Source organism: Streptomyces sp. NPDC096176, assembly GCF_044763255.1.
Lineage (GTDB): Bacteria > Actinomycetota > Actinomycetes > Streptomycetales > Streptomycetaceae > Streptomyces.
Genome location: NZ_JBIWFV010000009.1, coordinates 1 through 115343 on the forward strand (window position 1 = coordinate 1; position 115343 = coordinate 115343).

General features: G+C 67.6%; 89 protein-coding genes and 12 pseudogenes. 46 read left to right on the forward strand and 55 right to left on the reverse strand.

Going from position 1 to position 115343, the window contains the following annotated elements:
* Positions 1 to 101: 101 nt before the first annotated feature.
* Together ACIQ7Q_RS24290 and ACIQ7Q_RS24295 are read left to right on the forward strand one after the other, a co-directional pair.
* Positions 102 to 389 (forward strand): annotated as a pseudogene (locus ACIQ7Q_RS24290) (transposase); the annotation flags it as partial.
* A 273-nt stretch (positions 390 to 662) separates the two neighbouring features.
* Entirely contained in the window at positions 663 to 2309 is a 1647-nt protein-coding gene (locus ACIQ7Q_RS24295; protein WP_403865864.1) for a hypothetical protein, read from the forward strand.
* A gap of 87 nt (positions 2310 to 2396) precedes the next feature.
* Here the strand turns inward: ACIQ7Q_RS24295 and ACIQ7Q_RS24300 are convergent, their stop codons facing one another.
* From ACIQ7Q_RS24300 to ACIQ7Q_RS24360, 13 genes and pseudogenes are all read right to left on the reverse strand, one after another.
* The gene (locus ACIQ7Q_RS24300; RefSeq protein WP_403865867.1) at positions 2397 to 2798 is read right to left on the reverse strand and encodes a DUF6527 family protein; all 402 of its coding nucleotides are present in this window, start codon (positions 2796 to 2798) and stop codon (positions 2397 to 2399) included.
* Positions 2795 to 3958, reverse strand: a complete 1164-nt coding sequence (locus tag ACIQ7Q_RS24305; RefSeq protein ID WP_403865870.1) for a ThiF family adenylyltransferase — start codon at positions 3956 to 3958, stop codon at positions 2795 to 2797. Before ACIQ7Q_RS24305 ends, ACIQ7Q_RS24300 begins: the two co-directional genes overlap by 4 nt.
* The gene (locus ACIQ7Q_RS24310; RefSeq protein ID WP_403865873.1) at positions 3933 to 4193 is read right to left on the reverse strand and encodes a multiubiquitin domain-containing protein; all 261 of its coding nucleotides are present in this window, start codon (positions 4191 to 4193) and stop codon (positions 3933 to 3935) included. Before ACIQ7Q_RS24310 ends, ACIQ7Q_RS24305 begins: the two co-directional genes overlap by 26 nt.
* Before the next feature lie 109 nt (positions 4194 to 4302).
* Complete coding sequence (locus ACIQ7Q_RS24315) at positions 4303 to 4587, reverse strand: DUF3892 domain-containing protein (protein WP_403865876.1); 285 nt, start codon at positions 4585 to 4587, stop codon at positions 4303 to 4305.
* A 155-nt stretch (positions 4588 to 4742) separates the two neighbouring features.
* Entirely contained in the window at positions 4743 to 5768 is a 1026-nt protein-coding gene (locus tag ACIQ7Q_RS24320) for an ImmA/IrrE family metallo-endopeptidase (RefSeq protein WP_403865879.1), read from the reverse strand.
* A 27-nt stretch (positions 5769 to 5795) separates the two neighbouring features.
* Complete coding sequence (locus ACIQ7Q_RS24325) at positions 5796 to 6704, reverse strand: hypothetical protein (protein ID WP_403865882.1); 909 nt, start codon at positions 6702 to 6704, stop codon at positions 5796 to 5798.
* A 79-nt stretch (positions 6705 to 6783) separates the two neighbouring features.
* Positions 6784 to 7737, reverse strand: coding sequence for a hypothetical protein (locus ACIQ7Q_RS24330; RefSeq protein WP_403865885.1), 954 nt, complete (start codon positions 7735 to 7737; stop codon positions 6784 to 6786).
* Positions 7738 to 8286: 549 nt separating this feature from the next.
* A complete protein-coding gene (locus ACIQ7Q_RS24335; RefSeq protein WP_403865888.1) occupies positions 8287 to 9444 on the reverse strand; it encodes an HNH endonuclease in 1158 nt (385 codons plus the stop codon).
* A gap of 374 nt (positions 9445 to 9818) precedes the next feature.
* A pseudogene (locus tag ACIQ7Q_RS24340) lies at positions 9819 to 10195 on the reverse strand (transposase); the annotation flags it as partial.
* Between the two features lie 136 nt (positions 10196 to 10331).
* Positions 10332 to 10469: a hypothetical protein gene (locus tag ACIQ7Q_RS24345; RefSeq protein ID WP_403865891.1), complete on the reverse strand. Its 138-nt coding sequence runs from the start codon at positions 10467 to 10469 to the stop codon at positions 10332 to 10334.
* 452 nt (positions 10470 to 10921) lie between these two features.
* Complete coding sequence (locus ACIQ7Q_RS24350) at positions 10922 to 11179, reverse strand: hypothetical protein (protein WP_403865894.1); 258 nt, start codon at positions 11177 to 11179, stop codon at positions 10922 to 10924.
* The gene (locus tag ACIQ7Q_RS24355) at positions 11169 to 11393 is read right to left on the reverse strand and encodes a hypothetical protein (protein ID WP_403865897.1); all 225 of its coding nucleotides are present in this window, start codon (positions 11391 to 11393) and stop codon (positions 11169 to 11171) included. The genes ACIQ7Q_RS24350 and ACIQ7Q_RS24355 overlap by 11 nt, the downstream gene beginning before the upstream one ends.
* A gap of 277 nt (positions 11394 to 11670) precedes the next feature.
* Positions 11671 to 12456, reverse strand: a complete 786-nt coding sequence (locus ACIQ7Q_RS24360; RefSeq protein WP_403865900.1) for a hypothetical protein — start codon at positions 12454 to 12456, stop codon at positions 11671 to 11673.
* Positions 12457 to 13246: 790 nt separating this feature from the next.
* On the opposite strand from ACIQ7Q_RS24360, the gene ACIQ7Q_RS24365 reads away from it, so the two are divergent.
* The 4 genes and pseudogenes from ACIQ7Q_RS24365 to ACIQ7Q_RS24380 form a co-directional block, all read left to right on the forward strand.
* Entirely contained in the window at positions 13247 to 13534 is a 288-nt protein-coding gene (locus tag ACIQ7Q_RS24365) for a hypothetical protein (protein ID WP_403865903.1), read from the forward strand.
* Entirely contained in the window at positions 13462 to 13704 is a 243-nt protein-coding gene (locus ACIQ7Q_RS24370) for a hypothetical protein (RefSeq protein WP_403866496.1), read from the forward strand. The genes ACIQ7Q_RS24365 and ACIQ7Q_RS24370 overlap by 73 nt, the downstream gene beginning before the upstream one ends.
* Positions 13705 to 13877: 173 nt before the next feature.
* Positions 13878 to 14162: pseudogene (locus ACIQ7Q_RS24375) on the forward strand (ATP-binding protein); the annotation flags it as partial.
* Positions 14163 to 14885, forward strand: a pseudogene (locus ACIQ7Q_RS24380) (IS701 family transposase); the annotation flags it as partial.
* Positions 14886 to 15108: 223 nt separating this feature from the next.
* Here the strand turns inward: ACIQ7Q_RS24380 and ACIQ7Q_RS24385 are convergent.
* The 3 genes from ACIQ7Q_RS24385 to ACIQ7Q_RS24395 all read right to left on the reverse strand — a co-directional run bounded on the left by ACIQ7Q_RS24385 (position 15109) and on the right by ACIQ7Q_RS24395 (position 26524).
* Positions 15109 to 15882 carry a hypothetical protein gene (locus ACIQ7Q_RS24385; RefSeq protein ID WP_403865906.1) on the reverse strand — a complete coding sequence of 258 codons (774 nt, stop codon included), beginning with the start codon at positions 15880 to 15882 and terminating at the stop codon, positions 15109 to 15111.
* A 169-nt stretch (positions 15883 to 16051) separates the two neighbouring features.
* Complete coding sequence (locus tag ACIQ7Q_RS24390; protein ID WP_403865909.1) at positions 16052 to 22579, reverse strand: RHS repeat domain-containing protein; 6528 nt, start codon at positions 22577 to 22579, stop codon at positions 16052 to 16054.
* 150 nt (positions 22580 to 22729) lie between these two features.
* Complete coding sequence (locus ACIQ7Q_RS24395; RefSeq protein WP_403865912.1) at positions 22730 to 26524, reverse strand: LamG domain-containing protein; 3795 nt, start codon at positions 26522 to 26524, stop codon at positions 22730 to 22732.
* A gap of 897 nt (positions 26525 to 27421) precedes the next feature.
* On the opposite strand from ACIQ7Q_RS24395, the gene ACIQ7Q_RS24400 reads away from it, so the two are divergent.
* The 4 genes from ACIQ7Q_RS24400 to ACIQ7Q_RS24415 all read left to right on the forward strand — a co-directional run bounded on the left by ACIQ7Q_RS24400 (position 27422) and on the right by ACIQ7Q_RS24415 (position 29691).
* Positions 27422 to 27628 carry a hypothetical protein gene (locus tag ACIQ7Q_RS24400; RefSeq protein WP_403865915.1) on the forward strand — a complete coding sequence of 69 codons (207 nt, stop codon included), beginning with the start codon at positions 27422 to 27424 and terminating at the stop codon, positions 27626 to 27628.
* 637 nt (positions 27629 to 28265) lie between these two features.
* Positions 28266 to 28805, forward strand: coding sequence for an RNA polymerase sigma factor (locus ACIQ7Q_RS24405; RefSeq protein ID WP_403865918.1), 540 nt, complete (start codon positions 28266 to 28268; stop codon positions 28803 to 28805).
* A gap of 134 nt (positions 28806 to 28939) precedes the next feature.
* Positions 28940 to 29320, forward strand: coding sequence for a WhiB family transcriptional regulator (locus tag ACIQ7Q_RS24410; RefSeq protein WP_403866499.1), 381 nt, complete (start codon positions 28940 to 28942; stop codon positions 29318 to 29320).
* Positions 29321 to 29484: 164 nt separating this feature from the next.
* Entirely contained in the window at positions 29485 to 29691 is a 207-nt protein-coding gene (locus tag ACIQ7Q_RS24415) for a hypothetical protein (RefSeq protein ID WP_403865921.1), read from the forward strand.
* Between the two features lie 775 nt (positions 29692 to 30466).
* Here the strand turns inward: ACIQ7Q_RS24415 and ACIQ7Q_RS24420 are convergent.
* Positions 30467 to 31045: a Type-2Aa cytolytic delta-endotoxin gene (locus ACIQ7Q_RS24420; protein WP_403865924.1), complete on the reverse strand. Its 579-nt coding sequence runs from the start codon at positions 31043 to 31045 to the stop codon at positions 30467 to 30469.
* Here ACIQ7Q_RS24420 and ACIQ7Q_RS24425 point away from each other — a divergent pair.
* A complete protein-coding gene (locus ACIQ7Q_RS24425; protein ID WP_403865927.1) occupies positions 31044 to 31400 on the forward strand; it encodes a hypothetical protein in 357 nt (118 codons plus the stop codon). The genes ACIQ7Q_RS24420 and ACIQ7Q_RS24425 overlap by 2 nt on opposite strands.
* Positions 31401 to 31532: 132 nt before the next feature.
* Here the strand turns inward: ACIQ7Q_RS24425 and ACIQ7Q_RS24430 are convergent, their stop codons facing one another.
* Complete coding sequence (locus tag ACIQ7Q_RS24430; protein ID WP_403865930.1) at positions 31533 to 32531, reverse strand: endonuclease/exonuclease/phosphatase family protein; 999 nt, start codon at positions 32529 to 32531, stop codon at positions 31533 to 31535.
* Positions 32532 to 32913: 382 nt separating this feature from the next.
* Here ACIQ7Q_RS24430 and ACIQ7Q_RS24435 point away from each other — a divergent pair, with 382 nt between their 5' ends.
* On the forward strand, positions 32914 to 33081 hold the full coding sequence (locus ACIQ7Q_RS24435) for a hypothetical protein (protein ID WP_403865933.1): 168 nt from the start codon (positions 32914 to 32916) through the stop codon (positions 33079 to 33081).
* A gap of 562 nt (positions 33082 to 33643) precedes the next feature.
* Here the strand turns inward: ACIQ7Q_RS24435 and ACIQ7Q_RS24440 are convergent.
* A pseudogene (locus ACIQ7Q_RS24440) lies at positions 33644 to 33816 on the reverse strand (hypothetical protein); the annotation flags it as partial.
* Positions 33817 to 34182: 366 nt separating this feature from the next.
* Between ACIQ7Q_RS24440 and ACIQ7Q_RS24445 the strand changes: the two are divergent.
* Both ACIQ7Q_RS24445 and ACIQ7Q_RS24450 read left to right on the forward strand, forming a co-directional pair.
* The gene (locus ACIQ7Q_RS24445; RefSeq protein WP_403865936.1) at positions 34183 to 34758 is read left to right on the forward strand and encodes an RNA polymerase sigma factor; all 576 of its coding nucleotides are present in this window, start codon (positions 34183 to 34185) and stop codon (positions 34756 to 34758) included.
* Positions 34755 to 35705, forward strand: a complete 951-nt coding sequence (locus tag ACIQ7Q_RS24450; RefSeq protein ID WP_403865938.1) for a hypothetical protein — start codon at positions 34755 to 34757, stop codon at positions 35703 to 35705. Before ACIQ7Q_RS24445 ends, ACIQ7Q_RS24450 begins: the two co-directional genes overlap by 4 nt.
* A 185-nt stretch (positions 35706 to 35890) precedes the next feature.
* Here the strand turns inward: ACIQ7Q_RS24450 and ACIQ7Q_RS24455 are convergent.
* The 3 genes from ACIQ7Q_RS24455 to ACIQ7Q_RS24465 all read right to left on the reverse strand — a co-directional run bounded on the left by ACIQ7Q_RS24455 (position 35891) and on the right by ACIQ7Q_RS24465 (position 38336).
* Positions 35891 to 36699 (reverse strand): IS5 family transposase gene (locus ACIQ7Q_RS24455; protein WP_403865941.1). Its coding sequence is split into 2 segments (ribosomal slippage): positions 35891 to 36349 and positions 36352 to 36699, totalling 807 coding nucleotides; the frame shifts between segments, so codons are not numbered across the junction.
* 378 nt (positions 36700 to 37077) lie between these two features.
* Positions 37078 to 37755: a class I SAM-dependent methyltransferase gene (locus ACIQ7Q_RS24460; protein WP_403865944.1), complete on the reverse strand. Its 678-nt coding sequence runs from the start codon at positions 37753 to 37755 to the stop codon at positions 37078 to 37080.
* 140 nt (positions 37756 to 37895) lie between these two features.
* Positions 37896 to 38336, reverse strand: coding sequence for a hypothetical protein (locus tag ACIQ7Q_RS24465; RefSeq protein WP_403865947.1), 441 nt, complete (start codon positions 38334 to 38336; stop codon positions 37896 to 37898).
* A 191-nt stretch (positions 38337 to 38527) separates the two neighbouring features.
* On the opposite strand from ACIQ7Q_RS24465, the gene ACIQ7Q_RS24470 reads away from it, so the two are divergent.
* On the forward strand, positions 38528 to 39814 hold the full coding sequence (locus ACIQ7Q_RS24470; protein ID WP_403865950.1) for a multiprotein-bridging factor 1 family protein: 1287 nt from the start codon (positions 38528 to 38530) through the stop codon (positions 39812 to 39814).
* Between the two features lie 57 nt (positions 39815 to 39871).
* Positions 39872 to 40423 carry a hypothetical protein gene (locus ACIQ7Q_RS24475; RefSeq protein ID WP_403865952.1) on the forward strand — a complete coding sequence of 184 codons (552 nt, stop codon included), beginning with the start codon at positions 39872 to 39874 and terminating at the stop codon, positions 40421 to 40423.
* 1003 nt (positions 40424 to 41426) lie between these two features.
* On the opposite strand, the gene ACIQ7Q_RS24480 is transcribed toward ACIQ7Q_RS24475, so the two are convergent.
* From ACIQ7Q_RS24480 to ACIQ7Q_RS24490, 3 genes are all read right to left on the reverse strand, one after another.
* Complete coding sequence (locus tag ACIQ7Q_RS24480) at positions 41427 to 41618, reverse strand: hypothetical protein (RefSeq protein WP_403865955.1); 192 nt, start codon at positions 41616 to 41618, stop codon at positions 41427 to 41429.
* Positions 41619 to 41682: 64 nt separating this feature from the next.
* On the reverse strand, positions 41683 to 42345 hold the full coding sequence (locus ACIQ7Q_RS24485; protein WP_403865958.1) for an HNH endonuclease family protein: 663 nt from the start codon (positions 42343 to 42345) through the stop codon (positions 41683 to 41685).
* 170 nt (positions 42346 to 42515) lie between these two features.
* Positions 42516 to 43004 (reverse strand): DUF4265 domain-containing protein, encoded by a 489-nt coding sequence (locus ACIQ7Q_RS24490; protein WP_403866502.1) that lies wholly within the window; start codon positions 43002 to 43004, stop codon positions 42516 to 42518.
* Positions 43005 to 43188: 184 nt separating this feature from the next.
* On the opposite strand from ACIQ7Q_RS24490, the gene ACIQ7Q_RS24495 reads away from it, so the two are divergent.
* Positions 43189 to 43428 carry a hypothetical protein gene (locus tag ACIQ7Q_RS24495; RefSeq protein WP_403865961.1) on the forward strand — a complete coding sequence of 80 codons (240 nt, stop codon included), beginning with the start codon at positions 43189 to 43191 and terminating at the stop codon, positions 43426 to 43428.
* 138 nt (positions 43429 to 43566) lie between these two features.
* Here the strand turns inward: ACIQ7Q_RS24495 and ACIQ7Q_RS24500 are convergent.
* Positions 43567 to 44317: pseudogene (locus ACIQ7Q_RS24500) on the reverse strand (transposase family protein).
* 93 nt (positions 44318 to 44410) lie between these two features.
* Between ACIQ7Q_RS24500 and ACIQ7Q_RS24505 the strand changes: the two are divergent.
* Positions 44411 to 44800, forward strand: a complete 390-nt coding sequence (locus ACIQ7Q_RS24505) for a hypothetical protein (protein ID WP_403865964.1) — start codon at positions 44411 to 44413, stop codon at positions 44798 to 44800.
* Between the two features lie 18 nt (positions 44801 to 44818).
* Positions 44819 to 45154: a DUF6233 domain-containing protein gene (locus ACIQ7Q_RS24510; RefSeq protein WP_403865966.1), complete on the forward strand. Its 336-nt coding sequence runs from the start codon at positions 44819 to 44821 to the stop codon at positions 45152 to 45154.
* 456 nt (positions 45155 to 45610) lie between these two features.
* Here ACIQ7Q_RS24510 and ACIQ7Q_RS24515 read toward each other — a convergent pair whose 3' ends face one another.
* The 5 genes and pseudogenes from ACIQ7Q_RS24515 to ACIQ7Q_RS24535 form a co-directional block, all read right to left on the reverse strand.
* Positions 45611 to 47110, reverse strand: coding sequence for a SpoIIE family protein phosphatase (locus ACIQ7Q_RS24515; RefSeq protein WP_403865969.1), 1500 nt, complete (start codon positions 47108 to 47110; stop codon positions 45611 to 45613).
* 405 nt (positions 47111 to 47515) lie between these two features.
* Positions 47516 to 48986: pseudogene (locus ACIQ7Q_RS24520) on the reverse strand (UvrD-helicase domain-containing protein).
* The gene (locus ACIQ7Q_RS24525; RefSeq protein WP_403865972.1) at positions 48973 to 49356 is read right to left on the reverse strand and encodes a hypothetical protein; all 384 of its coding nucleotides are present in this window, start codon (positions 49354 to 49356) and stop codon (positions 48973 to 48975) included. The pseudogene ACIQ7Q_RS24520 and the gene ACIQ7Q_RS24525 overlap by 14 nt, the downstream one beginning before the upstream one ends.
* Before the next feature lie 147 nt (positions 49357 to 49503).
* Positions 49504 to 50385, reverse strand: coding sequence for a DUF6083 domain-containing protein (locus ACIQ7Q_RS24530; RefSeq protein ID WP_403865975.1), 882 nt, complete (start codon positions 50383 to 50385; stop codon positions 49504 to 49506).
* Positions 50386 to 50539: 154 nt separating this feature from the next.
* Positions 50540 to 50794, reverse strand: coding sequence for a helix-turn-helix transcriptional regulator (locus tag ACIQ7Q_RS24535; protein ID WP_403865978.1), 255 nt, complete (start codon positions 50792 to 50794; stop codon positions 50540 to 50542).
* 469 nt (positions 50795 to 51263) lie between these two features.
* On the opposite strand from ACIQ7Q_RS24535, the gene ACIQ7Q_RS24540 reads away from it, so the two are divergent.
* The 6 genes from ACIQ7Q_RS24540 (at position 51264) to ACIQ7Q_RS24565 (ending at position 58336) form a co-directional block, all read left to right on the forward strand.
* Positions 51264 to 51962, forward strand: a complete 699-nt coding sequence (locus ACIQ7Q_RS24540) for a hypothetical protein (protein WP_403865980.1) — start codon at positions 51264 to 51266, stop codon at positions 51960 to 51962.
* A 316-nt stretch (positions 51963 to 52278) separates the two neighbouring features.
* The gene (locus ACIQ7Q_RS24545) at positions 52279 to 52971 is read left to right on the forward strand and encodes a hypothetical protein (protein ID WP_403865983.1); all 693 of its coding nucleotides are present in this window, start codon (positions 52279 to 52281) and stop codon (positions 52969 to 52971) included.
* 591 nt (positions 52972 to 53562) lie between these two features.
* A complete protein-coding gene (locus ACIQ7Q_RS24550) occupies positions 53563 to 54447 on the forward strand; it encodes a nucleic acid/nucleotide deaminase domain-containing protein (protein WP_403865986.1) in 885 nt (294 codons plus the stop codon).
* A gap of 227 nt (positions 54448 to 54674) precedes the next feature.
* Complete coding sequence (locus ACIQ7Q_RS24555) at positions 54675 to 56132, forward strand: WD40 repeat domain-containing protein (RefSeq protein ID WP_403866505.1); 1458 nt, start codon at positions 54675 to 54677, stop codon at positions 56130 to 56132.
* A gap of 91 nt (positions 56133 to 56223) precedes the next feature.
* Entirely contained in the window at positions 56224 to 57756 is a 1533-nt protein-coding gene (locus ACIQ7Q_RS24560) for a nucleic acid/nucleotide deaminase domain-containing protein (RefSeq protein WP_403865988.1), read from the forward strand.
* Between the two features lie 16 nt (positions 57757 to 57772).
* On the forward strand, positions 57773 to 58336 hold the full coding sequence (locus ACIQ7Q_RS24565; RefSeq protein ID WP_403865991.1) for an SUKH-4 family immunity protein: 564 nt from the start codon (positions 57773 to 57775) through the stop codon (positions 58334 to 58336).
* Positions 58337 to 58717: 381 nt separating this feature from the next.
* Here the strand turns inward: ACIQ7Q_RS24565 and ACIQ7Q_RS24570 are convergent, their stop codons facing one another.
* From ACIQ7Q_RS24570 to ACIQ7Q_RS24590, 5 genes are all read right to left on the reverse strand, one after another.
* On the reverse strand, positions 58718 to 59494 hold the full coding sequence (locus ACIQ7Q_RS24570) for a restriction endonuclease (RefSeq protein WP_403865994.1): 777 nt from the start codon (positions 59492 to 59494) through the stop codon (positions 58718 to 58720).
* Positions 59494 to 59703 (reverse strand): hypothetical protein, encoded by a 210-nt coding sequence (locus ACIQ7Q_RS24575; RefSeq protein ID WP_403865996.1) that lies wholly within the window; start codon positions 59701 to 59703, stop codon positions 59494 to 59496. The genes ACIQ7Q_RS24570 and ACIQ7Q_RS24575 overlap by 1 nt, the downstream gene beginning before the upstream one ends.
* Before the next feature lie 395 nt (positions 59704 to 60098).
* A complete protein-coding gene (locus ACIQ7Q_RS24580; protein WP_403865999.1) occupies positions 60099 to 60809 on the reverse strand; it encodes a helix-turn-helix domain containing protein in 711 nt (236 codons plus the stop codon).
* Positions 60809 to 62932, reverse strand: coding sequence for a hypothetical protein (locus ACIQ7Q_RS24585; protein WP_403866002.1), 2124 nt, complete (start codon positions 62930 to 62932; stop codon positions 60809 to 60811). The genes ACIQ7Q_RS24580 and ACIQ7Q_RS24585 overlap by 1 nt, the downstream gene beginning before the upstream one ends.
* Entirely contained in the window at positions 62932 to 63552 is a 621-nt protein-coding gene (locus tag ACIQ7Q_RS24590; RefSeq protein ID WP_403866005.1) for a helix-turn-helix domain-containing protein, read from the reverse strand. Before ACIQ7Q_RS24590 ends, ACIQ7Q_RS24585 begins: the two co-directional genes overlap by 1 nt.
* 175 nt (positions 63553 to 63727) lie before the next feature.
* Between ACIQ7Q_RS24590 and ACIQ7Q_RS24595 the strand changes: the two are divergent.
* The 4 genes and pseudogenes from ACIQ7Q_RS24595 to ACIQ7Q_RS24610 all read left to right on the forward strand — a co-directional run.
* A pseudogene (locus ACIQ7Q_RS24595) lies at positions 63728 to 64123 on the forward strand (IS5/IS1182 family transposase); the annotation flags it as partial.
* 102 nt (positions 64124 to 64225) lie between these two features.
* Positions 64226 to 64993, forward strand: coding sequence for a hypothetical protein (locus tag ACIQ7Q_RS24600; RefSeq protein ID WP_403866008.1), 768 nt, complete (start codon positions 64226 to 64228; stop codon positions 64991 to 64993).
* Between the two features lie 70 nt (positions 64994 to 65063).
* Positions 65064 to 65456 (forward strand): hypothetical protein, encoded by a 393-nt coding sequence (locus ACIQ7Q_RS24605; protein ID WP_403866011.1) that lies wholly within the window; start codon positions 65064 to 65066, stop codon positions 65454 to 65456.
* Positions 65457 to 65536: 80 nt separating this feature from the next.
* A complete protein-coding gene (locus ACIQ7Q_RS24610) occupies positions 65537 to 66574 on the forward strand; it encodes a hypothetical protein (protein ID WP_403866014.1) in 1038 nt (345 codons plus the stop codon).
* Positions 66575 to 66654: 80 nt separating this feature from the next.
* Here the strand turns inward: ACIQ7Q_RS24610 and ACIQ7Q_RS24615 are convergent, their stop codons facing one another.
* The 4 genes from ACIQ7Q_RS24615 to ACIQ7Q_RS24630 form a co-directional block, all read right to left on the reverse strand.
* A complete protein-coding gene (locus ACIQ7Q_RS24615) occupies positions 66655 to 67104 on the reverse strand; it encodes a hypothetical protein (RefSeq protein WP_403866017.1) in 450 nt (149 codons plus the stop codon).
* Positions 67105 to 67341: 237 nt separating this feature from the next.
* On the reverse strand, positions 67342 to 68334 hold the full coding sequence (locus ACIQ7Q_RS24620; protein ID WP_403866020.1) for a hypothetical protein: 993 nt from the start codon (positions 68332 to 68334) through the stop codon (positions 67342 to 67344).
* Between the two features lie 30 nt (positions 68335 to 68364).
* Positions 68365 to 68934, reverse strand: coding sequence for a telomere-protecting terminal protein Tpg (gene tpg / locus ACIQ7Q_RS24625; RefSeq protein WP_403866022.1), 570 nt, complete (start codon positions 68932 to 68934; stop codon positions 68365 to 68367).
* 1203 nt (positions 68935 to 70137) lie between these two features.
* On the reverse strand, positions 70138 to 71658 hold the full coding sequence (locus ACIQ7Q_RS24630) for a hypothetical protein (RefSeq protein ID WP_403866025.1): 1521 nt from the start codon (positions 71656 to 71658) through the stop codon (positions 70138 to 70140).
* Between the two features lie 980 nt (positions 71659 to 72638).
* Between ACIQ7Q_RS24630 and ACIQ7Q_RS24635 the strand changes: the two genes are divergently transcribed.
* The 4 genes from ACIQ7Q_RS24635 (at position 72639) to ACIQ7Q_RS24650 (ending at position 77537) form a co-directional block, all read left to right on the forward strand.
* Positions 72639 to 73418 carry a TnsA-like heteromeric transposase endonuclease subunit gene (locus ACIQ7Q_RS24635; RefSeq protein WP_403866028.1) on the forward strand — a complete coding sequence of 260 codons (780 nt, stop codon included), beginning with the start codon at positions 72639 to 72641 and terminating at the stop codon, positions 73416 to 73418.
* A complete protein-coding gene (locus tag ACIQ7Q_RS24640; protein ID WP_403866031.1) occupies positions 73415 to 75580 on the forward strand; it encodes a Mu transposase C-terminal domain-containing protein in 2166 nt (721 codons plus the stop codon). The genes ACIQ7Q_RS24635 and ACIQ7Q_RS24640 overlap by 4 nt, the downstream gene beginning before the upstream one ends.
* Positions 75581 to 76711, forward strand: coding sequence for an ATP/GTP-binding protein (locus ACIQ7Q_RS24645; RefSeq protein ID WP_403866033.1), 1131 nt, complete (start codon positions 75581 to 75583; stop codon positions 76709 to 76711).
* Positions 76712 to 76865: 154 nt separating this feature from the next.
* A complete protein-coding gene (locus ACIQ7Q_RS24650) occupies positions 76866 to 77537 on the forward strand; it encodes a hypothetical protein (RefSeq protein WP_403866036.1) in 672 nt (223 codons plus the stop codon).
* Between the two features lie 145 nt (positions 77538 to 77682).
* On the opposite strand, the gene ACIQ7Q_RS24655 is transcribed toward ACIQ7Q_RS24650, so the two are convergent.
* Together ACIQ7Q_RS24655 and ACIQ7Q_RS24660 are read right to left on the reverse strand one after the other, a co-directional pair.
* Positions 77683 to 78519 (reverse strand): hypothetical protein, encoded by an 837-nt coding sequence (locus tag ACIQ7Q_RS24655; RefSeq protein ID WP_403866039.1) that lies wholly within the window; start codon positions 78517 to 78519, stop codon positions 77683 to 77685.
* The gene (locus ACIQ7Q_RS24660; protein WP_403866042.1) at positions 78516 to 79016 is read right to left on the reverse strand and encodes a hypothetical protein; all 501 of its coding nucleotides are present in this window, start codon (positions 79014 to 79016) and stop codon (positions 78516 to 78518) included. Before ACIQ7Q_RS24660 ends, ACIQ7Q_RS24655 begins: the two co-directional genes overlap by 4 nt.
* Before the next feature lie 892 nt (positions 79017 to 79908).
* Between ACIQ7Q_RS24660 and ACIQ7Q_RS24665 the strand changes: the two genes are divergently transcribed.
* The 8 genes from ACIQ7Q_RS24665 (at position 79909) to ACIQ7Q_RS24700 (ending at position 95869) form a co-directional block, all read left to right on the forward strand.
* Positions 79909 to 81489: a hypothetical protein gene (locus tag ACIQ7Q_RS24665; RefSeq protein WP_403866045.1), complete on the forward strand. Its 1581-nt coding sequence runs from the start codon at positions 79909 to 79911 to the stop codon at positions 81487 to 81489.
* On the forward strand, positions 81486 to 82259 hold the full coding sequence (locus ACIQ7Q_RS24670; RefSeq protein WP_403866048.1) for a hypothetical protein: 774 nt from the start codon (positions 81486 to 81488) through the stop codon (positions 82257 to 82259). The genes ACIQ7Q_RS24665 and ACIQ7Q_RS24670 overlap by 4 nt, the downstream gene beginning before the upstream one ends.
* Position 82260: 1 nt before the next feature.
* Entirely contained in the window at positions 82261 to 86910 is a 4650-nt protein-coding gene (locus ACIQ7Q_RS24675) for a hypothetical protein (RefSeq protein ID WP_403866050.1), read from the forward strand.
* The gene (locus ACIQ7Q_RS24680) at positions 86907 to 87992 is read left to right on the forward strand and encodes a hypothetical protein (RefSeq protein WP_403866053.1); all 1086 of its coding nucleotides are present in this window, start codon (positions 86907 to 86909) and stop codon (positions 87990 to 87992) included. Before ACIQ7Q_RS24675 ends, ACIQ7Q_RS24680 begins: the two co-directional genes overlap by 4 nt.
* Before the next feature lie 373 nt (positions 87993 to 88365).
* The gene (locus ACIQ7Q_RS24685) at positions 88366 to 89781 is read left to right on the forward strand and encodes a hypothetical protein (protein WP_403866056.1); all 1416 of its coding nucleotides are present in this window, start codon (positions 88366 to 88368) and stop codon (positions 89779 to 89781) included.
* A gap of 108 nt (positions 89782 to 89889) precedes the next feature.
* Positions 89890 to 93057, forward strand: coding sequence for a DEAD/DEAH box helicase (locus tag ACIQ7Q_RS24690; protein ID WP_403866059.1), 3168 nt, complete (start codon positions 89890 to 89892; stop codon positions 93055 to 93057).
* A 304-nt stretch (positions 93058 to 93361) separates the two neighbouring features.
* Entirely contained in the window at positions 93362 to 93688 is a 327-nt protein-coding gene (locus ACIQ7Q_RS24695) for a hypothetical protein (protein ID WP_403866061.1), read from the forward strand.
* A gap of 93 nt (positions 93689 to 93781) precedes the next feature.
* Positions 93782 to 95869: a tetratricopeptide repeat protein gene (locus tag ACIQ7Q_RS24700; protein ID WP_403866063.1), complete on the forward strand. Its 2088-nt coding sequence runs from the start codon at positions 93782 to 93784 to the stop codon at positions 95867 to 95869.
* 58 nt (positions 95870 to 95927) lie between these two features.
* Here ACIQ7Q_RS24700 and ACIQ7Q_RS24705 read toward each other — a convergent pair whose 3' ends face one another.
* Together ACIQ7Q_RS24705 and ACIQ7Q_RS24710 are read right to left on the reverse strand one after the other, a co-directional pair.
* On the reverse strand, positions 95928 to 97082 hold the full coding sequence (locus ACIQ7Q_RS24705) for a zinc-ribbon domain-containing protein (RefSeq protein WP_403866507.1): 1155 nt from the start codon (positions 97080 to 97082) through the stop codon (positions 95928 to 95930).
* Positions 97083 to 97133: 51 nt separating this feature from the next.
* Positions 97134 to 97565 (reverse strand): annotated as a pseudogene (locus ACIQ7Q_RS24710) (zinc-ribbon domain-containing protein); the annotation flags it as partial.
* Positions 97566 to 97663: 98 nt separating this feature from the next.
* On the opposite strand from ACIQ7Q_RS24710, the gene ACIQ7Q_RS24715 reads away from it, so the two are divergent.
* Together ACIQ7Q_RS24715 and ACIQ7Q_RS24720 are read left to right on the forward strand one after the other, a co-directional pair.
* Entirely contained in the window at positions 97664 to 99670 is a 2007-nt protein-coding gene (locus tag ACIQ7Q_RS24715) for a hypothetical protein (protein WP_403866065.1), read from the forward strand.
* A complete protein-coding gene (locus ACIQ7Q_RS24720) occupies positions 99670 to 101322 on the forward strand; it encodes a UvrD-helicase domain-containing protein (RefSeq protein ID WP_403866068.1) in 1653 nt (550 codons plus the stop codon). Before ACIQ7Q_RS24715 ends, ACIQ7Q_RS24720 begins: the two co-directional genes overlap by 1 nt.
* Before the next feature lie 116 nt (positions 101323 to 101438).
* Here the strand turns inward: ACIQ7Q_RS24720 and ACIQ7Q_RS24725 are convergent, their stop codons facing one another.
* The 5 genes from ACIQ7Q_RS24725 to ACIQ7Q_RS24745 all read right to left on the reverse strand — a co-directional run bounded on the left by ACIQ7Q_RS24725 (position 101439) and on the right by ACIQ7Q_RS24745 (position 109354).
* Positions 101439 to 102164: a hypothetical protein gene (locus ACIQ7Q_RS24725; RefSeq protein ID WP_403866071.1), complete on the reverse strand. Its 726-nt coding sequence runs from the start codon at positions 102162 to 102164 to the stop codon at positions 101439 to 101441.
* Positions 102165 to 102296: 132 nt separating this feature from the next.
* Positions 102297 to 103208: an HNH endonuclease gene (locus ACIQ7Q_RS24730; RefSeq protein ID WP_403866074.1), complete on the reverse strand. Its 912-nt coding sequence runs from the start codon at positions 103206 to 103208 to the stop codon at positions 102297 to 102299.
* Positions 103208 to 104728 carry an AAA family ATPase gene (locus tag ACIQ7Q_RS24735; protein WP_403866077.1) on the reverse strand — a complete coding sequence of 507 codons (1521 nt, stop codon included), beginning with the start codon at positions 104726 to 104728 and terminating at the stop codon, positions 103208 to 103210. The genes ACIQ7Q_RS24730 and ACIQ7Q_RS24735 overlap by 1 nt, the downstream gene beginning before the upstream one ends.
* Positions 104729 to 105029: 301 nt before the next feature.
* Positions 105030 to 105704 (reverse strand): hypothetical protein, encoded by a 675-nt coding sequence (locus tag ACIQ7Q_RS24740; RefSeq protein WP_403866080.1) that lies wholly within the window; start codon positions 105702 to 105704, stop codon positions 105030 to 105032.
* A gap of 548 nt (positions 105705 to 106252) precedes the next feature.
* Positions 106253 to 109354 (reverse strand): hypothetical protein, encoded by a 3102-nt coding sequence (locus ACIQ7Q_RS24745; RefSeq protein WP_403866083.1) that lies wholly within the window; start codon positions 109352 to 109354, stop codon positions 106253 to 106255.
* Positions 109355 to 109550: 196 nt separating this feature from the next.
* Between ACIQ7Q_RS24745 and ACIQ7Q_RS24750 the strand changes: the two genes are divergently transcribed.
* Positions 109551 to 109949 carry a hypothetical protein gene (locus tag ACIQ7Q_RS24750; protein ID WP_403866086.1) on the forward strand — a complete coding sequence of 133 codons (399 nt, stop codon included), beginning with the start codon at positions 109551 to 109553 and terminating at the stop codon, positions 109947 to 109949.
* 172 nt (positions 109950 to 110121) lie between these two features.
* On the opposite strand, the gene ACIQ7Q_RS24755 is transcribed toward ACIQ7Q_RS24750, so the two are convergent.
* Positions 110122 to 110265, reverse strand: coding sequence for a hypothetical protein (locus ACIQ7Q_RS24755; protein WP_403866088.1), 144 nt, complete (start codon positions 110263 to 110265; stop codon positions 110122 to 110124).
* Between the two features lie 84 nt (positions 110266 to 110349).
* Between ACIQ7Q_RS24755 and ACIQ7Q_RS24760 the strand changes: the two genes are divergently transcribed.
* A complete protein-coding gene (locus ACIQ7Q_RS24760) occupies positions 110350 to 111021 on the forward strand; it encodes a helix-turn-helix domain-containing protein (protein WP_403866091.1) in 672 nt (223 codons plus the stop codon).
* A 73-nt stretch (positions 111022 to 111094) separates the two neighbouring features.
* Here ACIQ7Q_RS24760 and ACIQ7Q_RS24765 read toward each other — a convergent pair whose 3' ends face one another.
* From ACIQ7Q_RS24765 to ACIQ7Q_RS24775, 3 genes and pseudogenes are all read right to left on the reverse strand, one after another.
* Positions 111095 to 111928 (reverse strand): NAD(P)H-binding protein, encoded by an 834-nt coding sequence (locus ACIQ7Q_RS24765; protein ID WP_403866094.1) that lies wholly within the window; start codon positions 111926 to 111928, stop codon positions 111095 to 111097.
* Between the two features lie 97 nt (positions 111929 to 112025).
* A pseudogene (locus ACIQ7Q_RS24770) lies at positions 112026 to 112268 on the reverse strand (transposase); the annotation flags it as partial.
* Positions 112269 to 112440: 172 nt separating this feature from the next.
* Positions 112441 to 112677: pseudogene (locus ACIQ7Q_RS24775) on the reverse strand (transposase); the annotation flags it as partial.
* 7 nt (positions 112678 to 112684) lie between these two features.
* On the opposite strand from ACIQ7Q_RS24775, the gene ACIQ7Q_RS24780 reads away from it, so the two are divergent.
* Positions 112685 to 113734 carry a Mu transposase C-terminal domain-containing protein gene (locus ACIQ7Q_RS24780; protein WP_403866097.1) on the forward strand — a complete coding sequence of 350 codons (1050 nt, stop codon included), beginning with the start codon at positions 112685 to 112687 and terminating at the stop codon, positions 113732 to 113734.
* Positions 113735 to 113894: 160 nt separating this feature from the next.
* Here the strand turns inward: ACIQ7Q_RS24780 and ACIQ7Q_RS24785 are convergent.
* Both ACIQ7Q_RS24785 and ACIQ7Q_RS24790 read right to left on the reverse strand, forming a co-directional pair.
* Positions 113895 to 114541 (reverse strand): annotated as a pseudogene (locus ACIQ7Q_RS24785) (FAD-dependent oxidoreductase); the annotation flags it as partial.
* Positions 114538 to 115308, reverse strand: coding sequence for an aquaporin (locus ACIQ7Q_RS24790; protein ID WP_403866100.1), 771 nt, complete (start codon positions 115306 to 115308; stop codon positions 114538 to 114540). The pseudogene ACIQ7Q_RS24785 and the gene ACIQ7Q_RS24790, both read right to left, overlap by 4 nt.
* Positions 115309 to 115343 lie beyond the last annotated feature (35 nt).

Below are 115343 nucleotides of genomic sequence, written 5' to 3' on the forward strand. Positions count from 1 at the left end.
CGCCTCACCGGCGAGACCACCATCTCCTGGCGCGACCCGAAGAAGACCGCTAAACAGCCCATTCCGGGATGAAACATCGGACGAAAACGACCTCTCAGAGGGGGGATCACATCGGGCCCTCGCCCGTCGACCGTGCCGGTCCGGGCTCCAAGCACGACCTGATCGTCGATCGTCACGGAACCCCGCTCGCCGTCACGCTCACCGGCGGCAACCGGCCCGACGTCACCAAGCTCCTGCCGCTGCTCAACGCCATTCCGTCGATCCGGGGTCTGCGGGGACGTCCCCGCTGCAAGCCCCAGCATCTGTATGCGGACAGGGGCTGTGGCTTCGACACGTACCGCCGCCTGCTGTGGAAGCGCGGCATCAAACCAATAATCGCCCTACGCGGCGACCGCGTCCGGCCATGGCTGGTCATCCTCGCTAGGCGGCCGGCCGGGCCTCTCACCGTTATCAGAACGGCGCCGTGTTTGGCCGAGCGCAGTTCGAGCCCCAATACGGTGCGGCGAGAATGACAGGGATCATCGGCAGACAGGACGGGCATGGGCGGGCATTCGTACGGGACAGACGGCACGTGGCCTGACGGGCGGGAGACAGACCCCTCGGTCGCTTCTCTGCGGGCAGCAACGCGAGCGTTGCGGTTTCATCTCGACACGCTGCCTGCGGTGTTCCACTTTGACGGGCCTGGTGACCAGTTCCTTGCCGAGTCGGCGTTCCCCTTCGCCCGCTGGCGTTATGCCTGCGCTGATTCGCTGCTGGGCTCTGGGGTGGGTGGCACGGTTGTGGGGGCGCTTGCGCGCAGTCTGTTCGATGACGGTCTGCTGTGGCAGTGGATTGCTGAGTCCGCGGCAGAGCGCCGGCCAGCTCTACTGGGCAGCATGCTCGAGGAGCGCGACCGGATCTGCGGCTACCTGGACGACCACGAGGTGAGCTGCCCGAACCTGGCGCGATGGTTCGTTCCGCTGGACGGCGTGACTGATCTGACCGGGACGTCACTGGCGGCGCTGGCGGCGCCGTCACTTCCAGATACGGCAGAGCTCCTTGACCTGTTCCTGGCTTCCTCGCCGACGCGGCTGGCGGCGCCCGCGTTGATTGGCGGGGGTGTTGAGGCTCTGCTGCAGGCGGCCAGGGGAATGCTGGCCATGTCTGGGCTTCGGGGGGCGGTGATGGTTCTGGGACATGCAGGTCACGGCAACCTCTTGGGTCTGCAGAGCAGCGTGGCCGCCGGCGGTGTCCCTGGGCATGATCTGCGGGCTGATCACGAAGCGCTGTTCATGCATGTAGCAGCCGTGGGCGTGACCGTCACGCTTCTTGGCGTGTGCGCAGCCGTTCCTGAATGCTGGCCGCCGGAGGTCGAGCAGGGCGGCTTCCTCGGAACGCTGATACAGCTGACCGAGGACGTCGTTGCCGCGGCGAGTGCCATCCATGGGCTGGGCGACCCGAAGCCTGCAGCGGCGCCGCCGAAGATCAGAGCCAAGCAACCTAAGCGGCGCCTTCGCCCTGAGGCCGTGGTGGCACATCATGATCTGCTGCCGGACATTGCTCATGCCGGCTTGGTCGTCACGGCAGTCCGGGAGTATGACAGTTTCGTCAATAGTTGGATCACCAGTCCATGGGCACACGGCGATCCCAAACTGGCGAGCGTTCTCGCCTATGCCGGGGCCCACGCCACGTTCTCGGCCGTCATGAGCACCTTCGAGGACCATGCCGCGGTCGCCTCGGTGTTCGCTGCGCGGATGCTTCTGGAGGAAGCGGCCCGATTTACCTGGCTGGTGCAGGACCCGGAGGACGAGGAAGCGTTCGTCCAGCGGTCCACGCGCTACTTCGACGAGTTCCGGGCGCGGAAGAAGAAGACGATCGCGCTGTTCGCAAGCAATGGGGTGGCTCTTGCCGCCGCCACGAGACTGTTCCGGTTGCCCGACAGCGTCATCGAGGGGCCGGAGTCGATATCCAAGGGCCGCCGGCCGCTGCCGTCGATCGACGAGATGCTCCTGCTCATGGGAGCGCCGTACCCCGAGCCGGGATGGCTACCGGTGGCGTACTCATTGCTGAGTCAGGTCACGCACAGCACACCCATCGGCCTCGTTCACATGGCCCGGTACCGCGACGGTGTTCTGTCCGCCCATGACATCTCCCCCGAGATGCTCGCCCTGGCTCTCGACGTGGCCTGCCTGGGCAGCGCCCGCCTGCTGGGCATGTCCAGCCTGATGCTGACGCAGGGCAGCGACGAGGCCCGGCAGTACGCTCTCGGCCTGGAGGAACGCGCTCTGGCGGTTCACGACAAAGCCCGTCTCGTGCACTGGCTGGACTGACACTCGGGGCGTGAAAGCGGCAGCCAGTTCTGCCGGTGCTTGGCAATGCGGGAGTCTGTCTGCTGGCCCGGGAGCTCACAGGTTGGCCTATTGGCGCCGATACGGCAGGCGGCTCAGCAGCCTGACCAGCGGTCCCGGCCTGGGATTTTCCGTGTCTTGTCCCAGCAGGCGACGGTCACGTTCCCGGTTCTGGTCGATCTCTGCCACCGAGTAGCGGCGGCTCCAGCGGACGCGGCCGTTGCGGATCCAGTAGTGCGACTGGCACGGGAGGGACCAGTTGCCGATCGAGGGGGTGAGGGACACGTTCTCGCCGTCGTAGGTGAGGGACCACTGGGCCGGGGAGAGCGGTGTGACAACTTCGTGGCCGCAGCCGCAACAGCACAGGTGGCCGCAGGTGCGGTAGGGGATCGAGATGTAGAGGACCCCTGCGTCCATGGTCGGGGGGAAGGTCTCGGTGAAGACCGGGCGCAGGGTGTCTGGTGGGGTCACGGGAGGTCCTCGTTGGCGATCTCGTTGGTGATCAGTGAGTACGTGGTGTGGGCCTCGTCGGTGGCGTCGGCGTAGATGCCGAGGGAGCGTTTCCAGCGGATGACGGCCAGGTTGGCGTTGAGCGCGTTGAGGTCCGCGGTCTGGATGTTGCTTGCGTAGGCGTCGCGTTCGGGTGCCGGCCGGGGGATGCGCTCGCGGGCTGTGTCTCGGCGGCCGGGGAGGCTGGTGGTGATGCGGAGCAGTCCGCTGAGGCGGCCGTCGATCTCTTCGATGCCCATGCCGACGTCGATGAACGGCACGTCGTGGGCTTCGAGCCAGTCGATGATGGCCGGCTTGCTGGCGGCGTCGTCGGAGGCGAGGAACACGAACGTGGCCCCTTCGAGGAGGTCGAGGTTGTCCTCGTCGAGGTACTGCGCGCAGGCGGTCACGCCCTGGTGCATGTTGGCGTAGATCGAGGCGAAGTGGGTGGCCTTGGGTGGGCGGGTGCGGAGGGTGTCGAGGGTGGGTGCGCCCGGTGCGCGGAAGGCGTTGTGGTTGTCGAAGGTGTCGCCGTCGATGAGGAGGATCGAGTCGACCTCGGTCTTGGCGACCTGGTCAAGGATGTAGCTTCCGCTGCCGCCGAGGCCGACGATCGCGATCCGGTGGCCTCGGAAGCGGCGGTTGATGGCTGTGATGCCGGCGCGGGAGGTGGCGGTGTCGCGGTAGGCGAAGGGGCTGTCGTCGTCGATTTCATGCCACGCGGCGCCGGGTGTGGGTGTGGCCGTGGGGTCGAGGGCGTGGGCGTGGTCGGCGACGATCCGCACGTATGCGGTGATCTTCGTGTACTGGTCGGGGTAGCCGTTGGGGGGCTTGCTGGAGAGCATGAAGTTCGCCTGCGTGTTGTCGGCGATCGCCCTGGGTTCTGGGGTGGCGAGGGTCAGGGGGAGGCCGTGCTCGTCACACGGGGTGGAGCCGCCGAACCAGATGCGGTGGTCGGTGCCGGAGACGAAGCGGTCTCCGCTGACGGTGACGGGGTGGGCGAGGAAGCCGCGCTCGACGGTGCGGTTCTCGGTGACGTACGGGATCCGGATGATGATGTGGCTGGCTACGAGGGTGATGTCGTAGCCGTCGTCGAGGAGGCGGGCGAGGTCGGGGTCACGAGCGAGAAGTGCGGTAGACATCGAAGACCATCTCCTTCTTCACTCGGACGCTGTGGCCGGCGGTGAGGCTGCCCGTGCCGTGGCCGTCGTGGCCGCGGCTGTAGCGGACGGTGTAGGTGTCCTGGTCGTTCGGCTGCTGGCCGGGGTAGGCGAGGTCGACGACCTGCTCGAAGGTGATTTCCTTCGCCTCCCAGGTGTGGGGGCGGGTGTTGACGATGATCGTGACGGGCTTGGGCCCGTGGTTGTCCTGGGACATGGGGTCCTCCTGAAGAGGGGAGCGCGTGTTGAGACCGGTGGGCGCCGGGGCGTCTGGCGCGCTGTCGCAGAAGCGGCACGCCAGACGGCCGGGTGATCGTGGGGGGGGGTCAGCGCCGGGGAAGGGCGAGGAGGTTGTTGGTCCACACGCCGTCGGCGTGGGTCCGCAGGTACTTCTCGCCGCGGGTGGGCGTTACGACGGCGACTTCCGTGCGGTGCCCGGCTGCGTCGCTGGTGTAGGCCTTGCCGGCCTGGTTCTCGAGCCAGGCGACGATCTGCGCCCGGGTGTTGTCACCGGTCTTGCCAGTCGCCTGTTCGGTCCACCACAGGTGGGTGATGTGCTCGTGCGTGGTGCCGCCGACCGTCAGGCGTACCGCGGTGATCTGGATGGCCATCGTTGCTGTCCTGCTGTTCTGCCGGCGACGTTCCGCCGGGTTCCCGTGGCCGGCGTCCGGGTTCCCTGGAGCACCCTGGGCGGGTGCTTCGCCTGGGACGGACGACGTAACTCGCGGGTAGGCAGGCGCGTGTGGCGGGTGGGCCGGGCGGGGTGTCAGGAGCAGTCGAGGCAGCGGTCGCTGTCCGGGGGGAACATCGCGGGCGGGTGCAGGGTGAAACAGCCCGGGCACTGGCGTTCGGTGACGCGGGGCGGGCAGGCACAGTGGCCGCAGTTGGGGCAGCGGGGGATGCGACAGCGCCTGCAGGCGGGCTCGAAAGAGCGGTAGTGCTCGTCGCAGTTGGCGCAGATGTAGTCGCGCGCCTGGGGACCGGTGTCGGCGGTGGGCGCGGTGAAGGCGCGCCAGGGCGCGGAGTCGGTGACGAGGACGGCGACGATGTAGCCGCCCATGGGGGCGGTGTCGGCGTGCAGTTCGCGTCCGAGGATGCCGTCGCGGTAGCGGACCTGGGTTCGTCCTTGCGCGTGGCCGGAGCCGACAAGGGCACGGTCGATGACGGGGATGTCGCCTTGGAAGCTGCCGCGCCTGAGGGGCGGCAGGCCGTGGGAGGCGACGAAGGCGAGGTGTCCGGCGGGGTCGAGGAGGAGAACGTGGCCGGGGGCGGGAAGGTGCTGGGTTGCCCGCACACAGACGGCCATACGGGAGGCATGGCTCGCTGCCCACAGGTGGGCGATCGCGGAGGCGGTGGGTCCCTTGGCATCCAGGTGCTGGTCGACGAGATGTGCGGGGAGCAGGATCTCGGCGGCGAACGCGTCGCAGGCGGCGTCTTCGAGGAGGACGCCGCGGTCGGCTTCCTTGCTGAAGGGCTCCATGAGGGCGAAGCTGTTCTTCTGCAGGTGGTGACCGAGTTCGTGCAGTGCGGTGAAGTCCCGTCGCGCGTGGCTGGCAGAGGTGGCGACGGACAGGCGGGGCGGAGGGCCGTAGTCGTATGCTCCGGCGACACTGCAGCCTTGGGCGGTCTCGTTCTCGCAGACGTCTTTGACAGTGAGTTCGGGCCAGGTCCGCAGTTCCGCAAGGGCTCCTTGTGCCAGGCGTTCGACGGCGCCGGGGTGGGCTGCTTCGAGTTCTGTGATCATGGCGGCGGCCTGGGTGCGGGCGGCGCCGGCGAGAACGTGGTTGACCACCTCAGGTGTCCCCCTCTTCCTTCTTCTCTATTCGTCCAGGCGGAGTTCGAAGTAGCGGTCGGTGCGTGCGGTCCAGTTCGGCTCGGTGCGGTTGTCGTCGCGTGCCGCGAGCGCGTAGATGCCATAAGCGGCGCGCAGGCGGGCGGCGTGTTCGGTCTCGTCGTAGTGGGCGGCGAGTTTCTTGATCTGGCTGCGGCGCAGGGGCCGGTTGAGTTCGTGTACGACGGTGGGCGGCAGTGTGGGGTTGGCGTCCAGGAAGCGGGCGGCGGGCTGGCCGAGGAGGGCGGCGAGCGTGGCGGCCTGTTCGGCGGTGAGGGGCTGCTGTCCCCTCCACACATCCAAGGCGTGGGGTGGTGCGAGGTTCAGTTCGGCCGCGAGCTGCTGGACGGTGATTCCATGCTCACCAAGAAGCTCGGCGAGGTCGCCTGACCCTTGAGGGGCCCACTGTGCCGAGGCGAGAACCTCGAGGTGGCCGGTGAGGACGGCACGGTACTCGCCAGCCGCGGCGGACAAGACGGTGCCGCTCCCCCACGTCGATTCTTTTACGGTGTCGGCAAGTGCGCGGGAGGTGAGATTGTCGGGGCGGGCTGTCAGCTCGCTGACCTGCCGGTCCAGCACACACCACGGCACAGTGGCTTCCAGGCCCCACCACAGAGCCACGGGCTGCTCCAGGGTGGTCGCCCGGGCGGGCAGAAGCAGGGTACGGGCGTCGGCGTAGCGTTCGAAGGAGACCGGCACGACGTGCGCGGTGTCATCGTCACCGGTCGTGGTGATCAGCAGCAGCTGGATGATGTCCTCCCATGCTGCTCGCCAGATCTCGCCGCGCTTGGGGTCCTGGGGTTGTGCGGTGGCCACCCGGTGAACGGCGTCGGGCACTTTCAGCCCCGCCGCGGCGGCCACCAGCCTCTGGTAGGCAGTGGTGTGGACAGAACTCATGTCGTCTCCCCCGTCTCCTCGGCTGCGGTCCATCAGCGCATTCTCTTCTCACTGGGTCCAGACGACGTAACTGGGCCGTTCACGACGCGGCCTCGCCGCAGCGCCGCAACAGGGCGGCCATGACCGCCTGCGGCTCACAGTCCGTAGAAAGGGCATCACGGAGCATGTTCTTGAGGTTGGATAGCACGAGCGTCGCGTGACCGTGCCGGATCTCCAGCAGCTGCGCCGCGTGGTGGGGGTCTTTGTCGAGGTAGGGAAGCAGCAGGCGCTCGTTGGGTGACAGGCGCTGCCAAACGTCCTCGGCCACCCCCTCGGTCCCGGTCGGGTCCGGCGCGATCGTGGCTGCGTGCTGCTCGACGATGGCCGCGACGGTCCCTTCATCGGCGTACAGCGTGGTGAAACGGGCTGGTGCCAGGAGCTCGAACCGGGCCTCGAGGACTTTGGCGAGGTCTTCCTCCCGCACGGCTCCCTGTGCGTGCCGCAGCACGTGCAGCAGGATGGTCTTAAGGGCGAGCACGGTCTGCGTGGGTGTGGGGCCGGAGTGGTTCCAGCGGGTGATGCCGACGCCTGTCACCCGCGCGGCTTGGGCGATGAGATCGTCGAGGTCCCCCTGCCACGTGGCTTCTTCGGCATGGCCGGCCAGTGCCCAGCGCGGCGCGGAACCCTGGAGCTTGCGGTAGGCCGTGTCTTCGCCCATCAGCCGGGCGATACGGCGCCGCAGCTTGCCTCGCGGTGTCTTCTTCGCCTCATCGATGAGAAAGTTCTTGATCGACGTGAGGAACAGGCGCTCCAGGGAAGCGTCATTCGCCGCGAGCGCGAAGCAGCGGGTGACGAACTCGCGCCCCTCCCCCTTGCGGGTCAGCATCGCCAGGACCACTTCGTCGGCGGCCTCATCGCTCCACTGCGTGTGGCCTTCGGGCGGCGGGAAACCGTAGGCGCGGCGCACCTGGTGCACCAGCCGCCGCAGCAGGTTGAGCGAGACCGGCCCCAGCTGGCGCAGCCTCGTCAGCTCCTCGTACGCACTTTCTGTCACGAGCCCCACCCCGATTCCTGCTCCCCGGCGGAACGTCTACGGCCGCAGGGTTTCGAGTCTGCATACACCAGCATCGACCCCTCTGGCATGCGACACACGCATATTTCCTGCTCTTCGCCGAAGAAAGCGGCAGAGGTAAGAAGGCGCGCACCGTCCGGGCCGGCTCGTGAACCGCGGTCCCAGACGCCTTTGTTCCCACGCGAAGAAGTCGCTGCAAAGGATGGGGACGGGGTTCGCTCCTCAGGAAGGGAGGCTGGAGCGCCACCTTTGAAGCGTGCTACAGCCTGCCCGGCCACTGTGTCTGAGCGATCTTGGGCCTGGTGAGCTCCTAGTGCCCACCCCCGGTGTGCAGGACGGGCGTCGTCCTGGTGGCAACCAGTCAGCGAGACGGCGCCCATCACAGCACCGTTCTGAAGGGTGCCGTCTCACGCAGACGAGGGCTCGAACGGTTACGGACCGCCCGCCACGGGGCCTTGTCGGCTCCCGTCCCCGGTGCTGATCTGCATGTCTGGCTCGATGCCCAGCTGGAGCTGTTTCGGCCAGCGGATCTCAACCTTGCGGGAAGTCGCCAGGCGTGGCGGCGATCGGCCCGCCGGCATCGGTTCGCTGCTCGCCTCGGAGCCATCGGCACATGACGGTGACCGACGTTCCGGCTTCCTTCGCCAGTGCTGTGATCGTCGGCCGCTGCTCTGTGGGGACACTCCAGAAGCGGATGCGCATCTCGCGAATCAGAGCGTCTGGGAACCTACGCCCCATCGGGTGGCGCTCGCCTCTGGGATTGGTGCCGTGGAGGGCCTTGTCGGCAATGTTCTCGGCCTGTGAGCCAGCTCTGAGATGCCGAGGGTTGTTGCAGTTGTTCCTGTACGTACTCTCGGGGCACGTGTGGCGGATGACCGCGGACCCGAGTTCCTTGTACGTCACCCCTTGGGAGAGCGCGTAAGCGATGCGATGTGTCAGGGCTGCCTGGATGCCCTCCCACCGGAGCTGTCCGTATCCGAAATGGTTGCGCGTGTTCGCCGTCCAGGGCCAACAAGCGTCGTCTCCGCCCCTCCGATCGACCCGAGCCCAGAACTCCGATACACGGGCTTCGCGGTCCAGTTCGGCGAGATCTCCTGTCGAGATCCTCCACCCGCCTGGTGGAGGCATGACCGGCTCTGTCACCTTCTTCGCCCCCGTGCGACCTTCCTTGCGGGCGACCCAAGTGTCTCGATTGTTCTCGCTCTTTGTCCCGGGGAGCAGGTGGGCGGGATTACAGCAGGACTTAAAGTCGCACAGGTGTCTGAGCAACGTGCTGCCCGGCAGGGCTTGCTGTAGCCCGCTGGCAAGGGTGAAGGCCACAACATGAGCGCTCGCCGAGCCGGTCATGGCTTGGCCGGCAGCAGTGTGTCCGTACCTGTTGCCCTTGACGCCCTTGAAGGGCCAGCAGGCGTTCACTCCAGCTGAGCGGTCGACACGATCCCAGAAACTCGCTTCTCGACACTTACGGCGCTCAGGCGTCTCGGCGATCCCGTACCGCTCGCCACCATCAGTTACGCGTACTCCGGCTGTGCCGTGGAGGTGCTTATAGGTTCTCCCGTTGACCAACTGGTTGATCCGAGACAGCGTCGCCCCGAGCGCCGCCGCAACCTCGGTTTGGGTCATCCGGCCGGACTGCACCGCCTCCAATACCCACCGCGCTTCGGCGTCCGTTAGTGATCGTCTGGCCATGCCGTAACGCTACGGTGCGCCACTGACAAACAGACCCCCAGGGCGGACAGAGCCAACCAAAGGGGCCCGGATTCGACCCTGTCGATGCTGTAAGGCGGACCCCGAGACCCTCAACAGCGGCACCCCCAAGCGACAGGTTCGGCCACTCACACCGATGGCTCGGTAAAGCTGCGCAGCATCCGCCCTATGTGAGCAACGCAGGCTGGACCGGATCACAGGTCGTAGAACGCAGGCCAACGGCACCACGAGCGAATCGATCTAAGGCCAGTTAAGGCCAGCAACGGCAAACCCCTAATCAGAGTTGCGCTCACCAGCGTGAGCAATGCCCAGCTCGGAGTCCCCTACCCTGCTCACCTTCAACCGGGCCACCACACCACGGGGCTCGGACCTGCAAGTTCGCCCCCCTTTTAGCCCTAACGTGGGCTGAATCAAGGACCGCACGGGACAGGTCGACCAGGTCCTGCTCGTCCAGGAGTTGGAGAACCTTCTGATGCAGTTGGCCCCAGACCCCGGCACGAGACCAGATGACGAAGCGGCGGTGCACGGTCGACTTCGATGCTCCGAAGCACGGTGGCAACGCGCGCCAGGCGCAGCCGCTGACCAGGACGTAGATGATCGCGGCAAACACCGCCTCATCATCGATGTTCGCAACCCCGCCGCCCTGCGGACGAACCCGCGCCGCCGGCAGCAACGGCCTTGCCAGCTCCCACAAGCCGTCCGGAACGATCCATCCCCACCGTCCACTCCCCATGCCCAACACAACCGCCAACTGACCATGTAGGACAGGGTCTAAAACAGGCAAGCCCGTGCGGCTGACGCCTCGTCGGCACCGGTTTCCTCCGCGGAACGCTCCCCCCAACTGCGGCGACGCGCAGCGAGCCACGGGGCTACGTCTCGTAGACATGGTGCAGGACGATCATCATGTTGCCGCCCTGGTGGACGACAAAGAGCACGACACTCAGGCCGACTATCAGGGAGATCAACAGGCAGTAGAGCAGGGCGTGGAGCTTGTTGATGTCGTTCACGTTCTTGGTCTCCTCGACCCGATGGAAGGGTGAGGTGAGCCGGGAACAAGACGCACGAAAGACGGATCTTGACCGGCCACCTCGTTAGGTGGCTCTCACACGGTCCAGCTGGTGAATTGCCCGTCCCGAACAAGCGGGAAGGACCCTCCAGAGGAGTCGTGTGCGGCCAAGGTCCGCCGGTCAGCCAACGGTGGATCTTGCCTCGTTCCGAATTCGTCTCGTGCGACCTTGAACTGCTGAGGCGCGGACATGTGGGTCGCCTGGCGATGGCTGAAGACCGCCGGGCTTCCTAAGTTCCTGGTGCAGCACGACCGTTGGGCCGCTCCACGCGAACAAATCTATCAGCGTCACGTGACCTCTCTCGCACAGAGAGCGACGACGACCGTGGTCTGCGGGCCCGGGCGCCCGATCGCTGTCCGGCCGGTGGATCCGGCACCCGCCTCCGGCGGGCGCTACGCCTCGATGTAGGCGACCACTGTGATGGTGCGCAGGGCGGTGACGTAGTAGATGACGCGGACGCTGTCGATCTCGTCGGTGTAGTCGCGCAGCAGGGTGTCGGGGACCGGGGTGCCGAGGTCAGGGTTGGCGGAGATCGCGACGATGGCGCGGTCGAGCCGGTGGGTTTCGGGTGCGGTGAGCTTTGTGAGCTGGGTGGTGGCGGGCTCGACGATGATGACCCGGGCGCGCCTGGGTGCGTGGTCAGGCGACACGGGGCTCCTCGCCGGGGAGGCGGGCCAGGTGGGCGTCGCGGGCGGTCTCCCACAGGACGCCGGTCTCGGGCGCCGGGTAGCCGTTGAGGGCGATGTCCTCGAGGACGGAGGCGAGTGCGTCGGTCTTCTCGCGCTCCTTGGCGGCGTAGGCGCGGACCGCGTCGGCGGCGGTCTCGTCGAGCGGCTGCCGCTCGGGGGCCGGCTGCGGGTTCATCCGGGACTCCTGGGCCGTGACTGATGTAGGTCTTCACGGTAGCGCCGAAATCCGTACGGCAGCAGACGGTCGGCGGATCCAACGAGTTAGCGGACTTACTGCCCGCCGTAGAGCGCTGGCGGCGGGCAGGTTCCCAGCGAGTTGAAGGTGTCTAGGTTCAGGATGCTGGGAGGACTGCTGACGGCCGTGAAGCGCATGCCGTGGAGCAGAACTGGGGTGGGAACGGGTTGGACCAGTGGCCGTATCCATGGAGCGGCCAACCGCACGCGGCACAGGTTTAGATCTTTGTGCGGAGCCGCCGGAGCTCGGCGGTGGCGACGCCTTCGAGGCGGAGCCGCTCTCGGTCGATGGCGTGACGCAGCCGCATCACCGCACCGTCGTCGAACGTCGACTCGGCGATGACCTGCGGGTCGTCGAAGCAGGTGTCCATCAGGGCTCGGGTGACCTGTTCGAATGCTCCGTGACGCACGGCGGCCTGGATGAGCCGGTCTGCCCCCCGGCCGCCTCCGCAGAGGTCGGGGTTGTCGTCGGCCCACTCGCGGCGCGCGTAGCCCCACTCTGTGGCGACGTGGACGAGGGTGTCTACGTCGCATTCGGGGAGGTGCACGTGGCACCACGCGATCGCATCGTCGTAGATCGAGCTGGGGCAGCCCGGTCGGCGGCAGAGCTCGTCCTGCCGGTCCTGGTTCAGCGTGAGCTGGAAGCGGCGATTGTTGTACGTGACGACCGCCTCCCCTGCGGTGAGCGACTCCAGACGCAATGCGGAGTCGCGCCCGGCGGCCGCGAGCGTGCCGGCGAGGGCGAGAACAGTGCCGAAGGGCACGACGGTGCCCAGGATGTCGGAGGCGAAGACGCGAGGCGCCCACTTGTCATCCGGGTCGGCCTCGTCGAAGAGGACCTCAGGAAAGGTGGTGCACTCCCGGAGGAGATCGGCGAGCAGAAAGGTCTTCGTCGGACCCCTATCCGCCGTCATATTGGCTTCGCGTGCGAGCGGCGTGTAGCGGCGGCCGGTGGTCTGCTGTGCGGCACGGATGCTCCGCTTGCGCTGCTTGTCCATGGTCATGGTGGTGTCCTCCCGCCCACGCCCACGCCCGTGCCGCAGCAAGGCAGAGATGTAGTGAAGTGGCGCGAGTCGGTGACCCTTGTCCGCTCCCGGGGGCGTGGGTGCTCGTCCGGGTGGGAGTCTGGCAGGCGCGAGCTGCCGCGGGCACACAGTAGCGCAACTGCCGCTCAGCTATGGCGGAACACGGAGGAGGGGCGGACGGAGCGCGGGCCGAGCGCGGGGGGACGTGGGTGCCGCCCGGGCCTGCGCCGCGGAAGAAGCGGACCGGGCTCATCGCGGGCATCGTCGCGGGATCGCTGGTAGCTCTCGTGGCTGGGGGGTACGGCCTGGTCCAGATCATGGGGCCGATCAAGTTGCCGGACGGCAATTGGCCGCAGGCGACGCACCGACTCTCCGCGCCCGGCAGCGCCGCGAGGGCGGAGACGTCGACCTGCCGGGGCGGCACAGTCTTCTCGTGCGCGTCCTCGGTGTTCCATTCCCGATCGCCGCCGACCCCCAGGAGCGGAGCAGTGCCGGGCGGGAAAGAGGCGGCGGCAACCTGACGGCACAGCGACGCCGCGGCCATCACATCCAGCACCGGCAGCGACCGCGCACGCCCCAAATCCACCGCGAACGTCCCGCGCCCTGGCTCACCTCGGCTCAGCCCGGCGGCCGCAAGCTTCGCCAGCGCCGCCGCGGCTTCGGCCATTCGCGATTTCGTGCTGACTGGCATCTCCGCCTCCGGGGCCCGATCAGCCGAGGCGCTGACGCACGTCCTCGCGGAACTGGGCCCCGGTCCCAGGTCGCGGCCATGCGCCCGGACCCGCAGTCCCGGGCCCTGCGCGAGATCGTCAGCGACCTGGCGGGGACGGTCGTGGGCACCACGTACCTCACCGCGCGGCTCAACGGTGGCGGGGTGCGGTACGAGCTGCCGGGCGGGCACCCGCTGACCGGCCGCAGCACCCTGGACCTCGAACTCACCGAGGCGGCCGCCTCGCGGACCACCTCCACGGCGGCCGGGCGCTTCTGCTCGACCTCACCGACGACCCGGAGCTCCGGGCCCTCGCTGCGGGGTATGCCGGCCGCGTCGACACCCTGACGGCCGGCTGCCCGTCCCGCCCGGAACTGGCGGCGGTCCTCGTCCGTCCGGACGGCTTCACGGCCTGGGCAGCCGACGCGGGGGCGCAGGCACCGACGTCGACGGCCGGGCTGGCGGAGGCGCTGGAGGAGTGGTTCGGAGTGCCAGAGGGTGCGGTGACGCCGGGCTGATCCGCCGCTCTGCTGACTGACTCGAACCACGAGCCGATCCCACCCACGGCCGCCGCACCCACCCGGTGTGGCGGCCGCCCGCACCCCAGTCCCGGCCCAGCAGCAGCCCGGAGCCTCACCGGCCGCCTACCGCACCCGCCGCCACGCATAGCCGCCACGCCCTCCGCCGGTGTTCCCGCCGCCGGTCGGAACGGCGGATCAAAGCTGCCGGCTTCCCACGCGACAAGTCGTTGCTGACCTTCGACTTCGACGCAAACCCGAACATCGACGCGGCCACCATCCCTACACTCGCCAGCTGCGAATGGATCAAGAAGAGCCAGCCCCTCTGTCTGATCGGCGACTCCGGGACGGGCAAGTCCCACATGCTGATCGCGCTGGGAACCGAGGCCGCGATGGCCTGCTACCGGGTCAAGTACGTCCTGGCGACGAAGCTGGTCAACGAGCTCGTCGAGGCCGCCGCGTCATGGACGGATGACCGTGAACGGTGCCGGGCTGCGGGCATCGGGGACACGATCGCCTTCGAGACGAAGGTCGTCACCGCAAGGGCGATGGTCCGCCGGGCCCTCGCGGAGAAGATCCCGTTCCGGTGGGTGACCGCGGACGCCGCCTACGGCTTCTCCAAAGGCTGGCGGACCGAGCTCGAGCGGGCCGATGTCTTCCACGTCATGGCCACCACCCGCCACGACACCGTCGTCACCCGCTGGGCCATGGACCACCCCGTCCACGACCTGTTTCCCGGTCTTCCGAGGCAGAAGTGGAAGCGCCGTTCTTGCGGCGACGGCGCCCATGGGCCACGGATCTACGACTGGGCGAGGGTAGAGGTCCGGCCCTGGCACCGCGAAGACCGCCGGCATTGGGTGCTCGCCCGCCGCAGCGTGAGCCGGCCGCAGAAGATCTCCTACTACATCGCCTACTGCCCCGCCGACACCACACTCGACGAACTCATCCGTGTCGCCGGCAGCCGCTGGGCAGTGGAGGAATGCTTCCAGACAGCGAAGCAGGAATGCGGTCTGGACGACTACCAGGTCCGCCGCTACGACGGCTGGCACCGCCACATGACCCTGGCCATGGCCGCCCACGCCTGCCTGACCGTCCTGCGAGCCCGTGAACTGGACGTCGGCAAAGCAGAAACGGATCCTCCGACCTCGTCCCCCTCAGCCTTCCCGAGCTCAGACGCCTGATCCACCGCCTCACCCACCGCCGCCCAGCACCCATCGAACACGTTCTGCACTGGTCACACTGGCGCCGCAGACGACAACACCAAGCCCGCACGAGCCACTACAAACAACGCGGCCACACACCACCAGAAACCGAACCACCGTCACGCAAAAGACCGTTGCAGAACTAAGTAGGCGTCAACGGGTGAACCAGTCGAGGGAGGCTCCTTGGCATGCAGCATTGGGGTTACCGCATTTCGGTTTTCCAGGCAGATGTCAACACCGCAGCTGCTCGAGCGTCGACAAGGTGCGGCGCCCCAAGTGCCATCGCCGCATGGAGCATTGCGTGGGCGGCGGACCGCCAGGGATCCACCATCACCAGATCGCCGTCCTCGTCTTCAGCGAACGACTCGGCACCACCCCGGAGATGCGCACTATCCTCAACGGCACGCATGATGAGGTTGAAGCCGTCTCGAATCGGTGACGCCAAAGGACCGACACCCGAGATATTTACTGTGCCAGTGTGATCTCGTCCGCTGCTGCGCATGCCGTGAGGCTGACTGGCGAGCCATCTTTCCCAAGCTGCGCTGTATTCATCATCCGCGGTGGGTACATTGACCGCGGCAAGGCGATTCGCGCTTTCCTCGTCGAGTGCAAGTGCGGCTGAGACGATCCGCGCTACAGCGTCTCCATGCGGGCCGAATAGAACTGAGGAGTAAAGCTCTTCCAAAAGGTCGACGTGGAGAGCACGGGTGTACTTGGCGTCGGGGAGCACATCTCGGGCGGCACTCACCAGCTTCGCTCGCTCCCGATCCGTTTCCGGGGGGACGACCCTAGCTCGAAACAATCGGACTGGCCATCGGCTGACACTGACGTCTTCCAGGGTGCGATAGACAACGATCCAGGGTGGTCCTGATGGCAATTTCACACGCTTGCCGACCTTGGCATTCTGTAGAGCGTCAAGCGACTTCTCGTCCACAAGAACGAAGCCGCATTCCGCGTCTCGAGAAAATTCCGCCATAGCATCCATCCGTCAATCGGTTTTACGAACCCCAATACTGCCAGCGTGCCAGAGTACCGCATCCCACCCCCACCCCTTCTTCCATGCGCCAGCATAGTGCCGCCTTCCGAGGGAGCCTGGCATTCACGCCAGGGCTCCCTCAGTCCGGCAGGACGTTTCCCGTACGGGGTTATCGAACGTGAATCGATGTGCCGTCGTTCTTGGTGGTGAACTTGTTCCCCGGATGCGCTTCATGGCGAATCTCATCCGGAGTAGCTCGACGGAAGTTCACGGGTTTATTGGCTTCCTTGAAGGTATAGAGCCGGCGGTTATCCAGGGAATAAATCTTTCCATCCCTCTCGAATATCCGAATAGGCGGAATTTCGCTGGGCGAAACGCGCCCTGCAACAAGATCGTCAATCGTGTCTGTGACGCTCTTTCCGTCCTTATACCTTCCCTTGATGCTGTCCTGCGTATACCGAATTGCCTTTGGGGACATCGTCCCCTGCGCAGGGAGTCGCATGCCGCCCGGGCCCGGTCGGGGCCCGGGACGAGGCGCTATCGGGCCGAAGGGGTATACGATACCCACTTGCGGAAGGTTGTCAGGGTTCTCGCACGGGTATCCTGGATTGCATACGGGTGCACCCCCATTTACGAGCCAGGCGATAAATCCATTCACGCTCTTCTCGGGCTGGGGCCCGTAAAGCTCTGCTTTGCCGAGAAGAATGGGCACATCCTCGGGCCCCTCCACCGGAGTAGGAAGGTTCTCCGTGGAGAGACTGATGAGGCCTATGCCGATGGTGTAGCTGATCGACTCGTACGTGGTGGTTTTATCGTCGTGCTTGGTTTCTTTCGCGTACGACCAGTTCCACGAATCGTCGGTCTTGGTCCAGCTTTCGGTGCCGCCGTTGCAGGATGAATTGGACCCACCGCATGCTCCATCGGGCCTAAGGCCGGAGGGGTCGGAGAGTGTAACGGGGTTGGCGTTAGCGTAGCTGTATCCGTTGAGAGACTGTGGCTGATCCGTACTCAAGAGCGGATCAACGCTAATGAACTGGCCGGTCGCCGGATCGTACTGGCGGGCGCCGATGTGCGTCAGGCCGGTGGCATTGTCATCGGTTTTGCCAAGGAAGCCCTTGTCATCGGCCCAGGTGACCTTGGGGCCTCGTTCCGAGCCGAACGGATTGGTGTAACGCTTTGTGGAGGCGTAGGTGGTGGCGTCCAGGGCCACGCTGGCGGTGCCGTGGTGGTCGGCGGCGAGGAACTTGAGTCCGCTGCCGGAGGTGCCGTTGGTTGCAGTGCGGACGGCGATGGTCCGCCCGTTGGCGGTGTAGTAACGCGTGCCCGCCAACGTTTTGGTGCTGCCCTTGGCTGTGAGGCGTACTTCTGTGTCGCCGATGTAGAGGACGGTGTCACCGTCGCCACTGGAAGTGCGGCGGATAAGGAGTTCCCCGTCGGCGTCGTACAGGTAGTCAGTCGCAAATGCGGGCTTGGTGCCGACCGCAGGTTCAGTGGCTGTGGCGAGCTTACCTTCGGCGTTCCAGGTCAGGGTCTGCGTTGCCTGGGTGCCGGGTCGGGTGCGGGTGTTTCCTCTGTCGTCGTACGTGTAGGTGTTGGTTGCCGTTCCGGTGGTGGCACTGATGAGAGTGTGGGGCTGGCCCGCGGGACTGCCGTAGGTGTAGTCCGTCTCGGTGTCACCGCTGCTGCTGTGCTGCTTCTCCTTGTCTCGCTGGCCTGCCAGGGTGTAGCTGTAGGAGGTCCAGTACGGGGCGGCGCCGCCGAGGTTGGCGGTCGAACGTCCAGCCGGAGCGCAGTCGGCGGTTGTGGGGGTCCATGCTTCGATGAGGCGGCGGTGGCCGTCGTAGGCGAAGCACTGGTAGTCAGCCTTGGTAGTGCCACCCTGGGTGGTGGCGTCGAAGATCGAGGTGACGTTGCCGGCGTCGTCCTGGGTGAACTTGAGTTCTTGTGGCATGTAGCCGTGTACGTCGTCGGTGACGAATGACCTGGTCAGTCGTCGGGTTCCGGCCTCGTACTCATAGTTGAGGTAGGCCTGATCCGCGGACAGCGTGCCGTCGATGCCGAGGGTGAGCTGGGTGAGGTCGCCTTGGGGGCTGAACGTCGCACCCTGAAGGTATCCGGTGATGCCTTGCGTTTTGGTGTGGCCGCCGAACGCGTTGGTGGTGTAGGCGACGGTTTCGGCGGGGAGTCCGCCGACGGCGGGCTGGCGTTCGTTGTTGAGGCTGCCGTCGGCGTTGTAGCCAGCGGTGAAGGAGAGGGTCGAGGGGACTCCGGCCTCAACAAGCGGTTCCGTGGCAGGGAGCTGGATTTGGCTCGCGGTGATGTTGTAGAGGCCGTCGTAGCCGGTGACCTTCTTGGTGTAGGCCTTGCTGCCCGTTTGGTTGACGCCGCCTTCGTAGCGGACGGCGGTGTCCTGCTGGCCCTTGGCGAGGGTGTCGAAGGTCCAGGCGGCGAGCTTGTTGGCGTCGGTCTTGCTCGTTTGCCACATGCCGATCTTGCGGCCGAGCTCGTCGTAGGCGTAGTTCAGGGTGGCGGAACGGGCGTCCGTGGTGGAGGCAACCCGGTCAAGGACGTCGTAACTGGTGGTGGACGTGCCGGAATCCGGGTCGGTCGCGCTGATCTTGCGGCCGTAGAGGTCGTAGCTGTAAGTCCACTTGGCCTTGTCCGGGCCCGTGACGGTCTGAGGGTGTCCGGCTGGAGTGTAGGTGTACGTGGTGGTGGTGAAGTCGGTGCCGGTCGGCTGCAGGCTGCCGTATTCACGGCGCTCGGTGGTCTGGCCGAGGGCGTTGGTGACGACCGCGATGGCCTGTCCCCCGTCAGGGGCGCTGGTGGCGACGGTGTCGCCGAGGTAGGTGGTGTGGATGGTCCAGCGGGGTGTGCCGCGGGTCTTGGTGACGGCCTTGATGGCGCGGCCAGCGCCGTCGTAGGAGGTGTCCGTCTGGATGGGTGCCTGGCCGCCGTCGATCTGGGCGGGGTTGTCACCGTTGGGTACGGCGGTGTTGTCCCAGATATCGGACTGCGTGCTGGTGGCCAGGCCGCGGTCGTCGTACTGGGTCAGGCCGATGAGGCGGCCGCCCTGGGGCGAGGGCGCTTGGACCTGGCGCGGGCGCAGCAGGGAGTCATAGAGCTCGACGGTGGTGTTGTATCCGGATGCGTCGGGCTTGAGTGTGCTGGTGGCGACCCAGGACATGGCCGCGCTGTGGACTTTGTAGGTGTAGGTGTAGTTCGGTGTGGCCTCGAGGACCTTGAGCCGGTTGGGGAGCCAGACCTTGGTGATGCGGCCGAGGCTGTCGTATTCGGTTTCGGTGATCTTGTTGTTGGGGTCGGTGACCTTGAGGGTGGCGCCGGTGGCGAAGTCCAGGCTGGTGGTGGTCTTGTGGCCCTTGGCATTGGCGGCCGTCATGGTGGTCAGCGCGCCGCCGGCCGCCGGCGTGTAGGTGGTGGTTGCCGTGGTGAGGCCGTTGGAGTCCTTGGCGACCAGGGGGCGGCCCAGGGTGTCGTAGCTGGTTGTGCCGGTCTTCTGCCAGATGGGCGTGCCCTCGGTGTTGTAGCCCCTGGCCCGGCCGGTCCATACGGCCTCGCCGGTGGTGGGCTTGTTGGAGGCGGACCAGGCGGTGGCGGCTGTGTCGTCGAAGACGGTGGCGGTGTCGGCGATGACGTCGCCGGGACGGCTGGCGTCAGCGGGCAGGTCGAGATTGCTGTCGGCCACTGAGCAGGCGGCGGCAACGGTGCGGGTGCGGGACACCAGCGAGGTCAGGTAGGGCTTGGCCGGGTCGGTGTCTGCGTCGGTGTTGCGGGCGTACCAGCTGCGGGTGCATGTTTCGTCGCCGGTGACGGCGTTGTCGCCGCGGTCTTCGGCGGTTTGCACCATGCCGTGATCGTCGTAGGTGTAGTTGATGGTGCGCTTGCGACTGGTGGGGGTGCCGCTGCTGGTGATGGTGGTGCGTTCGTTCGTCGCTGCTGTGCGGACCATATAGGCCGCGGTGTCGGCGTACGACTTGTGCTGGTTGGCAGTCTTCTTGGTCCAAATACTGGTGACCGTGCCCCCGACTTCGGCGCTGCCGTTGTAGGTGACGCTCTCTCGGGTCACGCCCGCGTACCGCTCGTAGTCATTGGCGAGCGGGGCGGCGACGCCGGTGACCGTGGTCGTTTTGCGCTTGCCCGGGTCGGGGGTCTTGCCGTCAGGGCCCAGGACGCGGTCGCCGTGCATGCCGCGCATGTAGATGTTGACGGTCTTCAGCTGCGGTCGGTCGGGGTAGCCGGCGTTGCCGGTGAGGTGGGTGACCCTTTCGTAGCCGCGCCAGTTCGACCAGGTGCGCTCGTCCTCGGGAGTGAAGGGATCTTCGTTGTAGTGCCAGGCCCCGCCACCGCTGTACTGGTAGGTGTGCACGACCTCATCGGAGCCGCCCCTGGGGTCGTAGAGGCGCACGGCGCTGACAGGGTACTTCTGGAACCAGTCCAGGATCGGCGTCTCTTCCCCGTTGGGTGACCAGTACACGGGGTAGCAGCGGCGGGTGTTCTCGTCGACCTTCGGTTTGGGTTGCCCTGCGACGCAGTCGGCGGGCATGTAGTCGATGATGCTGGTCGCGCCGGTCTCGGTCGTGATCTGCCGCAGTCGGGGGCGCTCGAGGGGGAGGATGTTGTCGCTGCCGCCGTCGACACGGTTGGGCCGGAATTCGTGGGCGAAGCGCACCGGATCCAGGGACAGGTCGGTGCCGTGCCTGCCGGTGTGCTTGATCTCGTCGAGCCACAAGGACTGGTCACTGCTGTCGCCGGTGTCGCCCGGGTCGAGGTACTTCTGCTTGAGCGTCCACGTATCCACCGGTGCGTAGGCCGGGGTGGCTGCTGGGGCGTCCCAGGCGTAGGTGTTGATCGTGGTCAGGCGGTAGCGGGTGAAAAACGAAGGGCTGACGTTGAACGCGCAGTCGGCGCTGGAGGAGGCGCAGATCGCGTCGTAGGGGACGTCGGGCCAGTTGTCGCGGGTGTCCTCGGTCAGGGACGTGCAGTCGCGGTCGTCGTCGCAGCGCTGCTTGTAGATGAACGTGACCTTCTGGGCGGCCGGCGTAGTGAAGATGGTGTCGGAGCGCTGGCCGTACTCGATGCGCTTGAGGTAGCCGCCGCGGGTGTAGGCGCTGTTGGTGGTCTCGCCGTTCTTGGCGTAGTAGTTCGTTGCCTTGCCGTAGAAGTACGACATGGCGTTGCCGTGGGTGTCGACGACGTAGTCGAGGTTCCATCGCCACGCCTGCTCCAGGGAGCGGCTCGCGAAGGAGCTGCCCTTGTCGTAGCCGGGTTCGCCGGAGTCGTCGCCGAAGACCGGCACGAGCCAGGTGGAGTCGGTCGTATCGTCGGGATCGACGGTGTCTTCGGTCGCCGGGTCGTCATCGCGCCAGCCGGGGAGCTTGTGCTTGCCGAAGGTGTAGCGGGTGCCGTCGCCGGTGACGACGGTCCAGTACTCGCCGTTGTCGTCGCCGTTGCCGGCGCCGGTGCCGTGGATGACTTTGGAGTCGTCGTCGTTCTTCAGGCGCCACTGGCCGCTGGTGTCGTCCTTGACCAGTTCGGTGGCGCTGCCGTTGAGGACGAGGGAGGCGTTGTCGTACTTCCAGCACTGATCGTGTTTGGCGTCGTGGCCGTCGTCCTCGCAGGAGCCGTACTTGCGCTCGATGTAGGAGGAGGTGAGGTCGAAGCCCTCACCGACCTCGCTGCCCTGGTTGTTGGTGTTGGAGGTGCGGCCGTCGACGCTGCCCGAGTCGTACGAGATGTTCAGCGTCGGCTTGGGGCCTGCGGCTGCGGGCGGGACGCGCAGTGGGTAGGACCAGGTGAAGGTGCCGGAGGAGCCGCCGGATGCCCACGTTGAGGATGAAGCGAGAGGGGTGGCCTTGTAGTCGCCGCCGCCGGACTGCGTGCCGGCCGCCAGGGCCAGCACCATCGTCTGGCCCGTTGCCGCTTGTCTCTGGGTTTGAGACTTGGCCGGGCTGGCGGACTGCGCGGCTGGGGTGAAAGACAGATCTGTGGTGAGCTTCTCGTCGTTGCGCGCGTTGGTCGCCGACAGCAGGGTGCCGGTGCGGCAGGTGTCCTTGGACGGCTGTGTCAGAGCGCAGGCAGGGAGGCTGCGCAGCTGGAGTCGGCCGGCCCAGTCGCCTCCGTAGGCGGAGGCGAAAGCGGAGTAGTCGATGCCGAGCCGGGCGCTGCCTCCGGTTGTTGGGCCGGTGACGGCGACGGCTACGCCTTTGATACCGAGCTGCGCTGTCTGCTTCCGGTCAAGAACCCGCGCGGTGAGGGTGGTGGCGGCCTTCTGCTTCTTCTTGCCGCGTGCCGAGGGGGCGGTGAGGGTGAGTGGTAGCTGGCCCGGGGCCGCCGAGGCTTCCTTCTCGCCGTCGGTACGGGTGACGGTTGCCGTGCCGGCTGCGGGCCAGGTGATCGTGCGTGTCTGGTCCTTGGCCGCACGGTCGGCGGCAGCACGGTCGGTTGCGTCGGCCTTCTTCAGCAGCGCGGCGGTTTTCGGATCTGTCTTGGCGGTGAAAGAGGTGACCTTGTCGGGCCGGTGCGTGATCTTCGGCTTACCCAAGGGGTCGGCCTCGGCGGCGAACACCACAGGTGCGAGCAGCCCGGGCAACAGCGTGAACCCTGTGAGGGCTGCGATGCGCTTGGTCCAGCTACTGGCTGGGCGACGGGCGGCTGGGCGCCGCGGTATGAGATGCATGGTCGTATCCGCTTCTTGGCGGGCCGACACGCCATGTAGGGCGGGTCGGCTCTGGTCGGCGCCCGTTCGTGGCGTGGCCGGGGCACTGGGAAGTGAGGTCTCGGTGGACCGGGCCTCCCGCTCCTGTTGTGGAGTGGGGGACCCGGCCGGTTACAGGGTGGAGAGGGCTTCGGCGTCGAGGACCTGGCTGGTCACCTGCTCGGTAGTCATAGCGCCGGTCCAGATGCGCACTTGCTGCAGAGCACCGGGCAGGTAGGTGTTGGCGGTGGTGCCAGCCTTGCCGCCGCGGCCGACAGCCATCTCGCCGCTTCCGTGCCGCGCGTCGGTGAAGCCGGAGGTCTCACCGGCGGGGATGGCCGCATTGCCGACGTAGAGGCGGAGTTGGCCGTAGCGCGTCTGCGTCTTCATGGGATCTGCGGGATCGGTCCAGTCCCAGGCTTGCTGGGCATCGAAGACTCCGGTGACGTCCACCCACGTCCCCACCGTGGCCACATTCACATCCGCCACTGCGGCCTGTTGCACGACCTTGCCGACGGAGTCCACGGCGGTACGTGTGAACTTCCACTGATAGGTGTCCTGTGCAAGTTTGACTGCCCAGAGGGCCCAGGACGATTCGCCGCCCAGGCGCTGACCCGCGACCTGCGCGTGGTAGCCGACCGGCTTGCCTGCCAGCAGGCCGCTGTTGAGCCGCACACGGGCCGAGACAGTGAAGGAACCTGTCTCGTCGACCATCGGCCCCGAAGTACCTGCGTACCCGGAGGTTCCGTCGAGATCGAGGGCGTCCTCGGCCTCGACCAGCTTGGCGCCCGAAGAGAGCTGCAGACCCTGCTTGTAGTAGGGGGACGTCTCACGCATGACGGTGCCGGTGGAGCCGGCCGCCGTCCAGGAACCCACCAGGTCGTTCGAGGGTCCCCCGCCGTAGGGCAGTGCCGCTTCCTGCGCGATCTCATCCTCCTGCAGGACGCGCTGCCATACCGCGGTCTCATCGAGCAGCCCGTGGAAGTACTCGCCACCGGCCCCGGCCTTGACCGAGCGTCCGAACTGCAGACCGCCGCTTGCCGTCCACGGCTCGTAGGCCGATGCGACCGGCGAGATCACGACCTTGGGCTGAGGGCGTCCGTTCACGAACAGCTGGAGCGTGTCATTGGCCTTGTTGCCGTCTCCCTGGGTGTCGAAGACCCCGGCCAGATGGGTCCACACGCGCAGCGGAGGATTCTGCTGGCTGGCCACCGAGCGGGCGAACACCGGAATGTCCTGGTCCTTGTCCGCACGGTTGAACACCCATGCTTTGTAGGCCGTCGAGTAGTACAGCGCGAACGCAGATGCCTTGCTGCCGGGCTGCGACAGGACCACCGCGTTCGACGACGCGTTCGTCATGTGCACCCAGGTGGACACGGTGAACGAGCCCGCCGTGTTGACCGCCGCGCCGGCCGTTGCGGCGTACCCGGTCTGCAGGGCGGGGTTGGTGCTGTCGAGCCACAGGGACTGGTCGGTGTCACCCCGTCGGCCCTGCGAGGACCAGCCGGCGCCGTCGGTGAACAGGGTGGCGTGGTGGCGTGCGGTGCCTTCGGTGGCGGTGTCCTTCGCAGTCCTCCCTGTGGAGCCGGGCTCTTCGTCGTCGAACCGCCAGCGTCCCGTCTCCGGCGTGCCGTCGTCGGCGCGGAAGACGAACTCGGCCGGTGTGCCCCAGCGCTGGCGCACGTCACGGGCCTCAACGATGAGGGTCTGTGTTCCCCCCAGGGAGGGGATGACGTCATCAGCGTTGTATTCGCCCTTCACCTGGCCAGGCCCGGGGGCACCGACGGGGACCACCCTGGTCTGCTGGGCAGTCCATGTCGCGAGGCGGTAGCGGTAGCCGGTGATGTCGCCGTCTGCGGCGTTCGGCAGGAACGTGAAGTTGCCCGGGACGCCGGGCCCGCCGGTGGCGGGGCAGTCATTGGGCAGGCACACCTGGTACGGGCCGTCGCTGGCGATCTGGGGAGCCTTCGGCGCGGTCGAGTCGATCTTGAAGTAGCACCACGGCGAGTAGGACGAGAACATGTTGCCGGACTTGCCGCTGTATGCCCAGTGCGACTGGGTACGTGCCTTGTAGCGGTACAGCTTCCCGTCCGTCAGCGTCGGCGTGCGCATGCCCTCTAGGGTGCCGTCCGTGTCCCAGCCCGGGCGGGGCCGGTAGTCGGACATCGCCTTCACCCAGGTGGTGTCCTTGCGTTCGATCTCGAACTCCGCCTGCAGGCTTCCCCCTTCCTCACCGGCCTTCGGCTGCACCTGCGTCTGGACGCGGGCCAGGACGCGGGGGTCGGTGCGGGTGACGATCAGCGGGCTCGACTCGCTCTTGTTGCACATGATCGTGGTGCCGTCGCCGGGGATCAGGCCCACTTCGGTCGGCGTGCCGGGCCTGGGGACGTAGGTGACCTGCAGTTCGGCGTTGTCGTCGAAGCGCTTCCAGGCCCGAGGCTCGCTTTCGTCCTTGGCGCGCAGCATGAAAGTCATCCGCGACATCTTGCCGTCCGCGAAGGCGCGTACGGTCGTGGCGAGATTCTCGTCCGGCTCGTCCGGGTTGTCGTTGAACTCGATCCACGAGTCAGGCTGGTCCGGGGTGCAGTGTTCCCCCCGGCCGGCGGAGACGAGCCGGTCGCCCAGCTGGTCGAGCTGCTTGGGTCCGGGCCAGCGGGTCGACTCGGAGATGTTGTCGGTGCGCTCCAGATCCACCCAGTACGCGCTGCAGTTGAACGACCATGTCTCGTAGGCGCGGAACGTGGCGTCCAGGACGTACTTGCCGTAGAGCTTGGACGGCGCGAACTCGAACAGCATGCGGTTCACGTATCCGTCGCCGCAGTAATAGCCGTCTGCGTTGGAGCACTTGCCGACGCCGTACTCGCCGTCGAAGTCCCAGAACCGGTCACCGTCCGAAGAGATCACGGTCCGCTCCGAGGCACCCAGGCCCACCGGCGGGTCGATGTAGACCGGATACACGGTCTCCTTGCCGCGGAGCAGGGACAGGTCCGGCTCGACCGTCACTGCATCGTTGTCGACCTGGACGGGAAGGATCGCGCTGTTGTCGCCCTCCCCCGGGTGGGCCAGGTCCTCACCGGGCTCGTTACCGTCCCGCGGCTCAGGCTCAGACTCAGAAGAATCCGCAGCATGCAGGAGCTGGGGCTGTACACCGCCGGTTGTCTCGTCGCCGGCGGAGTCCCACATCTGACCGGCCGGTCCCTTGAAGACCGGGTTGCCGTGCTCGTCCAGTGCATGGAGGCCGCCGCCAGCACCCGGAACAATCTCCAGGTTCTCCGCCGACACAGCCAGCCGGACCCGTTCGAGAGCAGGATTGGCCGCAGCCTCCGCGGACTTCACGACGAGCACCTCACGGTAGCCCTCAGCCGTGGCCGTCAGCATCAGATCGACCCCATCGAAGACTTCGGGGTAGGTAGCTGTCGCACCCTCGAGTACCGGAGCCGGCAGTGCGCCCGGCCAAGCGAGAGCCATCGACGACGCGCCGACCCCCAGACGCACCAGGTCTGTGGTCCCGCCACCGCCGGAGAAGGCCAGATCGACGACTGCGGCCTTCGGGCCCACCGTGCCGTCCTGGCGGCGTTCCAGCGTCGCATCCACCGCACGCCACAAACCATCAGCGTCCTTCGCACGCTGCGGAGCTGCGGCTTGCGTCAGCGTGAACGTCCCATCCGGATTCGCCGTCGTGGTCGAGTACGCCGTGCGCTCGGCCACCACCTCAACCGGCTCCCCCGACGCGGCAGCCTGCGCGGAAGCCGTGGAAGCAGCCGCCTGAGCCTCCCCCTGACCAGGCGACAGCACCGGTGCCTCCGAGCCGACAACCGCGGCAGCACTCACTGGTAGCGCCAAACTGGACAACAGTGCCATGGAGACCGCTGCCGTCCCGCCTTGGCGTCTATGGCCCTTTACCGGCCACCCGCGCCACAACCCCACAGCCCCCACCCCACAGTCACAAGATCTTCAAAAGTTCCGCGAGTAAAGTCCCTCAGCCGATAGCCGTCAAGCGGGCTGCTGCTGGCGCTAGCGCCAGCAGCAGCCCGCGAACTACGGAAATACAGGCACATGACCGAAGTGGAACTCACCTCCGGCCCGCCAACCCCTTCGGGATGTTCAATCGTCAGTCAGTCGATTGACTAGCCAGGGACGCGCTCGGTGGGCAGCTCCTCGATGGCCAACTGCGTTACTGCGCAGCAGGGTTGGGTGATCCGCACGCAAGCAACTGAGCGGATCAAGGCTGGTGCACTTCACGCACGAAACGCCAGCTGAGCCAGCACGCTCAGTAGGTGATGCAGATCACTTGCGATTGCACCGACAACCGCGGGCGGGTCAGCGAGCGAAACGGTCCTGATAGGACTGATGCTGACGCCGTTGCGGCGACTTAGCACAGACTCTCGTTGACTCGTGCGGTCCTGAGGGACTGAGAAGCACGGCAATAAACACCAGGGCTACGACAGCACGGGGCGCGGGGGGAGCATGGCGCCGGCCGGCGTGTCGTCGGCCTGACCGGATCGCTGGAGGCGGACGCACGCCGCCCGTGGCCGCGCTCGGACCCCGGGCACCGCGGGCCGCGTCCAGCGCAGACGCGGGTGCGCGCAGGGCTCAGGCCCGGACGGTGCCGAGGTTGATCAGGGCCTGGCGCAACACCTCTGTCTCACCGGGGCGTTCGCCGCCGGGCAGGGCCACCGCAGCGACCAACAGGGCCCGGGCGCTGGAGCGCACGGCTTCGTCGCACCCCGCTGCGGCGCCACGTAGGCGACCAGCCGGGTCGCCAGCAGCAGAGGGTCGGGACTGTGGGATGGCCGGCGGCGGCCCACGGAGCGAACTGTCGCCATGGCCTGGGCCGACAGCGGGGTCACGAGCTGGGCCGAGGCGGCGGCCGACGCCATCGCCCTGGCTCCAGATCGGTTCTCCGGTTTCGCACCGGAGGCACTGGGCGAGCGGGTGCGGCGCAAGCTCAAGCGGCTTGGCGCCGAGCAGAAACGACGGCAGGCTCAGCTCTCAGGAGTGCGGCTGACCGAAGGCGGGGGCCAGGTATGAATCTCATCTCGCTTGCCCCCTGCCGGAGTCCCTCGGTGACCTGCTCAACTCACCATTGCGAGCTTGTGCGTTCGAACTCGTCCAATGCGGTGCGCCAGGCATCATGGCTGGTGCGGCTCGCGGCAGGTGACGTCGTGGGAGAGGTCGTTGAAACAACTCGGATGGCTTCGGGCCGGTAGAGCAGCGGCATCAGGAGGATGACGTCGTCTCGCCGCAGTCGGGACAGACATCGGGTATCGCCACGACCGGGGAGTGCAGGGGCAGGGCCGTGCGGCCCTGCCGGCGTTTGCAAGCTCAGCCCCAGTGGATCTCCACCGTCGTCGCCGTCGTAGCGAACGGTATCGCTCCAGCACCGCGGGCAGGGGGTGGTGGAAAGAATCTTGGCGGACCGTTGGACGTTTTGTGGCCTGCCGACGGCATCCCTTGTACAGAGCGGTGCGGCAGCGAAGGATCTCGGGAGGGGCCGGATGCGCAACCAACGGTCAGGAGCGGAGACGGGGAGGTGGAGTACGGGATGACGATCACCTCCGAGCCTGTCTGCTCCCAGCCGGTATGCCGTCGCACGGATCCCGAACCCCAGTGCCGGGGCTGTCCCTGGGCGCTGTCGATAGCGTCCGCGTCCGATACCGGCGCCGAGGTGGGGACTCTGATCCTTCCGCAGGGGCTGGCTGACTTCCACGACGTTCACCGGGTGGTGTTTCTCAAGTACGTGCGCAGCCGCGGCGTCACCCGGGACGAGGCCGAAGATGTGGTCAGCCGGACGTTCCTGCAGCTGTATCGGGCCCGGCAGTTGTTCCTGTCGGCAGACAACCGGCCGGCGTTCGGCTTCAAGGTCCTGCGGGACGTGCTGGCGGATCACTTCCGGGCAGCGGACCGCAGGCCCAGGGCCCTCCCGCTGGCTGCGATGGGCGAGCGACCGGCCACGGACGGGGGCATCAGCGAACTGATCTGCCGCCTGGACGTAGAGAAGGCGTTGGAGTTACTGCCGCCGCAGCAGGCCGACTGCCTTCGCCTCCATCTCTTCCTGGATCTGGCGCCCACTCAGATCGGCTTCTACCTCGGCATCACGCGCTCAACGGTGTCCTCGCACCTGTCCGTCGGGCGGCAGCGGCTGGCGGAGCATCTGGACAACTACCGTCCGTCCCGGTCCGGCCGCGGAAAGGAGCAGCACGCATGAACATCGACGAGCTGGCACAGGCAGCCCGTGCCGCCCTGGACGAGGAATACGCCCACTACGACCCGACTCCCGGCCGTGCCCGGCTGGAGGACGACGCCATCAGCGAAGTGCTCGCCCGCGACGACGGCGATGCCATCCAGCCCGTTGCCGACGCCGCGCCCGCGCACAGGCGCTCCTCCGGCTGGGTCACCGACTGGAGTTCTCAGGCGGCGTGCAGGACCACCGATCCAGACGAGTTGTTCGCCAAGGGCCCTGCGCAGAACAGGGCCAAGGCCGTGTGCACGGGGTGCCCGGTACGGACCGAGTGCCTCGCTGATGCCCTGGACAACCGGGTCGTGTTCGGCGTCTGGGGAGGCATGACCGAGCGCGAGCGGAGAGCACTGCTGCGCCGCCGCCCGACCGTGACGTCCTGGCGTCGACTGCTGGAAACCGCGCGCAGGGAGTACGAGAGCGGCGACGGAATCATGCCGCGCGATGACGAGGACCTGACCGCGATCTTGGATCAAACCGTGTAGAAGGCAGGCGCGGCACCAACGACCGTGCCCGCAGCCACCACCACCACAAGCCCGGCGTTCGAGGCGGCCGGGCTGCTCCGTGATGCCGCCGCACACACCACCCCGGCCCAGCCACCGGGCGAGGCCCGGACATCCCACCCGTTACCCATTGTGAGGACAGGCCAATGGCCAGCACGAACCCCCGTCAGCCCGACGAAAACAGGCCGCTGCTCAACCAGCGCTCCGCCATGATCTTCCTGCTGGCCGCGCTGGCCGGCCTCGGCGCTGGGCTCCTGGCACACCTTGCCGCGAACCCCTGGCCGGTGGCAGTCACCGCCGGCGCCGCCACCACCGCTGCGGGCGTCCTCTTCTTCAACCGGATCATCGAATAGACCGCAGCGGAATTGCTACAGCAGCAAGGCCCGCGCCGGTTCGGTCCTGGAAGCGGGCAACTCGGCGGCGCCCGGTCCGGGCGGCGACAGAGGGCCGACCTCGGCACACAGCGCCTCGACCATCTGCTGGTCCTCCGTGCCCAGGTCGGAAGACCTCCGAGAACGTCGCGGCAGGGTGGGGGGTGTGCACACGGCGTCGGCCGGAAGGACGCCAGCGCCAGCCGTGGCCGGCGGTCGGGCAGCCCCCTGCCGAGGGCACCGGTGCTGGTGGCTGCCGACACCGCGCATCCGAGCATCGAGTACGTGGGCTGGGGCGACGTCGCGGCTCTCGCCGGTCAGGTGCTGCCCTGGTGGCCCGACCTGCTGCGCCTGCCGAGTGTGATCCGGGAGTGGGAGCCCGGCGCCCAAGCGGCCGTGATCGAAGTCCCGGCCAACGACAACGAGAAGATCCTGCGCCGGGCCGTGGTCAACGACGTCTTCGACGTCAGTTCTCAGGTTGCCGCGACGGACATGGCCGATGACATCTGCACAACCGGATCAACCACACGCGCAATGACATCAAGGCCTTCTGTAAAGAGGGGTACGGCAAGACACCAAACCAGGTCGCCGGCTTCGTGCCCGATACCAGCCACCACCCGCTGTCCTGCGACGGGGACCGCGAGGCCCTCAAAGCCGGCTCAGCAGCGGGCGGGGGCCGCGCCGAGGACGAGGTGCCGCGTCGCCGCGTCCAGGCTGGAGGGTGCGGCCCGGGACGGCGGGCCGACACGCGTCGCGGTCAGGCCGCGAGTGACAGTTCTTGGCGCAGCACGATCGCGTTGAGCAGGATCGAGAACGGCACCACGTCTGTGGTCTCCAAGGTACCGGCCCGGGTCTTCTCCACGCCGAGGGTCACATCGATGCAGCAGACGATCGCGTACAGGTGCTCGCCAGTCTCCGCGTCCTGCACGGCGAAGAACAGGTCCCGGTAGTAACTGGTGCGGTCCGCGCCCTCCTCGTAGTACGACATGCCCGGCGTGCCCTCCTGCGCGGCGAGTCCGGTGAAGGCGCGGAGCAGTTCCTGTTCGACGGTCTCCCAGAAGCCCGCCTCGGCCAACTCCGGCGGCAGCGCCTGGCGCACCGCCTCCTTCAGCGACAAGACCATGACCATGACGGGGGCGTTCTCCTGGAGCCTCCAGCCGCGCACCATCCGCACGATCTCACTGCCGGGCACGGCGGCGGCCGCCCCCCGGATGTGCTCGAAGTCGAAGTTGACGGTCGCGGGAGCGATTGCGTCCTGGAACAACCGATCGACGGCCCGGGCCTGTTCGAGGTGCTCCGCGCCCACCTCGATGACGGTTCTGAAACTGGCGGCCATGTTTCCTCCTGCGGGTGCAGTGGTGATCAAGAGCGGCCAGTATGCCGACCATGCCAGCCGGGCAGGACCCCCGTTCCGCCGTGCGGACGGCGCCCACCGCGTCACCGGGTCCGTCGACGACTGGCTCACACGCCACAACATCGCCCACCAGATCCAACCGCTCTGGCCCAAGCACCCACGCTTCAACCCGCACGGACGACGCCGCGCCGACTGGCAACTCACCAACGGCACCTACCTCGAGTGCGCCAGCCTGAGCAGCGACGACTACGTCGCCAAGATCCGGGCCAAACAACACCTCGCCCGAGAAACCGGCATCCGGCTCGTCGTCATCAGGCCACCTGATTCGCCGACCTGACAGCCGTCCCCGGCGAATGGATCCCCCGGAGCCGCTGAGGGCGGCGCATCGGTGGGGGGGCACGGCTTCCGGCTGTGGAGGAGGCGACCGCCTGACATCTGAACGTGATGGGCCGGGGGGGCGCGCCGGGGGTCAGTCGAAGTCGAAGGTGGCGACGACGGGGGCGTGGTCGGACTCGGGGTACTTGATGTCGGTGGCGAAGGCGATGGAGTCGTCGTGGAGGATCTCGTTGTGGATCTCTGAGCCGCGGTAGTGGGCGAGCAGGTTGCGGGTGACGAGCATGTGGTCGATCATCTGGCCGCGGCCGTGGTGGAACAGGGTGTAGCGGCCTTCGTCGGGGATGGTGTGCTCGATGGGGACCAGGACCCGGGTGGCGAGGTCACCGTTGTTGGTGTCCTCGACGTTGCCGCAGATGGCCAGTACGGGGACTTCTTCGGGCTCGGCGTTGAAGTCGCCGGCGACGATGATGCGCGCGTCCGCATCGTCGTCGAGGATCTGGTCGATGAGGCGCCGGACTTCCAGGGCTTGGCTCATGCGCTTCATGGACGAAAGGAAGCTGCCTTCGGCCCAGCTGTCGGCGCTGCGCCAAATGCCCTTCTGCGGGTCGATCACCTGGCCCGGGATGTCGCTGGGGAGCTTGGATTTCAAATGCACGGTGATGACGTGCAGCAGGCGGCCGGGGGCTGCGTGGTCGATGTCGATCTGCGCGTGCAGGATGGGCCGCTCGATACCGATCGGGACCGGCTCGACGTCGGGGGGTGTGGCGGTGAGCCGCTGGTAGCGGGGCTCGGCGACCAGGTCGTTCTTCAGCTGCTGGTGCTTGATGACCGGCAGGTGGGTGGCGATGACCAGGTTGCGCACGTCGAAGACCGCGTCGCTCGCGGGCTTGGTGCTGACCAAGGCCGCGCCGTCGAGGTTGGTACCGGCAAGCAGCTCCTTCAGGGCGAGCAGGGCACGCGGCTGGCCGGGGCGCTCCTGCCCATGGACTTCCTGGAAGCAGGCGATATCCGCCCTCAGCCGAGTGATCTGCGGCTTCATCAGCGTGATGCGTTCAGCCAGCGACGGGCGCCCACCCGCAGCGGTCTCGTCGAAGTTCTCCAGGTTGAACGTGGCAATCCGGATCTGTGTCACAGGGTGCCCCCAAGGCTCGCCATGGCCGGAACACGCAGCGTAACCAGGACTTGCTTTCGTGGAGGTGAGGCACGCTCGGCGTTCCACCAACTGCCGGCGCTCCCGCTGCCTGCCGCTGGACCTGGCCGCCCTCACGTGTCGCCGCGTAACAGGCCCTGCACCGTCCGGACTTACCGGAGCAGGGCGATACCCCCCGAGCGGCTCTCTGCGGCTCAGGACTTGACCGGCCCTTGCCGACTCCCACCCGGAGTTGGTCTTCCCGACCCCCAGTTGCCGGCGAACACGGCCATTTCGCGAGCGGTACTTCCTAAAGTCCCGGAATGTGACACGCCGACCGGTATACCTCACTGCAGACTGGGGCCTGTTCCCCGATGGCTCATTCATGTACACGTTCCTGTCATCATCCCCCGATTTCGTACCGGAAGACGAAGCCGCCGCTAAAGAAGCAGAGAAAGAAAGCGCCAGAGAAATTGAGAGATATGGCGTTTTCACTATCGACGCCTTCACAGCCGTACCCTTTGCGGTCCTGCTGAAGCCTCCAGTGACGTAGCACTTGATAGGTAGCGCTTCCGAAGATAAGTCGACCTCTTGCCGGGTGGCTGATCCCCCCTGTTCAGCGAAGGCCGGATGTCCCCGGGCACGCTGGAGTCCCACACGGCCGGGGCGCGCACCATTAACGGACAGCTGGCCCTGGTGGGGCGCCGCAAAGGTCAACCAGTCGCGGCTGTTGCTCGACACCCCCACTCGGCGATGGGTGACCCTGTACGACCTCGTGGCCGGCCCGCAGCGATGAAGGTGCTCTACAGAGCGCCTTCGGCGGCCCGCGACTGACCGCCGTGCTCACCCGCCTCGACCCGACCGAACGGTGACAGTCGCACTAGCCCACTCGGGGCCACCACGGGCTGAGGCCGCCGAGTTCACCGGTGTCCCACACCCGGAAGTCCTCGGCGAGCGGGTTGGCCGCAAGGTCAAGTTGCTCGTTCTGACCATCGCGGCTGGCGGAGCCGGGGTCCGGGCCGTCCACGCCCAGCTGAAGCGGTAGCGGTCGTGGCGCCGGGATCGCCGTGCAGAGCTTGTGCCGGGCGTTCCTGCTTTCGCCGAATCATTCCGATCACGTACCTGATCACATCGACACTCCTGCGCTCGTCGAAGTCGACATCGGGCATGGAGACGCGCTCGGGTTGAGGAAACGCTCGAAGACCAGACCGTGCGGGATCGGGTCGAGGTTGGTGATGCCCATGGCGTACGCGACGATCGAGCCCACCGCGGAACCACGGCCGGGCCCACAGAGGTCGGGGAGCATGACGGGCGACACGACCTTGGCTCAGGAATCGGTCTCTTCAGGACAGTGGCTGGGCAGCATGTCACGTTCTTCGCGCCCGGCTGCACTAAGGAAGGCGATGCCGGTTCACTGCATCGCCAGCCAGGAGCAGATCAGGAGGACAAGGGGTGGATCCGGTGGTGATCGCGAGCGTGGCGATCGTTCTCATGGGGGCTGTCAGCAGCGCCCTTCGATTCGCTCGGAAGCGGCTGGAGCAAGAGGTGGGACGTCACGTGTCCCGCCTGCTCTCCGAGCAGGCTCACAGCAGCCCGCTGTCGCGTTCCGCGGAGTGCGGCATCGGCTGCCTGGCGGGAGCCGGGGTGAGCCGTCATGGAGGACGCCGCGAGCGCTGAGCTTCGCGTCAGCGCCCCACTGGAGCAGCTGCCTACTCCAGGCCTGCAGGGCCGGGATCTGGCCGAGGAGCTGCATCACGTCGAATACCCCGGCCTGGTGCGTTTCCTGCTGCTGCATGGCGCCTCGTGGAGCGAGGCTCAGGACGCGGCGCAGGACGCGTTCACTCAGATGTGCCGGCCGGGTACGAGCATCCGGTATCCCAAGGCGTGGCTGCGTACGGTGGCATGGCGCTCCTGGTTACGGCAGCAGGTGTGTGAGGAGCCGTGTGCGGAGGTTCCGGACGCGCCGACGGCGCATTGGCAGTCTCCTGCGCACGCCGCGGAACTCGGGGTCGAAGAGCGGCGTGTCATCGAGCTGTTGCTGCTGTTGCCGGCCAAGCAGAGGGCTGTGATGGCGTGGACGCTGGACGGGTTCACCGCGCAGGAGAGTGCCGAGGCGATGGGGATCACGCCTGAGGCTGCTCGTCAGAACCTCTCCCGGGCGCGGGCGACGCTCAAGGCGCAGCTGGGGCTCGAGGGGTCGGGCGACAGGTACGTGGAGGAGGAGCGATGAGCAGGGATCGGTCTGACGACCGTCTCGAGGATGTGCTGGCCCGTGCGCACGGGCAGTTGGGGATCGCCGTCTATGACGGTCTGATGGGTAGGGGCGGGCCACCGGAGTTGCGCGATCCCGATCAGGTTCTGGGCCGTCTGCTGGCGGCTGCGCATCGCCGGACGGGGGATGCGGTGGTGGGTCGTCTGGCCCGTCGGCACGGGAGGGGACCGGTTGAGCGAGCCATCGAGAAAGGGAATGCGCCTGCTGAGGGACTGTTGATGCGGCGGTCGGCGCCGGTCCGGCTCAAGTACCGGGAGCAGGCACTGGGGTGCGCTCGGCGGTGCTGGCCGCTGGATGCGGTGCAGGTGACGGAGATTGCTGTCGAGGCCGTGCGGGACCTCATCAGCAGCCTTGAGGACGAAGTGCTGCCGGACGAGATGTGCGACAGGCTCCTTCGTCTGAGCCGCGACGTGGGCCGCGTGCTCGCCCTGCCGCAGTCGGCGCAACTGCCGTCGGCACTGGTCGGATACGACTATTTGGACGAGGTGGATGACTACCTGTCGACCTGCGCAGCGCGGCTCGTGGCACAGGCCCGCAGCTCCAAGCAACTGCTGGACAGCGAGCTGCTCCCCTACTTCGGGGCGCCGGAGGTGTCCTGGCTCGGCATGCTGGAGGTGTCACAGGACTTGGCGGACGATCTCGATCTGGCTCATCGAGAAGCCATGGCCCTGTCCAAGGCTGTCGCTGCGGTGAAGGAGGCCAGCACAGACTTCCGCGGGGCAGATCTGCGCTCTGTCGAACTGAACGGTGTCGATCTGGAAGGCATTCGGTGGGATGCATCCACCAACTGGCCCCCGGAATGGGAGCAGCGGATCTGGAAGGCGTCACTCGCAACAGGGGCAGGGCACGGGGAGCTCATCGTCGGCGCGGAGCCGCACGACAGCACCGTGCCCGCGGACATCTGACCAAGTTTCCCACGGTGCCTGGCCCTGAGGTTGTGTCCTGTCGTGGAGATACGCCAGGGCGTTCGGTGCAGGGCGGGGGCGTCCATGACAATGGCCGGGCCGGCAGCGAGTGTCTCCACGTCCTCGGGAGTAGGAGCGATCCTCAGATCGGTCCTCACCCGCCGGACGCCCCCTAAGACGTCGTTTCAGTTGGTGAGGCGGCGGTGGCAGATGAGGGCTGCGGCTATGCCGACGAAGGCAAGGAAGTGGTCGGGCTTGCGTTCGTAGCGGCGGTGGAGGCGTCGGCAGCCGGCCAGCCAGGACACGGTCCTTTCGACCACCCATCGGTGTCGGCCGAGCCGCTGTGAGGACTCGATGCCCTTGCGAGCGATGCGGTGGCGGATGCCGCGCTCACGGAGCCAACGGCGCAGGTGGTCGTAGTCGTAGCCCTTGTCGGCATGGAGCTTGCCGGGCCGTCGGCGGCGCGGGCCGCGACGGGAGCGGATGGGCGGGATGCCGCGCACGAGAGGCTCAAGGCCCTGGCTGTCGTGCATGTTGGCGCCGGAGATGCCGAGCGACAGCGGCAGTCCGTTCCGGTCGGTGATCAGATGGATCTTCGACCCCAACTTGCCACGATCGGTCGGATTCGGTCCCGTCAGTGACCCCCTTTCGTCGCCCGCACGCTGACGGAGTCGATCGCGCACCTCGACCAGTCCAGCTCGCCACGGGCACCGAGTTCGTCGAGGACCACACGGTGGAGCTTCGCCCACACCCGGGCCCGGCTCCACTGCGCAAAGCGTCGGTAGACCGTGGGCCAGGCCGGGCCGAACACCGGCGGGAGCTGCCGCCACGTGCAGCCCGTAGTGGCGACGAAGATGATCGCGGCCAGGGCCCCACGGTCACCCGCCCGCCGCCGGCCCCCGCCCTGCGGCCGCTTGACCTCGGTGGGCGGCACCACCCGCCGGAACAGCACCCACAACTCGTCCGGCACCAAACGCTGAACCAGATCCGTCATGCATGGCTCAACGAACAATCACACCAAAGGAAACGACGTCTAAAGAGTCGCACGGACACACCCACCTGGCGCGGGCTGTCCAGCCATCCAAGGCGCAGGTTGCGCTCATTGAGAGCCAGGCGGTCGCCTCGCCGAGGAGGACGGCATTCCACGATCAATGGTGGCGCAACAGCTCGTGAACGGGAGGCAATGCATGACTCATGCGACTTCTCTGTGCAGGCCGGAGCCCTGCCTCGCAGACGGCAGGTCTGACGGCGCCGACATCAGGGGGCTCTGTTCGGCAGTTGGAGTGAACGAAGCCATTCAGGGGCACAGGCGGCTCCCGCCGGGCGGGAGCTGCCGAAGACAAATTGTCTTCCGGCCGCGACTGAGCCGGAGCTAGCGGGAGGTTGCGCGCGCACGCACGAGAAGCGTGCCCAGTTTCTCCGGCTCGGGCGCGGCCAGCACCTGTGCTTCGATGTCGGCAAAGCCATGTCGCTTGAGCAGGTCGGTCCAGGCGTCCGTCGTGTACTGCCAGCGCATCACGGTCAGCTCCCGCCCCCTGCCCTCTAGCCATTTGCCGCGCATCGGCTGCGGGCCATACGCGCCGGCGCTGGGCTCTGCCTGGCTGAATGCGAAGACGCCGCCGGGCGCGAGACGCTTGGCGACGAGCGGGAACAACTCCTCGGGATCGGTGAACCACACCGCGCCCCACACCGAGTAGATGGCATCGAACAGGTCGCTGTCAGCAGCGAGGAAGTTGCACACATCCGACTGGACGAACCGCGTCAGCGGCTCGTCGTTCCACCAGGCGCGGGCACGGGCCACCTGCACGGGTGAGAAGTCGACGCCGGTCACGTCCACGCCCTGACGGGCGAGGAAGACGACCTCCTTGCCTTCGGCCGGGCCGAGGTCGAGCGCGCGCCCGGGATTCCCGAGCACCTCTGCGCCCGGCCCGTGGCCGGGGTACTGCGTCCACTCGAACCGGTCGACCATGGGGACGGGCTGCTCGCCCTGGCCGCGGTGTGGCATGTACGTGTCCCAGTACTCGATGGCCGTGGAAGGCAGAGGGGGCATGAGGCTCCTCGCGAGGCGCGTTCCGATGGAGTTGGCCACCGTACCGGCGCCTGGCAGGAGCTGTGGGCGAATGACCGCCCTGCACGAACGAGGGCCCGAGGACGCTCACAGCGTTCTCGGGCCCGACCGCCGTTGACGGGTCAGTGGCAGTTCGCGCCCGGCCGGCAGGGGCCGCACTTGGCGTAGTCGGCCTCCCAGAGCTTCCAGTCGACGTCGAAGCCGTTGTCCGCGATGATCTGCGCTGTGCGCTCCACCGAGCCGTCGTACTTGAACTCGATCTCGGGGATGTGCTCCAGGAACTTCCCGCCGAAGTGCTCGTGGCAGAACTCGCGGTAGTTCTTGGTGTCCAGGATGAAGACGTGGACCGCGATGTCCACGGTCCGGCCGCAGCACATCTCCAGGCCCTGGCCCCACTTCTCGATCGCCGTGATCAGGTAGGAGACGGCGGCCCCGAAGAGGCGGGTGGCCATCACTTCATCGAAGGGGTAGTCGCGCATGAGGAGCTGGACCTCACGCTCCCAGACCTCCGGCCGCACGAACTCGCGCGGGTCACGGACCTGCGTCTCGACCGCAGTCGCCATGCTGTCCTCCGTGATCTCTCGGCGTCCCGCCCGCTGCGGTGACGCCCATTCCAGAGAACCGCCCAGCGGCCGGCCGCAGTGATCGCTTGCCGCACCGTGCAAGTCGTTTGCACGTCCTGCACACGCCGTATACGGCCTGCTTACGGCTGCATACCCTGGGCAGGTAGTCCTGCCTGCGCCGGGGAGGCCAGATGAACGCGGATCAGCTCTGGAGCTCGAGCGCCGTACGATCCCTCATCGCAGCACTCGACCCCGGCGGCCTGATTCGGAACGCCCGAGAAAGATGCGGGTGGCGGCAAGCAGATCTCGGACACCGCATCGGCTGCTCAGCCTCCACAGTGTCCCGGCTGGAGAACGGCAGGCACGTCGACCTGAGCCTCCTGCGGCTGGCAGCGAAGGCGTTAGACGTGCCCCCGATTGTCCTATCGGCGTCGCTCGGGTTAACCAGCCTTCCGAGCACTAGAGTTGCGCCGGACAGGCCGCAAAGCGCCCAGGAGGACCCGATGCGCCGCCGCACGCTACTTGCCGCTACTGGCCTCGCGGCCCCGACGTCTCTCCTGGCTGGTTTAGGTGACGCACTCGCAAGCTTGCCCGATCCCACGGGATCGCCTGTGCCGCTGGATACCCGTCTCACCGCAGCCCGCAACTACTTCGACTCCGGGGAGAACGCTTCTCTCCTGCGAGTCCTACCCGGCCTGCTGGCCGATGGCCATCAGGCGGCCCGTGGGCGACAAGACATCGCGCTCGCCCGACTCTCGGCCACGTACAGCCTTGCCTCGCAGGTGCTCACAAAGATCGGCCGCTACGAGCAGTCGCGCCTGACAGCTGACCGGGCGACGCTCTACGCCGAGTGGTCCGGCTCCCCGCTCGCCGCAGCAGCCGCCGCACGCGAACTGAGCATCGTGCTGCGCCACCAGGACCAGCCCGCCGCAGCCGAACGGCACATCCTTGAAGCGGTCGCCAAGGTCGAGGGGACCGGACTGCAGACCGCCGCCCAGGCGTCGGCCTACGCACAGATGCTGTGCACCACCTCTTACACAGCTGCACGGGCCGGCCATCGCGACGACGCCCTGGCCATGATTCGCGAGGCCACGCGCGCAGCCCGCGACCTGCCCCCCGAGGCACCGGAAGGGCGACTCTTCCCCATCACGCCTGCCGCCGTCGATCTGTACGCCGTCGGGGTCCACTGGGCGCTCGGCGACGCCGGCTCAGCACTCGAAGCAGGTCGCAGGCTACGCGCGAGCCAGTTCAAGACGGCCGAGCGAAAGGGCCGGATGCACACCGACCTTGGCCGGGCCTGGTGGCAGTGGGGCAGACCCGAGCAGACTGCGGCCGAGCTCCTGAGCGCCGCACGCGTATCTCCCAGCGAGGTCCGCGACCGCCCAGCCATCCGGAAGATTGTCGCCGACCTGCGTTCCAACCACGCCCGAGTCACGGGTGTCCGCGAGCTCGTGAAAGTCGCCCGCCTGGCCGCGTAACCCAAAGGCACAATGCTTCTCGCGCCCGACCGGCGGCGCCGGGACGGGGGCCTTTCCATGAGCAACGAGCTGGCCATCGGCATCATCGCGGCCGCGGCGGCACTGGCCGGAGCGGGGATCGGCGCGGCCGGCGCTGTCGCCGCCGCACGACACGCGGCGCTCGGCGCGCGCTACCAGGCGGACAAGCAGGCCGCCGCCCAGCACCAGCAGTGGCTGCGGCAGCTCCTGCAGAAGGCCTACGCCGACTTCCTCGCTGGGGCAACCCTCAACGCCGGGCGGATCGAGGAGGCCTTCGAGAAGCTGGACGCCGGGCAGAACGACAGGGCACTCGACCTCATCACCAGCGCCGACCACGCCTCGATGGCCACACAGCTCGCCACGCTCGAAGTCGAGGCCCCCGACGCCGTGATCACGGCGGCCCGGACCTTCACAATTCTCATCGCGGGCGCGCGGCAGCAGGTGATGGAGCATCTGCTCGCCCATCAGGCGGGCACACCTCACGACCGCGAGACGCTGAGGAGCGAGCGGGCCCGCTTCCACGACGCCCTCTTGACGACGCACATGGCGTTCCTCAACGCCGCGAGGGCATCCCTGCGCGCAGACACCTGACCACACGGCGGTACCGGCCGAGGAGGACGAGAAGTGGCGCACCTGACGCCGGTGCTGTCGTCCAAGACGATCGACCGGGACCTGATTTCGCCAGCAGTACGACCAGACGGTGAAGTACACCACCGCCCTGCGCCTGGGCACCACCGAGGCCGAGCAGGTCCTGCGGTGATTAGGCCTGTCCGGCGGATCAAAGGGCCTTGGCTGGGCGCGCCCGGTGAGCCGTGTCAGCTGCGGTATCTCTCGCAGTGGGACTCTGGAGCCTCACCAGTTGGTGGACTCCCTATCAGCGGCCGGAGTTCGTGTACCGAACGAGCGTCTTGTGCCAGCGAGGGTGTTTGTCACGCCATGGGGCAGCCCCGGCCTCCGCCGACTCACGTGGAGCGGGACGTCAGCGCGAAGAGGTACCGATCCATCACGAGCGCGAGCTTCGGTGTAACAACACCGCAGACAAGCTAGAGCCCCCGAGGCGGAACGTGACGGCCACGACGGGGGCTCTCGCTCAGCAACCCCGAAGAGGCGCTTGGAGTTAACCCAGCCACTGTCCCACTCCCCCTCGAGCCGTCGGCCGGCCGCCACGGCACAAGTCACCTGGACGGACCGGAACGCACGTACACAGGTACACACGTGGGCGCTTCGACGAGGGACGACCAGGGCAGCGGTACACAGGTACACAGGTCCCGACCCAGTGCGGCGCGGGCTGGTCTTCCTGCCCGCACCAGTCGTTCTCAGGTCCGTGCCGAACAGCACCGCCAGCCTTGAGGCTCGCCCGTACATGATCACGTGACCACTCGCCGCAACCTAGGCACAGGCCCCGAAGCTCCAGCACACATCCATGCCGCCCAGGCGGACCTTCTCGACGCACGTCCATCTGCCAGCTCTGAGCGAGCTACGAGCCTGCGGAGCCCTTGGATTGCGTCCCACCGCGTCGCCGAGCCGCTACGGGGCCTCGGAACTGTCTGCAGCAGAGGATGCGGAGCCCATACGGTAACTGACGCCGGTCGCGTCACACTGTGCTCGCGCCTCGATGGCAGTAGTGCCAGTGAGGGTCGTGAGGTTCGAGTCCGAACGGCTCGCGTACGTACACGGCGCCGTTCCAGCACTGTTGGTAGGGCGGCCTGCCGTCGTCGTCGGCGTCCACTGTCGCCGCTCCGCCGTCCAGCGGGCCGCCCTCGATCCCCAGCGTGTATGTCGTCACGGTTGATCAACGCCCTGGAAGGGCCCGGGTCACCCCCGCTGCACGACCTGGTAGTGCTGGATCGCTACTGGGCCGGCTGGTGGTCGATGACAGTTTCCTCGCAGGGGCCGTCGGCGAAGATCTTGAGCGCATCGAGTTCGACCTTGTCGACGGTCAGGCCCCAGCGGAGCTTGGTGCCGATCCACTCGCCGATGTAGCGGCAGTACTGGTCGGACGCCGGCGGGAGCCACTCGGCCGGGTCCTGGTCGGCCTTCGAACGGTTCGTGCGGGCCGTGACCGCGACCAAGGAAGTAGCAGCACCCTGGTCGTTGGCGTACGCCTCGCGCTGGGCCGCGGTCCAGGCGGAGGCCCCGGAGTCCCAGGCCTCCGCGAGCGGGACCATGTGGTCGATGTCGAGCGCGCTCGCCAAGGTGACCATCTGACCGTCGTAGTAGGACAGCCACGTCCCGCCGGTGATCGAGCAGCCGGCCCCGACGGTCGGCGCCTCGATCGCCTCGGCGATGAGCACCTCCTGGCGGGTGTTGCAACCGTCGGTCGAGTCGGCGCCGGCGTTCCAGTGCTTGAAGGCCGTACGCGTGTAGCCCACGCGGCTCTCGTCGGCGACGGGCAGCGCGGACAGCGCATCGGGCAGCAGGACGGGGGCGGCGGCCTGGGCCGGCGCCGGCGCGAGAGCCGGGATGAGGGCGAGGGTGAGCGGCACCAGGCCGCGCAGCAGTTTCTTGATCACGCTCCTGTGGATAGTGGAGCACCGGGCTCCAGTCCTCGCGGAACCGTGGGGTCTCACCCGGACGGGTGTCGATCTTCACCGGAGAAGCGGTTGGCCCTTGTCCCGTGACAGCGAAGGTTGATCGCGTGCCATCGAAGGTTGATCGCGAGGGACTTCAGTGCCTGTAGGAGTCAGGCGTGCCACCACTCGTCGGTGCCGCAACCGACTTCGTAGTGCCACCAGCCCTCTTGGTTCCCTTGGTTCAGGAGTGCTTTGATCCCTGCGAAGTCGGCGCCGACCGGTGCAGTGAGGGCCACCATGGGGAAGTCCTCGCTGAAGACTTCACCGCCGAGTCGGAACGCTGAAAGGCGCTGATGCACTGCCTGGGGGCTGCGCCCCAGGGGGCCGGAAGGGATCGGCACGATGCGAATCGTGCAATTACCGGCGGAACTAACCCGCCCGACAGCCCAGTGCAGCCCGTCGGAGTCGGTCTGGAACCGCACAACGTCGCCCTCGGCCACGCCGTCCTGGAGGAACGGGACGTTCTGAATTCTGGCAGTGTCGACACTGAGTCTCGTCGCCCACAGACCTTCCGTGTCCTGAGGGAGCCAGCCCTCGCGCGGGACGAACCGGAACCACACCTTGATCTTCTCGACCGCGTTCTCCATGGCGGCAATCATCTGCGGACCGCCCATGGCATCTCGCACCGGGTCTGAGCCGGGCGGTCAACCTTCGCTGTCACGAAACGGCCAGTGAACAATCTTCGGTGGCAATGATCAAGGTTCGATGACCCAGGACAGCCCTGCCGTCATGCCGGGCGTATCCGGCGTGCACGGTAAATCGAACACATGTTTTACTGCGGGTATGGCGAGATCGACGTTTCCTGACGACTTGATGCAGGTCCAGCGTGAGTGGGACCGCGTCTATCGGGCGCTCGCCACCCCGCGCCCCCACGGCGCGGCGGAGCTGCGCCGGCGCCTGCTGCTGTTGTCGGCGCGGATCTTCACCGACCCGCATCTGGGCACGAACCGGCCCAGCACCGGGTGGGCGGAACTGCGCCATCAGGCGCGCCTCGAGGGCCAGAAGGCAGGGAGGCATGAGTGACTTCACCGAGCGACAGGTGCGCATCCTGCGCTGGAGTCCGTGGGGGTGGTCCAGTGCCGCGGCGCGGCCCGCCGGGCGGGCGTGGCTGACGTGCTGACCGTGACGTGCGAGCAGGAGTGTTCCCATGAATGAGCTTCTTCAGCGTTGCAGCTCCAGTGTGAGGATGGCCTTGGCGATTGACGTCATGCGGTTGGGGCTGCAGCGGGATCTGCGGAAGATCCGCCAGGACTTCAGGCGGGCGACGCCGCGTTCGACGGGTGCTCGTGCTGCGGCCAGGGCACGGTTGAGGGTCTTTTCGGTGGGGGTGAGTTCCTTCAGGGGCCTGCGCTTGATGCCGGTGGTCAGCCACGGGCCTGCGCCCTGGTAGGCGAGATCGGCCACGATGGGAACGCCCTGGCGCTCGCAGATCCGGATGATCCGGTGGGTGCGGGGCGGCGGTCAGGTCGTGGGTGCGGCCCGGCAGGGCGGGCGAGAGCCACAGCAGCCGGCCGCCGGGGTCGGTGACGACCTGCACGTTCACGCCGTGGCGCCGGTGTCTGTGGGAGTAGTCGGCTCGGCCGTCGCCGACCCGGTCACACTCGGCGAGGGTCCCGTCGAGAAGGACGAAGTCGGGTTCGTGCTCGCGCAGTGTCTTCAGCAGACCCGGCGCACGCGCGGCGAGCAGGTCGATGACCGCGCTGGTGTAGGCGTGGGCGGTGGACTCGCTGATTCCGAACCCGGTGGCGATCTTCGCGAGAGTGGTGTGTCCGCGCAGGTACACCAGTGCCACCATCGCGCGCTGGGACGGGCGGAGCTTGCAGCGCCGGTCGCCCTCACGAGTGATGATCAGCATGGTGACCCACTCCACGAGCGCATGCGGCAGGTCGAGTGCGGCAGGATGGATGACCAACGAGACCCCCGAGCAACGTGATTGAGACGTCAGACATCTCGATCAACAGCCCGGGGGCCTCGCTCGTTGCGCTTCACGGCCATCACCCGATCGGTGGCCAACTCGAAGAAGCTCACTGAGACGGAGTTCCCGGAGGATCTGCGTGCCGCGCAGATCCGTCTGCACCAGGCGACTTCCGAGTTGGCCGCGCTGTGCCGCACCTTGCCGTGGAGCGTGGAGCCGATGCCCGGCTGGCCCGGCACCGAGCACCCGCACACCGGTGAGGTTACCGGCGGCCACGAGGACGGCCCCGGCTGGACCGAGGAGCAGAAGCGGAAGGTGAAGCGGCTGAGGATGGAGTGCATCGACCTGTCCGTCCGGGTCACCACCCACTCGTACTGGGCAACGCTCGAGGGCGAGCAGCGGGTGAAGGCCCGCAGCGACCTGAACGCCCTCACCCGCCCGTCCAATACGCCCGCGGTCGATGTCGCCCGGGCCGCCTGAACCCACCAGGCGACCGTCATGTCCGACCTACCGCCCGACCTCCCGAGACTGCGCACCCTGGAGCACTGGCTCACCCTCATCCTCGACCGGGTCCGGGAGCGGATCAGCTACCTCGAGCAGCGGCAGCGCGAGCAGGCGCACGGCGCCGCCGTCCGCCCACCCGTGCCCGACTGGATCATCGAGACCGGGATAGGACAACGCCGCGAACCGCTCTACGTGCACGCCGGCGGCTGCCACATGGCCGGCAAACGACAGCACCCCATCGACCGCGCCCAGGCCATCCGCGCCCTGACCGACGGAGTGGAGGCCTGCGCCCACTGCCGCCCCGACACCGCACTGCACCTACTGGACTGACAGAGCAGCCGGCCCTCCCGGCAGGCAGCCGCCGGACCTGATCCGCACCGCCGAGACGAGCCGGCTACTTGCCAGGAGGCGCGAGGCTTCCCGCGCGACGGAGTGGCTTTCTTCGCCGTCGCCTTCTTCGCTGTCTTGGCCGTCGTCTTGTGGCCGGCTTCTTCTTCGGCTTCGCCCTATCGTTCACAGTCGCGTGCTCGCCGTCACCGCGAGCTTCGCGGGCCTTCTTTCTCCACGCTGGCGTTCAGGGTGACCATCAGGCCGACGACTTGCCCGGCCGGTTCGGGCGCGGCTTCCGCGGAAGGCGGCTGCTTGCCTTCGTCCGCGGATGATGCGTTGCCCAACTGACAGTCCCGCGGCCGGCACGGTGGGCGGCGCGGAAGTAGGTCAGATCACGGTTCGAACGCGCAGCTGGAGCACCACGCCTTGCAGAAGGTGCCACGCCCCGGTGACTGCCTAGCCCGCCGGGTAGGAACTGGCCCGGGCGATAAGCAGGGCGACGTCGTCGTGGTCTCCCCCAGGGCGCAGCGTTTCAAGCAGCAGGTCGCAGGTGGCGTCCAGCGAGCGGTCGGGGTCGTCGAGCAGGTCGAGAAGCGCGTTTAGGCGTGCGTCGATCGGCTGATGTCGTGTCTCGACGAGGCCGTCCGTGTAGAGGACGAGCTGGTCGCCCGGCTCTATGTCGAAGCGAGTGGTGCGGAAGGGGACGCCGCAGCCGCCCAGCGGTGCGCCGGTGGGAAGGTTGAGCAGCTCGCTTGTGCCGTCCCGATGGAGGAGAACGGGTGGCAGGTGCCCGGCAAGGGAGACGTCGCACTGCGCGGCGTGGAGGTCGTAGACGGCGTAAATACAGGTCGCAATCGTGTCGAGGCCGTCGGTGATGTGGTCGAGGTGGTGCAACACCTGCTCGGGAGCCAAATCGAGGTCGCCCAGGGTTCTGGTGGCGGTGCGCAGCTGGCCCATGGTGGCCGCGGCCCCGACGCCGCTGCCCATGACGTCGCCGACGACGAGGGCGGTCTTGTCGCCGGCCAGGGGGATGACGTCGAACCAGTCGCCGCCGATCTCGATGGTGGCCTGGGCCGGGCGGTAGCGATAGGCGACGTCGAGACCAGGGCGCTGTGGAGGGGGGTGTGGCAGGAGGCTGCGCTGGAGGGTGAGGGCGGTGCGGCGTTGTTCTTCCATGGCGCGGTGCCGGTCGGTGACATCGACGCTGGAGGTGGCCACGCCCAGCACTTTCCCGTTGGGGGATTCGAGCCGGTAGAAGGAGATCGACCAGGCGTGATCGTTGTCCGGGTCGGCCGCCGTGCGGCCGACGGTGTACTGGTCCAGGATCGGCACTCCGGAGGCCAGGACCTGACGCATGGCACCTTCGAAGGACTGGTCCAGGAAGGGCAGCACCTCATGGACGTGGCGGCCGATGTGCTCGGCGGCCGGCACCCCGTTCATCCGTTCCTCCGCCGGGTTGACGGAGATGTACCGGAGATCGGTGTCCAGCATGCCCAACCCGATCGGTGACTGGGACACCAACTGGGCGGACAGGGAGAGGTGCCGCTCCACCCGCCGTAGTGTCGCCTGGTCCGTGGCCAGACCCAGCGCCCAGTAGTCGCGCTGGTCGTCCTGGAGCCGCATGTTGCGGAACTCCACCAGCCGTGAGCTGCCGTCCTTGTGCCGGATGGGGAAGACCCCTGCCCAGCTCTCGCCGTCCTGCATGACCTGGGCGAACAGCGCCAGCACTGTGTCCAGGTGCTCCTTGTCGATCAGCAGGTCGCCCGCGTACCGGCCCAGCGCCTCCTCGGCGCTGTAGCCGAACAGCTCCTCGGCCTGCGGGCTCCAAAGATCGATCCTGCCCTCCGCGTCGAGCAGGACAGCGGCCACATTCAACACATCAAGCAGACCACCAGGCCCGGACGGAACAGCACCCGTCGCGGCGGGGTCGCCTTGCCAGGGATCGGGTGCACCCATGCTCAAGGCTCCTTCCAGCCGCAGCCAGGCCGCGTGCCCGGCCGGGTCGCCGGCGATGCCGCTGCTCCCGCCATCCCATCGTCCCTACCCCTGCTCGCACGCGCACGCCCGAACCCGACCAGGAGGGAGGGTGCAAACCGCATTCAGCCCTCGAAGCCCATGTTCGACGCTCCCCGTGATCAACTCTGTAGTAGCGGGGGTTGGGGGCGGGCGTGGCAGGCCAACGTCCAACCGGTGTTGCCCGGCGCGTTCAGATGACGATCCGACTTACGGTCGCCCGGTGTGGTTGCCTCGGCTCCAGCTGCCCGTTTGAGGGTGGGTACCGGGAAGAGCCAACGCCGGAGCGAGCCGCCCGGCCAGCCTGCGGCTACGGCTGCCACACGGATCCGTGCAGTCATATGTCGGCTATACAGAAGACCCGGCAGGATGGTCGTTGATCCAGGAGAGGCCTCCGAGGTCGAGGCGGGTGCGGGCTCGGGTGACGGCTACGTACGCGAGGCGTGCTTCTGTTTCGTCGATGGGTCCTGGGACGGGTCGGCCGTCGTTGTCTCGTTGGTCGGTGTCCTTGGGTGCGGTGAAGTCGTCAGCGACTTTCACGGTGCTCCATTCGCGGCCTTTGGCGCGGTGGGCGGTGGAAATCGTGGTGTCAGCAGTGTCTTCTGGCACGAGTCGGTCGACGGCCGTGAGGACGGTGTCTGTGCCGTGTTGGTCGATGAGGTCTACGAAGGGTTTGAGGTCGCGGCCTGCGGGGTCGGTCTCGGCGTAGTCCTGGAGTTCGCCCCAGGTGGGGAAGAGGATGAGTTCGGGGTGCCCGGTGCGGCGTCCTTCTTTGAGGTCGCGGGCGGCGAGGGCGAGGGCGCGGAGGTTGTCTCCTCCCCCGGTCAGGGCGACTCGGCTGCCGGCGGCGAGGTGAGTGAGGACTTCGGTGATGGCTCCGATGTTGGTGCGGCACAGCACTGCTTGGGGGCGGGGGGCGGGGGGCGGGTGCGAGTTCGGTGGGGATGGTGGTGGTTCCGGTCAGGCGGATGGGGGCGTCGGCGATCGCGAGCCAGCGGTTGGCTTCGGCGGCCAGGTTGGGGCCGAAGCGGAAGGACTGGGACAGGGCGAGGGTGGTGCCGTCGAAGCCGGTCATGATGTCGCGGGCGCCGCGCCATCCGTAGATGGCTTGGGCGGAGTCGCCTACGACGACCACTTGGGTGTGGTCGCGTTGTGCGGCGATGACGTGTTCGAGGACGGGGTTGGTGTCCTGGGCTTCGTCGAGGAGGAGGTAGTCGGCTTCGATTCGCGGTTCGCTGAGTGCCCAGATCTTGAGGTAGTGGTCGTGGTCGAAGCGGACGATGCCGTTGTCAGGGTGTTGGAGGTCTGCCCAGGCTTTGCGGGCGAAGGGCAGTACGGTGTCGGCGAATTGCTTGTGGAGTTCGGGGTCGTCGAGTCCGCGTAGGCGTGGCACGTGGTGGCGGGTGATGATGCGGTCGGCGGAGTGGCAGTAGCGGGTCAGGGTCTTCAGCACTGTCTGTGAGAGGGCCTTGTGTGTGACCTCGCGGTTGCCGATGCGGAGGTTCTTGGTGATGCCGAGGGCTTGTCCGGTCTTCCAGCCGGCTTGTCGAGGGCCGCCGAGTCGGCGGGCGTAGCGGTGGCCGACTGCGGCGTAGGCGAGTGCGTGTGCGGTCTTGCAGGTGACGGTGGATGGGAAGCGGCGCGCGGCGTCCTGGGCGATGGCTTTGTTGAAGGCGAGGTAGCGGCCCCGGCGTGGGGTGGATGCGGCGAGGAGGGCCAGGGTGCTGGTCTTTCCGGTGCCTGCGCCGGCTTGGAGCGCGAGGTGGCTTCCGCCGCGGAAGGTGTCGGTGGCGGCGGTCTGTTCGTCAGTGGGGTTCAACACCCGGGGGCTCCGTGCGGATTGTGGGTGGGTCGAGTCGACGTGCTGCGGCAGCAAGGAGTTGGTGCGGGGTGTTCCAGGCGAGGAGTTCGTCGAGCGTGGTGGCGAGACGCATTGCTCTGTGTTGTTCGGTACGGGCGAGGGCTTGCGTGATGGTGTGGGAGAGGTGTTCGGCGGGGCTGCGGTGGTGAGCTCTCGCGTTGCGCTTGAGGTGCCGGTGGGCGTCTTCGGGGAGGGCGATGTTGAGGAGCACGTGGCCGGAGGCGTCGGGGTAGTGGCTGGTGATCACGTCGAGGGGCAGAAGGGGCGTGAGCAGTTTTCGGGTGCGGTGCAGTGCTTTGGCGAGATTGGGGGCGCGGATGGTGGCCATCAGGTGTCGTCGTGTGTGGTTGGGGGCGAGTGGCAGGGCTGATGCTCTGGTGGCGTGGTTGAGTTCTACGGTGGTGCAGGGCCGGGTCAGGATGATTTCGACGGCGTGGCAGGTCGGGGGACGCTTTCGGGGCATGGGTGCCGGCTCTCAGGAGTTGGGAGCGGTTCGTTCCGGTTCTCGGCGCTGGCGCCGGGTGCCGGTGGGCAGGCGGTCGTGAATGTGCTGGTGGTGGAGCAGGGGGTCGAAGGGTTCCCAGTCGGTGAGGGCCAGGTCGGCTGCTGAGGGGGTTGCGGCGTGGACGGTACAGCGCTGGGTGCGCCAGCGGACCTGTTCCTCGTAGGGGAGGTGGCTGAGGTCGTAGAGCGCCATGACTGCGGCTGGGAGGGCGAGTTGGCCTCGTTCGGCAGTGGCAGGCAGCAGCTTCCAAGTCCCGGCGGGCGCGTCTGAGGAGAGAAGGGGGCTGGTGCAGCGGATTCGCCGGCGGGTCTGGGCGACGCACTGGATCGCGTCGATGGGTTGGGCGGCGAGGTAGCGGCCGTAGAGGATCTGCACGACCGGGCGGGAGGGGCGGCAGGTGGGCTCGGGTGCGGCGTTGACCTCGGGGCAGGGTGGGATGAAGGCGCGGGTGTCGAGCAGGCGGCGAGTGCGGATCGCCAGCCGGCGCCGCAGGTCGGCGAGGTGAGGCGGCAGCGCTGTCCGTGCCGTTGACGGGCACAGGCGGGCATGCGGGATGCGGCACCAGGCGGATCCGTCACCAGCCGGGAAGGCGACGCCCGACTGGACGTGCCAGCGCAGGGGCGGCGGGACTGCGGCTGCTGGAAGTTCGTGGGGGTGGAGGGCGATGCGCCGGGTGTGAGTGTGGGTGTACCAGTCGATCCGGTTGCCGCAGTCACGGCAGGTGGCGGACTGGGCCGTGCGCAGCAGGCGGGTGGGGCAGTCCGCGGCCACGCGCAGGGTGCGCTGTGGGCAGTCGCCGGTCGGTGTGCCGTCCCAGCGGCGCGGAACGGGGTGGGAGTCGGGTCGGGACATGGTCGAAAAGTCCCAGCCGACACGCCGGATGTGCGGGGGCCTTACCGTCGGTTCCCTCTGGCGGCTCAATCATGGGGAACTGGAGAACGAGGGGCGTACATGCATGCTGTCGGGGTGACCGGATCGGGTGATCTCGCCAGCGGGGGCGGTGAGGTCATTCGCCCGGGGGCTGGTGGCCCTCGCAGAGCGTGCCGAAGAGGTGCTCGAGTGGCACGCCGAGGGCGTGGGCGAGGGTGTGCCAGGTCGCGAGAGATCCGATGGTGCGGCCCTGCTCGATCTCGATGAGGGTGCGCCTGGACAGGCCGCTTTGGCGGGCGAGCTCGTCGTAGGTCCATCCGCGTTCGCCCCTCAGGCGTGCCAACTCCAGACGGAGGGCGGTGAGGTTCGGGTCGGGCGGAAAGATCGTCACCCGCCAATCCGAAGGTGCGGCCACCGGCCTTGTCAGTGCAGACCTCTGCCCTATTTCTGCAGGTCGTTGTGCGGTGGGCCGGTGGTCGGGCTCGTGGCGCAGGGCAGGGGTCTGCACTACGGTGTGCCGCCGCCGCCCCCCTCTCGTCGCGGCGTTCGAGCAGCAGGACGGGCCCTGCCCGCACATGCTTAGGAGGAACGCGCTCGCCATGAGGCTGTGGACCGTGCACCGTTCGGTGCCCCGCACCTGGATCGTGGAACTGCGCCCCAGGGCCGGTGGCCCTTTGCTGCACTGCCCACGCTGCGCGCCTGGCGGGGAGCTCCTCGGGTCTGTGGCTGCCCGGCCTGCCGCGCTTGCGCATCTTGCCGGGCATGCGCGCCGGGATGTGCTCCCGGTCCATTTGCGTACCTGCCAGTGCCACGAGCGCGGGTGCCGCTGGCATCCGCGTCATCGTGGCTGCGATGGCCCGGTGCTGCTGGTGCTCGCGCAGGAGCGGGGCGGGCGGCTTTGGCGCCTGGCAGATGTCTGCGCCGCCTGTGCGGCAGCCACTCCGCGTGCTGCCGTTGTTCCCGACAGCGCACACGTTGCGCGGCGCCCCGCCGGGCCCTCGTCGGACTCAGGAGGCCCGGTCCGCCACTTCGACGGGCCGCAGGAACGGGTCCTTGTCCGCAACGCGTTGACGTCGATGAATGCCTGTCTGCCGGAGGATGTCGGGGCGGCTGCGAGGCTTCTGGCCTTGCAGTGCGCGCTGCGGGCCGATTCCTTGGGCCGCCTTGTTCTGCCGGTCGGCCTGGTGCGGGGCATGCGGTTGGGTTCCGCCTTGTCGGCTTGGTATGAACTGGAGGACGCTCACTGGCTCATGCGGCTCGCAGCGCTGGTCAATGGTGCCGTCCAGGTGCAGCTCCTGGACCACGTCGGCTCGCTTCCCTCCCGGCAGCGCCGTGCTCGAGCCGCAGACTGGGCGCTGCGTGTGGTGCACCTCGCCGGTCGCGAGGGCTACGACCACAACAGGGCGTTGATGGCACTGGCTCTGGCCGCCTATGCGTCTCCGCAGGTTGCTCGGAGCGCAGTTGGGCGGGGGATCTTGTCGCATGCGTGTCGTCTCACGCCCGTGGAGCTGATTCGTATGGTGGAGCGGGTGCGGCGGGGTGAGATTTCGGGGTTGTGAGCTCAGGTCTTTGTGATGGGAACCACGGCCAGCAGCCACCACATCCCGCGGTCCTGCACCCTTGCGTTCCTGCTTCAGAAAGGGCGGACTGGCTCTCCAGGGCGCTGGCCGTGCCCCCCGGTGGCGCGCGTGCATTGCGGAGGCTGTGGTAGCGCCCGGCGGACAAGGAGCCGCAAGCAGGACAGGTCCTCCACGCTGCGCAGCAGCTGCGGTGGCTGAACAGCCGGGTGCCATGAATCAGTGCATCGGACGTACCCTGCATCACAACAACCCACGGCGTCTCTTAGCAACAGCCCCACCCCACAGGGAGCGGACCATGACCAGCAGCCACAGCATTGCCACCACAACCTCCATGCTCGAGGCCGAACTCCCCCAGCTGGAAGAGCAGCAGCAGGCGCTGCAGAAGGAACTGGAGCAGGTGACCGAGCGGCTGGAGTCCGTGCGTGGGGCCCTGACCGCGCTCAATGCCTTGGCCGGCACCACGCTCCCCCAGCCGCGAGCCGAAGTCCCGGCGCCCGCGGACACAGCCGTGCAGGAAGCACCCACCGAAGAATCGGCAAACGACGCGACACTCGAACCGGTGGCACCGGTCGGTGAGGCTCTGCAGACAAACGACGCTGCTGTGCCTGCTCAGAAGAAGACAACGAGCCCGCGCCGCTCCCCGCGCAAGGCTGCTGCGGCTCCGCGTAGGAAGGCGGCTGCCAAGGTGGCCGACGAGCCTGCGCCCAGGCGCCGGACGAAGAAGACTGCCAGCGGCAAGGCGGCCCAGGCCAAGACGGTGCAGGAGAAGGAGCCGGCCCAGGATGCCGGCGGGCTCACCGACCAGGTCGTCGCCGTGCTGGCCGGCCGCCCCGACACTCCGCTCCGTGCGCGGGACGTCGCGCAGGCCCTCGGCCGTGACGACACCACGGGCAGCATCAACACCGTGCGCAGCACTCTCGACCGTCTCGTCGCCACCTCCCGCGCCCACCGCGCCGGGCGCGGCCTCTACCAGGCCCCGGCCAACTGACGGAAGTGGGTCACGGCACAGCCCGCGCCTGTCTCGCCCTTAAGACCCTCGGGGTCGGTGACGGTGCCGCCCATTGCGGATCGTAGGGATCGATCCCGAAAGGACTGGGCATAGGGTGGCCGTCCCTCTTCGTCCGCAGAGACGGTGGCGGCTTCACCGTCCCGTGGTCCGCCTTCGATTCCCGCCGTGTATGTCATCACGGGAGGATCAACGCCGGCCACCGTCTCGGCGCGTCACTGACACTGGCCGTCCGATGAGTCGACCCGGTGCAGATCCTCTGGCCCGTCGTGGGCTGGTGGAGCATTACGACGGCGCCCCACGGCAAGGGCCGCCAAGCCTCGAAGAGTTGCGTGACGGAGCGACCGCCGGGTCAGGCCTTGCCCCGATCTCTGTGGGTTCCGTACCTGGCATCCGTTCCGCTCGGGCTGTTCGGCGACGGCGGTGGTGACCACGTCGCTTCAGCAGCGCCCCGGAGCGTGCTGAAGCTGTGTGCCCCCTTTGGTCACCCGGGCAGGAAGAGCCCTCATCCTCGTGCGGGCACGGACGGCTATGGTCGTGGCAGCAGAGAGGCCCCTTTCCAGCGAGGTAGTGATGTCTTCCCCCGTCTCAGGACACCCTGATGAGCTGCTTCAGCACTTCGGCCCGGAGGGGCTTCGGCGGCTGGACGCTGGCAGCCTCCTCGGCGCACGCTTGCCTTCAGCAGCTCAAGACGTACTCAAAGGTGTCGGCGTGCCACGTGTGGTTCCGCCCTACTTTCAGGCTCCCGCTTCCGAGGAACCTGTGCCGCTGGGCACGGTCGCGACAAGGTCGGGCGCCCGTGTGCCTGACGCCATGGCGTCGTGGCCGCGGGTCGGGTTCGACGGCTTGGCGCATCTGTGTGTACGCCCTGATGGCGCTGTTCAGGCCGTGGTGCTGGGGGATTCGGCGGATGACATGTTCGTCAGTGCGGACGTGCCGGCGCTCAATGCATCGCTCCTTGCCCTGGACCGTGCACAGCCCATAATCGCGGCGTCGGCAAGGCTGGAGGACGCGGCAGCCGTCTTCCGCAACTTGAATGAGGAGTTGCGGCGCATCGACTCGTCCGCCTTCGAACAGCGGGAATCGTGGTGGCCGCGGGTGCTGGACGATATCCGACACACACTGAACTTTCCGTTCTCGGCCGCGTTCGAGTATGTGGATGCGTCGGGTGCCAAGCAGGTGGTGACCGAAGCGACGGGGCCTGGGCAGCCGCATCCGGAGGAGATCATCTGGCGGCAGTTGGCTGCTGCCGGCGTCGAGGCGAGTCAAGTACGGCGGGTGTACTGCGAGCTGGAGCCCTGTGTCCTGCCAGGGCACTACTGCGCGATGTGGATGCAGTCCGCCTTTCCTCAGGCGCAGTTCACCCACAGCTTCGACTACGGGGAGAGTGCCGAGTCCCGTGAGGAAGGACTGAAGAGTCTGATCACCCACGCCGCCGAACAGGCGAGGCGCGGCTGATGCGGTGGGAACGGCCCGCTGCGGGCCGCGAGCCTGCGGCTGCCGCTCTGCTGGGCTGGCTCGCCGATCCACATGCGCCTGGCCTTTGCCTGGTTACCGGGGAATCGGGCTGTGGGAAGTCTGCTCTGCTCGCGTGGCTCGTTCACCATGGCACTGAGGATGGCAACCCCGCAGAGCGTACCGTCCACGCCGTTGTCCCGTTCGCGGAGGAGAGCCTGCATGGCGCCGTGTGGTCCTTGGCGGAGCAACTCTCAGTGGTGGCGCGTTCTGCGGACGAGCTCGCAGAAGCGCTGGGCAAGGACGCCCGCCGCACGGTGATAGTCCTGCCGGACCTCCACTCGGGCTCGGCGGTTGACCTGGTGCTCGACTTGGCTCGGCTGCCGCATCTTCGGTTGGTCGTGGAATGCCGCACCGGCAGCCCCGCTCACCAGGCTCTCAGCCGCGTTGAGTGTGCGGAACTGGATCTGAATCTCGATCAGTGGAGGGACCAGCAGCGATACGAGCAATGGCTGGCGTCCACACCTGCGCATGGCGCCCCAGCTACACCCCGTGCCGGCAGCACGTCGCTTGATCTTTCTGACCCGGTCGCGGTGTGTGAAGCGGACCCACGTCTGGTCACTCTCGGCTACGAGCGGGACGATCAGGACCACGGAGGCCTGCGAGCCGCGTGGTTGCGCGCGGGACAGGCGCTTTGTCAGGAGCAGTCACCTGCCTCACGGGCGCTGATTGTTTCGACTGTCCTGGGGGACAGCGCCGATCCGCGGCTTGCGCCGGCACTGGCCGATCTGGCGTCGGATGCGCCGTGGAATTTGGAGTGGAGTCGTGTCTGCGGGGACGTGAAGCCTCCCTGGCCAGGTCCTGCGACTGCGCTGGCAGCAGGAGCAGGACCGCTGGCCGGCTGTCTCCTGATGGCCGGCCATCAGGAGACAGTGCGGATCGTAAGCGTCAGCGATGCGACGTCACGGGGGCGTTTGCCCGCACGGGGCGGTCGACTTCGGGGATTGGCTGCGATGCAGGACGGCACAGTGCTGTTTCTCGATCAGTGGGGCGGCGTGGGTGCGGACCCGACCTGGACCGCTCGAGCGGCGGGGTCCGGAATTGAGAAGCTGCTCGATCAAGGCCCGTCCGACGCGGAACGTCTCCTCGCATCCTTGAAAGGCCACAGCGGCACCGCTATGGGTACGGTCGCGGGTCCGGCCACGGGGTCGGTGGTGCTGGGTGATGCCGGAGGCAGGGTCGCCGTTCACGGGGACGCCACGGCGGAAGCAGTGCTCCACAAGGGGACGGTGGCCGCTGTCGCCGGGCTGAGCCTGCCGCTCGACGACGGCGAAGCATTGCCTGTCGTGTACAGCGGCGGAGCGGACGGGACGGTCCGCGCGTGGGCACCCGGCCACTCCCCTATGTCCGAGGCCGTGGTCAAGCGGGCCTGCTCCGTGGTGTCCCTCGGTGCCGCGATCACTGAGAACGGGCCAACTCTGGCGGTGGCTTGGGCGGACGGCGTGGTGGACTGGATCCACTGTGACACGGGCACGCTGCGGTCCTTCAGGCCTGGTCCCCCCGTCCGGTCGGTCGCACTGACCCCGGAAGGCCGTTTGCTGATCGGGATGGACGAGGCGCTGACCTGCATCACTCCCCGAGAGGTTCTCAGCGACGCGCCCTCACGTGGCGTGGAGGGACACAGCTGACTGGTTTCACAGGGCCCTTACCTAGGCGGAGTTGACCACTGATCACCGTCCAGGGAGAGTTGGTCAGTTCGTGCATCAACGGGGGTAACGCATGGGAAAGCAGCTGCCCGACGACCTGGTCGAGGTCTTGGACCTGATAGGTATCGACTGGCCGCAGATCGACGAGGACGAGGTCAGGGCTTCGGCCAAGGACTACCGGAAGCTCGCCGAAGGCATCCGTGACGCGGTGAAAGAGGGCAACAACGCTTGCTCCCACATCGTCGCAGGGAAGAGCAAGGGCGAGACGGTCAACGCGATCGACCGCCGCTGGGGCAAGCTGACCACCAGAGACCTAACCACGTTCGCCAAGGGGTGCGACGACCTGGGCGACGCACTCGACGATTGCGCAGGGCTCATCCTCACCTGCAAAGTCGCAATCATCACCAAGCTGACCGCCACTGCCGCTACCGCCACCGCGGGAGTCGTCGGCATGTTCTTCACAGCCGGCCTCAGCGGTCTGTTGTCGGCAGCCGCTATCGGCGCGGCACGGCTAGTCATCCAGGAAGCCATCGACTACGCGATCGATCAGATCACCTCGATCGTCACCGACAAGATCGAAGGCAAGATCCTCGCCGAGATCGAGAAGCTGTTCTCCGATCGCCTCGGTGGGGGCGGCACTCACGACGTCATGGCCTCAGGAAGCGCGGGCATGGCACAGGATCTGGTCATCGAATTCGATGAGTTCGAACGCGCTGCGGGTGACTACCAGAAGACTGCAACCAACTTCGACAAGAAGAAAGGAGACTTCAAAGGGGGCGGCCCGCAGCGCAAGTCTTCTGTGAAGAAGGACAGCCGATTCTACAAACTCGCCAGTGTCATGGACAAGGCCGAGGACGCGGTCGACAAGAAGGCCGACGAGATGGTCAAGACCCTCGAAGACCACGGCGGCAAGATCGACAAGAGTAAAAGCAGCCACAAGGACGAAGACGAGCGACGCAAGCGGGAATTGGAGAAGTGCAAGCACGACGGCGAAGACGAGGAAGTCCGCACCTACTTGCTCAACGCCGACGGAACGGTGCAACGTCTGTACGAAGACGGGCGGACCAACCCCCTCGACGACGCCGACAAGACCCGCCTCAACAATGTTGTCCTGAACGACGGCAAGGCTTGGATCCCCAAAACCCCGAAAGAGAAGAGCGAGTTCTACTCCGACGCAACACACAAGGGCAGGGTCTCGTCTCAGAAGATCGGCTTCGACAGCAAAGACGATCTCGTACAAGCTACGCAAGCAGCCAGGATCGCACGTGACGACTACAAGGGTACGAACTACGCCGCCGGCCGGTACATCGACCCGAAGACCGGCACAGAATCCATCCTGGTCGGGTACAGCAACAAGGCCGGCCACTCCGAACGGATGATTGGGCGCCCGCTCCTGCACAACGGGAAGGAGGACGGTCTCACCGAAGTATTCACCGAACGTGAACCCTGTAAGAAGCCCCCCGAGTGTGCACGATGGCTGGACTACTATTTCAAACAGGACTTGAAGGTGACACACGTCGCCGACTACTACAAACCCGACGGGACCACGACCAATAAAGAGCACAGTGATTACGTCGACCACGTGAAGAAGCTTCACGGCAAGTAGGTAGCGCTAGAGTAGGATGACGGACGTGAACTATTCTATTACTCCAATGCAGTTGGTACAGGCCTACGGGCTGGACAATGTCGTTTACTTCCCGCAAAGCGGGGCTGCAGAGTTCGATCCGCGTTCGGCGAACTTCTTGAGTTCTGTAGGGCTTCCACATTCGGAGGTGTTCACGTCCAGGGAAGACGTCGAGGATCCTTATCCGGCCGATCTCGACGCGATCAGCCTGGGGAGCCGCTTCGATCACTACGGCATGCCTTGCCCGGCGGAGAGCCGGTCCTGGTGGATGCTCGGCTACCTGTTCACCTCCCTTGTGGCCGTCGACCCCAAGTCCGGAAAGGTGTACGCCTTCCCGGAAGGATCCGCCGGCTACGTCGAACTCCACCGAGACGTCGAGTCCCTGGTGTACGCGCTCATCGAGTTCCGCAAGCTTGAAGTCGACCACGACAACGACGTCGACCCGGAGGAGCTGTCAGCGCGTTTCAAGCAAGTGGTCGGCGCCTTCGACCCGACCCCCTTCGCTGACGAGGAATCACAGTGGAACCTGTCGCTGGAGGAACTGGAACACGGCATGTGGTGAGTCCAGTCTTGGAGTGACGCAGGCAGGGTCGGGGCTGCGCCAGGCTACGGTCGCCTTGCCCGTGGTCGAACGTCGAGGTGACGACGCCTCAAAGTGGCCAGGGCACCCGGTACCCATCCCGAGGAAGACGGAGAGCCGGGCCCCACCTGTGCAAGGGGTCATGCAGCGGACGGCCGCCCGGCATCGCCGAGCAGCGGTACAAGAAGCGCAACTCCCGTGTCATCTGGTGCCGCACGTGACTATGCAACCCAGCAATACACGCTCTCGCCCTGTTCCGGCGCTGCGGGTGAGGGTGGCCAGCCCTCTTCGTCCGCAGGGACGGTGACGGCGTCACCGTCCCGCGGTCCGCCTTTGGTCCCCCACGTGTCGACGGGAGGTCCGCTAGTCGACTAGCGGACGGTCGGGGCCCCGTTGACGGATCCGGCGCCGAACAGGACTTGGCGCTGGCTGGCGGTCAGCCGATCGAGGGCGCGTGCGGGTCTTGTGCAGAGCGGTTCCGCGTCTGGTAGGTCGGTCCGGTAGGTGCAGCAGGTCGTGCAGTGGGGTGCCGTGTTCGGCCCAGGTGCGGAGCCGGTCGCGGTCGACCCAGTGAACCTGGTGCCGCTCGCCCCAGGCCTTGGCGTCGCGGGTGAAGGATCCGTTGGTGACGACGACGGCATGGTCGGCTCCATGGACTGGGCCGGCGGTTCCCTTGACCTGGTACATCACATGGGAGCCGACCTTGGCGCCGACGGTGGTGTGCTTGGCCTGGATGACGATCCTGCCGCGGCTGTTGTGCTGGCCGATGACGTCTGCGGCCTGGTCTCCTTGCTGGCCGACGCGGCGGGCTGTCCAGCCGTCGCGGATGATGAGGTCCCGCAGCGCGAACTCGAACTCCTTGTCGTTCATGGCGTCGATCTGCGTGAGCGTGATCCTGAGGCGGGCCAGGCTCTCGGCGCGTATCCGCATCGCGTGTGCCGAGCGCACCGCACGCCAGCCTGCGAACGCCAAGCCGCCGGCACCGAGCGCTGCGAGTACCGGCCAGGCATCCACTGCTGCGTCCCGGGCGGCGACGGCGGTCCTCGCGAGGAGTGTGACCGCGGCGAGGGCGACGACGCCGGCTGCGGCCCACTCCGCCGAGCCACGGGGTTTACGCGGTCGCAGCCGCCGCCGGGGCATCAACGTTCCACCGACGCCGACATGGAGGGCTTCGGCGCAGGTGCCGGGTTCTCGGTGGCCTCACCGAAACCGATGAACTGGCCCCATAACCAGCTGCCCGCGACGATCGCGGCGATCGTCCAACCGCTCATCCTCTTCCTGCTGGGCCCGGGCTTGCGCCGGAGGTGACCACGTACCCGGTAGAACCCCTCGGGTGGTTTGCCTGCCATGTGTCTGTCCTCCCGTCGGAGGCCGCCCAGCGCGGCTTCCTCTGAGAGTTGGTAGCAGCGGGCACCGACAACACCCGGTGGATGATCAGGCTTGCCGGCAAGTAAAGAGGCCGAACCAGACACACGGCTGCCGTTTGTTCGATTTCATGCGACGCGCGGGGTCCTGGCCTGCGGAATCGCGAGCGCTCGGTGAGAGTGCTAGGTCGCTGACGAGGCAGGAGAGGAGCGTGGGTTCGCGCAGGCGGTCCCGCTCTGGCGGAACGCTGCGGTCGGCCGTGACAGTGAATGGCGGGAAAGCGCGGCCGTGTTCGACCCGGTTCCAGGTTCGCTCAGGCATTCACTCTGTCGTGGGAAGCGGGTGGTGACGACCTGAACAGCGTTATGCGAAGAGACCGTCAGCGGGGACGCCAGGTGCGGATCTCGAGGTGGGTGATGTGTGCGTCGGGGTGGATGCGGCCGGTTTCGACGAGCCATTGGTGAATGGCTGCGGTGACGTCGCCGCCCGCTTGGTCGACGCGGCGGGCGATGTCGGTTGCGTCGTATCCGCCGGTGGTGGCGGAGCCGTAGGAGCGTTCTTCGGTGTGGTCGGCTCTTTGGATGACGTCGCGGCGGATGCCGGGTGAGTCGGTGCGGCTGCCGGAGGGGTGTACGTAGCCGCTCTTGGCGAGGCGGACGGTGAAGGCCAGGCGCAGGTTTCGGCGGGCGGCTTCGGCGATGAGGGGGCGTAGGCGGGCGGAGCCGGAGGCGATTGCCTGGGTCCCGGCGCGACCGGTTCCGGTGCCGGTGGGGGTGATGAGGACGGCTTTGGTGCGCACTCTGGCTTTGGTGCCGGTGGCGGTGGTGCGGCGGGTGATGTGGGGGGCTGCGAGTTCCGCGAGTTCGGCGGGGTCGCTGATGCCCGCGGTCGTGAGGGCGGTGAGGGCGTGGGTGAGGGCGGGGACGAAGGCGGCGCCTTTGCCGCGTGTGTAGAACTGGGAGACGAGGGAGGAGTCGCGGTTGATGATGCGGGCGATGTTCTTCTTGGTGAGGCCGGCGGCTTGGAGCTGGTTGGCGAGGCGGGCTGCTTCGTTGAGTTGGGGCTTGGGGGCGCGGCGGCGTGGGGGCATCAGGTGTTCCTCAGGGCGGTGCGGCCCAGGTCGCGCAGGGCGAGGAGTTCGTCTTCGGTGGTGGGTGCGGTGATGGGGCCGGTGAGGTGGCCTTTGCGGAGGTAGTCGCCGGGCTGGCCGTGGTAGGGCCAGTCGTCAGGCTGGGTCAGGTAGAGGGCGTCGGTGCGGAAGGCGACGACGGTGCCGGGCGGGGTGTGCAGGGCGCCAGCGTAGGTGTTGTCGTTGCGGTGGCGCTGGGTGAGGAGGGCGGCTCGGGCTGCGGACCAGATGCCGGCGGCCCATTCGGGGTGGGCGTTGGGATCGCGGGTGAAGCCGGTGGGGCGTTGCCAGGTGATGGTGTCGTCGGTGAAGGCGATGATTTCGGCGTCGGCGGGGAGGTCGCGCTCGTGGGTGCGGGGGGTGGTGCCGGTGACGAGGCGGGGGCGTTGCGCGAAGGAGCCGATGCCGTAGAGGAGGAGGGCGCGGACGGCGCGGGAGGCGAGGTGGGCGGCGGTGCGCTGGTTCGGGTCGCCGTGGAGTTCGGCTTGGGCAGCGAGGGAGGCCCAGGCTTCTTTGAGGCGGGTGGCCCAGTCGTCGAGGGGTTTGCCGTCCTGCCAGAGGAGGCCGTCGAGGATTTCGATTTTCCAGGGCTGGAGGGGGTTGGTGAGGGCGGTGTGGATTTCGGGGCCGCCTGCCCAGGTGGTGAAGGTGGTGCCGGGGGCGCTGGGGTAGTGCCAGGCGCGGTCGCCGGGTGCGGGGGCGGGAAGGAGGCCGACGTGGTTCCAGCCCTGGGGGACGGTGACGCGGATGTGCCAGTGGCCGCAGCCGTAGAGGGCCTTGGTCTGTTCTTTCTCGCTCCAGGAGGCGAAGCGGGCGGCGGTGACGCGCTGCGGGGTGCCGACGGGGGATTTCCATGTGTGTTTGGCGTAGGCGAAGGTGCGGTCGTATTCGACCAGGGCGGGTAGCTGCTCGGGAACGTGGGGTGGGGTGAGGAGTTCGGTTCGGCCCTGGCCGGCGGTGGCGTGGAGGAGGCCGCGGAGCTCTTCGGACAGGACGGGGTAGCCGTCGGCGTACTGGCCGCGGGTGGGGATGGTGCGGGTCCACAGGTCGCGACCGGTCTGGGAGGGAGAGCCCATGAGGACGGCGTCGGGCCAGTGGGCGCGCAGGGCCTTCCAGAGGAGAACGAAGGCGTCGCGGACGATGTGAGGGGTGGCGCCATCGGTGTTGAACCACTCCCCTGCGGAGCGGATTTCGACGTGCTGGTCACTGCCCAGGGCCTGGTAGCGGCCGACGGGGTTGCGGGGGTGGACGAAGTGGCCTGCCATCCGGTCCTTGCCCCGGCCGGTGTCGGTGCGCCAGCCGGGAATGGGGGCATTCAGCCAAGCGGCGACGGCGTCCTTGAGGAACGGGTACTGGTCGGCCTGGAAGTGCCAGGGGGCGCCGCCGGTGACGAAGATCCGCTCGATACCGGCGGGCAGGACGTGGAAGACGGCTTCGAGGATCGCCGCCGCGGTGGGTGCCGGCAGGTCGATTTGGAAGGTCTGGTCACGGTGGACCAGGACGCCGGTGTCAGTGTCCAGGAAGACGGTGGACCTGGCTTGTTGGGTGAAGTTCGGATGCGTAGAGGCCAGGCCGTTCGTGTGGGCGAACCATGCGTCTCCTGCCTGCCCCTCTGGAATGGACGGCAGCTCGCGGTCGCCTCGCCGCGGGGCTGTCACCGCCTCAGGTGCGGCGGCTGTCACGGGCTCAGCGACCTCGACGGGCGCGACGGCAGGCTGCTGCGCCTCGAGCCTGGTGGGGCGCATCGCAGGGGCGGCCGCCCCTGCGGCGGCTGTGATGTCGGGAGTGGGTTCCAGCGCGGCAGCGGCGGTGAGCAGTTCCTCTTCCGGCGGCGCGCTCGTGACTGCTGACGAGGTGGTGAGGCCCTTGGGGGCAAGGCCCGGGGCCAGGCGGACAATATCGGCGACGCTCATGCCTGCGGCCGGGGCGATCCGTTCGGCCTTGGCCTTATCGTGCCCGGCGAGCGCGGTGACCTTCTTGTCGCGTGCCGCCTCGAGCCTCGCCAGAGCGGTCCGCGCCTTTTTGATGTCGTCGCGCAGTGCCCGCAGTTCGGCGAGGGTGGCGGTGTAGGTGTGGGCGTCCATCACGGTTCCCTTGGAGGCTGGTGCGGCGCTGGGGCGGGTGTGGTGGTGACGTAGGCGATGGTGCCGCCGGAGTGGGAGGCGAGTCGGGTGCCGAGCAGTAGGCCGGCCAGGTCGCGGTCGCGCGGGTCGGTGGCGGTTAGGTGTGTGATCGGCCGGGCAAGGTCGGTGACGTAGCCGGCGAGGACAGCATCGGGAAAGCCGTGGCGACCTTGCTCGTCTTTCTCCCAGCGGTCCAGCCCGGTCAGGATGGCGACCACGTAGCCGGAAACGGTCACGGGCAGCACTCCCCCGGCTGCCAGGCTTGCCGCGTCGCAGCGCCACCAGCCGTGCAGGGACTCGCGCAGGAGCGCAGGGCTCAGGTTTGCGGCGAATCCGGTGGGGCGGCGGCTCGGGTCGGGCGGCGGGGCGGCGTCGGCGCGTAGTACGGCGATCTCAGGGACACCGATGCGGTGCAGCGGCGCGGCGGGGCGGGTGCGTAGCGCCTGAACGGCTTCCAGCGGGACCATGACGCGGACCCCGTGACGGGCAAGGCCAGGCAGCAGGCCAGCGCGCACGAGGCGACGGAAGGTCGTGATCGCGCAACCGAGTTCGGCGGCGGCTTGCCCCGTGGTCAGGAACACCTCCGCCCCCTTTCTATACCTACTCTGATATCTGATCAGGCATCGACAGTATCGAGCTCGGTGGAGACTCGTCAAACGGCCGCTCACTCCGAATGGTTGGCACGTGGGACTCATCATTCTCACGACTCCTCGGCGCGTGGCGCGACCTGTCCCGCCTGGTGGAGGTGGTGCTGGAGATGAGGGCCTTGCCCGCTCGCGGGGCGGGTTCACCAGCAAGCTCGACCTGAGCGCGGACGGCCGTTGCCGCCCATTGTCCCTGGCCGTCACCGCTGGAGAGCGGGCAAACTACGCCCTGTTCGAGCCGGTGCTGGATAAGATCCGCGTCCCCAGGACCGGTCCGGGCAGGCCGCGCAAGAGGCCCGACAGCCAGGCCGCCCGCCTGCGAAAGGGCTCGCGTGGCGGACGGCCGCATGGCTTCGACGGGGACCGCTACAAGAAACGCAACACCGTCGAACGGGCGATCAATCGCCTGAAACAGTCCCGGGCAGTCGCCACCCGCTACGACAAGCGCGCGTACGTCTTCCTCGGCGCCGCCACGGCAGCAGCCCTGATCATCTGGCTGCGAACTTGACCGCCCGGCCAAGTCCTATCGCCACTCCCGTTCCTCGCCCGTCGAGAGGCGAGCAGCATTAATCCTGGCCTTCTACAGGGCAGGTCGGGCTATCGTCGCTGCATGGCCCGATCTTGCGTGTTCTGTGGTGGTACGCCGGTCACCAACGAGCATGTCTACCCTCAGTGGCTGGCCGAGGCGTTCCCCGAGAAGATGCGGACCGGCCGAGCCATCATGGGCTCGTACTCTGACAAAGGCAGCCTCAGACGCCACTCCGGGCGCATGTTCACGGCGCAAGTCAAGGCGGTATGCGAGCCTTGCAACAGCGGCTGGATGAGTGCCCTCGAAGGACGAGCCAAGCCGTGCCTGCTGCCGATGATCAAGGGCGAGATTCTAGAACTGCCGCCCGAGGCACAGGAGATCCTGGCCACCTGGACTCTCAAGACTGCCCTGATGTGCCAGGTCATGCTTCCGCAGGCCCAGCCGAACCTACCGGCTGAGCTCTTCACGGATCTGTACCGGGACCGTCAGCCGGCCGAGGAGATGAAGGTGTTCTGCGGTTACATGATGCCGCCGCAATACCTCAACGGACCGAGTCCCATGGAGAACCGCTCCGTTCCCCGCATGATTCGCCACCGAAGGGCAGATGGGCAGATGTACGAGGCCTGGACCACCGTGGTGACCATACGGATCGGCTACGCAGTGGTTCAACTAGTGAGCGCAGGTCCAAAAGGGCTGCGGTATGAACTCGGATTCGAAGGCTCCTACATAGAGCCGTTGTGGCCCGTGCGGGATACGTTCTCCTGGCCTCCTCGCGCTCTGAAGACGCTCAAAGAGTTCAACGTCTTCGCCGACCCGCTCAGGCAAGTGAGCCGATCGCTCCCCGAGTAGTGTGCCAGTGCGGTCAGTTGATCTCCGAAATCGATCGCCCTGTACTACAGAGGCGGTTACCGTCCTGAACATGGACGACTCGCTCTCGTACGAGAGCTTTTACCAGGGGGCCAAGAAGGCGGCCCACAAGGCCATGGACGACCATGGCCGCCCGGAGTGTGACGAGTTCGCGCTCCACGCCGGTGTCGCGGTCGAGAAGCTCGCCAAGGCGGCCCTCGCCGCGAAGAATCCGGTCTACGTCGCAGAGATCCGCAACAACAGCGCGGACATGGTCATGCACCTCGGCGGACATGTTCAGTTGGACGAGGAGAAGGTCCGCACCGTCGGGGCCACAGAGGCCATCAAGCGGCTCCGGAAGATCGGTGTGCTCAAGGCCGATACCGATCTCGACCTGCTGCGCAGGCAGTTCTGTGGACAGATCACCTATGCCTGCGGCGAGGCCGCCGCTGGCGGAGCCGGCTGAACTGCCGTGGGCGGGCAGTACTCTGCTTGGAATCGCGTCAACTCACCAGCGATGCCACGACATGCACGGAACGGGGGAACGTGACCGACAGCAACCTGCCGCAGATCCCGAACTCGAGGAACAACAACAGCGGCACCGTCGGGAGGGATCCGCAGGAGGAGCTCCGTTTTCCACCGGTCCGGAACGGCGTGGACTATCTCCGTAGTGTCGTTGAGCTACTCGACGGTGACCCCGACCCTCGAGACTTGAAGTACGCAGTACTCCACCTTCAGGCGGCCACTGAAGTGCTCCTCAAGGCCCGCTTGGTCGCCTTCGACTGGCGGCTGGTCTTCGCCAAGGTCGACGAGGCCGACGAAGACGCTTACCGGCGGGGCGACTTCAACAGCTGCAACATGAAGGACGCCATCAAGCGGCTCCGTGACCAAGGCATTGAGATCTCGCCGGAGGACAAAGGAAACATCACACATCTCGGGCAGCAGCGTAACCGGCTCCAGCATTACGGACTCACAGACTCCGTAATCGCCGTCGAGACTCGCGCGGCTAAAGCACTCGACTTCCTTCTTAATTTCGTTCATGATCACCTCGTTCCCAGGCTTGGTGAGGCTGAAGCTCGCGTCGTTGAGCGCGAGATGGATGTGCTGCGACCGAGATTTCGTGAGATCCGGTCCTTGGTCACGGAGCGGTCGAAGCGACTGCCGGGTGCACTTGAGGCCCACCTCGACTACACCGTGGTCTGTCGGACCTGCGGGGAGTGGGCTCTGGTGACTCGCGGTGATCCCGCGTGCCGCTCTTGTCACGAGACCTGGGAGCACCCAACCGACGCTGCTTGCTGGTATATGTGCGATGTACTCGGAGTCAGCTTCCGTGAGGCGTGGGACGCGATCAAGACGTGTCCAGTGTGCGAAATCAAGGCGGTGGTTCCAGGCGCATTCGTGGCCAGTTCACGGGACACCGCGATCACCTTGTGCTTCACATGCGCGTGGAGAGTTGGACTCATGATGTGCATCGAATGCGGAGAACTTGTCCCGCAGGACGGAGAGGGAGTTCGCCAGCGGGAAGGCTGGGGAATGTGCAACTCATGCCGCGAATGCAAGGAGCCTGAGGGAAACCTCCGCTGATTGATCATCAGCTTCCTCGATTCACTGCGATGAGGTTATCGTGGGGATTCGAAAGGGCTGGGAGTGTCTGAACGTCTGAGTCACAATCGCTTCCTTTGGCTCACGTCGGCTGCGTAGGCCGCCCAGTCCCCGGCGGATGCTTGCTGCCACCGGACGGCGACTTTGATGTGGACCCCGAGCATCCGGGCGAGGATCGCGGCGGGGACTTCGGCCGCGAGAGTGAACAGTGCGGTGGAGCGATCCTGCTTGGGCCGGACCCCGATTCGGTGACGGCGCTTGCCGATCTGACTGTCGGTGAGAGGGCGCCCTGGGTGACCTCCCGGGAACAGCCACGGAACGTCGTCCGGGGTGCCGATCTTGGCCTTGCCGCAGCGGGTGGCGACGAGCTCGCGGACCAGGTCGGCCAGCGGCGTGGGAAGGACGACCGGCGAGGTGCCGAACGTGATCCCGACGGTGTCGCCGTCGATGGTGACGTCGTCGACGGTCAACTGGCTGATGGTGACTCGGCCCCCGGTAATGAGCGCTCGCACGGCCTCCTGATGGACTTGCCGCTTGACCCGCTCGATCTGGACCGATGCCGAGCAGGGTGAAACAGATTCCCTGCCACTACCACGATGGCGATGATCAACGTGTCCGTCATTCGCGTACCCCTCTCCGTCTGGTTGGAGTTGCAGTCGAGGGATAGTCTCGGTTGTCCTGCAAAGCGTGACGTGGCAGACGAAGATCTTCGGGCTGAACGCAGGCGGGGCCCGGTCACGGTGGCAGGCTTACAGCTCCTGCATGCGCGCTTTGTCGGCCGCTGGTCCTTGGGCGCCAATCATTCTCAGGCGGGATTCGATGGCCCCGACCGTCCGGCCGAGCTCTTCGCTCATCTCTTCGGCCGTGGCGTTGCGTGCACAGCGCTCGGCCAGTTGCTGTTCCTCCTCGTCTGTCCATGGGGTGTGGGAGCGGTGGTGGGTCTTGCGCAGTTCGTCGTGGGTTGGTCCGGTCCGTGTCGGCGGAGTGTGTGGCGCGGTGGGGGTGGAGGGCTGGGGTGTGGTTGGGCGTGGTGCGAGTCCGAGTTGGAAGAGCTGGTACTCGAGGGCCAGGACGCTGCGGCCGAACTCCTTTGCCAGTTGGGAGAGGTCGCGTTCGTGGCGGTAGCGGTTGAAGAGTCGTGTGCGCTCGTCGCTGGACCACTCGGTGCCGCGCCTGGGGGCGGGGAGCGGGGCGGGCGAGGAAGGGGCAGGCTCAGGTTGGCCGGCGGATGGGCCGGTGGCCGCTTGGAGGAGGCTGGCGAGGCCTGGAAGGTGGGCGGGGTCGATGGTTCCGTGAAGCTCTCCGTGTACTTCTCCGTCGTGGGTGGCTGCTGTGAGGGTGATCGTCAGTTCGGAGTCGTGGCCGTTGGCGGTGAGTAGGTAGCGGTGGCCGCTGTGAGTGAGGGAGATGTCCATGCGGCGCTCCGCATGTGGCGTACTCGGTGGTGGGATCTCGGAGGTCGCTTGACTGCCGGTGGGGGCTGCCAGGAGTGCATATACCTGCCATGAAGCGGAAAAGCGGCCGCCGTTGTCGAGCTGGTAGGTCACAGCGGCGGGGTCGATGTCTGCTGCCCCGTAGAGGACCTTGAGGGTTTGGCCGGCGAAGGGGCTGGCGGCTTCGGGGCTGCCGGGGACGGGCCGGTAGGTGAGGTGGCCGCAGCCTGGGGTCGTCTCTAGGAGGGGGGTGTCGAGGTCTCCGTGCCAGTTTCCGGAGGCGTCTTGGAAGGCGTAGATGATGGCCATGGTTCTGGTGTCCTTTGAGTGGGACTGGGCTCAGTAGTGGAATCGGACGCTGTGCAGGTCGCTGATCGTGATGGCTGCCTGTTGCTGGTCGGGGGCGAGGCCGTGGAAGAAGTAGGCCTCACCGATGCCGTCGGCGAGAATGCGTCGGAGTCGGTCTTCGCCGGCGTTGTGACGGTGGGCTTCGAACAGAGCTCGCCTGTGCGGCTGGGGCAGTTCTTCAGTCAGGTGGCGGAGTCGTGGATCGTCGAACTCGCCCTGGAGGGTGGAGTAGGTGAAGCGGGCGTGCAGTTGGACGGCTACGCATCCGTGGTGGTCGAGAATGCGTTGATGTGCGGTGTATCGCGCGTGTGTTTGCCAGGTGCGGATGATCTCCCGCTCGAGCAGTGCTGCCTGTGACGGGCTGAGGGTGCTGGTGTCGCCGTCGGCCCAGCGAGCGACTGCTGCGGGGTAGGCGAACAGACGGTGCGCCAGGGCCTCGGTGTCCTGGTTGCGCAGAAGATGACGGATTCGGGCGGCTGGAGATCTGGGTGGTCGGTGGGTCCAATGTCTGGCGTCTGCGAGGTCAAGGGAATGTGCGACTGAGGTGATCGTGGTCGTCATGGTTCGGTCAGTCCGGGGCTGTTGAGCGGACGGCGTTGCCTGTGCCGACGGTCGTCGTTGGTGAAGCGGGGCAGAGAGCAAGAGCCGGCGGGTGATGGGGGTTGGCGCAGTGAGGGTGCTTTCGGCGCTGCGGGTTGATCTGTCGCCGGTGGGCGGAGAGACCACGGGGTCGTTCGTTGGGCGTTTGGCTGAGGCCAATGTGCTGCCGGTCGGGCAGGTGCTGGGCCTGTTGGGTGCGGGGGCGCCGCGCGAGCCGGACTGGCGGGTGTGCGAGGTCTTTCTGAGTGAGCAGGCGTTGCGCGGTCTGGCTGTCCTGGCGGGCCGTGATGTGGAGTGTCTGCGTCGGGCGTTGCCTACGGTTGCCGACCGCGGCATGGAGCGGTCAGCGGGACGCCCCGTGTGCATCGCGGGGTGGCCTGCCGGTTGGCAGGTCCTGGCGGAATGTGGGGGGTGTGCTGCTCGCCGGGGTGACGGGCTGCGGTCGGCGTGGCTGGCCGGTGGGGCGGCCTGGCAGGTCTGTGTGCGGCATGGGTGGTGGCTTGAGGGTGTGGATGCCTCTTCTCACGTTTCGCTTGCGGCAGTTCCGGATGTGGTCGCCGCTCACAAGGCGTGGCTGGTTCTGCGACGGCGGGTGGGGCCTTATGCGCGGGCGCTGTTGGCCGACGCCGGGCAGGTGGCCTGGTACTGGTGGCAGGGTCGGCAGATGGGCTGTGAGACGGTGTGGGCGGGCCGGGAACGCGCCTTGGGGTGGGGGCGGCGGCCAGCAGGTGTGCCGCTGGTGACGTACCCGGAGGCGGTGAGGGTCGCCGAGTGCATGGCTGTGCACGAGCGGCAGCGTCGTTGGGGTCGGGAGTTCGACAACGGTGCGCCGGGCTGGGTGTCGCGTCGCTGGATCAGTTGGGTTGGTGAGCGGCTGGGGTTGGCGGTTGAGATGGAGCGGGCGGGATATCGGGCGTTGCGGGCGTGGACGATGGAGCACTGCATCACCACGCCTGTGGCGGATCGGCTTCGCCAGTCGCCCCCGCCGCACGGTCATCGCCGTGGGCCCCTGCCTGTGATGGATCCTCATCGTGCGCTGCCTGAGCGGGGTCCGCTGCTGGAGGCGTCGTGCTTGCCATGGCGGCAGGGAGTGACGGCGGGTGGGTAACGGGGAGGCATGGCCGCGGGCTTGGGACGCTTTGGTTCCGTGGTGGTGGCGATGGGTCACCACCGGCTGTTCTTGAGGAGCTGCGCCGGATTGATGTCACGGGCGTAGTGGTGGAGGTACCAGTCCATGCTGTGCGTGGCGACTGGCCTTACGTGCCCGGGGGACAGTCCGAGCCTGAACCCGCTGCCCGGGTCGTCGGTGATCTCACGAACCTCTGGCGCATGGGTGGCGTAGAGGATGTGGTCTTGGTAGACGGCCAGGGGGAAGCGGCCGGTGTGGGCGGTCGTGCCGAGCTTGCGGCGCAGGTTGGCCCTGGCGTTGGCGATGATGCTGGCGTGCAGGTCGGGACGCCAGGTCGGGTCGTCGGGCGTGTCGTAGGTCTGGCCGGGCATGTGGTCGTGCGTGTTGGGCGGCAGGGCGAGCAGGTCGATGCCTTGGAGCGCTGAGGTGTGGATGGCGCGCAGCAGTGCGAGGTCGACGTCGTCTTTGCTGCCCAGTTGCTGGATGGCGTGGCAGAGGTCGTCGGGGGGCATGTCGGCGGTGATGCCCAGGCGTTCAAGCGCGGCGAAGTGAGCGAGGCGGATGCGCTGATACCAGGGGTCGAGGTAGGGCCGGGTCCGGCCGAGTCGCAGGTATGCCTTGACGGGGGCGACGGGGATGCCTCGGGATTGGGCATAGGCCACGGCTGGGGTGGGGTGCCAGGCCGGCCCGGTGCTCGGGTACGGGGCGGGCAGGTGCGGGTGGTGCTGGCCGGAGCCGGATAGTTCGACCAGCCAGCTGCCGGGAATCTTGCGGTCGAAGGTGGGGTGGTCGACGAGTTCGGCCGGACTGTAGGCGAGGCGGATGTTGTTGATGTCCGCGACGCGGAGCAGGTTGACCGCCAGACAGGTGACATGGGTGAGGGTGGCCTCTGCGTCGGTGGGCGGGCGCCACCAGTCGTAGTCCTCGGCGATCACCTTGTCTGCCTTTGAGCGGCCGTGAGCGAGGCGGTGGCCTTCGGGCGCCTCGCACGGCGCCGGGTCGACGACTCGTGTGAGTGCTCCGGGGGCGCCCTCGGCGAGCAGCTTGCCCGTGGTGGCGTGGAGGTGCGGTGGCGGGCGGAGGTCGCTCATGAGCTTGTGCCCGCAGGCCCCGGGTGATCCGATCGGGGTGCGCATCAGGTGTGTGTACGTTCCGAGGAAGCGTGCGAGCTGGACTGCGTCGAGGTGTGCGGGGAGCTGCCAATCGTCGAGGGCGCCCCAGGGGGCGACGGCCAGGTGCATGCAGTCTGCGTCGGGGTCTTGGTTGCTGGGGTGGACCGTCGTCCAAGGGTCGAGTCCTTGGTGGTCGGTCTGCCAGCCGATTGATGCGAGGTGCCGGAGCATCGGGTGGTCGCTGTGGGGGTGCCGCTGTGAGGGTGTTGGTGGGGTCGTGGGCAGCGAGAGGTGCTGTGTGGCGGTGTCGGTCAGCACGAGCAGGGGGCCAGCGTTCAGTCCCCCGTTCTTCACGGGAGGCGTCCCCAGGCCGGCGGTGGTGGTCCAGGACAACAGGCTCGCCAGGGTGTCGGCCGGGCAGTGGCGGGCGGTTCCGTCCGCCATGTGGGCGGTGAGTCCGGAGGTTGCGTGGGCTTCGAGTACGGCGAGGGGGCCGGCGGCGGTGCTCCGCCCGCGGGCGGGGTAGTCCAGGCGCGCTGCGGGAGGCCAGACGAGCTGCTTGGTTTCGATTGGGGGGAGGCGTGGGTTCGACGGCGAGGCGGGCGGCGGGACAGGTGCGGTTCGGGGGGACGGTGGGGGGCAGCGGGTTCCCAGGTGCTGCGGCTGACCGCCGACGCGCTGGACTGTGGGCTGCTGGCAGCGCCAGCACCTGTTCCCCACCGCGTCTAGGAAGGGGATCTGGTGGTGCAGCGGGCCCAGTGCGGCCCAGTCCGGGAGGGTGGCGGCCGATGGGGGCAGCGGGGTTTTCGTCAGGTAGGCGTGCAGGCCTTGCAGCAGCTGTTGGTACACCGCGGCGTTGTGTCCGCGCGGGGTGGCTGTTCCCCTTTCCCATGAGCGGACGGCTGCCTCGCTGACGCCGCAGGCGCTGGCGACCTGGTACACGGAGAGGCGGCATTCGCGTCGCAGTCGCAGGCGCTCCGGCGCCTGAGGCAGCTCAGTCGTGTGAGCTGCTGTGACGGCATCCTCGTCGAACAATGCATCCATCAAGGTCTCGGCTCCCCCGGGCCATCGCAGGTGACGGGCAGTGCCGTCCGCGGTTGTGTGCGCTACGCGGCACAGCATGCCTGCTGCGGAGCGGGGGCGTTGGCGTGCCTGAACGTTCAAGCTGTCGATGCGACGATCTGACCTGCGCGAACAGCTGCCGCACATATACCCGTTCGAGTGGCGCGCGGCAGGAGCGATCATGCGCCCCCGGATGCTCCTGCCGAGGTAGGCATCGCTTGTCGCCTTTGGTGCAGGTCAGGAGCTGTGGACGAGTGTCGGTCGGTCACACGATCGAGAGAGCGCACAGACGGCTCGTGCGCTCGCTCGTTCGAGGGCCTTCCCCGCAGAGCGCTTCCGTTCCGGCACGGCAGGCCGCCACGGTGTTCACCGAATCGATCACACGGGCGATCTCTGGTGGCTGTACTGGGAAGGCGCTGATGGGTGAGGTGGTGTGGGCGGAGTTCAACTCCGCCGCCGGGCGGCTGCGGCGTCAACGCGTGGGCGAGGTGCACGGGGAGGCGCTCGAGACACGCAAGCCGGTGTGGAAGCCGGTGCAGTACCGCGGCAAGCGCGCGATCGCCACATGGTGGCGACCGGCCGAAGCCGCCCTGCACGTGGGCTGCGCACATTTGACAGCTCTGCAGACCGCTCAGGAGCTGGAGTTCGATCCGCAGGTGGCTTCGTTCGCCGCGTGGCCGGTGCGCCTGATGTCCCGGGATGGCGGCACGGTCGTTGTACCAGACTTCTTCGCACGGCTGCGCTCGGGCCAAGGCTGCCTGGTGGCGTGCCCACCGGTTGGAGAGACCGGCAACGTGCAGGAGTCGGCTGAAAGGCAGCTGCTGAACGCTGCTTGCGAGCAGGCAGGTTGGCAGCTTCGGGTCAGCCCAGGCCCAGGTGAGGTGGTCGCGGCGAATCGGCGTCGCCTGTCGCGCTACCGGCATCCCCGGCTCGCCGATGCGCAAGCCGCCCAAGTGCTGCATGCGGTGTTCACGCGGCCGCAGGTTCTCGCCGAGGGCATCGCGGCGAGCGGGCTGCCGCGGCTGTCGGCGATGGCGCAGGCGCATCATCTGATCTGGACGCGGGAGCTGCTGATCGACTGGGAGCGGCCCTTCGCCCCGTCGTCCTCGCCGGTGTGGTCCGCGACGGCGGTGGCGCGGTGAAGCCGCCCGTGGCGGCCGTGTCGTTGGGCGACGTGGTGCGCTGGCAGGGCGGAACTTACCTGGTTGCGGCGCTGCAGGGCAGCAGTGTGTACCTGCTTAACCAGAACACCGAGGGGGAGGACGCCACCGCCCTGGTTGATGCCCTGCTGAAAGCGTCCGACTTCGCGGTACTGACGGAATCGGCGACTGCCGTGTCGCCGCGCAGTGGCCACGCGGGCCGCCGGGCCGGGGAGGGGCTGGCGAGCCTTGCCCTGCTTGAGGGACTGTCGGAAGCGGCGCAGGCAGACGTCACGTTCTGGCTCGACCATGTGCTGGAAGTGCACACCGGCCTGCCCGGCTTTGCCGACGCCGATGCCGAGCCGAGGGCCTGCTACGACCCGGCCCGCACCACGTTGCGGGAGCGCTACGCCACGAAGGCGGCCGAGCTCCAGGCCGCCCACCACAAGGTCTCCGCCGCGACTGTGGAGCGCAAGCGGCTGGCATGGCTCGCTGAGGGGGTGTGGGGGCTGGTCGATAAGCGGCGGCTGCGCGTCCCCAGCGAACAGGGGCGGGTGGACAAGCGGGTCGTCGAGCTGCTGCACCGGGTCCACAAGCGGCTGCGCTACAAGTCATCCGGGACCAGGTCACGGCTGTTCGAACTCCTGAGGAGAGCATGCGTGAAAAAGCTCAAGAAGGCGGAAGCACAACGGCTGATGCCTTCCCGGGCCACGTTCTACCGGCTCCTGCACCGCCTCGGCATCCACTGCGACCCCGGCACCGGCGCCGTGAGCCGCGGCCCGGACACTCATCGCCCGGTGCCGCCCTTCACTCCCACGCTGGCGACGACACCCGGTGAGCAGGTGCAGATCGACACCACCGCCCTGGACCTCCTCGCCCTGGACGAGACCGGCAGAGTCGTCTCCGTCGAACTGACCGCCGCCATCGACGTGGTCAGCCGGAGCGTCCTCGCCGCAGTCATCCGCCCCCGGAGCAGCGGCACCAAGACCGCGTCCAACAGCCGGCGCCACGGCGGCCGGGCCACCAAGGCCGTCGACGCACTCCTGCTGCTGGCCGACATGTGCACTCCGCAGCCCATGCGGCCCGGCTGGGTGAAGCAGGCCCGTGCCGAGGGCTCCGGCCTGCCGTATCAGGATCTGGTGGACGCGGACGAGCGGATGCGCGGCGCGGCTGCTCGGCCGGTGATCGTGCCCGACATGATCGTGATGGACAACGGCAAGGTGTTCGCCGGCCGGGCCTTCATGGACGCCTGCGCCTACCTCGGTATCTCGGTGCGTCCCGCCTGCTACCACTCCCCCACTCACAAAGCGATCATCGAGCGCACGTTCCGGTCGGTGAAGACGCTGTTCAGTCAGTACGTCACCGGCTACACCGGCTCGAGCCTCGCGGGGCGCGGCAAGAAGGTTGCGGGCGAGCGGCTGTGGCGTCTGGATCAGCTCAACGACCTGCTGCAGCAGTGGATCGCCGTGGGCTGGCAGCAGCGGCCGCACGGGGAACTGCGCAATCCGTTCATGCCGTCGATGCCGCCGCGTACCCCCAACCAGATGTTCGCCGCGCACGTGGCGAGCAGCGGCTACGTGCCGGTGCGGCTGAGCGAGGAGGACCGGCTCAGGCTGCTGCCGACCGAGTGGGTCCAGGTCACCGACCGCGGGATCCGGGTACGCAACCGTACCTACGACAGTCGCGCTCTCAAGGACTACCGTGGTGCCGAGTCCGGCTGGGCTGGCAAGGGCCGGCGTTGGCCCGTGCGCTATCACCCCCATCAGCCCGAGAAGGTCTGGCTGCAGGACCACCGCGACGGCTCCTTCGTCGAGGCGGAGTTCATTCACCAGCGTCTCATCGGTGACCCCTGGACTGAGCATGTGTGGGATCAGGCGGTGGCCGCCCACCTGGAGCAGGGCGGCAGTCCCAAGCAGGAGTCGGCGATTGCCCGCGTGGTGAGCCGCCTGCTGCAGCGCGCCGGCAATGGCCCCTCCTCCACGTCTTCCGGCACATCCGTGCCTCTGGAACGCGGTCCGCAGGTGGGGCCTGCTCCTGCCAAGGACCCCTACGCCGGCATTCCCCGTCCCGATTTCACCCGCATCCTGGCTCTGCCGAGTATGGACGTCGATCCGCGTCGCCTGGGCCTGCCACCGCGCTGTGCCCTGCCGGGCGCAGAGTCCTAAATGCCCCGCCTGCCGGCCGAGTTCGCAGACCGCGAGCTCGGCCGGCAGCTTCTCCACTCGCCCTCGCTGACCGCCGCCCCCGGCGGAAGCCGCGTCACGATCACGATCCTGGCACCCATGAACTCACACGCCGATGACAGCCGCCGTCTGCGGCCCACCGTCCGTGCCGGATGGATGGACTACTGGCAGCGCACCATCACCCCTCCCGACCTGAGTACCTGCGCCCCGGCAGGGACGGTCGACGACCCCGTCCGGATGAGCTACCACGCCACCATGTGCACCGTGCAGACCCCGGCCCTGAAGAAGGCCGTCACGGTCGCGCGCCGTCTCTGGCTGGCCAGCAGCCCGCGAAGCGAGGGCCCGCTGCATCTCGCCCTCGATGGCCCCGGCGAAACCGGCATGACCACCGCGCTGCGCCAGATCGGCCGCGCCTTCGAGGGCATCATCAGCAGCCAGCTGCCATCGGATCCGCACCGTGTCTCCGTGATCCACATAAACACGCCGCTGTCTCCCGGCAGCAAGGTGGACTGGTCGCTGCCCTTCGCCGAATTCCTGAGCCTCCTGCCTTCGAAGGCCCCGGAAACCCCCCAGCGCAGCGCTGACATGACCGGTCCGGTTTGCCACGTCATCAAGACCCGCGGTACCCGCCTCGTCCTCGTCGACGGCATCGACCGGCTGGACAACTCCGAGATCAAGACCGCCTTCGACTACTTCGGCTACCTCGCCAGCGAGTACCAGATCTCCTTCGTCTACTGCGGTGTCGGCGCCCGGGACATCGCCGATGCCGCACGCCGCGGCAAGCGTGCCGGCGCTCCGCGAGGCGGCGCCGGCGGCATCCCCACCCTCGCCGTGAATCCGATCCCCTACAGCGCCGAGGAGTACGGCACGTGGCACGAAGTGATCAAGTCCTTCGACCAGAACCTGCGCCTGCACCACCACTCCCCCGGAGATCTTCTCGACCTCGCCGCCCACCTGCACGAACGAACCGGCGGCTACATGAAGCCGCTGTCCTACATCGTCTGCCAGGCAGCTCAGGAAGCCATCGAATCCGGCACTGAAGCCATCACGAAGGAGCTGCTCGATGACCAGCTGGTCGGCCGGTTCGCTGACGATCCGATTCTGCAGATCTGACACGCATCTCCGCAGATCATCCGCTCGTTGAACTATCGGCACAGCTGACGCCCCGCAGGCAGCAGGGTGGACGACGTTGTGCCACGACGCCGCCGCACCCTGTGCCGCTGCGTTCGCCAGAACTCGCTCTCCTCCCGGCCAGGAAGGTCCTCCCATGGCACGACGCAAAGCCAAGCGCTCCCGCACCCGCCGGATGCTCCGGATCGTCGTCGCGGACGCCACGGAAATCAGCGCACCCCCCGGCGTCCTCGTCATCAGGACCGGAGCTCTCTCCAAGCGGCCCACCGTGCTGACTATCCCGACGGAACTGCTCGATTCGTTCCTGCCCAATCTCCAAGCCGCTGCCCACGCGGCGGAGGAGGACTACTGGAAACTCATTCCCGCGTTCCACGCTGGCGCCCGCAGCGACGACAACGCGGAACTAGGCCAGGCCAAGGAGCGGTGGATCCTCGCCCAGTCGTGGGACCAGGCGCTGCGACACGTGGACGACGCGGACCATCCCCTCTTCCTGATGGACTACGCCGCCCATGTCGGCATGATGGCGGCACCGCCGTTCACCGCCGTCCGCACACTGGTCATCTTCGACCCGCTCCAAATCCGCCGGCTTTCCCCCAGTCTGACCACCGCTGCCACCCGGGCTGCACGTGGCATGCCCGCCGCCCACCCTCACGTACCCTCGCGGCTGATGCAGGCTCAACAGGATTGGTCATCGATGCCCTGGCCCGCCAGGCCGGCCGTCCTGCCCACGCAGAAGCAGGCCGACGATGTCATCTCCGGACTGCACACCGACTTCCTGCGCCGTCCCCCTCTCATCAAGGAGAGGTGAACCCGGTCAGCCAGAACTCCTGTTGCCGCGACGCTGCCGCTGCCGGCGTACCAGCGAAAGTGCACAAACGCGTGTTTCGGCAGATCGGAGCAACACGCCGGGCGCAGGGTGCGCTTGGCCGGGGTGTGGCCGTTCCTGGCTAAGCTCAGAAGGGCGGCAGCGCGCGGGGAGTGACGAGCGACACCAACTCCTCCAATCGCTCCCTCCACTGCTCGCTGTGCTGCCTGGCCTGCTCCAGCGAACGCCTGCCGGACACGGCGAGGTCGTCGCCGATCACCTCGAACCCGGCTGCCACAGCGAGCCTGCTCATGTATGAGGAGGGATCCGTCGAGCCGATGACGGCGATTCGGCATCCGAACACCAGGTGGGCGACGGCCTGCGCGGCGAGCAGAGCTGTAATCCCGAACCCGCGCCATTCGTCGTTGAGGTGTGCGTCGAGCAGGACCAGCAGGTCGCCGTGCGAGTTCAGCATGAACCGGTGAATGGGGTTCGCCGGATCGTCAGCGGCTTCGAACACACGCCGTGCAGCACAGCTGAAGTCGTAGAAGGTGTCGTTGAACTCGCCGCTGGCGTATTCATGGTCGTACCACGGCAGCTTGGCGAACATGAGGGTGCCGACCGGCGCGGTCAACGGCTGGTCCTGCAGTCGCGATAGCTGATGGTGCACATGGACCTGCCACCACTGGGGCCCCTCGCCCGGCCCTGTGCTCGGCATTCCTTCCAGCACATGGGAGGCGTGCAGAGTCAGATGGGCCGGTGAGCCGGGCAACAGCAGAGGTTTCACAGACTGCCCCGCGCCCCCGGCCGCGGAGTTGGTGGCTTGGCATGGTTCGGGGGCGATGGCATCCGCACGGTACTGAAGTTCCGCGTCTTCGGCGTGTTCCGGGTCAGGGGGGTTCGGCTGCTGTGCGATGAGGTGGTGCGTGGCGGAGTCGACCGGCTGGTGGGACGGAGTCATGGCGGGGTGCTCCCTGCCGGTCATGTGTGGATCATCGTGGGGCACGGGCAGTGGGAACAGGGCTCGCCCTCCGCGGGGTTGCCGGGGTGGCAGGACCAGTCGTGTCCGCACAGGCACAGCAGACCGCCGGTAGCGGCCGCGAAGGAGCATGCGTTGCAGGAGCCGCTCGTCGGCTGGGGTGTGCTGAGTGCTTGGAGAGATTGCCCGGGGAAGTGCTCGAGGACTTCCCTCGGCAGCCCGGAACGGCCCTGGTTGAGGATGATCTCGGTCAGTTCGTGTTCGAGCCAGGCCTGGGCCGGGTTCTCTGTCCGCATCATCAGCCAGTTGCGGAACCCTGCCGGCGCGTCGTCCAGGAGTTCGGCATCCCCGTGGCTCGCCTTGTCGAGGATGTGCGCGAGGCGCTGGGCGAGTTCGGTGCCGAGCGCCCGACGGTCATCGGTTGCCTTTCGCGCGTGGATGAGGACGTGAGGGATGGCAGTCGGGCGAACGATGAGCTGGTCAGGCAGGGTTGATGCCTCCATGCCGGCCGCGGTGGGGGCGTGCCAGGGGCATTCAGCGGTCAACCTGCTGACGTACCACTCCCTGAAGGAGTAGGGATCGGCGCTCTGCCTCGACCAGCCCCAGTCGACGACACATCCGCACGCCTGCTGCAGAGGCGTCCAGCTGACTGCAGTCGATACCGACCCCGAGCCGTGACCGCTCCGCCGCTTGTTCCGTGCCTTGTTCTTCTTGACCCGCCCCATTGCTCGTCCCCTGTCGCGGCAGGAGCGTCGGCCCGTTGGCCGACCGATGTCCCCCTGCTCGGTCAACGACCCGGCACAGATACAGGCAGCGGGTACGACTGTCATCTCGCTGTTTCGTGTGGTTGTCGAGCGTTCGGGCGGTCTCGCGTGTGGGGCTATGGGTGACGATTCGAGGCATGCGGTTCCTGGGCGAGCGTCTGCCCGCAGTCAACAGCGGATGAGATCGGGGTCAACCTCGTGGGCCGCTGACATGTCCCGGCATCTCGGCCTGCCTCCGCTTTGCGTGGGCTCTTCCCTCGCAATCTGCAGCCGCGCAGGACGGGAGGCCTGGCGTGCCGGCCCGTGCGGCGGTCGCCGTCGGCGCAGCGGTCGACCAGCTCGACTGGTCCGTCCTCACAACATGGTGCCGCGTCTTCGCCACTCTGGGACGGCCGGAGATCTTGCCAGCAGTCTGGCATCGGGGCTCAGGCCGTCCGGAGCGAGTCAACCTGAGCAGCAAATTCGACATCGCCCCTGGTGAGAGGCTCGCGACAGTATGAGGATCACCCGTGCGGATGTCGGCCACCGTGATGAGAAAAATGCCGCTTCTCAACTGTTTTGTCATAGACGGATGCTGCACTCTACGACACGGCATCAGCGTCTATTTCACACAGAAGGGGTGGTTTATCCCTTGGATAACGGATTTTGTGATGCGGAGCGTCTCCTGGACAGCGAGGAGCGGCAGCTGCTGGCCGCTGCTCCCGAGCGCGGCTGCGACGAGGGATGGACGTCGCTGGTGTCCGATCCCAGCTTCGTGCGACGCAGCACGGTCCTGGCCCGCTCGAGCCCTCTGCACCGGCTCGACCTGAGGCAGGCATGGCAGCAGTTCCCTGCAGGCGTGTATGACCCGCGGACTCTGGCGCTGGCCGCCCTGGAGGCCGTGATGCACCAGCAAGGCCTGGACGAAGAGGCGACCACCGAGGCAGTGGTGGAGTTTCTGGTGGAGCTCGCCCGTGAGGCTGCTCCCGGCCGGGATGGCAACGAACACGATGCCGTGGCCCGGTTCGTGCTCCGGGAGCTGCTCAACGACCAGCAGGGCGGGATGGAGTTCGCCGTCCCGTACAGCGACTACCGGGAGGGGCACTGCCGGCAGGAGCTGGGGGTGCGGCTGCTGAGTGAGGAGATCGGGCGGGACGGGCGGGCGGTTCTGCGGGCGAGTGTACCGGCGATCAATTTGCTGCTGGCCGGGATGGATGTCGATGTGGAGGACCAGCAGGCGGCGCAGGACGAGATCCTTCGGCGTCAGGTGCGTACAGGGCGGTGGGGTCGGGCGGAGGAGAGCGCTGGGGAGAGCCTGAAGCTGTCGCTGGCCTACGCGGAGCGGATCCGGGTGGTGCTGCGGGAGACCGAGCGGGATGTGCGGGCAGTGGACTGGGGGTGTCGGGTGCCCGAGCTGCTCGACTCCTCTCGCGGCCACCTACTCGAGCGGCAGCGGGCGGAGCTGGCTCTGATCGAGTTGATGCGCAGGGCGCGGGACGGGATCGAAGAGCGCGAGGTGCTGCTGACCTGCATGCGCATTCTTCAGCTGTTGGAGCGGGCGCGTCATCGCCACACGCAGCTGCTGAAGGAAGTGCTGGGTGCGCGGTCGACGTTTCTGAGGTCCCAGGCGCAGCAGCGTTTTAGGCCGATCCCGGATCTGGCGAGGGTGTCCATGCAGGGCGACGTTCTCATGCCCCTGCTGGAGCTGGGGAGGCAGGAGGCGTCCGAGGTGACCGAGGTGTTCACCGATGCGTTGGGCGGGCCTGTGGTGGTGCGGCTGCCGCGGTTGCGGGATTGGTGGAGCCTGCTGCTGGCGCCGGTTCGGGAGGCGGGCGGGACGTTCGAGGACGAGGAGGTCGTGGAGCTGACGGACGACGACCTGGTCGCTGACGCCGCGGGCCACAGTGATCTCGACTATGCGCAGGCCCGCAGTGTGTTGTCCGGCGCTCTGGTCGGGCCGGTGCGGTTGTCGCGGCTGCTGGAAGACGCCTTGCGGTTCGGTGCTTCGGTGGCTGAAGTCGTCGCGCTGGCCGTGCTGGCGGCTTTCGCGCCGGATCCCGAGAACGACGACGACGTCGCCGTGCATGGCCTGTCCGATCTGCTGGGCGAGCGACTGGTGGTCTTGGACGACGGCCAGTGCTTTGACGAAGGCATGTACGGCGGGAGCGACCTGCTTGTGGTGCCGACGCACGCTCTGCTCGGTGAGGGCCTGTACGAGGAGGCGGCGGCATGAGCACGGCGGTCTCGACGTCTGCGGATCTTCAGGACGCGGCGGAACTGGTGCGCTACGGATGCCGGCCCCGGCTGCGACCGCTGGCCGACGCGCGCTACCGCGATCTGCTGCAGCGCTTCCGGATGGACAGCTTGTTCCGTGACCGGGTCGAGGCGATCGCCCAGGGTCTGGGTGCGGAGGTGATCGCCGCGCACCCTCAGGAGGGGCTCGTTCTTCATCCTCAGGACGGCGGGCTGTTCACCTACAGGCTCAAGCACGATCTGCGGCGCACGGCGGAGCAGCGTCTGGTGCTCGGACTGGTGCACGTCGCGATCGCAGCGCGTGTGTATCCGACCGAGCACGATCTGGACGACGAGTCGGTCAAGCGCGTCAGTGTCGGTGAGGTGGACGACTTCCTGCGTCATCTGGTGGAGCAGTTGCGAGAAGCGTCAAAGGGCGAGGACGGGCTTCCTATGCCGGACGCCGCCGTCGATGCCGTGTGGCGGCTGTATGCCAGGCGACCTGGCGGCAAACCCACCCCGGGAGGGCGGGGGGTGACTCAGAGCAGTACTCAGAGTGTGATCCGCGAGGCTCTGGAGTGGCTGGTGCACCAGGGCATGGCGATGGCGGCGCCGGAGCTTGGCGCCGGGCACTACCGGCTGATGCACCGGTTCCGGCTGCAGGTCCGTGAAGCGGCGGCCCTGCCCGCCTTCGAGGCCCTGCGTGACATCCGGCGCGCTCAGGACGCGGCCGCTGCTCCCGACACCAACACCGACTCCGAGGAGATGTGACATGCACCGTCTGCGATGCCTGCGGTTGGAGAACATCGGACATGCGGCGGCGGGGTTCAAGTCACTGGTCCTGGATCTGACCGGCGGCGTGAGCCGGATCGATGGCACGGTGATGCCGGCTGTCGACGTGATCCTGTGGCTGCGCAACGGCGGTGGCAAGTCGAGTCTGCTGTCGTTGTTCTTCAGCCTCTTCCTGCCCGCCAAGGTCGACTTCATCGGCCACAAGAGGGGCAAGTCCCTGGCCGACTATGTCCCTGACCAGAAGGTCTCTCACGTCATCGCCGAGTGGGAGGACACCTCGTTGCCGCGGGGAGGTCCCGCGCTGATCACCGGCGGTGTGTACCAGTGGGAGGACGGGCACAGGCCTGCTGATGTGGCAGCCGGGTGGGAACAGCTGGTGCGCCGCTGGTACGCCTTCCGGCCGCTGCCGGGGGTACTGGATCTGGACTCTCTTCCGGTGCGTGCCGAGGCCGGGCAGCTGACGCAGGCCGCGTTCCTCAAGAGGCTGGCCGAGATCAACAAGGCACAGCGCGGTCTGAACCTGCGTGTCGCCGAGGACCAGACGAGGTGGCGCACGCTGTTGACCGATCTCCGGCTCGACCCTGCCGTGTTGCGGATCCAGCGGGACATGAACCGTGAGGAGGGCGGGATCACCGAGCTGTTCCAGTTCTCCACTTGCGAGGATTTCGTCGACTTCCTCATCGAGCTGGTCTGCGACGCAAAGGAGCCCAAGGAGGTCCGCGCGTCTTTGGAGGAGAAGGCCACGAAGCTTGCGCGGCGTCCTGGCCGTGAGAAGGAGCAGAGCTTCCTCGCCGCTGCGGCGTTGGCGTTGAAGCCGGTCAAGGAACACAGCGCACTGGCCGCGATCCAGCAGGATCTGCTCAGGCAGCAGGTGTCGGTGGCCGTGCGTGCGGCGGAGTACCTCTCCAGCCGGGCAGAGGCGCTGGGCAGCGCGGCAACACACGCCACAACGCGGGCCGGGGAGGCGCGGGCGGATGCCCTCGCAGCCGAGAAACGCGCCGGGGAGGAGGAGCGGCGCTTGGTGGTGCTAACTCGCCAGTCTGCGCACTGGGCCGCCCTTGAGACAGACCAGGAGGCCCAACGGTGTGAGGAAAAGGCTGCCGCAGTCCAGACCGTCCGCCAGGCGTGGGAGCTGGTGGACACCGTGCTCGAACTTGAAGCGCAGCAGCAGCAGGCGCAGGCCCTTCGCGAGCTGCTGGAGCGCCATGACGTCCGGCAGGCGCCATTGCGGGAGGCGATGGAGGTCTCGGGAGCGGCGCTGAGGGGCCGGCTGGAGGGGGCAGTCGAGGAGCTGACCGGTGCGGTGGACCGGGCGAAGGAGGAGTGCGGGGCGGCGGGTGCCGAGCGCAGTGCGGCCGAAGCCTGCCACAGGCAGACGGCCAAGGAGGTGTGGAAGGAGAAGAACCGGCTGGAGCAGACGACACAGCATCTGAAGGCGGCGGAGAAGGCAGTCACGGCAGCCCGCCGGAGCGGGTTGATCGGCCCCTCGGAGGATCCTGGCGATGCGCTGAGCCGCTACGAGGCCCAACACGTCGCTGCCGAACAGCGGCTGTCGGTCTGCCGTGACCGGCAGACCGACGCACAGTCACGGCTTTCCGTCCTGTCCGAACAGCGGGTGGCATGTACCGGGCAGCTCACGGCGGTGCGGGAACGGCACGGTGCGGAGTGGGACCGACTCGGCTCCCTGCAGGCTGAGCGGCGAGACCTCGCGGCCGACCGGCGTCTGCTGGAGCTCGCCTGCGCTGAGGCCGGCACTGTGCTGGACCTGGACCGCGTGGCTGCGGATCTGCTGGACCTGCTGGCCGCGGCGGGCAGGGACTGCGATACCCGCCTGCTGCAGGAACAGGCGGACGCCGTGGAAGACCGGCGGGCGGTGGACGCCCTGAACGATCTCGGCTTCCTGCCGGCCCCGGCGGAGGTCGAGCGTGCGGTGGATCGGCTTCGGGAACTGGGCGCTCCGGCCGTTTCGGGTCTGCAGTTCCTGCGTGAAGCGTTCGCCGTCCAGGAGCATGCGGCGGTGGTGGCCGCCGTGCCCCATCTGATCGGCGGTGTAGTGGTGTGCGGTCTGGTCCCCGGCGGCGACCTGGCGGCACTTGCACGGCGTGCCGGTGTGACGACAGCCGTCATCGCGGTGAGCTCTGACAGTCAGGCACGGCAGGCGATCGCGGCCGCAGACGGCTCGGGGATGGTCGTCCTGCCCGTGCACCCGGGATTGCTGGAGCCGGGGGCCGCTGAGCGGGAACGTCTTCGGCTGGAGCTTCGGATGAACGGCCTGGCAGGGCGGGTTAAGGACCTCACCCATCAGCGGGAGACGGATGCCACGCTCGCGCGCCGGCTGCAGGCCCACATGGATGTCTTCGGCGCGGGTCCACGTGAGGCTCTTGAGGAGACCGTGGCCCGTCTGGAGCAGGAGGTGGACGAACTCCACGGCAAGGATCGCCTGCTGAAGGAACAAGCCAGTCAGGCACGTCAGGAGGCGGACGCCCTCGGTCTGGAAATCGCTGCCCTCACCGCGAAGCTGATGGAACTGACGTCCCAGCTGCCCCAGGTGCGGGAACTGGCCGACCAGCACGATCGGGTAATGCCCGCCTACCGCACCGAGATGGAACAGGCCAGAGAAGCCCTGTCGGTGCACCAGGCCGCACTGCGCCGACATGACAAGGCCCGCAAGGAGGCAGAAGCCCGGCAGGGCACGGCCCGGGACCGGCTTCGCCAGTTCGAGGACCGCCTTCAGCGCCATGCCTCGGAGGTCCGGCAACTCGCGGCCGCCGTCCCCGCCAGTAGTGTGCACGCGCTCAGCGCGGCCGAACTGGCCGCGACCTCGCTGGAGACCCTGCGCGGGCGCTACAAGCAGGCCCAGCGTGACTGGGAGAACGAAATCGGAGACGACGCGCTGCGGGCCCGCTCTGAGAGTTGCGCCAGCCGCATCGTGGAGCTGACCCGCGCGCTGGACGGCAAGGACGAGGATGTCCGTGCCAAGGCCGCAGAGCTCGCGCGCTCCGCACAGTCGGGTGACGCCGAGGCCCGCGAGCGCGCACGGGCCGATGCTGCGGCCGCTGAGTCCGAAGCGATCGAACGCCGGGGCGTCGCCAAGCGGGCGAAACGGGAGGCCGGCGAGGAAAGCATCAAGGCATGGGCCGCTGTGGAGGCCCTTGATCCTCCCTATGACGCGAGCCGAGACCAGGCCGGCCCATTTACCGGCGCTGATGCCGCCCGGAAAGCGCACGCGAAGGCCCAGGCCTCCGTAGAGCTGGCGGGCAAGGAGGTGCATGCCCACCAGCTGAACGCGGCGCAGCAGCACCTCGCTGCCGAGAAGGCACGCAGCGCTGCACACACCGTCGGCCGGTGCGCGCACGGGTTGAGGGCGACGGCGGAGCGTCACTGCGCAGCGCAGGAGACAGCGCCAAGCCCGGCTTCTCCGGCGGACCTCGATGCTCTGCTGTTCGGCCTGCTGGAGCAGCTGCAGGTCAGCGCCGCGTCGGTAGCCGCGTTGTCGCCCGAACAGGCCGAAGCCGTGGAGGAGGTTGTGGTCAGAGAGGTCAGTTCGGCTGCCGAGGCCCACGACAGTGCTCGCAGAAGGCTCGAGAAGTCTCTGCGCAAGGTGCACACTCTGGCACAGGACCGTACCCATGCGGACGTGGTCGACGGGCAGTTGCTGGAGCGGCTGCTGACCGACTTGGCCCACCCGCTGCGGCTCGCGGAGCTGATCGACGAAATCGACCTGCGGGAGAAAGTCGTCCTCGATGAGCTGGCCGAATTCGCCGACGACCAATTGATGGTGGTCCAAGCGTGTCTCGGGCTGGTGAAGACGGTGCTGGACGACGTGCAGCAGGTGGCCCGCCACTCGAGACTGCCACAGGGGCTCGGCAGCTGGTCGGGGCAGCAGTTCCTGAGCCTGGAGATCCGTCACGTGCCCGACGACGAGGTAATCGCCCGTCGGCTGTCGACCGAGATCGACCGGATGACAGAAGCCGTCGCGCAGAGCACCGCGGCCAAGGCAACGGCCCTGCCGGACGCGATGACGCTGACCAAGGAACTGGTCCTGGCCGCTCTCGGCGGGCGCGGCAACGTCGTCGCGAAGATCATCAAGCCGACGCAGTCACTCGACGTCGTGCAACGGAACTCAGTGACGCAGATCCAGAAGTTCAGCGGCGGGGAACTGCTCACCCTGTCAGTCCTGCTGTACTGCACTCTGGCCCGGCTGCGTGCCGCCAAACAAGGCCGCAAGGCGTCAGGAGGGGTGGGCACCCTGGTACTGGATAATCCCTTCGGCAAGGCGAACTACACACCCTTCATCGGCCTGCAGCGCAAGGTCGCAGCCGCGCACGGCATCCAGCTCGTCTACACCACCGGCTCCAACGACCTGCCGGCTCTGGAACGGTTCCCTCTCATCATCCGTCTGCGCAACGGCGTCGACGCCCGCACCCGTACCCAGTACGTCCAGATCGCTGACCGCTTCGGCGACGCGGTCAGCCGTGGTCTGCAGCACATGCACGACGACGGCATCACCTCCGCACGCCTGCACCGCCATGTTGCCGAGGGGACCGGGATGGAGGACGGCAGCGGTCCGGGTATCCCCCAGCAGAGCGGTGAGACAGGGCCGGACAGCGACGCGGAGAACGAACGGTGACCCCCGCCGAGCGTATGACGGCCCTGCTCACGAAACAGACCCGTCGGCGAGTCGACTTCGAACTGCTGGCCCAGGCCGCCGACGAGGGCGACTCCAGCCTGTCCACCTCTTCTCTGCGGCGCCGCATCCTCGCCGGCGCTGCGCAGGAGCTAGCCGCCTGCGGCACCGTGCGGCTTCCGGCCGCCGGCGGGCGCGGCTGGGACCACAGCGCCGATCCCCCACTGCCCCTATGGGTGGAGCTCCTCACCCCGCGCCGGGCCCGCGCCTCACGTCCGGGCCCGCGGGCCTGGGTCGAGGCCCTCACCTTCGCCACCCACCTCGCGCCGAGCCGGGCGGACGAGGAGCTCCTCTCCCCCATCAACACCCTTCTGCGGGACCACCCTGACGCCGAGCCAGTACCCATCGCCGAACGTTCCTACGAGCTGTACGGGGACGAGAAACGGCTCGCACGCATCAGCTCCCACCACCTGGTCACCGCCGGAATGCTGAGCATCACCGACCATCTGCGGGCCTTTCCCTCCCCCGCGCCCCTGGCGATGTACGAGCTCGGGCCCGCGCCATGGATGTTGATCGTCGAGAACAGCGCCGCCTTCACCAGCCTGCGCCGCATCCTGAACGCATGGCCCAGACGGCACGAGGTGGGCTGGCTCGCCTACGGCGGAGGCGACCACCTGGTCGCCTCCATCACCACCTGCCTGGAAAGCTTCGAAGAACGCCAGCACCCCATCGACCACCTGCTGCTCTACACCGACCTCGACCTCGACGGCCTCGAGTGCGCCCAATTGGCAGCCGAACGCGCCCGCGAAGCCGACCTGCCGCCGCTCGTACCGGCCGTCGGCCTCTACGACAAGCTCCTGACACGACAACCCCGTACCGTCCCCGTCGGCGACGCTGAGCGGATTCGGACAGCGGCGTCCTGGCTTCCTGAGCCTCTCGCCACCCACGCAACCGGCCTGTTGGTGCGTGGCGAGGTCCTACGGCAAGAGGCCTTGCCAGGGCCCAAGGTAGGCGCCCTGCTGTACCGCGATCAGTCACTGTTGCCACAACTCCGGGGGCGCGCCCGCGACGACGCAGCAGGCTGAGGGCCTCAAGCTAGGTGCGCAGCCTGCGCCGGGCCGGTTCTTCGGCCCGGCACAGGTCTTGTCACCGAACGGCCGAGCACCCGGCCCTGCACGACCCTGAAAACAAGCGTCTTGAGGGCGTGCCAGGGCGGCGGTGCCGCTACCTGTATGGGAGCTGAGGCTCCACGGGCGAAACCAGCAATGTGGGTGAACCGGTGATGCCAAGGACACATGTCAGCTATCGTCGCTTTTGGATCCGGGTTGTCGATCGTATCGACGGCACCAGCCACTTGGCCTTCGCGCTGTCCGGGGATGCGGCTGCACCGCGCCTACCAGCAGCCTTCCTTCGTCTGTGGTCGGCCCGTGGTCGGCTGCGCATCATCGGAGAATTTCCATGGCAGTGTCGACTGTGGCATCAGTCCCCCGCGACTTCTTCTGCGAGCACACTCTCAACAAGAGCCGGGTCCTTGTTCTGCTTGCGCATCAGGACGGTCCCCCGTCTCTGCAGGCCGTGCTGACGTGCCGCGACGCAGCGCTCGCGCAGCTAGCAGCGCGCCTTCTGACCGCAGCCGCTGCCGACGGGGCCCTTACCGCTCGGGAATCGGCTGCCGCCAGGAGAGTCGGCGAAGAACTTCCGGATGCCCCGGCCGCCTCGTTCCGGCAGGCCCTTGACCTGGCCCATGCGGGAGTGTGGCCGACTACTCCTCACGCCCTTTCCGTATGGTCGGCAGACGGTAAGGACGGGGGTGCGGAAGTAGGCTCCGAGGCAGAGCTTCCCGTGTCCGCGGTCCGCTCGCCGAAGGATGCCCGCCTCGCAGATCTGCCAGGTCCGGTCGTCAGGGTCGTCCAACTGCGGGAGTTCCACATCTACGACCAGGACCGCATGCTGGCCGCCGCAACGGCCGGCGGCTGGGAACCCGTGCCGGACGATCAGCTGGGGGACGACGACCCCAAAGACCTTGTGGGGGCGGCGATGTTCGCCGCAGAGACGACAGGTGAACTGCCCGGGATGGACTGGCTTACCGACGCCCAGGAAGGCCGTCTTCTGGTGCCCGCCCGTGGCGACGAGGTCGCCGACTGGTCCACCGAGCCAATCCGCGTCAACTTCGGCACCGGCTGGCGCCTGAGCCAGGCCGCGAGCCCGTACAGCGCTGCCCCTTCTCAGCCCGAGCCGCCCCATCCAGACTTCGCAGCACTGTTCCCACTGCCCGTAGCCTGCGACTGTGAAGAGGAGGACTGCCAGAAGTGCGACTGGCAACTCACACCGCGCTCTGCCGACCTGCTGTATAGCGCGCTGGTGTGGTTCGCGGAATCGGCCTACGACGACGTAGCCGAGCTGCAGGGCCGCCCCGTGACAAAGGACGACGACGGCACATGGGGGGTCTTCTCCCGTCTGCCGCAGGTGACCTGGAACCAGGGCATTCAGTGGCGGCGTGGGCTCGCCCGAGCCTGTGACGACCTGGCCGGTGACCTTGCGCAGGGCAAGTGGCCTCAGCCCACCTGCGCGGCCGAGGAGATGATCCTCCATCTCGCCATCGCCGATGCACCCGATCTGGTGGAGACAGGGGACGAGGCCCTGGCACACGCGGCTCTGCCGACCCACCGCGATGACTACGACTTCAGCGCCTGCTCGGAATTCTTCTTTCAGGACCATGATGTCCTGTGGCTGTTCAACAGCCGCTACAACGAGAGCCCCGACTCGGCCCACGGCACCCGGTCGCTTGTTCCGGAAGCCCTGCAGCCGGACAACTGGTTCGAGAACTTCCTCAACGTACCCGCGCGTGGTGCCGATCGCGGATACCGCCGCTGACCCTGCCCGCCGCTCCCTGGTCTCCCGGGGAGCGGCGGGCTGTGGTTCCTGTGCCCTGGCCGTCTGTCAGCCGGGCATCCTCCGTTCCCGTAGCAGAAGGCTTTGCCCATGAACGTGACAACTCCCCCGGTGTGGGCCGACGATCGTAGATTCGAGTCGAACAAGGTCCGTCAACTGCTGGTGCCTGCCGGTGATCTTGAGGTTTTCGAGCAGGACGGAACGTTGCAGGTGTCGAGCGTCTTTGGCTGCTGGCCGGCCTGTCATGCCGGGCAGGAGACGGAGACGCTGACAGCGGTACTGCCAGCGGGAAATGGCGACGTTGCCTGGCACGGGAGCCTGCAGGCACATGCCCCGGGGACGGTCGTGGAGTCCTACAGGGGTGCCATCGGGTTCCGCCACCATGACGAGCCGTACAGTTTGCGTCGCCCGCAGGTCGGTGCGCTCCATGCGGTCATGGGGCACTGGGCGTCGGGACTGGGGGAACCGGGCATCGTGGTGATGCCTACCGGGACGGGCAAGACGGAGACGATGCTCGCTCTGCTCGTCGCCGCCCGGCCTGAGCGGCTGCTGGTTCTGGTGCCCAGTGCGGCCCTGCGGGATCAGATCGCGGGGAAGTTCGAGACGCTCGGCATCCTGCAGCAGGAGCAGATCGTGGCCGCCGGCGCGCTGCGGCCGTGCGTGGGCCGGCTCGAGCGTGGTTTCAAGGATCCGGCCGAGGCGGAGCGGTTCGCTCGGGCATGCAATGTCGTCGTAACCACCCCCAACATCCTGAACCGATCCACGCCGCAGGTGAGGGCCGCGCTGCTGGGGTCGTTCTCGCATCTGATCGTGGACGAGGCCCATCACGCTCCCGCCGTAACATGGGCAAGCGTCATCGACGAGTTCTCCGACCGGCAGGTGCTGCTGTTCACGGCTACGCCGTTCAGGGAGGACGGGCGCAGGCTTCCGGGACGGATCGTCTTCCGGTTCCCGTTGCGTGAGGCCCAGCGGGACGGCTACTTCCGGCGCATCACCTACCGGGCCGTTCTCGGGCTGCAGGACGTCGACGAAGAGCTGGCCGCACACGCGGTCGCGCAGCTGCGGGGCGACCTGGGCGCGGGTTTCGATCATCTGCTGATGGCCCGGGCTGGGAACATTCGCTCCGCCGAACACATTGCAGAGATCTACCGGCGACTGGCCCCAGAGTTCGCTCCCACTGTGGTGCACCAAGACATTGGCGTGGCCCGTCGCAAGGCGGCCGTGGCTGCGCTCAAGGATCGCACGTGTCGCGTCATCATCTGTGTCGACATGCTCGGCGAGGGCTTCGATGAGCCTGCACTGAAGATCGCTGCCATGCACACGGCGCGCAAGAGTCTCAGTCCGATGGTTCAGTTCATCGGCCGGTTCACTCGTGCCGCGGACGGGCTGGGCGAGGCCACCGTGTTCGTCGCCCAGGAGCCCCACAACGGCACGTCGCCGCTGCGCCAGTTGCTTCGGGAGGACGCCGACTGGAACCTGCTGCTGCGCGATCTTACCGACCGCCCGACCGTCACCACTGAGGAGAACGACGCCTTCGACGACACGTTCGACGGGGCTCCGGAGGAAGTCGCGGTCAGTGTGCTGGAGCCGAAGATGAGCGCCATTGCCTACCGTGCGGCCACCCCTGAGTGGACTCCAGAGGCAGCGCTCACCTTGTTCCGCGACAACGAATGCGTCCTTGGCGATGCCATCGCCTTGGGCGGCGAGGACTTCCCCGTCGCCTGGTTCGTCGTCGAGCGCCGTACGCCGGTGCGCTGGGGTGCGCCTCAGGAGCTGGAGCAGGTCGTCTACGAGTTGGTCGTGCTGTACTTCGACACCATGCGCCGGGTGCTGTACATCCACGGCTCGGAGAAGTCGAGCGTGTACAAGGACCTCGCTGACGCAGTCCTCGGCGAGGGCTATGAGCTGATCAACGGTGCCCGTACATACCGGGTTCTTGCCGGCGTGAACCGGCTTGTCCCCACGAACGTCGGGCTGAAGGATTCTCGGGCCTATTTCACTCGCTTCTCGATGCACGTGGGAAGCGACGTCTCGCAAGGGTTCGACACCGCCCAGGAACACAAGAGCCAGACCCATATCGCCGCGTCCGGCTTCGACCACGGTGAGAGTGTTGCGATCAGTGCCGCGGCCTCCGGCCGGTTCTGGTCCCCCACCACCGCGCCGAGCCTGAAGGCTTGGACCGACTGGTGCGACCGGCAGGGCACGAAGCTGCTCGACAGCACGATCAACCTGGAGAAGGTCTTCGACGGGTTCATCATCCCCCAGGACCTGACCGAGCGGCCGCCCCACGTCCTGCTGGGGGTGCAATGGCCTTGGCAGGTCTACACGGGCGCACGCGACAGGCTTACTGTCACCTACGACCAGCGAAGCTACCCACTCACCGACGTCGACTTCGAGGTGGACGACTACTCCCCCGCGGGCCCGTTCTTGTTCTCCTTGACGACCAAGGACTGGCGTGTGCCGTACCAGGCGTCCTACGAGGACAAAGGGCTAATCTACCGTCCGCTTGAGCGGGACGCCATCGTTGCCTCGAGAGGCCCGAACGCGCAGCCGAAACCGCTGGAGGAATGGCTGAACGCAAACAAGCCCGACCTGTTTCTCGAGGGTGACCGTCTCATCGACGACAACGGCAAGCTCATCAACCCCAGCTACGAGCGCCGTCCCTTCGACCCAGGTCTTCTGACACCGTTGGACTGGGCCGGAGTGGACTTCACCAAAGAGTCCCAGTGCGCTGAGCGCCTCGTCGACTCGGTCCAGTACTACGTGTCGGCCCACCTGCAGGCCACCGGTTCCTTCGACGTTCTCATCGACGACGACGGGGCGGGAGAGGCAGCGGATCTCGTCGGTCTCACGGCCGACGGGAAGCACCTGGACGTGACGCTCGTGCACTGCAAGTACTCGAAGGAGAACGCAGGCAAGCGGGTGAAGGACCTGTATGAGGTGTGCGGTCAGGCGATGCGCGGCGCCAAGTGGCGGCGCGGACCGATGCAGCACCTCCTGGCCCACCTGCACGACCGTGCCGGGAAGTACGCCCAGCGCAACAACGGAATCTCGCCTTATGACGTCGGAGACCCCAAGAAGCTGTTCGCGATCCGCGAGCAGGCCCACATGCTGATACCCCGCTTCCACACGATCATCGCCCAGCCCGGCCTGCAGGCAAGCAAAGCCACCAACGACCAGCTACTCCTCCTTGCCGGCGCGGACAAGTACGTCCGGGACACCACCGCCGGCGATTTCACCGTCTACTGCAGCCGGTAGCCCAGGTGATGTGAAGAGCATGCTCTGTCGAGGTTCTCCGTACGGTGTGCCATGGGCCCAGGACCCGAGGGACAGAGCAATCACGATGCGCCAGGCGTCCCAGTGCGAGGCGCTCCTTTCGCTGGTGCCCGGTCCAGGCCCAATCGTGCCCGAGGGCATCCTGTTCGTCGGTGAACATGGGAACTGCCGTGAACGCATGGGCCGTCATTACCTCGTGCGTGCCGGATACCTGGTGCTGTTGCTGGGCAGTGGTGGCTCGCGGTGAGAGGAGGGGCAGAGCATGTCAGATGGGCGGAGAGCCACGGTGACGGTTGCTGCCGCGTTGGTGATCGTCTCGACCCCGGCTTTCTGGCTGTTCGACGGGCCGGATACCGGGCAATTGGTGGGAGCTTCGGTACAGGCCGCCACGGGTGTGGGCGCCTTGCTGTGGGCTTGGTTCCAGCCGACCACCGAAGCCCGGGATATCGCCGCGCGGACGGGACGGGCAGAGGCGAGCAGCGGCGGAAGGGCCCACACCGGTATTCGTCGTCGTCATGGCCGCGGCGGGGCGGCTCGGGTTCAGCAGAGCGGGGACGCGATCGCCCGCGGGCAGGGAAGCAGTGCCGGCACTGGCATCGACTACACCGAATAGGACCGCCATGACTGTGGATGGACGGTGGGAGGGCCGATGAGACGGCCTTGGTCGAGGCGTTCGTCCCGCACCCAGGACGACGCAGACGAATCGGTGCCGTCTGTCAGGGTCAGCAAGAGCGGTGATGCCCTCGCTGCGGATGGCGGCGACGCGCTGAGCGGCTACCGGGGCTCGGGTCCGCCGGCCTGGGCGGGTTCCGAAACGGTGCGGGTGGAACGGTCGGGCGACGCAATCGCCTCGGCCGCCCATGCGGTGGCCATCAGCGGCCATGTCAGCATCAGCCAGGTGACGGTCTCCGCTCCGTCGCCGCACAGGCCGTTGGACTGGCCCATCCGGTTGGACTGGCCCATCCGGTTGGGCTCGGTGCCGGTGCTGGCGTCCGCGTTCCAGGACCGTTCTGCAGTGCGGGATCGGATCGACTGCGCGAGGGCCGGCCATGCCACGGTGGTGCTGGCCCAGGTTCTGTCCGGCGGCGGAGGCGTGGGCAAGACCCAACTCGCCTCCGCTTACGCCCACCAGGCCCTGGCGGACGGCATCGACCTGGTGGTGTGGGTCGACGCCAGTGACCTCGAGCAGGTAATCGCGCGCTATGCCCACGCCGCGCATTCCGTGCAAGCGGCTGCGGATCATCTTCTAGGGAAGAGCGCCGAGTCGGACGCCAGGCTGTTCCTTCAGTGGCTGGCGACGACCCGGCGCTCGTGGCTGGTCGTTCTCGACGACCTCACCGACCCGGAGGCGATGCAGGTGTGGTGGCCTCCGTCCTCCGTTTTCGGATGCGGCCGGGTTTTGGCGACGACCCGCCGTCATGACGCGGTCCTGTCTGGCGGCGGCCGGGCTGTGGTGGACATCAACACCTACACCGCAGAGGAGGCGGAGGCATATTTGCGGGAGCGGCTCAGCTCTGCGCAGGCGACCCATCTCCTGGATGCGCGGGCCGCGGTGCTGGCCGAGGCACTGGGCTTCCTGCCGCTAGCGCTGTCCCACGCCGCCGCCTACATGGTCAACGAGGATGCTCCGTGTGAGGAGTATCTGCGCCGTTTTAATGACAGTGCAGCGCGCCTGGACGACCTGCTGCCACGTGACGCGGACACGGAGGGATACGGTCGGCAGGTGGCGGCGGCCCTTCTGCTCTCTTTGGATGTTGCGCAGGCGAGCGAGCCCGTCGGCTTGGCTGTTCCAGTCATGCGTCTGGCCTCTGTCCTGGACCCTGCCGGGCATCCGCGTTCCCTGTGGTCCAGCGACGCCGTCACCCGTTACCTGAGCTCCCAGCGCAGCGCGCCCGGCGATGACGCTGTCTGTACAGTCGGTCCCACCCAGGCCCAGGCAGCACTCCGGCTCCTGCACCGTTACGGCCTACTCATCGATCACGCGCAGGCTGGGCCCCGCGCTGTGCGCCTGCACGCCCTGACCGCACGCGCGGTACGTGAGTGCACCCCTGAGGCCGCTGTGACCGAGGTAGTGAGGTCCGCCGCTGGCGCGCTGACTGAACTATCCAGAGGTACCCGTTGGCGCGACCACGAGACGACAGCCGCGCTGCTCACCAACATCGACAGTCTCGAAGCCTGCGCGGGGGATCTGCTGTGGCAGGTCGAGGGCCACTACATCCTGCGCTGGGCCGGACGGAACCTCACCCTGAGTGCGGCAGTCCCATACTGGCAACAGCTGATCGGCACCAGCGAACGGCTATTGGGCCGGGACCATCCTCTGACCCTCGTTGCCCGGCGCGATCTGGCAAGGGCCTGCTTCCTCGATGACCGAGGCAAGGATGCCTACGCCGTCCTACAGGAGGACTTCCCCTACCAGGACAGCAAGCTGGCACGTGAACGTGCAAGCCTCTCTGCGGCAGCCCCACGGTCTGTCAATGCGGTTGCGTTACAGGAGGACACAGTCGCCGTCCGTAACCGGTTGCTGGGATCTACGCACCCGGCGACCCTGGTAAGCCAGGTCGAGCTTGCCCTCTTGCACTGGTCCCAGCGCGACATGAGAGCAGCCATCAGGGTGCTGAATCGGGCTCTCGACGGATACCGGGCGACATTAGGCCCTTGTCATCCGGCCACCATCTCGGTGGCCGACCGGCTGCACCGCTGGCGAAGACAGTACAAGAGGCGCTGGTGGAGGCTCACGCGCAGCCCGTTCGCGTCGGCCGGGCCAGCAGAGGCAAGCGACAATGTGACGCGGTGACGTGGCTGGCATGGCCGGTGAGAAGGAGCGAGGCTGGCCGACGGCCCAGCGACCGGGATCACGGCTGGGGGCGGCTTTTGCGCGGTGGATGGCACACCGGGCAGCGTTTGCCAGTACCGCCGCGGCGGGAGCGCTGATCGGGCGTGGCTTTCCACCGTCCCGGACAGCCAGGCTTCGAGCAGGCCCAGCGGCACGGTTTGGTGGAGCTCGGCCTGAGTTCCTTCGCGGTCAGGTTCGGTTCGTCGATTACTTCGACGAGCTCGCTGGCGATGGCCGGGTGCACGTCCTGCAGGGATTGGCCAGGCTTGGGGCGGACCCTGGCGGCAGCGGTGCGTCGGCGAGCGCATCGGGGACATCCGCTCGACTGGCCTGTGCGGCGGCTTAGAGGGGCGGGGTACTCGAATCGGCAGTGCGGTGCGGGGCACCTCCACTGGCATGTCTTGTTCGACGTGGGGAGCAGGTCGAACGCGGTCCAGTCGGGGTGGTCGACGACCTCGATGAGTTCTTCGGCCATCGTCGGATTGACTTCGGCGAGTGATTCACCGGGGCCCGGCCTGCTGTTTGCCACACCTACCCGTGCGTGACCGCACGGGCGACAGCCGCGGCCGGCAAGTGCACGGCTGTTCAGTACGGCCTTCCATTCGTAGCCGCAGTCCGGCTTCCGGCACCGCCACAGGCACACGTCGTTGCAGCCGGGCGGCATCCGATCAGGAGTCTTGCCCGGGTTGGTGAGGTTCGCTACGAACTCCTCCTCCAGGTGGGGCGCCACGTCCACTGCCGATACCTCAGGGCCGGCCACTGCCCTCTCCCACAGCTGGGCACCCTTCGTGAGCGCCGCTGTGACCTCGGCCGGTGTGAGCTGTCGCCAGGAAAGGCCGCGGTGTCGCAGCACGACGCCCACCGCCTTCGCCCAGTCTTGGGGGTTCACTCCTGGCCCGGCCTCATGGTGGGCGAGGCCGGGCACCGAGACGGGTGGTAGCCCGCGGCTTCGGATGCGTTCCACGTCGAGTCCGGCGGCGAGTGCTGCCTTCGTCTTCGCGGAGTCACGCTCCAGGCTTCCTGGCCTGCCGTGGGTCCATTCCGGGTCCAGGTCGATGAGCAGGCCCGGGGCCGGCTGGGGCAGGTAGAGGTCGAAGCGGTCCTCTCTACGCCCGGGCAGGCGGAGGCGGTGGTCCAGTTCCACGCTGAGCCCGGACGCGGCCTCGACGAGCATGGCGACGTTACATTCGAACGGGGAGCGGCCATGGCCGGTGCAGTCCGGGCACCCGCGCCCATTAGTGCGGTTGGCGAGCTTCGCCGGCCAGAAATGCCCTTGAGCGCACTCCCACTCGCACAGGTCATGAGACTGCGGGCGCAGGGTGTCCGGGCCACGGTCGGGACGGCTGAGGTTGCGGCGAAACTGCCGTGCCAGAACAGGATTCAGATCGGCCAGGGATTCTCCGAGGCCGGGAGCCCGGTTGCGGCGCTTCCAGCACGCAGGGCACCCTGAGGGTTTGACGGCACGGGTCCGAAACTGCAACCGGGCGGGCCACTGGTGACCGCATCCTTCCGCCGAGCAGCGCCACTGGCACCGGTCCGTGGAGGACAGCGGTATGTCTTCCAGCGCCATACCCGGGCTGGACAGGTTGGACACAAACTCGGCCTTCAGCCGAGCCCGAACTGCAGCCACCTCAGTAGCACTTCGCCGTTTGCCCATGGCAGCAGATCCTGACAGCCGTCACTGACAACGGCCGCCCATGGGCCTCGGGCTGGTGCTACCGGGCACCCCACAGCCGCCCGAGAGATCCAAGTCCCGTGCTGAGGGAGCACGTTCGTGTCTGGGTTATTCCATGTATTCGGCAGACTGCAGGTACATGCCGTGTTAAAGATGACTGTGTGCGTGTAACACGGATGCTGATTGAAGGCTTCAGAGGCTGGGGACACCTTGATGTGCGTCCCAGCAGCCATGTGTTGGTGGCGGGGGTCCCCCGCGCCGGACGCACCGACCTGATCACCGCCCTTGCCCGGGTTCTGGATCCGGATGCCGCGCGTGGCGCCGCCCTTTCCGATCTGCATCAGCGGCCGGTCATCCCCGACGGTGCTGACTCTGAACCGACTGAAGCGGTCGGTGACGCAGCCGAGGGGCAGGCAGAAGCAGTCGTCGAAGCCCCAGCCGCCGATGTCGTCGGCACGGACGGTGCAGCAGGAGAGGACGCGTCGGGCGACAGCGGCGCCCCACGGCAGCCTCCCCCTGCGGTGCTGCAGCGTGTGGAGGCCGCTCAGGTCGAGGTGACGCTGACCGATTTCGATCCCGATGTGCAGCAGTTGCTCGATGGGGTCCTGGAGCCGCTGGAGGACACCGGGTGCGCGAGTGAGGATCCTGATGCGTCTGCGGATGCTCCGCTGTGCGCACGGCTGGCCTATCGCCTGAGCTATGACGAGGAAGCCGAGACGCTGGAGTCGGTGGTGTACTTCCCGGCCCGCAGCAACCCGGTGCTCGGCCAGTACTCCCGGGTTCCGGCCGCCACCCGGCGGCTGCTGCCGGTGGTCACCCTCGATGCCGGCCAGCCCCTGCAGTTGCGTGCCGGTGCCGGCTTGCGGCGCATCCTCGACGACCGGGACGCCAAAGCCGGTGCCGCGGCGTTTGATGCGCTGGCCCAGGCTGTCGCGGAGGCCGTGTCGGCGCTGTCGGCCAGTCCAGCCGTGGCCGAAGCCATCAACGCGGTACTCGCGGTCGGCGGGACAGGGGAACGTATCGGCGATGCCCCGCTCACCGCGGAGCAGGTCGGCTTCCGCACCGAGGACGGGTCGGTGGCCGCACTGCTGCGGACCCTGCGCGCGGCGCTGCATCTGGACACAGGAGGCATGCTCGGGCTGGCCCAGCACGGCAGCACGGTCAGCGCGGTGTTGTCGATGGCCGAGGCTATGCTGCTGGCCACCGTGCCCGGAGCCGTGGTGCTGGCCGACGACTTCGGTGACCAGTTGGACGCTCCGGCCACCGAGCATCTGGCGGCCCTGCTGCGCGCCCGCTCCGGGCAAGTGTGGCTGTCCACCCGGCGGCCGGAGGCGGCCCGAGCCTTCGAGCCCACCGAGGTCATCCGGCTGGTGCGTCACGGCGGCGTCCGCTCCCACCATCAGCTGACCAGGATCATGGACCGCAAAGCGCTGGTCGCGATGCGGCAGTGGCACACCCAGCTGCTGGCCGCGCTGACTGCCCCCACGGTCGCCATCACCGAGGGCCCGCACGACGTGGCCGTGCTGAGCATGGTCGACCGCCGCAAGCCGCCCTCCTCACTCCCCCTGTCCGCCCATGGGGTGCGCCTGGTCGCGTCCGGCACCGGAGGTGAGGGGGGCATCGGCCAGATTCCCCGCGTCGCCAACCTGGCACGCCAGTTGGGCTTCCGCGTTCTGGCGGTGATCGACCGCGACAAGGACAGCGCCCAGACCACCGACGAGCTTGCCAAGATGCAGGCCGCATGCGACGCGGTGGTCCGGCTGCCTCCCGGCGCCATCGAGCGAGCCATGGCCGACGGCCTGCCGCTGAAGTCGCTCGCCGACGCCAGCGCCACGCTCACCGAGTACGGCATTCCCGACCCCATGGGCGGCCAGCTCACGGAGGGTGCGGTGACCAACCTGTGCAAGGTGATCCACAAACAGGGCTTGCACGAGCAGTTCCTGGAAGCCCTCTACGCCGAGCCCAGCGCACCACACCCGCCGGTGATCTCCATGACGCTGGCCCTCCTGGAACTGGCCGCTGATCCCTCCTACAGCGGGCAAGGTCTGATCGATGTGCCCACCGTGTCCCGGCCGGCAGGCGCCTGATGTCCTATCAGGCGCGCAAGGACCAACGCGCGGTGATCGAGAGCGTGGCGCCGGTGCTGGTGGTCAGCGGCGGCGCCGGCACGGGCAAGACCACGACCGCGGTCGCCGCCGCCCGCGCCCACCTGGAAACAGCGGACGAACAGTTGTTGCGGCTGCGGCAGGAAGCGGCCCGGCGAGGACATCGCACCCAACTGCCCGCTGCTACACGGGTGTTGTTTCTCTCCTTCTCGCGTACCGCCGTCGCCCAGATCATCGACCGTGCCGCGAACGTCATCGGAGAGCTGCGGCCGCGACTGGAGGTGTCGACCTTCCACGGCTTCGCCTGGAGGGTCATCACGGGCTTCGGTGCGCACCACGGTTATCCGCCTACGCAGAGCGTGCTCAGCCAAGCCAACCAGACCGTGCCCGGGGCCCCTCCCGGACTCACGTACAACCAGCTGATGCCGGCCGCATGCCAGCTGCTGGCCCTTAACAAGGTCCGCGACCACTACGCCGGGCGCTACACCCTCGTCATCTGTGACGAGTTCCAGGACACCGACGCCACCGAGTGGGCCTTCCTGCAGCAGATCGCCCCCGAAGCACGTCGCATCCTGCTGGGCGACGTCAACCAGAGCATCTACGAAGGCTCGTTCAAACCCGGCGTGAACCCCGCCGCCCGGATCGCCGACGCCATGGCCCTGCCCGGCGCCCGCCGCATCGACCTGCAGGCCGCCAGCTACCGTGACCCCTCCGGTGTGCTGCCCGCCGCCGCGGAAGCCGCCCGCCAGCGCCGCTTCACTGACCCCGCCCTCCGCACAGCCGCCCAGCAGGGACGCCTCTCCGTCACGCGGATCACCGACGACACTGGCTACGCGCAGGTCACCGAACTCGCCCGCGCCGCTCGCCAGAAGAAGCACACCGTCAGCATCTTCACCCACACCAACATCGCCACCACCTCCCTGTCCGACGCCCTCACCGCGGCCGGCCTGGTCCACGAACAGGTCGGCTTCACCGAGGCCCACGCAGAAGCCCTCTCCGCCCAACTCGCCCTCATCCAGTATGCACTCGGGCAGAAGCGCACCCAGGTCCGGCGGGCGTTGGCTGTGTTTGTCACCGCTTGCCTGCGTGGCCGCGGGCTTTCGCGTCTCGCACGGCAGATGCTGGACAAGTCCAACCCTGCGTTGGAGCGCGCCTTGCGGGCACTCGCGCAGGATCTGCGCTCGGCGGGAGTCGACCCCAACGCCGACGTCGACCGCCTCGCCGACATCGTCACCGGTGCCTACGCCCGCATTGGAACCTTCCGCGGCCAGGAGGCCTGGCGCCAGGCCGCCCCCACCACCCGCCGCGCACTGCGCCTGCTCAAGCAAGACCAGAGCATCACGGCGGTGGCCGAAGAACTCCACCGCGCCCGCGACGAGACCCTAGTGGGCGACACCCGGCCGCGCCCACGTCCGGTGCAGGTGATGAACCTCCACCAGACCAAGGGGCGTGAAGCCGACATCACCATCCTGCTGCTGGCCGATGACGAGTACTACGGCCCCGAAGGCGAACCCTTTCCCAACGGCTCACGACTGCTCTATGTCGTCATGACCCGCGCCCGCCACACCGCGCACCTTGTCGTCCCGGCCAATGCTCACCCTCTGTGGGCGCCCCTCATCACCTCCCTGGAATAGCCATTCCCACTCAACAGTCTTTAGCGTGTGCCGACCGCGGCGGCCGACGGGCCGTGGTTCGTTTGTCCCTATGATGCGGCTGCAGCGGAGCGGCCCACTGGGCTGATCCGGGGGCCTCAGACGTCCGGGTCGAGCACGGGGTTCCAAGCAAACCAGTCCAGCGCTTCCGCTCCCAGTTCGTACGGTGCGTGCAGGAGCGCTCGTTCCACCTCGGGCAGATCGTCATGAACGACGGCAGGCGCCTGTTTCAGGATCTCGGAGAAGTCGATCTTGTAGTCGGTCCCAAGGCGTTCTACGAAGCCGGGATCTCGTCCGTGAAGTCGGTCCATGGCAGCGCGTACCCGTGGCTCCCAGGCGGGCATCCCGAAGTGGTCGGAGGCACCGAAACCCTGGAAGGCGGCCAGGAGGAGGAACTCCTCGCGAGGGAACGTCTTCTGCAGGTACATCAGGTAGTCGGTGGACTTCTTGGCGTGTTTCTTGATTTCGCCGAGCGCGCCGTATCCGAACTGCGTCAGCGTGCCTGACGTACCGGGCCAGACGAGCTCGCGGTCGAGGATGCGCTTCTCGAACCGCAGCAGCGCATACTGCTTGGGGCTGTTCACCGCCTCGAGGGCCTGGTGGTAGACCCAGGTGTTGCGGGCGAACATGACACCATCATGCAGCTTGTTGCGCCGTCCCCTCGCTCCCGCGTGAGCGTCTTCGATGGGCCCGTTGCGCCAGACGAACTGGGTAATACCGACCGCGGCGGCGTTGGCGAGGTTTCCGCCTTCTGCGCTCACGCCCAACGCGCTCAACCGTTCCCGTGCATACGTGATCACGGCTGCGTGGTCGTAGTCCCCCACCGGCTCTCCCCTCCCCGGCGGGAGGCTCCCCCCACCGTCCCACTCCATTATCGTCGGGCAAGGGGCTTCCAGGTGATGGGCTTCGGAGCGGGCGGAAAGGCGCACAGGCGCCTTCCACTCGTGCGGCCTGTCCTATCCGGGGAGTTGACCCGTGAAGTGGTCCGTATGGAGCTCTTCGGGTGCGACGGCAGGGGGCTGTGGCCCGGCGGCCTGGCGCCAGCCGCCGTTGACGTACCAGGAGTCGGCGGCCAGTGCCCGGTAGAACGCGCTCTCCCAGCTGTTGGGGTTGGTGTGCGTCCACGCCTCGGCCTGCGATGCAAGCAGGCGGCCGACTCCGTCGCCAGGCAGGGCGGCGAACATGAAGGAGAGCGAGGAGAGGTGGCTGCCGACCTGGAGGGCGTACCGCTCGCTGAGGTTGAACAAGTCGAGGTGGGCCTGCAGTCGGGCGACGAACGCCGGGTCCCATGCAGTGGGCGCGTCGACGAAGAATTGCGCCGTCATCGGCTTGGTCGCGGTCTTCATGACGAGACGTGCGGCAAGCCAGGCGGTGCGGGAGAACTCGTCGAAGTAGGGGTGCAGGGCCTGGGCCTGGGCGGCTGCCGGTGATGCGTCCGCCTTTCCGGTGTTGCAGTCGCGGCAGGCGGGCACGAGGTTGGCCGGGACCACCGCGAGCAGCGGGTAATCGACCTTGGGGAGCTGGTGGTCGAGGGTCTCGACCTTGCCGATGCCGCACAGCGGGCAGAGGTCCTCGGCCGCGTTCTTGATGGCGTTGTAGATCTCGTAGCCAGGGGTGCCCTTCTTAGCCATGCGGTCGGTATAGACCTTGCGGAGCTGCTTGCGGTCCGTGGCGTCACCGGGGCGCGCTGCCATGTCGGCAAGGTCATGCAGGGTGTGGTTCTTCGCTGCCGTCTCGTACTCCTCGCCGGCCTCAACGACGGCTTCCTCAAAAGTCTTCAGGCGTGACTTGGCCGCGGGCCGGGCGATGCTGATGCAAGTGGTGTAGGTGGTGCGCACATCGAATGCGGGCAGGTCCATGCGGCGCATCAGTCGGTTCCCCCCGGTGCATCGGCCGTGCCGTCTCCTGTGCTGAGCAAGGCGCTCAGGACGAGCCGCGCCTCGCTCCCCAGCCGGTCCCCGAAGTGGGCGAGTACGTCGTCGTAGGTGTAGCCCTGCCCGGTCAGGCGGCGCAGTTCCTGCAGGAAGCCTGCTTCTCCAACCTCAAGGCCGAAGACCTCGTGGGTGAGCATGCCGACGTTCTCGCCGTAGGTCTGGATGCGGGGTCTGGCGGCCCCGAGATGCCGGCCGTGGCGGCGCAGGATCCACACACAATGCGCTGGAATCTCCTGAAGGACGACGGGAGAGTGTGTAGCGACGATGGCGAGGCCGTTGCGCTGGGCCAGCAGGTCCGACAAAGCCCGCATAAACGCGGCGAGCAGCGGCGGGTGGAGGTGGGCCTCGGGTTCATCGATGATCACCAGAGTGCGTTCGTCGACGTGCTCGACCAGCCGGGTCATCGTGAGCAGGACGATCTTGTGCCCGGAGCTAAGCCCGCGGAACAGAGTCCGCGCCTTGCGGGCACGGCTGCGTGGGCTGGTGGCGCGCTGGAAGTCCTCCAGCCATCCTTCCTCCAGGAAGCCGCTGCCGGAGTAGTTGAGCGTCTGCAGGGCCTCGATCCATCGGAGGGAGCGTTCGCGGGTCATGCAGGCGTCAAAACTGTCGCGGAAATCCCGGCGCAGGGCGGTGGGTGTCTTGAACCGGGGCGAGCGGGCGTTGTTGACACGCAGGCCCACGTAGGACGCCGTAAACATGTCGTCGCCCTCGACCAGGGGGAACTCGTCGAAAGCACTGAACGAGACGGTGACGAGGTTGGCGAACGAGCGGCCGTCACGGCCGTATTCGATGACACGGCCGAGGCCGGGCTGGGGATCCGACGCAGCGACGGCCCGGGCCAGGTGAGACAGGAGGAAAGACTTTCCCACACCGTTGCGGCCGGTCAGAGCGTGCACGTTGGTGGGGGGCTGGGAAGCGGGCTGGACCCGGAACTGCAGCAGCACCGGCTCGGTGCCGGGGAGGGTGGGCGGCTCGTAGGCGATGTCGAAGGAGGCCCTGCGAACGCCGCCATGAGCGATGCGGCGCCATTGTCCGCGGACGGTGGCCAGTTTGATGCCACGCAGCAGCGACGTGCGGGTGACGTCCGCCGGGGCCGTGCGCAGGATGTCTTCGTTGAAGGCCATGTCCCGCAGCGCGACGAGCACACCCTCGCTGGTGGAGGCGGAGGCCTCCTGGAGCCGCTCGTAGTAACTGTCGTCCTGGCCGAGTGAGAAGAAGCGGTGGTCCAGTGCGGTGAACCGGTCCGGTAGGGGAACCGTCAGATCCCCGTCTGGCCCCATGGAGATGTGACCGATCTTCACGGTGCCGATCTCATGGGCCGCGCCGTCCTCCATCAGGAACAGGTTGAAGGTGGTGCGGTAGCCGTAGTCGTCCCACCTGTCACGGACCAGCAGTGCGTCGGCGTTCCCACGCCATCTGTCGAGATTTCCGTAGTTGATCACTTCGAACCGCACGTGTCGCTCCGCCCCCGCTTCATCCCACTGGCTGCCCTGATGCTAGACAGCCCCTGTGCCAAGCCGGGCTCCGGGGAGCCGTCGCGCTGGGACTCCGTCCTACCCTGAAGGTCTCCAGGCCGCCCTTCACTGACCCGTGAACTGCACGCACAAGCACCGCCGACCGGCCTGGAAGGCTCCTGCCCTGCACCGGTGCCTGCCTTGCCGCACGCCCTGTCGCGTACAGGCACTGAACGGGCAGACCTCGCGGCAGCGGCGGTGGCGCGCGAGGTCGTCCGGGGCGAGCTTCGCCGGTCAGCCTCTAGCGCCACGCATCGGGATGCGTCGCGATCGCCAACCGGGCTGCATCCAGGAACGCTTGCGTCTGCCGCTCGACAGGAGCGGGTCCCAACCTGCTCAGCGCCTCCTCGTCCCCGTCTGCCGACATGCGCTCGATCATTTCGTGGCCTTTGCGGATGAAGTCCTTCTCCAGGGCATCTGACACCTCGGCGGGCTCCTCGCGGGCGTCCTGGACAATCACCAGGACGAGGCGTTCTCGGTCATAGCCCACGGTCCGCACCCGCCACCCCAACTGCCGTGCTGCACGACGCATCGCGGCCCGGATGAGCGCCATGCCTCCCAGCATCTCTGCGTCAGCCGGGTGGAGATTGGCCTGCAATGCCCCGCCGTACCCGCTGGCTCCTGGAGGGCAGGTGGCCTCAAGTACCGGCTTCAACGCCTCGGCCAGGGCGACACAGCGCGGGTCCTTGGCCAGTGCCGGCCGCTTGACCGTGGCTGCCTTCGCCAACGCCGTTTTCGTCGCTGCAGCGGTCTTTGGCTTCGCACCGGAACGGGCCTGCCTCGTCGGGCCGAATGCCCCAAGGTTGTGCTGCAGGACGACGAGAGCCTGCTCCATGCCTTCATGATCGAGCCGGGCCGGGAGGAGTCCAGCCTCGCTGCAGGCGATCACATGGGCCAGAGCCTTCTGGTAGGCCATGGACTGAGCTGCGGCGAAATCCCGTGCCAGACGAGTGCGGTGAGTTCGACCGGCCATCACGATCCCATCAGGCCTGCTTTCACTGCAGATACATCCCACCGCACCATGTATCCGGCAGGCCTTGGATGTGAAGGGTCAGATCCGAGCCGGGGTACATCGTCGTGGTCCTGGCGGCGGCCGGGTTCACCCGAGGCGGTGGCCCTAAGGGTGGTGTGCGCCCACAAACGCATGACCCAGTATGCCATCGCGGTCGCCTCCGGCGCCGGAATCCTGGCTACCTCCCGTCGCAACAGCCAGCCGCCGGGAAGGCTTGCGCGACGCCCCTGCGATTCCTCAACAGAGGTATCCTGCTTGAGCTTTGGCCAGTCACTTCTCAAACTCCTAAGCACCGATGTGGACGACTGGGGGGAACCGCTCCCCCGAGCTACGACCGTGATACTGCGGGGGCTGCGCAGTGAGGTCGGGGTTTCTTCGGCTCCGGCCCCGTGGGGCATATCGCCATGGAGCAAGAGGAGCAGCAGGATGGCGTCCCGTCTGGGGACTGCGGATCAGGCGCGTCCTCGGTCAGATGTCGTGACGTCCTCCACGACCGGCCAGCCGAACGGGTCATCATGCTCAACGTCGTCCGTCCAGTAGCCGTACCGGTCGCCCAGTACCGATCGCAGTGCCTGCCCGGGGAAGCCGTGACGGACGACAAGGCCAAGGGAGTGAGCTGTACTCACCGCGGCGACCGACAGGTGTGTCCGAAGGGCACGTTCGGTGAATGCCTCTGCGGGGACAGGCGGGTCCTCGGGACGCTCAGCAGCCTGCATGGCGGCGAGGATGCGGGCCCGGTGCTCCGGGGAATCGCCCGGCGAAGGGCGCAGGCCCTGCTGCTGCGCGCGATAGTTTCCGGCGGCGTTGGCGATGGCGGTCAGCAGATGCCAGTCGCGCCAGCCTTCTGCCCGCAACTGCCTGGCCGTGCGCCTGAAGCCGGGGACCGCGGACAGGCGGGGAAGGGTGTGGCGCACGATGGGGAGCATCACGGCATAGCGGTTGCGGACGGTTTCGATGGCTTCGTTGTGCTCGTAGCCGGGTCCAGGCCCGGTCCGGGCCGGCAGGGCAGCTGGTTTCGCTCGGCCGCGCGGCATGCCTGCTCCGACGGCCGGATCGGCAAGCGCGGCCATCGTCTGATAGTCGTCGGGCCGCAGGAAGTCGGCAAGTTCGTCGTAGGGGCGACCGACGAGGAGCTTGTGCCAGAGGCCGCCGGCAAGCGCCTGCTCGACGAGGTGCATGAATGCCTTGTCGGAGAGCAACGACTGGGAGAGCACCACCTTGATCAGGGCGGTGAGCAGTCGGGGTGGCTCTGCTTCCAGGTCTGCGGGGGCGCCGGCGGGCAGGCGCAGCCTCCACCGGTTGGTGTCCCGCTCGGCGCTCTGAGCGCAAACGGCGGGCTGGTCGTGCGGCAGGGCATCGTCTGCGCGGATCTCGACACTGACGCGTCCGGGCAGGAACAGCGGGTCCTGTGTGGCGAGTTCACCGAGGAACACCTGGAGTGCTGCGGTGTAGCGTTCCGCGGCCAGCACCGAGAGGTGTTCGTTCGGGCAGGTGATCTCCCAGTCGACGCCGAGCGCGTTCCAGGCATAGCTGCGTGTGGGACCGGCGTCGCTGAAAGGCCGTCCTATCCCTTGGGTATCGGCCTCCTCGGTGTACGTCTCTTCGGATGTTGTGGGGTCGTCGGCGGTCGGGGCGAGCAGGTCGTCGATGAGGGTGTCGATGCCTACGGAAGCGGTGATCTGGCGGAGCAGGGGGACGAAGCCGGGCCGCACCGCGTCGGCACTGCGGAGTGTGAGCACCTGCTCGGCCATCATCTCCCAGACATACGGGTAGCGTTCGTGGTTGTACGGCTCGTCGCAGTAGACGTCCTGTGCCATGAGTCCGATGCAGAACAGGCGGGTGGCGGAGATCCAGTTCCCTGCCTGGCGGTCGTACCGGGCGGCGAGGATGATGCTGTGGGGGACGTAGCGATTGAGCTCGGGGGCGGGTGCGGTCTTCGCGGCGGCGGCTGCTGCGAGCGCGTACTGTTTGGCGGCGATGGGCAGGCCGAGTTCGCTGTAGAGGTGCGCGCACAGCAGCAGCATGATCAGGCCACCCTCGAGGGTGTCGCCGCGCAGCCAGTTGACCTTGGCTTCGTGGATCTCCTGGAGCGCTTGCGGGAGGCGGCCGCTTCTGATCAGGGAGTGGCCCCGGGACTGGGCGCGTTCACCTCGTGCGGTCTGGCCGGAGACCCGGTCGGTGGCCTTATCGAGCAGGTCACGGACCTCCCGGTAAAGCGGATGGTCCACCAGTACGGGCGTGAGGTAGTCGAAGAGGTCGGCGGTGTGCTCGATGGGGAACATCGGCGCGTTGTCCAGGTGGTGGCACAGCCGGAGCAGGGTGTTCATGCCGGTGTCGAGATCCGTCAGCGGCGGCTCCGACTGCAGGGCAGGTATCGGCTCGCCGGCCTCTACTGCTGCGACAACGGCTGCGGTGACCTCCGCGACGGTGGGCAGGTCCTCGGGCACGGTTTCGAGGTCGGCGGCCATGTCGGCGTGCAGGGCCAGGCGGGCCCGCATGGCCAGCAGGTGGGCCATGGAGTTGGCGGGCGGAGCGGCGTCCAGCAGGCCGTCGATTTTCTCTGCCAACAGACGCTGCCAGCCGCACAGGTCGTCGGCGGTCAGCGCGGTGAGGCCGCGCGCCAACGCCCCGAACGCGTACTGGAGGAGTATGGCCGCGTCCTCGAGGATTCCCGGGTCGGTAAGGGCGTCGTCGGTGGTGACCGTGTCGAAGAAGTCGCGGGCCAGTTGATCCGTCGGATGCATGTCGCCGAGGCCGCGCAGGGTCGCCACAACGATCTCGTAGCGGGCCCGCAGAGCGGTGTGCTCCCCCGCTGCAGCGGCCAGCAGAGCCCGTGCATGGCCGATCCACTCCGGCAAGTCGGCGCGGGCCTCCTCGTGGAAGGTGGCGTGGCGCAGCGGAGCCCGCAGGTCCACCAGGTCGCCCAGGGTGCGGGCTGGCTCGTCGTTCGCCTGCCATCGCCGGCGGGCTTCGACATACCAGTGGGGCAGTTCACCGGCCCCGTCCGGGCGCGGCGGAGCGAGGTCGGAGGGCAGGTGGAGGTACTGGACGGCGAGATAGAACAGGTCGTAGTCGGCGAGGTGGAGGGCGAGGGCAGCAGCGTCCCAGATCTCCAGTTCCACCTGGTGTGTCCGGGTGGCTTCTTCGATCAGGTCGTGCCGTTTCCTGGCGGGCACAGCCGTCACCGTGAAGTAGATGACGCGGTCAACGGGCGTGCCCTGCCCGCAGATCGAGGCGAGGTCCCTTCGGATCTTGCCCGGGACGCCGGTGGCCTGGATGGTGCAGGCCATCACCACCCGCTGGGTGGAGGCCTGCGACGCGTACAGGGACGTGCCGGGCAGTTCTCGGGGGATGTTCGTCCAGTGGCTCTCGGCATCCCGGCCCTGGTCCCCGCCGCTGCTGACGGGGCCGGTCGCGGGGAGCAGATTGCTGGTGATCCTCCGGCGGGCCAGGCCCAGGCACAGGGCCTCGAACTCGTGATGGCTGTTGCTCTCGCCGAGGATGCTCAAGGCGAAGCGGATGCGCCGCTCGAGCTGGACGGCGTCGTCACTCACGTCGGTCCCCCCTGGTCTCACTGCCGCAGTCACGCATAACCAGTGTCCAGCACCCCACTGACATCCAAAGGCCCCGGCGTCTGCGCCATCGTACGAACAGGGGGCCACCTTGTCCCGGGGCTCGCTCTCGTACCGGCAAGCACCGGCGTGCATGGACAGGGACCTGCACGAGCGCGCTGTGCTCGAGGATGGGGGCATGGCTGACGACCCCACCGCCGCTGGGCCCCATCCGGAACAGATCCCCGCGCGGGTACACGCAGTGGGGCCGGGCTGGCGGCAGTTGCTGGAACATCTGCATGAACAGATCCGTGCGGCCTTCCCCGGCTACCGTCTCCTCGATCTCAAAGAGAAATTCGGTGGTCTGCGTGTCTACGCGGAAGGGCCGCCGGAAAGCGGCGACATCCTGCGGAGCCTGATCGCCTCGGCCGAGGCGGAGGCGGAGCGCACCTGTGAGTTCTGCGGCGCCACCGGCCGCATCCGCACTCGGGGTGACCAGCCGGGAGGATGGCGCAAAGCCGTATGCGACACCTGCCACAGCGCCTGGTCAGCACACAACATCGTGATCGTTCGTGGTGCCGTGCGCGACCGCAGATGAGACCACCATCAGCTGGCTACCGCAGGCGGCTCCCCCCGCCTCCGCCCTATAGGGATTCTCCCTATATTTGCGGCAGTCTCATCCAAGCTGCAGCGCTCCAGGTCAGAGAGCCCATACAGGTCTCAGAAGCCATCGCATTACACCTGCGGCAGCGCAGGTCAGGAACACGCGGTCACCGCAGCATCGGTGAGACCTCACACCGCTCCCGGCGGAGCCACGCGGGCACCAACATGCGGAAGTAGCCGGGGGCCAGGAAGTGCATGACCCCCGTGACGACCAGGAACACCGCCAAGGCGGCGGCAGCGATAGCGTGCATGGCACGATGATCCATTCACCGTGTGCCTGGGCACTTGAACAAAACGATCGCCGCATCGTCTTCGCCTCCGGGACCGAAGCGACGATGTTCGCCGAATCCCGCCCGTTCCATGTCGCCCCACACCGGCTGCCCGCGTGGAAGGTCGTGCTGCCGATCGGCGGCCACGCCCAACTCCGACAGGCTGGACGGCCCATGGTGGCGGCGCCCGGGCTGATCGTTCCGCCCCAGCTGGCCCACAGCTGTGCGACGACCTCGCCCTACATCGCCCTGTTCATCGACTCCTGGCTGCTGCCCTCCTACCCGGAGCCGATACGGCTCGATGCCGGCGAGGTCCGCCGCCTGCTCGCCGCGCTCGGCACCACCGATTCCCACGGCCCCGACGCCGGGGTGGACTTGGCCGCCGCATACACCGAGCTGCGGGCACTCTCCGGGGACACGACCCCGCTCGATCCGAGAGTCGCTCACGCCATCCATCTGTGCACGTTGGGCGATCCGGACACGCCCATCACCTCCATCGCCAACGAGGTCGGTCTGTCGGCCCCGCGGCTGCGCGCCCTGGTCCGGCAGGACGTGGGCATTGCGCTTGCGCGCTTGCGCCGATGGGGTCGGCTCCGCACCGCGATCGCCGACCTGCCGGATTCGACTACCGCCCTGGCCGCAGCCACCGCAGGTTTCGCCGACCAGGCCCACCTCACCCGTACTGCGCGGGACTTCATCGGGCGTACGCCTGCTTCTCTGCGACGCGCTGAAGCGTAGGGCGAGCCCTTGCCGGCCCGTCACACCCCCTACCCTGAGAGCTCCGGCGGCCCGGCTCTGACGGGCGGGTGTCTCAGCGGAAGATGTCGGCGTTCTCCGTAGCCCACTGTTGGAACGTTCTGGCCGGGGAGCCGGTGACCCGTGAAACCGTGTCGCGCACCACCAGCAGTTCGTCGTTGACGTCTCCGCCCGTGACGTCGAGCACCGCATCCGCGGCCTCGTCTCCGAAGACCGCGGCCATCTGAGCGCGAGCCTCCTGCCGGCTGATCTCCATGAAGGGCACATCGTGCCCGAGTGCTGCCGCGATGGCCTCGACCTGCTGCCGGGCGGTCACCTGCTCTGGACCGGTCAGGGCATACGTACGCCCCCGGTGGCCGGGCTCGGTCAGCGCCACCCGCGCCACCGACGCGATGTCCGCGGGGTGGATCGTGGGCAGCCCGGTGTCCGCATACGGCGCACGGACCGTCTCACGGTCGCGGATCGACGCCGCCCACATCAGAGCGTTCGAGGCGAACTGCGTCGGTCGCAGGATCGTCCAGGCCAAGCCGCTGTCCTGGAGCAGCCGCTCGACCGCCAGGTTCTCACCGGCGGGGCCCAGATGCGGATGGGTCTGGACCGTGATGGACGACACCAGCACCACGTGCTCCACACCCGCCAGCCGGGCGGCCTCGAGGATGTCGGCATCCGAACCCAGACGCGACACGAGGAACAGCGAGCGCACCCCCTCCAGAGCAGGCTTCAATGACTCCGTCTCCACGAAATCACCCTCAACGGCCTCGACCCCTTCGGGGAACGTGGCCCGTGCGGCGTCGCGGGTGAAGCCTCTCAGCGGCCCCGCACCGCATCGGTGCAACTCCCTCAGCAGTGCACTTCCTACGTTTCCGGTGGCTCCGGTCACGAGAATCACGAGCGCGTTCTCCTGTCGTCAGATGATCAACTCAAGGGCACGCTAGAAGCTCAATCGCACTTCAGGTCAAGGAGACCCCTAGGGTCTTTCGTTTGGATCACCGGGCAGACCAGAGAAAGATGCCAGCGATGTGAAGCCCGGCCAGATAGATGGTGGCGGTCTTCTCGTAGCGGGTCGCGATGCCTCGCCGCTGCTTCAGACGGTTGATGCACCTCTCGACGGTATTGCGCTGCTTGTAGCTCTCGCGGCCGAAGGCCGGTGGCCTGGCCGGAACGGGAATCACCGCCCGGATGCTGCGCTGGCGCAACTGCTCGCGGATCGCGCGGGACAAGTACGCCTTAGCCTCGATCGTTCATGAGTCCCCGTCAGCTTGCTGGCGGGGACGTTGTGTCTGTGTGGTGGGGTCTTTTCGGGGCTGAGGCAGGCTGAGGGCCCGAGTGTCGTCTCAGTGGGCGCCGGGTTCCACTTCGCCGGTGGGGGGTGCGGGTTGCCGGGACGTTCGAAGTTGCTGGTCAGCCGGGGTTCGGGAGGGTGTGGAGCGTGTCGATCGCGTGGGTGATGACGTCGGTCCAGGGCCATCGGGCGGTGAAGCGGAGCCAGTGGCGGCGTCCGGTGTTCACGAGCTGGGCGGCGGCGGAGAACAGGCGCAGGCGGAGCTTCTTGGGTTCCCAGCGGCGGGTATCGCCGGTCAGGGCGAGCATCGGCATCCAGGCGAGGAGGTCGAGTGCGAGGGAGACGATCTCCAGCCAGATCGGGGTGACCTGGTTCATCGACTGCGCCACCAAGGCGATCACCGGGGTCGCGGTCACCGCGCACGCTCCGAGCCGGGACGCGGTGCTGGCGTCCCTGCGGATCGCGATCACCCGCACCGAGCCGTTCGGTCCGGTGGGCGGGCTGCCCGGTCAGATCCGGGTCGACCGCGGCAAGGAGTTCCTGTGCCGGGCGGTCACCGCGGCGATGGGCGCGCTCGCCGTCCCCGTGACCGATCTGCCCGCCTACAGTCCACATTTGAAGGGCACCGTCGAGGCTTTGAACGACGCGGTGGAGGAGATGTTCCTCGTCTCCCTCCCCCGCTACACCGGCCGCCAGAAACTTAACCGCGGCACGGTCGCCGACCCCGACGCCCCGCCCCTGACCTATGAGGCGTTCGTGGGTCTGCTGCTGGACTGGGTGACCTGGTGGAACACCTGCCACCAGCCGTCCGCGCTGAACGGGAAAACCCCCCTCCAGGCGTGGCAGGCCGACGCGACCCCCCTCACGGACGTGCCCGCGGGGCAGCTGGCGACATTCGCCCTGGAGGACGACGGCCGCACCTACACGATCAGCACGTCCGGGGTCCGGTGGCGCCGCCGCGACTACCTCGCCCCCTGGATGAACGGCCGGACCGGCACCAAGGTCTCGGTACGCCACCTGCCCCACCACGACGACACCGTCGAACTCTTCGACGCCACAACCGGCCGTCACCTTGGTTCGGCGTTCCTGGCCGCTGCGGCGAGCCAGGAACAGATCCGTTCCGTCCAGGCCGCCCGGACCGCGGCCGCCCGGCGGCTCAAGGCCGACCTGAGGGCAGCGGAGAAGTTGCGTCGGCGGCGCTTCGAGGCCTCCACCACCGCGGCCCCGCCTCGTCCGCTCATCGCCCCGACCTCCGCCCAGGCCGAAGAGGAACTGGGAGCGGCGGCGCAGACGGACCGCCGTGCGCTGGCCCGTCCCGACTTGGTTCCGCACGGCCCCGCACCCGATACCTGGGCCCGCCCCAGACCCCCGCACACACCCACTCCTGATGAGGACCAAGCTGATGATCGCTGACCTGGACTACGGGCTGCTTCCCGACGAGAGCGAAGACCACTTCCTCGGTCTGGAGCAGGCCCAGCTGGTCGGCACCGACACATTGCTGACCACCCGGGACAACATCGAGGCCGTCATCGAGGCCAAGGCCATGATGTGCGTCTACGGGCCGGCCGGATCCGGCAGTCGCCGCGTCGAAGAGGGCGCGGCCGTCGATGTCGTCGGCGAGGTAGCGGGGCGGGCGCTGGGTGACCCAGGTCAGGTCGATGCCAGCGTGGGCGAGGTCGGCGGCGATCTGGGCGCCGGAGTTCCCGCCGCCGACGACGATCACCCGCTGGCCGGCGAACTCAGCGGGGTCCTGGTACTGGACGGTGTGGAGCTGGCGGCCGGTGTACTCGCGGCGGCCAGCTACTGCCGGGACGAAGGGGCGCGTCCAGGTGCCGGTGGCGCTGACGACCGCGCGGGCCTGCCAGTCGCCGCCGTCCGTCGCGACGCGCAGAAAGGCGCTGTCCCGGTGGACCGCTTCCACCCCTACGCCGCGCTGCACGGGCAGTTCGTACCGCTTCTCGTAGTCGGCGAGGTAGTCGACCACGTGGGCGGCGTCCGGGTAGAGCTCGCCCGGCTGAGACGACATGAGCCGCCCGGGCAAAGAGGAGAACTGGGCCGGAGAGAACAGGCGCAGGGAGTCCCAGGTGTGCTGCCAGGCCCCGCCCGGCGCCGTCTGGGCGTCGAGGATGACGTGCTCGATACCCCGGCGGCGCAGATGGTACCGGCGGCAAGCCCGGCCTGGCCGCCGCCGATCACCACCACATCCGTGCGCTGCGTCATGCGGAAGGCTTGCCCCGCATGAAGATGACCGCGACCAAGGCCAGACCCACGACGGCGCCGACCAGCTGCATGCCGATGAACGCCGGCACGGAGGCGGGGGCGATGCCGGCGAAGGTGTCGGTGAAGGCGCGGCCGATGGTGACGGCTGGGTTGGCGAAGGAGGTCGAGGAGGTGAACCAGTACGCGGCACCGATGTAGGAGGCGACCGCGACGGGTGCGAAACGGAGGCGGTCGGTGCGGGCCAGGCCGAAGATCAGCAGGATCAGCCCGGCCGTGGCGACGACCTCGCCGAGGAGGAGGTTCCCGGCGGAGCGGTCGTGCTGCGACCACTTCACCAGCGGCTCGCCGAACATCGCGTCCGCCAGGATCGCGCCCGCGAGCGCACCGGCGATCTGCGCTGGCACGTAGACCGCGAGTTCGCGGGCGGTGACTCCGGCACCACCGCGTCGGGCGGTCCACCACTCGGCCAGCGTGACCGCCGGGTTGAAGTGGGCGCCGGAGACCGGGCCGAGGAGCGCGATCAGCACGCCGAGGCCGAAGACCGTGGCGGTGGAGTTGGCCAGCAGCTGCAGCGCGACGTCGTCGGTGAGCTCGGTGGCCTGGATGCCGGAGCCGACCACGACCGCGACCAGTGCGGCGGTGCCGACCAGTTCGGCGGCCGCGCGGGCGATCAGAGGCGTACGGGGCGGGGTCGCGCCGGGCGCGGGCTGCGGCGCCGTGTCCGCGGGGGCTATGGCGTCACTCGCGGCGGGCTCGGTGGCGGTCAAGGCAGGTTCTCCTCGGGCAGGTGAGGCAAAGCGCG

What these genes read in the sequence shown, in the direction of transcription:
- ACIQ7Q_RS24530 (WP_403865975.1), bottom strand. Translation starts at nt 50,385, where the DNA reads ATGTCCCGACCCGACTCCCACCCCGTTCCGCGCCGCTGGGACGGCACA.
- ACIQ7Q_RS24755 (WP_403866088.1), bottom strand. Translation starts at nt 110,265, where the DNA reads ATGCACGCTATCGCTGCCGCCGCCTTGGCGGTGTTCCTGGTCGTCACG.
- ACIQ7Q_RS24650 (WP_403866036.1), top strand. Translation starts at nt 76,866, where the DNA reads ATGGCACGACGCAAAGCCAAGCGCTCCCGCACCCGCCGGATGCTCCGG.
- ACIQ7Q_RS24605 (WP_403866011.1), top strand. Translation starts at nt 65,064, where the DNA reads ATGGACGACTCGCTCTCGTACGAGAGCTTTTACCAGGGGGCCAAGAAG.
- ACIQ7Q_RS24495 (WP_403865961.1), top strand. Translation starts at nt 43,189, where the DNA reads ATGGCGAGATCGACGTTTCCTGACGACTTGATGCAGGTCCAGCGTGAG.
- ACIQ7Q_RS24560 (WP_403865988.1), top strand. Translation starts at nt 56,224, where the DNA reads ATGGGAAAGCAGCTGCCCGACGACCTGGTCGAGGTCTTGGACCTGATA.
- ACIQ7Q_RS24465 (WP_403865947.1), bottom strand. Translation starts at nt 38,336, where the DNA reads ATGGCGACTGCGGTCGAGACGCAGGTCCGTGACCCGCGCGAGTTCGTG.
- ACIQ7Q_RS24400 (WP_403865915.1), top strand. Translation starts at nt 27,422, where the DNA reads ATGGCCTGGGCCGACAGCGGGGTCACGAGCTGGGCCGAGGCGGCGGCC.
- ACIQ7Q_RS24460 (WP_403865944.1), bottom strand. Translation starts at nt 37,755, where the DNA reads ATGCCCCCTCTGCCTTCCACGGCCATCGAGTACTGGGACACGTACATG.
- ACIQ7Q_RS24750 (WP_403866086.1), top strand. Translation starts at nt 109,551, where the DNA reads ATGGCTGACGACCCCACCGCCGCTGGGCCCCATCCGGAACAGATCCCC.
- ACIQ7Q_RS24730 (WP_403866074.1), bottom strand. Translation starts at nt 103,208, where the DNA reads ATGCGCCGCATGGACCTGCCCGCATTCGATGTGCGCACCACCTACACC.
- ACIQ7Q_RS24415 (WP_403865921.1), top strand. Translation starts at nt 29,485, where the DNA reads ATGGCCAGCACGAACCCCCGTCAGCCCGACGAAAACAGGCCGCTGCTC.
- ACIQ7Q_RS24310 (WP_403865873.1), bottom strand. Translation starts at nt 4,193, where the DNA reads ATGTCCCAGGACAACCACGGGCCCAAGCCCGTCACGATCATCGTCAAC.
- ACIQ7Q_RS24445 (WP_403865936.1), top strand. Translation starts at nt 34,183, where the DNA reads ATGGAGGACGCCGCGAGCGCTGAGCTTCGCGTCAGCGCCCCACTGGAG.
- ACIQ7Q_RS24685 (WP_403866056.1), top strand. Translation starts at nt 88,366, where the DNA reads ATGGCAGTGTCGACTGTGGCATCAGTCCCCCGCGACTTCTTCTGCGAG.
- ACIQ7Q_RS24580 (WP_403865999.1), bottom strand. Translation starts at nt 60,809, where the DNA reads ATGCCCCCACGCCGCCGCGCCCCCAAGCCCCAACTCAACGAAGCAGCC.
- ACIQ7Q_RS24425 (WP_403865927.1), top strand. Translation starts at nt 31,044, where the DNA reads ATGTTTCCTCCTGCGGGTGCAGTGGTGATCAAGAGCGGCCAGTATGCC.
- ACIQ7Q_RS24435 (WP_403865933.1), top strand. Translation starts at nt 32,914, where the DNA reads ATGTACACGTTCCTGTCATCATCCCCCGATTTCGTACCGGAAGACGAA.
- ACIQ7Q_RS24315 (WP_403865876.1), bottom strand. Translation starts at nt 4,587, where the DNA reads ATGGCCATCCAGATCACCGCGGTACGCCTGACGGTCGGCGGCACCACG.
- ACIQ7Q_RS24390 (WP_403865909.1), bottom strand. Translation starts at nt 22,579, where the DNA reads ATGCATCTCATACCGCGGCGCCCAGCCGCCCGTCGCCCAGCCAGTAGC.
- ACIQ7Q_RS24305 (WP_403865870.1), bottom strand. Translation starts at nt 3,958, where the DNA reads ATGTCTACCGCACTTCTCGCTCGTGACCCCGACCTCGCCCGCCTCCTC.
- ACIQ7Q_RS24470 (WP_403865950.1), top strand. Translation starts at nt 38,528, where the DNA reads ATGAACGCGGATCAGCTCTGGAGCTCGAGCGCCGTACGATCCCTCATC.
- ACIQ7Q_RS24515 (WP_403865969.1), bottom strand. Translation starts at nt 47,110, where the DNA reads ATGGGTGCACCCGATCCCTGGCAAGGCGACCCCGCCGCGACGGGTGCT.
- ACIQ7Q_RS24660 (WP_403866042.1), bottom strand. Translation starts at nt 79,016, where the DNA reads ATGGAGGCATCAACCCTGCCTGACCAGCTCATCGTTCGCCCGACTGCC.
- ACIQ7Q_RS24575 (WP_403865996.1), bottom strand. Translation starts at nt 59,703, where the DNA reads ATGGCAGGCAAACCACCCGAGGGGTTCTACCGGGTACGTGGTCACCTC.
- ACIQ7Q_RS24645 (WP_403866033.1), top strand. Translation starts at nt 75,581, where the DNA reads ATGCCCCGCCTGCCGGCCGAGTTCGCAGACCGCGAGCTCGGCCGGCAG.
- ACIQ7Q_RS24690 (WP_403866059.1), top strand. Translation starts at nt 89,890, where the DNA reads ATGAACGTGACAACTCCCCCGGTGTGGGCCGACGATCGTAGATTCGAG.
- ACIQ7Q_RS24325 (WP_403865882.1), bottom strand. Translation starts at nt 6,704, where the DNA reads ATGAGTTCTGTCCACACCACTGCCTACCAGAGGCTGGTGGCCGCCGCG.
- ACIQ7Q_RS24420 (WP_403865924.1), bottom strand. Translation starts at nt 31,045, where the DNA reads ATGGCCGCCAGTTTCAGAACCGTCATCGAGGTGGGCGCGGAGCACCTC.
- ACIQ7Q_RS24565 (WP_403865991.1), top strand. Translation starts at nt 57,773, where the DNA reads ATGACGGACGTGAACTATTCTATTACTCCAATGCAGTTGGTACAGGCC.
- ACIQ7Q_RS24510 (WP_403865966.1), top strand. Translation starts at nt 44,819, where the DNA reads ATGTCCGACCTACCGCCCGACCTCCCGAGACTGCGCACCCTGGAGCAC.
- ACIQ7Q_RS24545 (WP_403865983.1), top strand. Translation starts at nt 52,279, where the DNA reads ATGACCAGCAGCCACAGCATTGCCACCACAACCTCCATGCTCGAGGCC.
- ACIQ7Q_RS24385 (WP_403865906.1), bottom strand. Translation starts at nt 15,882, where the DNA reads ATGGCGGAATTTTCTCGAGACGCGGAATGCGGCTTCGTTCTTGTGGAC.
- ACIQ7Q_RS24360 (WP_403865900.1), bottom strand. Translation starts at nt 12,456, where the DNA reads ATGACCATGGACAAGCAGCGCAAGCGGAGCATCCGTGCCGCACAGCAG.
- ACIQ7Q_RS24490 (WP_403866502.1), bottom strand. Translation starts at nt 43,004, where the DNA reads ATGATTGCCGCCATGGAGAACGCGGTCGAGAAGATCAAGGTGTGGTTC.
- ACIQ7Q_RS24705 (WP_403866507.1), bottom strand. Translation starts at nt 97,082, where the DNA reads ATGCTCGTCGAGGCCGCGTCCGGGCTCAGCGTGGAACTGGACCACCGC.
- ACIQ7Q_RS24475 (WP_403865952.1), top strand. Translation starts at nt 39,872, where the DNA reads ATGAGCAACGAGCTGGCCATCGGCATCATCGCGGCCGCGGCGGCACTG.
- ACIQ7Q_RS24630 (WP_403866025.1), bottom strand. Translation starts at nt 71,658, where the DNA reads ATGGCGGACGGAACCGCCCGCCACTGCCCGGCCGACACCCTGGCGAGC.
- ACIQ7Q_RS24585 (WP_403866002.1), bottom strand. Translation starts at nt 62,932, where the DNA reads ATGGACGCCCACACCTACACCGCCACCCTCGCCGAACTGCGGGCACTG.
- ACIQ7Q_RS24620 (WP_403866020.1), bottom strand. Translation starts at nt 68,334, where the DNA reads ATGGCCATCATCTACGCCTTCCAAGACGCCTCCGGAAACTGGCACGGA.
- ACIQ7Q_RS24655 (WP_403866039.1), bottom strand. Translation starts at nt 78,519, where the DNA reads ATGACCGGCAGGGAGCACCCCGCCATGACTCCGTCCCACCAGCCGGTC.
- ACIQ7Q_RS24570 (WP_403865994.1), bottom strand. Translation starts at nt 59,494, where the DNA reads ATGCCCCGGCGGCGGCTGCGACCGCGTAAACCCCGTGGCTCGGCGGAG.
- ACIQ7Q_RS24760 (WP_403866091.1), top strand. Translation starts at nt 110,350, where the DNA reads ATGTTCGCCGAATCCCGCCCGTTCCATGTCGCCCCACACCGGCTGCCC.
- ACIQ7Q_RS24450 (WP_403865938.1), top strand. Translation starts at nt 34,755, where the DNA reads ATGAGCAGGGATCGGTCTGACGACCGTCTCGAGGATGTGCTGGCCCGT.
- ACIQ7Q_RS24355 (WP_403865897.1), bottom strand. Translation starts at nt 11,393, where the DNA reads ATGAACCCGCAGCCGGCCCCCGAGCGGCAGCCGCTCGACGAGACCGCC.
- ACIQ7Q_RS24550 (WP_403865986.1), top strand. Translation starts at nt 53,563, where the DNA reads ATGTCTTCCCCCGTCTCAGGACACCCTGATGAGCTGCTTCAGCACTTC.
- ACIQ7Q_RS24740 (WP_403866080.1), bottom strand. Translation starts at nt 105,704, where the DNA reads ATGGCCTACCAGAAGGCTCTGGCCCATGTGATCGCCTGCAGCGAGGCT.
- ACIQ7Q_RS24670 (WP_403866048.1), top strand. Translation starts at nt 81,486, where the DNA reads ATGAGCACGGCGGTCTCGACGTCTGCGGATCTTCAGGACGCGGCGGAA.
- ACIQ7Q_RS24335 (WP_403865888.1), bottom strand. Translation starts at nt 9,444, where the DNA reads ATGGCCAGACGATCACTAACGGACGCCGAAGCGCGGTGGGTATTGGAG.
- ACIQ7Q_RS24600 (WP_403866008.1), top strand. Translation starts at nt 64,226, where the DNA reads ATGGCCCGATCTTGCGTGTTCTGTGGTGGTACGCCGGTCACCAACGAG.
- tpg (WP_403866022.1), bottom strand. Translation starts at nt 68,934, where the DNA reads ATGACGACCACGATCACCTCAGTCGCACATTCCCTTGACCTCGCAGAC.
- ACIQ7Q_RS24720 (WP_403866068.1), top strand. Translation starts at nt 99,670, where the DNA reads ATGTCCTATCAGGCGCGCAAGGACCAACGCGCGGTGATCGAGAGCGTG.
- ACIQ7Q_RS24525 (WP_403865972.1), bottom strand. Translation starts at nt 49,356, where the DNA reads ATGGCCACCATCCGCGCCCCCAATCTCGCCAAAGCACTGCACCGCACC.
- ACIQ7Q_RS24675 (WP_403866050.1), top strand. Translation starts at nt 82,261, where the DNA reads ATGCACCGTCTGCGATGCCTGCGGTTGGAGAACATCGGACATGCGGCG.
- ACIQ7Q_RS24365 (WP_403865903.1), top strand. Translation starts at nt 13,247, where the DNA reads ATGCGCCCGGACCCGCAGTCCCGGGCCCTGCGCGAGATCGTCAGCGAC.